Here is a 115,343-nt window from a genome sequence, read left to right as displayed (position 1 = left end):
AGAATGCCAAGGCAGGTTCGAAAGCCTTGTTCTGGATGGGGCCGGGCGTCGATCACGGCCTGGAAAAACGCTGCTGTCGAAGGACCGATCCGCTCGCCGGCGGCGATCACCGCGGCGGGGGTCCATTTGCCGTAGCGGCGATGGGCGCTGGGCATGTGGTCGGCGATGGTGGTGTGTCCGCGTCGGTTGGGCGCGCGGGCATGGCTGGCGATCCGCTGGCCCTTGTGGAAGATCTCGACCGTCCGATCGTCGATACGGGCATCGACCAGCTCGCCAATCAGACGATACGGCGCGGAGTACCAATGGCCGTCGACCTCGACATGATAATCGGGAGCGAGGCGGCAGCGCTTCCAGCGTGCGAAGGCATAAGGCTGATCTGGCAGCGGGGTTAGCTTGGGTTTGTCGAGTTCGGCAAACAGTTCGGCGCGGCTTGAGCCGAAGCCACGCATTTGACGAGCATTGAGTTCGTCGACGAGTGTCTTGATGGCGGCGTTGAGCTCGGCCCGGGAAAAGAAGCGCTGATTGCGCAGCCGGGCCAGAATCCAGCGCTGGGCGATTTGCACCGCGACCTCGACCTTCGCCTTGTCTTTTGGGCGCCGCGGCCGTGCGGCGAGAATGGCCGTGCCGTAATGGCTCGCCATCTCGGCATAAGTGCGATTGAGGCCGGGATCGTAGCGGTCGGGGTTGCTGACGGCGGCTTTGAGGTTGTCGCAGACCACGAACGTCGGCGTTCCGCTCAAAAACGTGAACAAGTTGACGTGGGCCCGGATCCAGTCGGCCAAGCTCTCGCTGGGGCAGGCCTCGGCGTAGGTGTAGTTCGAAGCGCCCATCGCCGCGACGAACAGCTTCATCGGCTGCACTTCCCCGGTCAGCGGATCGACGATGTCGATGGTGTCGCCGGCGAAATCCACGAACACCTTCTCGCCGCCCAGATGAATCTGCCGCATCGAAGGTCGGACCCGCCCCTTCCAGGCCTCGTAGGTAGTGCAGAACCACGTGTACCCGAAACCGTCGGGATTAACGGCGCGATACTCCTCCCAGAGCAGGCGACGGGTTACGTTGCGCCGGCGGAGCTCTTTATCGATGTAGCTCCAGTCGGGCACCGGCCGCTGCGGGCTCTGAGACGCTGGTCGTGGGGCCGGGAAAAGCAAAAGCTCCAGGTCTTCATCGGTCATTCCCTCCGGAAGCGGCCAGCTCAACCCAGCAGAGCGGGCGCGGCTCAGGTAGCTGTGCACAACGCCGTTGCTGACGCCCACGCTCCGCGCGATGGCCCGCTCTGGCAGGCCTTGAAAATGTTTTAACCGAAGGACTTCCTTGATCCGGCGCATCGACAATCTCTGGGTAGGCATTGGACTTCCTCGTTAACCACGAGGTCATCCCTAAGCCGGTTGAGTTGTCGGCCGAAGCGCTGCAAGGCTCCGAAAGCCTTGCTCACGATCCCGCGAAATCGTTGCTCACGATCGTCTGAAATCTCTGCTCACGATCCCCTGAAATCCGCGCTCACGATCCCCCGAAACGCGCATGGGGACCCCGCCAAAATACCGGAACGCCTCTTCGTGGAGCTGCGCCCAGACTTGTTGGCTGGACTTCCAGACTACCCGCCGGAAGCTGCGCCGCGAGTAGCGTAGCGTCATCACGAACAGGCGGGGACGACGGTACCGCCCGTTCTTCGGATCAACCGTCGGCGCGCCCTCGCCATAGTCGACCTGAGCTTCCTCGCCGGGGAGGAACTCAAGACGATCAAACTGCTCAGGATCAGCGTGCCGCAACCGGCGCACAAACCGCTTGACACTCTGGTAGCTGGACGGAAAGCCAAATTGATCAACCAGGTCCTGGTAAATCGCCTGCGCGTTCCGCTTCAGCCGGACCTGTTCTTCGATCCACGTCCGATGCGCTTCGCAAGCCGAACGGGCCAGGCTGCTGGTAACCGTCGCTTCCGATGTCCCAAAAGCCGGTGGTCGGGGTGGAGGAATTTGGCCGTCCGCGCTCACCGAGCCGGTGGTCACTTCCCCGGGGGAATTTGCCTCCGCACCAGCCCGCAGCGCCTGATAACGCCGGATCGTCTTGCGATCGACACCCGTCAGCCGGTGAATCTCGCGCTGGCTGGTGTTGCGATCAAGTAATGTAAGTACGGTGCTTTGCAGATGTCGCTTCAAGACGTTCAACTCCCCGGCCCCTTGCTGGCTAAAGGGGTCGAACATAAACGTCCTGCCTGACCGGCTACTGCTGTTCAGCGGCGCTGACGGCGATCATCAGGTGGGGGAGTTTCAAGTGACCATACCCGGGGGATTTTGACCGACCCACGGGGCGTTATCCGGTTCTTGTCCATCGGGTCGCGGATTTGCTCCACGCTTTCTTCAGACCCCGTCTTGCGACGACGCCCTTGCGCTTCGCTAACCCTTCGCCACCATCAGGCTGGGTAGAGGACTTCCACCTCCAAGCTGTCGTTCATACTCGGCACACAGAAAAGGGGCCGCATCTCTGCGGCCCCTTGCCGGTTGCAATCTTACTCGTAATGAAACGCCAGCCCCGGCGAACCCAACCTAGAGTTTTCCACGCCTAGTGAAACCCCGATAAAATACGGTGTATGCGCAAATAGCCAATCGCAGGCCACACGGGGCGGGCGATCATCGGGCTACATTCTGCGGCGAGTCGGCGAGATCCTTTGAGCCCTCGATCGCCTTTAGGTTCGGTTTCGCCGATTCAAGCACGACCGGCAGCGCAAAAAGCATCGATCGCGTGATTGAATAGTTGTCCGTGAACAAGCCTCCAAGCACTTGATTGGGAGTCTGTTTTCCGCTTGTGGCGGCATTTGAGATTGCAGGGGATTGAGGCTTCACAGCCCAAAACCCTGCAATTTCGATTTTGGATTTCCCTGCCGCTGCGAACCGTGATTCTGTGCTGCATCGGAGGCACCGATGCGACCAAAGAAGCACAGGACGACAGGCTCGAACGATCTGTTCCGGTCCCGGCTGGACCAGATCATCAACATGCGACACGAGCTGGTTCTGCTCGCCGGCAGGGTCGATTGGGACTGGATCGACGGCGAGATCGCGCCGCTCTACAGCGACAACGGTAGGCCGGGTATCGCGACCCGATTCATGATCGGATTGCTGCTGCTCAAGCACATCTACGGCCTGTCCGATGAGGGGGTGTGCGAGCGCTGGGTCCACGATCCGTACTTCCAGTTGCGCGTTTCGGGGGATCGTGAGCGCGGATTTCAGGGGATCGTGAGCAGAGATTTCAGACGATCGTGAGCAACGATTTCGCGGGATCGTGAGCAAGGCTTTCGGAGCCTTGCAGCGCTTCGGCCGACAACTCAACCGGCTTAGGGATGACCTCGTGGTTAACGAGGAAGTCCAATGCCTACCCAGAGATTGTCGATGCGCCGGATCAAGGAAGTCCTTCGGTTAAAACATTTTCAAGGCCTGCCAGAGCGGGCCATCGCGCGGAGCGTGGGCGTCAGCAACGGCGTTGTGCACAGCTACCTGAGCCGCGCCCGCTCTGCTGGGTTGAGCTGGCCGCTTCCGGAGGGAATGACCGATGAAGACCTGGAGCTTTTGCTTTTCCCGGCCCCACGACCAGCGTCTCAGAGCCCGCAGCGGCCGGTGCCCGACTGGAGCTACATCGATAAAGAGCTCCGCCGGCGCAACGTAACCCGTCGCCTGCTCTGGGAGGAGTATCGCGCCGTTAATCCCGACGGTTTCGGGTACACGTGGTTCTGCACTACCTACGAGGCCTGGAAGGGGCGGGTCCGACCTTCGATGCGGCAGATTCATCTGGGCGGCGAGAAGGTGTTCGTGGATTTCGCCGGCGACACCATCGACATCGTCGATCCGCTGACCGGGGAAGTGCAGCCGATGAAGCTGTTCGTCGCGGCGATGGGCGCTTCGAACTACACCTACGCCGAGGCCTGCCCCAGCGAGAGCTTGGCCGACTGGATCCGGGCCCACGTCAACTTGTTCACGTTTTTGAGCGGAACGCCGACGTTCGTGGTCTGCGACAACCTCAAAGCCGCCGTCAGCAACCCCGACCGCTACGATCCCGGCCTCAATCGCACTTATGCCGAGATGGCGAGCCATTACGGCACGGCCATTCTCGCCGCACGGCCGCGGCGCCCAAAAGACAAGGCGAAGGTCGAGGTCGCGGTGCAAATCGCCCAGCGCTGGATTCTGGCCCGGCTGCGCAATCAGCGCTTCTTTTCCCGGGCCGAGCTCAACGCCGCCATCAAGACACTCGTCGACGAACTCAATGCTCGTCAAATGCGTGGCTTCGGCTCAAGCCGCGCCGAACTGTTTGCCGAACTCGACAAACCCAAGCTAACCCGGGGTCGGAACAAGAGCTGTTCCTCCAGACACGCTAAGATCGAACGAAGTGCGAACACTCGTGAGAGATCTGTAGAAGAACCGGCTGGCCGGTTGCATCCTTGCGGCTAGTTCTGAACCACTTGCCCATTGGAGATGAGTCCCTGTAGGGCAGCGGGAGATTGCGGGTGGGTAGAAGAAAGCTGATCAGTTCGAAGGAGACGACAACGCTCCTGGGGATCGCGGCGGACGAGCATCTTCCACCAGCGCCAACGGATGCTTGTTGCCTTCGCCGTCAACTCCGATCGCGGCGACCAGCACGAGATCGTCGCCGAGATGCAGCCCGTCGATTTGGACCACCAGAAGGTCGAGCGCGGACAGATCGGCAGCCATGAAATCGGCCAGCCGCGCCGCCGACAGCGCTACGAACCTCCGCGAGGCCGCCGACTTCGAAACCCCCGATCGGGGCGGTGCCGGCACGTCACCCTCGGGCAGCCGGACAGCGCGGCCGAACCGGCGCGTCGACACATTGATCAGCATCAGGTTCATCGCCCAGCGACCGAGCCAGTCCTCCTGCGCCGCCGTTTCCCAGCTCGGGATCGTGACCTCGCGGCCGTCCACGCCCCGAACCCGCGGGCGCTCGACTTCGATCTTGCCGCCGTGGAAACCAATCCGTCCCCGCGTTCGGTCCCAACGGTGCGCCCGCCGCGCCGCATCGCGACCGTGGCGCGGTCCGCAGGCCGCCACAACATCCGCCTCCATCATCATGCCGAGCGCCTCGATCCCTGCCGCCAGGCAGAACCGATCGAAGCTCGCCCGCACTTCCGCAAACGCCTCGTCCACAGCCCCGGTCGCCGGCCAACCAGCCGGTGTGATATCTCTCGTCATGGCGTTGCTCTCCTTTGTGGAATCAGCACCCCGAGCCTACCGGCTCAAGGTGGGCAACGCCGACCTCTTCAGAAATTCAACAGAACCCGGGACATCCCCGGCTCGTCCGGTTCAAGCCGTCAATGTCCTAAGATCGACAATTGGACAGCAGTATTTCCGCGTTCGGCGCGAAACGACGAGATCTTTCTTTAGGAAAGAGCTTGCAGAACGTCTTTGGCACGGCGATTGCTGCGACGGTGGGCGTCACATCACAATGGTCTGCACTCCGCCAAGAGTTCAGATCAACCCTGTTCGATTTATCCATGTCCATGGCATGCTGATGCTGCCGCTTCCATGGCGCGCACCCGTCGCGAGGTCTCTCACATGCTCATGTCGCTTGGAGTTCTGGCGATGACTTGGCCACAACGGTGCCAAGGAGGAGGTGCTGCGCGCCACGTTCCAGGTGAGAGGTGCCGCGAGCCATTCGTGGCAGATCGAGCTGGCGAGCGTCAATCTACAGCTGAAGCGGGGCGATCCGACGCCAGCAGTGGGTGCGGACCTAGTTTTCTCAGGAGCTGACGGCGATGGAAGGATGTCAGTGTTGGCTTAGATAGGCAATTAGCTGATGCGCTGGCGTATCTCTAGTCATGTTCAGAGTTGGTGGCCAAGCGGTCGGGCGTATCACATGCCGCCAAGTTTAATCGCTAGTCGTCGCAGATCCTGTGCGGATTGTGGGGGCTTGGCCGGTCAATCGACCTGCCGTTGAAGTGGGGTGCCACGCTAGTGGCAGAGATAAGGCTTTATCATGGATGTGAAGCGCGATCGTCATGACCCAGAGCTATCGCCAAATTTTGGTGACGGCCGGGCCGGTCAGGCGGCGGCGGTTTTGGGCTCACGGTCAGCCGTGCTTGGCGATGACCTCAATCCCGTCGTTGAATGTCACACCGAGCACGAGTTTTGGCAACTGGTTGTGACCATCGAGTCGACGCCAACTTTTCTGCGCGGCCTCGGCCAGTTTGAAGACCATCGCGAGCGCCGTCCTGTTGGACAGGCAACCCTTCGATCGGATCGTGCGGTGGCGCACGGTGGCGAAGGTGCTTTCAATGGGATTGGTCGTCCGCAGGTGTTTCCAGTGCTCGGCGGGGAAGTCGTAGAAAGCCAGCAGCGTGTCCCGATCCTTGCCGAGGCAGTCGGCCGCCTTTTCGTATTTGGGTGTGTAGCTCTCGATGAAGGCGTCGAATGCCAGCTCGGCGGTGGCCTTGGACTCCGCCATCCAAATCTCCTGCAGCGCGCGTTTGGCTTTCGGCTGCTGGCTCTTTGGCAGCTTGGCGAGCACGTTGGTGGTCTTGTGCACCCAGCAGCGCTGCTCGCGCGTTGTCGGCCAGACCTCACCGGCGGCCTTCCAGAACCCGAGCGCGCCGTCGGCAATGACGAGCCGCGGCGACACGTCGAGCCCACGCCGCTTCAGATCGAGCAGCAGATCGCGCCAATCGTGCGCGCTCTCGCGGGCGCCATCGGTGAAGCCGACCAGTTCCTTGCGGCCTTCCGGCGTCGCGCCGATCAGCACCAGGATGCACTGCTTCTCGTCCTCGAGGCGAGCTTCGAGATGGATGCCATCGGCCCAGATGTAGACATAGCGCCTGGCCGAAAGATCGCGCTTTTGCCACGCGGCGTACTCGTCGAGCCAGCCGTCCTTCAGGCGACCAACGGCGGATGCCGACAACCCGGCAGCATCCTTGCCGAGCAGCGCCGCCAGCGCCTCGGAGAAGTCGCCGGTCGAGATCCCCTTCAAATAGAGGATCGGCAGCAGCGTCTCGATCGACTTCGACCGCCGCATGTAGGGCGGCACGACCGATGGCGAGAACCGGATACGGTCGGGATCGGCGGCGGCCTCGCGATCGCGCACACGCGGCTGGCGGACGGAGACTGGACCGATCCCGGTCATCACCTCGCGCTCCGGCAGGTGACCGTGGCGGACCACACGCTGCTGGCCGTCCTCGGTCTTCACATCGGCATGCTTGCCGAGAAAGTCCGCGACCTCGGCCTCGACCGCCTGCGCCAACAGAGCGCGGGCCCCGTTACGCAAGATTTCGGTGAGTTGGTCGTCGAACACTCCTGGCTGAATCAGCTTGGTGACGTTATCGTTGGACACGGCATATCGCTCCTTCGGTGGAGAAGTGGAGGCGTCAAGCACCCCCACGATATGCCGCCTTCCCGATTCCCGCCGTCACCAACTTTCAGCGATAGCTCCATGACCCATGTGGGTTGGCATTGTTGAGCAGCGAAGCAGGCGATTTGGATGAGCAGAGACCCCTAGTGTCACCAATCGGTTCTACGGTCTTTGTTGGTGGCGGTACGTTAGCCATTGGGTGCGCTCAGCTAGCAATGGAGATGGGGCACGTCATCCGCGTGGCGCTGTGTGTCGACGCCATATTCCGCGATTGGGCTGCTCGCGCTAATATCTTGTGTGTCGCGAGCGTTGAAGAGCTCTCGATAGTGCTCAACACCGAGTCAGTGGAGTGGGTGTTTTCCGTCGCCAACCCATTCGTATTGCCACCGGATGTGATGAGTCTCGTACGACGAGGCGCTTTCAACTATCATGACGGTCCATTACCGCGGTATGCTGGAGTTCATGCGACGTCTTGGGCGCTGCTGGCCCAAGAGACCGAATATGCCATCACGTGGCATCGTATCGATGATGGTGTTGATACGGGGGACCTGGTTGTTCAGCGCCAAGTCTTGATTGCGCCCATCGACACGGCGTTAACTCTGAACCTCAAATGTTATGAGGCTGCAGTCGAGAGCTTCCGCGAGCTTTTAACCGGTCTAGCGAATGGGGCGTTAAGTAGCTGGCCGCAGGCGCTGGCGGACAGAAGTTACTTTCCGAGACGTCGACGTCCAGATGCGGCAGGCTGTCTGCGATGGGGTCGCTCCGCGCAAGATCTGTCAGCGACGACACGCGCCTTAGATTTCGGGCTGTATCATTTCAATCCGTTATGTCTGTCTAAGGCTCTTGTGGGCGATGACGTTGTCGCAGTCAGGTGCTTGGAGGTGTCGTCTGGCCGCTCGGGCTTTTCAGCGGGCTCCCTGGTTGAAGTCGACCCCGGCCATTGGCGGGTGGCGACGGGTACAAATGACGTTTATGTCTTCTTTGGCAGTTTAGGTGCTGAAGTTTTGGACGCGCAGACACTCGCGCGGCGCTGCGATCTTTATGTAGGCGATCGCCTCCCGATCTTGAGCGATGACGAGGCGCGGAGCATAACCGTTGCGCACGAAATGCTGGCGCCTCGGGAGGATTTTTGGCGACAGCGGCTTCAGCAGTTCAAAATGTCGCAGCTTCCTTTTCTGTCGTCTTCAGAGGCTATGGCTTCGCCCAGATGGCAGTCGAGTTCCCGACTCATTCCAATTGCTTTGGCCGAGTTGTCGGCAGTTGATCGCACTGAACACTTGCTGAGTGCTTGGCTGATATATCTCGCCCGCATCACTGGTGAATCAGAGCTTCAATTGGGATGGACTCCCGCGCCGAGCGGATCGCGAGCCGGGTTGAAATCGTCGATGGAGATGCTTGTTGCCTCTGTCGTGCCCATGCAAGTTACCATTGATCTTGATCGTGATTTTGCAGAGGTGCACAGGGCAATCGCCTTCGAATGCGCTCAGCTGAGGGAGAACGATAGCTTTGCGCGGGATCTTATCGTGCGCTGCCCGACGTTGCGGGGTATGGGGGCGCTACGGTCGCGCCGACCTTGGCCGATGGGCGTTACTGTTACGGAAAACAGCTGTTGCGCTGCGGATGATCTAGCTTCGAGCCCGACTTCTGAAACGGTCCTATCCGGCGATCTCTTGACGTTTGAGGTTTGCGCTCTGGATGGCAGCTTCCGATGGCACTTTGATGCAGGTCGCTTGGCTCCAAGGCAGGTCGACCGCCTGACGGAGCATTTGCAAAATTTGTTGTTTGCTGTGATGGCCGATGCGCAACAAGCGGTGGGGCGGATTGATCTGCTGTCGACTGCTGAGCGCGCGTATCTGTTGGAGGAGCTGAACCGGACGGCGGCGCCGTATCCTGAGCAGCAGTGCATCCATGAGCTGTTCGAGGAGCAGGTGCGCAAGGCGCCGGAGGCGGTGGCGGTGGTCTTCGAGGACGAGCGCCTGAGCTACGGCGAGCTCAATGCGCGGGCCAACCGGCTGGCGCATCACCTGATCGGGCTCGGGGTCAGGCCGGACCAGCCGGTGGCGATCTGCCTGGAACGCAGCCCGGCGATGGTGGTGGGGCTGTTGGCGATCCTCAAGGCGGGTGGCGCCTACCTGCCGCTGGATCCGGCCTATCCGTCGGCGCGGCTGCGCCAGGTGCTCGACGATGCCGCGCCGCAGCTGCTGCTGGCCGATGCGGCGGGACGATCGGCGCTTGGCTGCGATGCGCTGGGGGATGTGACGGTGGTCGATCTCGAGACGGCGACACCGGCCTGGGCCGAGCTGCCGGCCTCGAACCCCGACCCGCGTGCCCTCGGCCTGAGCTCACGCCATCTCGCCTATGTGATCTACACCTCAGGCTCAACAGGCACCCCAAAGGGCGTCATGGTCGAGCATCGGGGATTGGTCAATCTTGTAGCATGGCATGTGCAAACGTTTTGTCCGCAACCAGAAACCAGCTGTGCACTCACAGCTGGAATGGCATTCGATGCCAGCACTTGGGAGCTATGGTCTGCGTTGTACAACCGCAGCACATTGCTGCTCCCGCCCAGAGCACCGGCCGGAGATTCTCTACTTCTGCTGAAGTGGTGGCGTGATCAATCGCTGGGAGTTGGCTTTTTGATCACGCCGCTGGCCACGATCGTGTTGGAAGATAAGCTGGTAAATTCCACATTGAAGTACTTGCTTATTGGCGGTGATCGTCTCCAACGTGTGCCTGCGCCTCTACCAGCGGGTCTAAAGCTAATAAACAACTATGGGCCTACGGAAGCTACGGTCGTAGCGACCTCGGGACGGCTCTTCGTCGAAGACGTAGTGCCGCATATCGGCCGTCCGATTGCCAACACGCGAGTGTATCTGCTGGACGGTCATGGTGCGCCGGTTCCGTTTGGGGCGGTGGGGGAGCTTTACATTGGCGGGGCGGGAGTTGCGCGGGGCTATCTGAACCGGCCCGCGCTGACGGCGGAGCGGTTCATCGCCAGCCCCTTTGTGGAGGGCGACCGGCTGTACCGGACCGGGGATCTTGCGCGGTACTTGCCGGACGGCAATCTGGAGTTCCTGGGCCGCAACGACGAGCAGGTGAAGATCCGCGGCTTCCGGATCGAGCCCGGGGAGATTGCGGCGCGGCTTTGCGAGCACCCGTTGGTGCGCGAGGCGGTGGTGGTGGCGCAACAGGATGGCGCCGGCGACAAGCATCTTGTGGCCTATCTGGTGTGCGCGCCCGAGGCCGGCTCGGACGAGGAAGATGGAAGCACGTTGGCCGGCGCCTTGCGCGCGCATGTGAGTGCGCGGCTGCCGGACTACATGGTGCCCTCGGCGTTCGTGCGGCTATCGGGGCTGCCGCTGACGGTGAACGGCAAGCTCGATCGCAAGGCGCTGCCGGCGCCGGAAGATGATGCGTATGCGCGTCGGACGTACGAGCCGCCGCGGGGCGAGATCGAGACGGCGCTGGCCGAGATCTGGGCCGAGCTTCTGGGGCTCGAGCGGGTCGGGCGCCACGACCACTTCTTCGAACTGGGCGGCCACTCGCTGCTGGCGGTACAACTGATGGAGCGTCTGCGGCGGCTGTCGCTGGGGGTGGAGGTGCGCACCCTGTTCGCCAGGCCGGTGCTGGCCGATCTGGCCGCAAGCCTTGGGTGTCATCACGAGGTGGCGGTCCCGGCCAACCTGATCACGGCAGAGAGCAGCTCGATTACGCCGCAGATGCTGCCACTGATCGAGTTGGCGCAGGAAGAGATCGACCGGATCGTCGCCACGGTGCCCGGTGGCATCGGCAACATCCAGGACATTTATGCGTTGTCGCCGCTGCAGGACGGCATCCTGTTCCATCATCTGTTGGCGACGAAGGGCGATCCGTATCTGCTGGTCTCGCAGATGGCGTTTGCCGAGCGTGGGCTGCTGGATCGCTATCTCGCCGCGGTTCAGCGGCTGGTGGATCGGCACGACATTCTGCGTACGTCGTATGTCTGGGAGGGCCTGTCGCGCCCGGCCCAGGTGGTGTGGCGGAAGGCGCCGCTGGATGTGACCGAGGTTGAGCTGGGCTCTGGCGGTCCTGGCCACGCGCAGCTCAGGAGACGGTTTGATCCGCGCCGGCACCGCATCGATCTTGGCCGGGCGCCGCTGTTGCGGTTTGTGATTGCGCGCGAGCCCGACAGCGCGCGCTGGCTGCTTTTGGAGCTGCAGCATCATCTGATCGGGGATCATACCACGTTGGAGGTGATGCATGCCGAGGTCCGGGCTGTGCTGGAGGGACGTGAGCGTGAGCTGGCAGTCCCGCAGCCGTTCCGCAACCTGGTGGCGCAGGCGCATCTCGGCGGGGACGCCAAAGCGCATGAAGAGTTCTTTCGGACGATGCTGGCGGACATCGATGAGCCGACCACGCCGTTCGGCTTAAGCGAGGTGCGCGGCGACGGCGGCGGGGTTAATGAAGCGCATCGGATGCTGCCGCAGGCGCTGCACACGCGGCTGCGCAGCCAGGCGCGGCGGCTTGGGGTGAGCCTGGCGAGCCTATGCCATCTGGCCTGGGGGCAGGTGGTGGCGCGCAGCAGCGGCCGCGAGCAGGTGGTGTTCGGCACGTTGCTGTTCGGCCGCATGCATGGGGGCGTTGGTAGCGACCGTACCATGGGCCTGTTCATCAACACCCTGCCGCTGCGGCTTGATCTTGATGGGACCGGGGTCGAGGCGAGCGTGCGGACCACGCACGCCCGGCTGGCCGAGCTCTTGGCGCACGAGCATGCCTCGCTGGCGCTGGCGCAACGCTGCAGCGGCGTTGCGGCGCCGGCGCCGCTGTTCAGCGCGCTGTTGAACTACCGCCACAACACGCCGGCGGCAATCTCCGGCGCCGGACCGGATGATGAGCTGTCCGGCGTGGAATGGCTGGGCGGGGAGGAACGCACCAACTATCCGCTGACCTTGGCGGTGGAGGATTTTGGCGAGGCGCTCGGGCTGACGGCGCAGGTGGTGGAGGGCATCTCTGCGGAGCGGGTCTGCGGCTACATGCAGCGGGCGCTCGAGCAACTGGCCGAGGCGCTGGCGCATGCGCCGAACACGCCGGTCCGCGAACTGGATATCCTGCCACCTGCTGAGCGCGCGTATCTGTTGGAGGAGCTGAACCGGACGGCGGCGCCGTATCCTGAGCAGCAGTGCATCCATGAGCTGTTCGAGGAGCAGGTGCGCAAGGCGCCGGAGGCGGTGGCGGTGGTCTTCGAGGACGAGCGCCTGAGCTACGGCGAGCTCAATGCGCGGGCCAACCGGCTGGCGCATCACCTGATCGGGCTCGGGGTCAGGCCGGACCAGCCGGTGGCGATCTGCCTGGAACGCAGCCCGGCGATGGTGGTGGGGCTGTTGGCGATCCTCAAGGCGGGTGGCGCCTACCTGCCGCTGGATCCGGCCTATCCGTCGGCGCGGCTGCGCCAGGTGCTCGACGATGCCGCGCCGCAGCTGCTGCTGGCCGATGCGGCGGGACGATCGGCGCTTGGCTGCGATGCGCTGGGGGGTGTGACGGTGGTCGATCTCGAGACGGCGACACCGGCCTGGGCCGAGCTGCCGGCCTCGAACCCCGACCCGCGTGCCCTCGGCCTGAGCTCACGCCATCTCGCCTATGTGATCTACACCTCAGGCTCAACAGGCACCCCAAAGGGCGTCATGGTCGAGCATGCCCAGATAGTTCGTTTATTCGAGGCTACCGAAAGCTGGTATGGCTTCAACGAACACGACGTATGGTGCCTGTTCCATTCCTTCTCGTTCGACTTCTCAGTTTGGGAGTTGTGGGGCGCACTGCGCTATGGTGGGCGTTTGGTTCTCGTGCCGAGCCATATGGTTCGCTCTGCTTCTGACTTCCATGATCTCATCTGCAAATCCGGCGTCACAGTTCTGAACCAGACCCCCTCGGCCTTTAAAGCTCTCATGGAGGTGAAGTCTCAGAGCAGTGTTCGAAGCCGCATTCGATATGTGGTTTTTGGTGGGGAGGCTCTGGAGCCACCGATTCTGCAGCCGTGGTATGCAAGGCATTCCGATTGCGCCCCCAAACTGATCAACATGTACGGGATTACGGAAACGACCGTGCATGTCACCTATCGGCCGCTTGATCAGTCTGACACTTCCAACTCGGGTAGTCCGATTGGAGGGCGCATCCCCGATCTTCGGTTGTACGTGTTGGATCGATTTGGCCAGCCGGTTCCGTTTGGGGCGGTGGGGGAGCTTTACATTGGCGGGGCGGGGGTTGCGCGGGGCTATCTGAACCGGCCCGCGCTGACGGCGGAGCGGTTCATCGCCAGCCCCTTTGTGGAGGGCGACCGGCTGTACCGGACCGGGGATCTTGCGCGGTACTTGCCGGACGGCAATCTGGAGTTCCTGGGCCGCAACGACGAGCAGGTGAAGATCCGCGGCTTCCGGATCGAGCCCGGGGAGATTGCGGCGCGGCTTTGCGAGCACCCGTTGGTGCGCGAGGCGGTGGTGGTGGCGCAACAGGATGGCGCCGGCGACAAGCATCTTGTGGCCTATGTGGTTGCGGCGGCGGAGCATGCGGCCGAAGCTGCGGAAGTTGATCTTGCCGGCACCTTGCGGGCGCATGTCAGTGTGCGCTTGCCGGAGCACATGGTGCCGGCTGCGTTTGTGCGGCTCGCGGTGCTGCCCGTGACGCCGAACGGCAAGCTGGATCGCAAGGCGCTGCCGGCGCCGGAAGATGATGCGTATGCGCGTCGGACGTACGAGCCGCCGCGGGGCGAGATCGAGACGGCGCTGGCCGAGATCTGGGCCGAGCTTCTGGGGCTCGAGCGGGTCGGGCGCCACGACCACTTCTTCGAACTGGGCGGCCACTCGCTGCTGGCGGTACGGTTGCTGAGCCGGCTGTCGCAGGCTGTGGGTGTAGCGCTGCCGCTGACGATGCTGTTTGGCAAACCAGTGCTGGCCGATCTGGCGGAGAGCATTGCCGAGGTGTTGGGTCGGACCGGTCCACAAGACCTGCCGGCCGTAGCGGCTGTGTCTCGCGAAGCGCCCCTTGTGCTGTCGTTTGCGCAACAGCGGCTGTGGTTTTTGGCGCAGCTGGATGCGGGCAGCACGACCTATCACATTCCGCTAGCGTGGCGGCTACGCGGCGTGCTCGACCGCACCGCCTGGCAGCGCAGCCTTGACCGTTTGTTGGCACGTCATGAGGCGCTGCGGAGCATCTTTGTCACCTCGGAGGGCAAGCCCTGGGTTGAGGTGCTGCCGCCGGAGGCGCCGCTGCCGGTGCTGGAGCATGATCTGCGGGACAGGCCAGACGCAGAGGCCGCGTTGTCGGAGCTGTGCAAGGAGGAGGCGCGCACGGCGTTCGATCTGGTGCGCGGCCCGCTGATCCGCGGTCGGTTGATCCGCACCTCCGATGAGGAGCATGTGTTCCTGCTGACGCAGCATCATATTATCTCGGACGGCTGGTCGCTGGGCGTCTTGGTGCGTGAACTCAATCAGCTGTACCGGGCGTTCGTGGCCGGAGAAGACGATCCGCTGCCGCCGCTTGCGATCCAGTATCCGGACTATGCTGCCTGGCAGCGGCGGTGGCTGTCGGGGGAGCGGCTGCAGAGCCAGGCGCAGTATTGGCGCAACACCCTGGCTGGCGCGCCGGCCCGTCTTGCCTTGCCAACGGACCGGCCGCGGCCGGCCCAGCAGTCGTTTGCCGGGGCCCGTGTGCCTGTCATCATCGATGCGGATCTGACACGAGATTTAAAGCGGCTGAGCCGGCAGCGTGGCACGACGTTGTTCATGACGGTGTTGGCGGCGTGGGCCGCGGTGCTGTCGCGCCTGTCGGGGCAGGACGATCTTGTGATTGGGGTGCCGAGCGCCAATCGAGCCCGGTGCGAGATCGAAGAGTTGATCGGCTTCTTCGTGAACACCCTGGCGCTTCGGCTTGACCTGTCTGGCGCGCCGAGCGTGGCGGAGCTGTTGGAACGGACGCGGCGTGTGGCCTTGGGAGCGCAGGAGCATCAGGACCTGCCGTTTGAGCAGGTGGTGGATATCGTGCAGCCGCCGCGGCATCTTGATCACACGCCGTTGTTCCAGGTGATGCTGGCTTGGGAGAATAACGCCACTCAGTCCTTCGATCTTCCCGGGCTGATGGTGCAGGCGGCGGCGGATGGGTACGATCAGGTCAAGTTTGATCTGGAGCTGAACCTGGGTGAGCATGGCGAGGTCATCGCCGGAACGCTGGGCTATGCTACGGCGCTATTCGATCAAGTGACCATTGAGCGGCAGCGTGGTTATCTGCTGGCGCTGCTGCGGGCGATGGCTGCCGATGCGCAACAAGCGGTGGGGCGGATTGATCTGCTGTCGACTGCTGAGCGCGCGTATCTGTTGGAGGAGCTGAACCGGACGGCGGCGCCGTATCCTGAGCAGCAGTGCATCCATGAGCTGTTCGAGGAGCAGGTGCGCAAGGCGCCGGAGGCGGTGGCGGTGGTCTTCGAGGACGAGCGCCTGAGCTACGGCGAGCTCAATGCGCGGGCCAACCGGCTGGCGCATCACCTGATCGGGCTCGGGGTCAGGCCGGACCAGCCGGTGGCGATCTGCCTGGAACGCAGCCCGGCGATGGTGGTGGGGCTGTTGGCGATCCTCAAGGCGGGTGGCGCCTACCTGCCGCTGGATCCGGCCTATCCGTCGGCGCGGCTGCGCCAGGTGCTCGACGATGCCGCGCCGCAGCTGCTGCTGGCCGATGCGGCGGGACGATCGGCGCTTGGCTGCGATGCGCTGGGGGATGTGACGGTGGTCGATCTCGAGACGGCGACACCGGCCTGGGCCGAGCTGCCGGCCTCGAACCCCGACCCGCGTGCCCTCGGCCTGAGCTCACGCCATCTCGCCTATGTGATCTACACCTCAGGCTCAACAGGCACCCCAAAGGGCGTCATGGTCGAGCATCGGGGATTGGTCAATCTGGGGTTGGCTCAGATCGTGCTTTTTGGCGTTTGTTCGAACAGCCGAGTGGTGCAGTTCGCCTCCTTTGGTTTTGATGCCAGTGCGTGGGAAATTGTCATGGCATTTGGCTCAGGAGCCGCATTGCATTTGCTTGCGGATGAGCTCCGTCAATCGACTAAAGAGCTATCGGATTATCTGCGAAACGAAGCCATCACGCATGCGACGTTGCCTCCAGCATTGCTTCAGGGAAGCCAGAATCTGGAATATTTGGCGCCGCAACTTCTCATTCTTGCTGGAGAGCTCCCGAGGGCCGAACTTATCCGAGGCCTGCCTGCAGCATCTATTGTGAACGCCTATGGACCTACCGAAGCAACAGTCTGCGCGACGACCTGGAGTTGCCCGGATGATTTTGATGGCGCAGCTGTCCCGATCGGCCGTCCGATTGCCAACACGCGAGTGTATCTGCTGGACGGTCATGGTGCGCCGGTTCCGTTTGGGGCGGTGGGGGAGCTTTACATTGGCGGGGCGGGAGTTGCGCGGGGCTATCTGAACCGGCCCGCGCTGACGGCGGAGCGGTTCATCGCCAGCCCCTTTGTGGAGGGCGACCGGCTGTACCGGACCGGGGATCTTGCGCGGTACTTGCCGGACGGCAATCTGGAGTTCCTGGGCCGCAACGACGAGCAGGTGAAGATCCGCGGCTTCCGGATCGAGCCCGGGGAGATTGCGGCGCGGCTTTGCGAGCACCCGTTGGTGCGCGAGGCGGTGGTGGTGGCGCAACAGGATGGCGCCGGCGACAAGCATCTTGTGGCCTATCTGGTGTGCGCGCCCGAGGCCGGCTCGGACGAGGAAGATGGAAGCACGTTGGCCGGCGCCTTGCGCGCGCATGTGAGTGCGCGGCTGCCGGACTACATGGTGCCCTCGGCGTTCGTGCGGCTATCGGGGCTGCCGCTGACGGTGAACGGCAAGCTCGATCGCAAGGCGCTGCCGGCGCCGGAAGATGATGCGTATGCGCGTCGGACGTACGAGCCGCCGCGGGGCGAGATCGAGACGGCGCTGGCCGAGATCTGGGCCGAGCTTCTGGGGCTCGAGCGGGTCGGGCGCCACGACAATTTCTTCGAACTGGGCGGCCACTCGCTGCTGGCGGTACAACTGATGGAGCGTCTGCGGCGGCTGTCGCTGGGGGTGGAGGTGCGCACCCTGTTCGCCAGGCCGGTGCTGGCCGATCTGGCCGCAAGCCTTGGGTGTCATCACGAGGTGGCGGTCCCGGCCAACCTGATCACGGCAGAGAGCAGCTCGATTACGCCGCAGATGCTGCCACTGATCGAGTTGGCGCAGGAAGAGATCGACCGGATCGTCGCCACGGTGCCCGGTGGCATCGGCAACATCCAGGACATTTATGCGTTGTCGCCGCTGCAGGACGGCATCCTGTTCCATCATCTGTTGGCGACGAAGGGCGATCCGTATCTGCTGGTCTCGCAGATGGCGTTTGCCGAGCGTGGGCTGCTGGATCGCTATCTCGCCGCGGTTCAGCGGCTGGTGGATCGGCACGACATTCTGCGTACGTCGTATGTCTGGGAGGGCCTGTCGCGCCCGGCCCAGGTGGTGTGGCGGAAGGCGCCGCTGGATGTGACCGAGGTTGAGCTGGGCTCTGGCGGTCCTGGCCACGCGCAGCTCAGGAGACGGTTTGATCCGCGCCGGCACCGCATCGATCTTGGCCGGGCGCCGCTGTTGCGGTTTGTGATTGCGCGCGAGCCCGACAGCGCGCGCTGGCTGCTTTTGGAGCTGCAGCATCATCTGATCGGGGATCATACCACGTTGGAGGTGATGCATGCCGAGGTCCGGGCTGTGCTGGAGGGACGTGAGCGTGAGCTGGCAGTCCCGCAGCCGTTCCGCAACCTGGTGGCGCAGGCGCATCTCGGCGGGGACGCCAAAGCGCATGAAGAGTTCTTTCGGACGATGCTGGCGGACATCGATGAGCCGACCACGCCGTTCGGCTTAAGCGAGGTGCGCGGCGACGGCGGCGGGGTTAATGAAGCGCATCGGATGCTGCCGCAGGCGCTGCACACGCGGCTGCGCAGCCAGGCGCGGCGGCTTGGGGTGAGCCTGGCGAGCCTATGCCATCTGGCCTGGGGGCAGGTGGTGGCGCGCAGCAGCGGCCGCGAGCAGGTGGTGTTCGGCACGTTGCTGTTCGGCCGCATGCATGGGGGCGTTGGTAGCGACCGTACCATGGGCCTGTTCATCAACACCCTGCCGCTGCGGCTTGATCTTGATGGGACCGGGGTCGAGGCGAGCGTGCGGACCACGCACGCCCGGCTGGCCGAGCTCTTGGCGCACGAGCATGCCTCGCTGGCGCTGGCGCAACGCTGCAGCGGCGTTGCGGCGCCGGCGCCGCTGTTCAGCGCGCTGTTGAACTACCGCCACAACACGCCGGCGGCAATCTCCGGCGCCGGACCGGATGATGAGCTGTCCGGCGTGGAATGGCTGGGCGGGGAGGAACGCACCAACTATCCGCTGACCTTGGCGGTGGAGGATTTTGGCGAGGCGCTCGGGCTGACGGCGCAGGTGGTGGAGGGCATCTCTGCGGAGCGGGTCTGCGGCTACATGCAGCGGGCGCTCGAGCAACTGGCCGAGGCGCTGGCGCATGCGCCGAACACGCCGGTCCGCGAACTGGATATCCTGCCACCTGCTGAGCGCGCGTATCTGTTGGAGGAGCTGAACCGGACGGCGGCGCCGTATCCTGAGCAGCAGTGCATCCATGAGCTGTTCGAGGAGCAGGTGCGCAAGGCGCCGGAGGCGGTGGCGGTGGTCTTCGAGGACGAGCGCCTGAGCTACGGCGAGCTCAATGCGCGGGCCAACCGGCTGGCGCATCACCTGATCGGGCTCGGGGTCAGGCCGGACCAGCCGGTGGCGATCTGCCTGGAACGCAGCCCGGCGATGGTGGTGGGGCTGTTGGCGATCCTCAAGGCGGGTGGCGCCTACCTGCCGCTGGATCCGGCCTATCCGTCGGCGCGGCTGCGCCAGGTGCTCGACGATGCCGCGCCGCAGCTGCTGCTGGCCGATGCGGCGGGACGATCGGCGCTTGGCTGCGATGCGCTGGGGGATGTGACGGTGGTCGATCTCGAGACGGCGACACCGGCCTGGGCCGAGCTGCCGGCCTCGAACCCCGACCCGCGTGCCCTCGGCCTGAGCTCACGCCATCTCGCCTATGTGATCTACACCTCAGGCTCAACAGGCACCCCAAAGGGCGTCATGGTCGAGCATCGGGGATTGGTCAATCTTGTAGCATGGCATGTGCAAACGTTTTGTCCGCAACCAGAAACCAGCTGTGCACTCACAGCTGGAATGGCATTCGATGCCAGCACTTGGGAGCTATGGTCTGCGTTGTACAACCGCAGCACATTGCTGCTCCCGCCCAGAGCACCGGCCGGAGATTCTCTACTTCTGCTGAAGTGGTGGCGTGATCAATCGCTGGGAGTTGGCTTTTTGATCACGCCGCTGGCCACGATCGTGTTGGAAGATAAGCTGGTAAATTCCACATTGAAGTACTTGCTTATTGGCGGTGATCGTCTCCAACGTGTGCCTGCGCCTCTACCAGCGGGTCTAAAGCTAATAAACAACTATGGGCCTACGGAAGCTACGGTCGTAGCGACCTCGGGACGGCTCTTCGTCGAAGACGTAGTGCCGCATATCGGCCGTCCGATTGCCAACACGCGAGTGTATCTGCTGGACGGTCATGGTGCGCCGGTTCCGTTTGGGGCGGTGGGGGAGCTTTACATTGGCGGGGCGGGAGTTGCGCGGGGCTATCTGAACCGGCCCGCGCTGACGGCGGAGCGGTTCATCGCCAGCCCCTTTGTGGAGGGCGACCGGCTGTACCGGACCGGGGATCTTGCGCGGTACTTGCCGGACGGCAATCTGGAGTTCCTGGGCCGCAACGACGAGCAGGTGAAGATCCGCGGCTTCCGGATCGAGCCCGGGGAGATTGCGGCGCGGCTTTGCGAGCACCCGTTGGTGCGCGAGGCGGTGGTGGTGGCGCAACAGGATGGCGCCGGCGACAAGCATCTTGTGGCCTATCTGGTGTGCGCGCCCGAGGCCGGCTCGGACGAGGAAGATGGAAGCACGTTGGCCGGCGCCTTGCGCGCGCATGTGAGTGCGCGGCTGCCGGACTACATGGTGCCCTCGGCGTTCGTGCGGCTATCGGGGCTGCCGCTGACGGTGAACGGCAAGCTCGATCGCAAGGCGCTGCCGGCGCCGGAAGATGATGCGTATGCGCGTCGGACGTACGAGCCGCCGCGGGGCGAGATCGAGACGGCGCTGGCCGAGATCTGGGCCGAGCTTCTGGGGCTCGAGCGGGTCGGGCGCCACGACCACTTCTTCGAACTGGGCGGCCACTCGCTGCTGGCGGTACAACTGATGGAGCGTCTGCGGCGGCTGTCGCTGGGGGTGGAGGTGCGCACCCTGTTCGCCAGGCCGGTGCTGGCCGATCTGGCCGCAAGCCTTGGGTGTCATCACGAGGTGGCGGTCCCGGCCAACCTGATCACGGCAGAGAGCAGCTCGATTACGCCGCAGATGCTGCCACTGATCGAGTTGGCGCAGGAAGAGATCGACCGGATCGTCGCCACGGTGCCCGGTGGCATCGGCAACATCCAGGACATTTATGCGTTGTCGCCGCTGCAGGACGGCATCCTGTTCCATCATCTGTTGGCGACGAAGGGCGATCCGTATCTGCTGGTCTCGCAGATGGCGTTTGCCGAGCGTGGGCTGCTGGATCGCTATCTCGCCGCGGTTCAGCGGCTGGTGGATCGGCACGACATTCTGCGTACGTCGTATGTCTGGGAGGGCCTGTCGCGCCCGGCCCAGGTGGTGTGGCGGAAGGCGCCGCTGGATGTGACCGAGGTTGAGCTGGGCTCTGGCGGTCCTGGCCACGCGCAGCTCAGGAGACGGTTTGATCCGCGCCGGCACCGCATCGATCTTGGCCGGGCGCCGCTGTTGCGGTTTGTGATTGCGCGCGAGCCCGACAGCGCGCGCTGGCTGCTTTTGGAGCTGCAGCATCATCTGATCGGGGATCATACCACGTTGGAGGTGATGCATGCCGAGGTCCGGGCTGTGCTGGAGGGACGTGAGCGTGAGCTGGCAGTCCCGCAGCCGTTCCGCAACCTGGTGGCGCAGGCGCATCTCGGCGGGGACGCCAAAGCGCATGAAGAGTTCTTTCGGACGATGCTGGCGGACATCGATGAGCCGACCACGCCGTTCGGCTTAAGCGAGGTGCGCGGCGACGGCGGCGGGGTTAATGAAGCGCATCGGATGCTGCCGCAGGCGCTGCACACGCGGCTGCGCAGCCAGGCGCGGCGGCTTGGGGTGAGCCTGGCGAGCCTATGCCATCTGGCCTGGGGGCAGGTGGTGGCGCGCAGCAGCGGCCGCGAGCAGGTGGTGTTCGGCACGTTGCTGTTCGGCCGCATGCATGGGGGCGTTGGTAGCGACCGTACCATGGGCCTGTTCATCAACACCCTGCCGCTGCGGCTTGATCTTGATGGGACCGGGGTCGAGGCGAGCGTGCGGACCACGCACGCCCGGCTGGCCGAGCTCTTGGCGCACGAGCATGCCTCGCTGGCGCTGGCGCAACGCTGCAGCGGCGTTGCGGCGCCGGCGCCGCTGTTCAGCGCGCTGTTGAACTACCGCCACAACACGCCGGCGGCAATCTCCGGCGCCGGACCGGATGATGAGCTGTCCGGCGTGGAATGGCTGGGCGGGGAGGAACGCACCAACTATCCGCTGACCTTGGCGGTGGAGGATTTTGGCGAGGCGCTCGGGCTGACGGCGCAGGTGGTGGAGGGCATCTCTGCGGAGCGGGTCTGCGGCTACATGCAGCGGGCGCTCGAGCAACTGGCCGAGGCGCTGGCGCATGCGCCGAACACGCCGGTCCGCGAACTGGATATCCTGCCACCTGCTGAGCGCGCGTATCTGTTGGAGGAGCTGAACCGGACGGCGGCGCCGTATCCTGAGCAGCAGTGCATCCATGAGCTGTTCGAGGAGCAGGTGCGCAAGGCGCCGGAGGCGGTGGCGGTGGTCTTCGAGGACGAGCGCCTGAGCTACGGCGAGCTCAATGCGCGGGCCAACCGGCTGGCGCATCACCTGATCGGGCTCGGGGTCAGGCCGGACCAGCCGGTGGCGATCTGCCTGGAACGCAGCCCGGCGATGGTGGTGGGGCTGTTGGCGATCCTCAAGGCGGGTGGCGCCTACCTGCCGCTGGATCCGGCCTATCCGTCGGCGCGGCTGCGCCAGGTGCTCGACGATGCCGCGCCGCAGCTGCTGCTGGCCGATGCGGCGGGACGATCGGCGCTTGGCTGCGATGCGCTGGGGGATGTGACGGTGGTCGATCTCGAGACGGCGACACCGGCCTGGGCCGAGCTGCCGGCCTCGAACCCCGACCCGCGTGCCCTCGGCCTGAGCTCACGCCATCTCGCCTATGTGATCTACACCTCAGGCTCAACAGGCACCCCAAAGGGCGTCGAAATGTCTCACTGCTCGCTTTTGAATTTGCTCTCGTGCTCGCCGGAAAGTGGTTCGCCAAAACGACGCACCCTTCAGTTTACAACCCTGAACTTCGACGTGGCGTTGCAGGAATTGTTCAGTTGCTGGAGAGACGGTGGCGTGCTCGCGCTCGTGCGGGAAGAGACCCGTGCGGACGTCTCCGCCTTACTGGAGCTTGTGCGGGGTGAGGAAATCGAGCGGCTTTTCCTTCCATTTGTCGCGCTTGACCATTTTGCGGAAGTTTGGGCCTCGCAGCGAGTGCTGTTCCCCTCCTTAAGCGAGATCTATACGGCGGGTGAGCAATTGCGGGCCACCCCAGTGCTCAGGTCGTTGTTTGAAGCACACCCAAGCGCGAGGTTGATGAATCAGTATGGGCCGGCAGAAACCCACGTAGTCACGGAACACCGTCTTCCTGCTGACCCATCATGCTGGCCGCAATTGCCTCCGATCGGCCGTCCGATTGCGAACACGCGAGTGTATCTGCTGGACGGTCATGATGCGCCGGTTCCGTTTGGGGCGGTGGGGGAGCTTTACATTGGCGGGGCGGGGGTTGCGCGGGGCTATCTGAACCGGCCCGCGCTGACGGCGGAGCGGTTCATCGCCAGCCCCTTTGTGGAGGGCGACCGGCTGTACCGGACCGGGGATCTTGCGCGGTACTTGCCGGACGGCAATCTGGAGTTCCTGGGCCGCAACGACGAGCAGGTGAAGATCCGCGGCTTCCGGATCGAGCCCGGGGAGATTGCGGCGCGGCTTTGCGAGCACCCGTTGGTGCGCGAGGCGGTGGTGGTGGCGCAACAGGATGGCGCCGGCGACAAGCATCTTGTGGCCTATGTGGTTGCGGCGGCGGAGCATGCGGCCGAAGCTGCGGAAGTTGATCTTGCCGGCACCTTGCGGGCGCATGTCAGTGTGCGCTTGCCGGAGCACATGGTGCCGGCTGCGTTTGTGCGGCTCGCGGTGCTGCCCGTGACGCCGAACGGCAAGCTGGATCGCAAGGCGCTGCCGGCGCCGGAAGATGATGCGTATGCGCGTCGGACGTACGAGCCGCCGCGGGGCGAGATCGAGACGGCGCTGGCCGAGATCTGGGCCGAGCTTCTGGGGCTCGAGCGGGTCGGGCGCCACGACCACTTCTTCGAACTGGGCGGCCACTCGCTGCTGGCGGTACGGTTGCTGAGCCGGCTGTCGCAGGCTGTGGGTGTAGCGCTGCCGCTGACGATGCTGTTTGGCAAACCAGTGCTGGCCGATCTGGCGGAGAGCATTGCCGAGGTGTTGGGTCGGACCGGTCCACAAGACCTGCCGGCCGTAGCGGCTGTGTCTCGCGAAGCGCCCCTTGTGCTGTCGTTTGCGCAACAGCGGCTGTGGTTTTTGGCGCAGCTGGATGCGGGCAGCACGACCTATCACATTCCGCTAGCGTGGCGGCTACGCGGCGTGCTCGACCGCACCGCCTGGCAGCGCAGCCTTGACCGTTTGTTGGCACGTCATGAGGCGCTGCGGAGCATCTTTGTCACCTCGGAGGGCAAGCCCTGGGTTGAGGTGCTGCCGCCGGAGGCGCCGCTGCCGGTGCTGGAGCATGATCTGCGGGACAGGCCAGACGCAGAGGCCGCGTTGTCGGAGCTGTGCAAGGAGGAGGCGCGCACGGCGTTCGATCTGGTGCGCGGCCCGCTGATCCGCGGTCGGTTGATCCGCACCTCCGATGAGGAGCATGTGTTCCTGCTGACGCAGCATCATATTATCTCGGACGGCTGGTCGCTGGGCGTCTTGGTGCGTGAACTCAATCAGCTGTACCGGGCGTTCGTGGCCGGAGAAGACGATCCGCTGCCGCCGCTTGCGATCCAGTATCCGGACTATGCTGCCTGGCAGCGGCGGTGGCTGTCGGGGGAGCGGCTGCAGAGCCAGGCGCAGTATTGGCGCAACACCCTGGCTGGCGCGCCGGCCCGTCTTGCCTTGCCAACGGACCGGCCGCGGCCGGCCCAGCAGTCGTTTGCCGGGGCCCGTGTGCCTGTCATCATCGATGCGGATCTGACACGAGATTTAAAGCGGCTGAGCCGGCAGCGTGGCACGACGTTGTTCATGACGGTGTTGGCGGCGTGGGCCGCGGTGCTGTCGCGCCTGTCGGGGCAGGACGATCTTGTGATTGGGGTGCCGAGCGCCAATCGAGCCCGGTGCGAGATCGAAGAGTTGATCGGCTTCTTCGTGAACACCCTGGCGCTTCGGCTTGACCTGTCTGGCGCGCCGAGCGTGGCGGAGCTGTTGGAACGGACGCGGCGTGTGGCCTTGGGAGCGCAGGAGCATCAGGACCTGCCGTTTGAGCAGGTGGTGGATATCGTGCAGCCGCCGCGGCATCTTGATCACACGCCGTTGTTCCAGGTGATGCTGGCTTGGGAGAATAACGCCACTCAGTCCTTCGATCTTCCCGGGCTGATGGTGCAGGCGGCGGCGGATGGGTACGATCAGGTCAAGTTTGATCTGGAGCTGAACCTGGGTGAGCATGGCGAGGTCATCGCCGGAACGCTGGGCTATGCTACGGCGCTATTCGATCAAGTGACCATTGAGCGGCAGCGTGGTTATCTGCTGGCGCTGCTGCGGGCGATGGCTGCCGATGCGCAACAAGCGGTGGGGCGGATTGATCTGCTGTCGACTGCTGAGCGCGCGTATCTGTTGGAGGAGCTGAACCGGACGGCGGCGCCGTATCCTGAGCAGCAGTGCATCCATGAGCTGTTCGAGGAGCAGGTGCGCAAGGCGCCGGAGGCGGTGGCGGTGGTCTTCGAGGACGAGCGCCTGAGCTACGGCGAGCTCAATGCGCGGGCCAACCGGCTGGCGCATCACCTGATCGGGCTCGGGGTCAGGCCGGACCAGCCGGTGGCGATCTGCCTGGAACGCAGCCCGGCGATGGTGGTGGGGCTGTTGGCGATCCTCAAGGCGGGTGGCGCCTACCTGCCGCTGGATCCGGCCTATCCGTCGGCGCGGCTGCGCCAGGTGCTCGACGATGCCGCGCCGCAGCTGCTGCTGGCCGATGCGGCGGGACGATCGGCGCTTGGCTGCGATGCGCTGGGGGATGTGACGGTGGTCGATCTCGAGACGGCGACACCGGCCTGGGCCGAGCTGCCGGCCTCGAACCCCGACCCGCGTGCCCTCGGCCTGAGCTCACGCCATCTCGCCTATGTGATCTACACCTCAGGCTCAACAGGCACCCCAAAGGGCGTCATGGTCGAGCATCGGGGATTGGTCAATCTTGTAGCATGGCATGTGCAAACGTTTTGTCCGCAACCAGAAACCAGCTGTGCACTCACAGCTGGAATGGCATTCGATGCCAGCACTTGGGAGCTATGGTCTGCGTTGTACAACCGCAGCACATTGCTGCTCCCGCCCAGAGCACCGGCCGGAGATTCTCTACTTCTGCTGAAGTGGTGGCGTGATCAATCGCTGGGAGTTGGCTTTTTGATCACGCCGCTGGCCACGATCGTGTTGGAAGATAAGCTGGTAAATTCCACATTGAAGTACTTGCTTATTGGCGGTGATCGTCTCCAACGTGTGCCTGCGCCTCTACCAGCGGGTCTAAAGCTAATAAACAACTATGGGCCTACGGAAGCTACGGTCGTAGCGACCTCGGGACGGCTCTTCGTCGAAGACGTAGTGCCGCATATCGGCCGTCCGATTGCCAACACGCGAGTGTATCTGCTGGACGGTCATGGTGCGCCGGTTCCGTTTGGGGCGGTGGGGGAGCTTTACATTGGCGGGGCGGGAGTTGCGCGGGGCTATCTGAACCGGCCCGCGCTGACGGCGGAGCGGTTCATCGCCAGCCCCTTTGTGGAGGGCGACCGGCTGTACCGGACCGGGGATCTTGCGCGGTACTTGCCGGACGGCAATCTGGAGTTCCTGGGCCGCAACGACGAGCAGGTGAAGATCCGCGGCTTCCGGATCGAGCCCGGGGAGATTGCGGCGCGGCTTTGCGAGCACCCGTTGGTGCGCGAGGCGGTGGTGGTGGCGCAACAGGATGGCGCCGGCGACAAGCATCTTGTGGCCTATCTGGTGTGCGCGCCCGAGGCCGGCTCGGACGAGGAAGATGGAAGCACGTTGGCCGGCGCCTTGCGCGCGCATGTGAGTGCGCGGCTGCCGGACTACATGGTGCCCTCGGCGTTCGTGCGGCTATCGGGGCTGCCGCTGACGGTGAACGGCAAGCTCGACCGCAAGGCGCTGCCGGCGCCGGAAGATGATGCGTATGCGCGTCGGACGTACGAGCCGCCGCGGGGCGAGATCGAGACGGCGCTGGCCGAGATCTGGGCCGAGCTTCTGGGGCTCGAGCGGGTCGGGCGCCACGACAATTTCTTCGAACTCGGCGGACACTCGCTGCTGGCGGTGCAGTTGCTCAGTCGCGCAGTCGATCTCGGGATCAAGTTCAGCGCCGCCGACCTCTTCCAAGCCCCCGCTCTAAAGGAACTTGCATCGAACGTTCATTTGGAATCTCAGCCCAGCAGGTCGGGACTGATTTGTGTTCGAGAAACCGGATCGCAGCCGCCGCTGTTCTTTGTTCCCACAGGTTTGGGCGATTGCTCCTATATAGCCAGTTTGGCGCAAGAAATGGATGTCGACTGTCCTGTCTACGGTTTGCCATGGCCGCAATTCAGTGCAGCTCAATTTCCAACTGTTCAAGAGATCGCCTCGCAAGCTAGCATGGCGATTCGCGAGATCCAGCCGCGAGGTCCATATCGGTTCTCTGGATACTCATCAGGAGGAATCTTGGCTTATGCAATTGCGCAGCAGCTACTAAAGCTCAACGAAGCTGTTTCCTTCATCGGCCTAATTGACGTTGTTTTATTTGCAAATGCATCAAGGACATCACCCACCCAAATGATACAAGAAGTACTGCTGGAATCTCTCGAATTAGATGACGAGAAGTTCGAAATCCTCGACCGCTTCGCTGGACAAAATTCAATTTCCCGACTGCTTGAAAAGGCTCAGAGAATTGGGGCGATCCCTCTGGATCGTGATCTCCGCAATGACATTCTGACGTATGAAAGGGCCACGCAGTTCCAACGGGCGCTGGCCTTGTATCAAGTTCCGTCCCTTCCGGTTGAGATACACCAATTCTACGCGAACCGACCTCTTAGCCGTCGGACACGTTCTCGAAAAACTTCGCTAGGTCCAGAAGCAAGTTCGCCTTTGCGGGGTTGGGACCGGATTTTGAGTGCGGAGACCATTCATGCCGTGCCAATTCCAGGCGACCATGTGACTATGATGAGTGTCCCGGAAAACCGCCAAGTTCTGGCTCGACGCCTATCAACGACCTTAAACAGCTCATCGATGCCAGATCGTGTCCCTGAGCATGGTGTAACTGGCGGTGGGACATCGCGTTCGCCGGCGAGGGCCGGACTGGTCAGCTGGCGGTCGCCGGAAGGCTGACGCTTGGATGCTGACGCGGGCGCCTCGTGAGCTGCGCGACGCATTCGACCAAAAAGAGCTCGAGGAACCACTCAAAGTCGTCACGGCAGCTGCAGAGGATATGGGCGTACCCGTTTGAGCGGCCGTACAGGCGTTGATTGATGCTGACCTGCCCCCGAACTTTCATCCAGCGGCAATTAGAGTCTCGACTTATTTTACGCCACGAGGCGCGGGTGGAGCAACATGCGATCGGCGGAGCTGGTCGGGGTTGCGCTAAAATGGACCCGCGGAGCGGGACCGGTTGAACCGGTTTGTTAGTTGGAAACGGATCGCTCCTGATCCCTTTCTATCACGCAGCCAGAGACTCTGTCTGCTGCAGTTGCTGTGATGGGGTGGACGCCCCTCGACGGCATCGATGTGCCAAAGTGAAGGGTGTTGAACCGTCAGAAAGAGGAAGCGTCCGTGAACGAAGTTAGCACGATTGGACTAGACTTGGCGAAACATGTTTTTCAGGCACATGGCGCAGACGCTGGCGGCGTTGTTGTTTTCCGCAAACAGCTGCGTCGTGATAATGTGCTGGCTTTCTTTGCTCAGCAGCCTGCGTGCCTGGTAGCGATGGAAGCCTGCGCCAGCGCCCATCACTGGGCTCGTGAGATTGGCAAGCTGGGTCACGCAGTGCGTCTGATTCCACCGTCCTATGTAAAGCCCTTTGTGAAACGCCAGAAAAACGATATGGCCGATGCAGAAGCGATTTGCGAAGCAGCCCAACGCCCCACCATGCGCTTTGCCGCCGTGAAGAGTGAGGACCAGCAGGCGAGCGCGGTCGTGTTTCGCGCTCGCGATCTTTTGGTCCGGCAACGTACTCAGATCATAAACGCGTTGCGAGGTCACCTCGCCGAATACGGCCTGGTCGTTGCAAAGGGGGCGTCCAATGTCGCCGCGCTGGTTGAGCACGCGCAAGCTTCCGGGAGCAGCGTGCCAACGGCGGCGCAACCGGCGCTCGATATCCTAGTCAAGATGCTGGCGGTGCTGGAAGAGCAAATCAAGCAACTCGATATTGAGATCGCGCGACGAGCCCGAGAAGAGGAAGTTGCTCGACGGCTTATGACAGTTCCTGGCATCGGCCCAATCACTGCGACAGCTCTGATGGCGCTAGCGCCTGAGCCCGAAAACTTCAAACGTGGCCGGGATTTCGCCGCGTGGTTGGGGTTGACGCCGCTGCAACGTTCCACTGGTGGAAGACAGAAGCTCGGCCAAATATCGAAAATGGGTGAGCGAACGCTGCGGCGTCTCCTCATCATCGGGGCGAGTGCGGTGGTGAAGCTGGCTCGCCGACGCGGTCAATCGCAAGGGGCATGGCTGGAGCGCATGCTCGCTCGTAAGCCGCCCATGCTTGTCGCCGTCGCTCTCGCCAACAAGATGGCTCGCACCGTGTGGGCTTTGATGGTCAACGGTGGGGTCTACAAAGCTCCGGTCGCAGCGGCTTAATCGCTTAGTCCGCCCGACCAGAGGTCGTCGAGGAGGTAGGAAGGTCAAACGGAAGGTACGGCGCAACAGTCGATGAGACGGGGTCGGGAAAACCAGTACATGCCCAAGTGCTTCCAAGTACGCCGCTGTGATTTGGACCTGATCCGCGAACTCCCATACGGGCCCGCGACATATGACGGTCGCAATCAAGGCCGGACAGATGTCAGCACCCGACTACGCGCAACACCTAATCGAAAGATTCTTCTTGCATCCACCGGGGCGTCCACAGATGGGCATGTGGTCAACGCGTCAGCGTTGTCCACCATGTCCACAGCCTTCGCGGCCTGCATCCGTTCGCGCCAGACCGCCATCGGCGTGCGATAGCCGAGGGACTGATGAAGGCGACGATCGTTGTAGAAGGCGATCCAGCTCGCGATCCCTGCCTTGGCCTCGCGGCCGTCGGCATAGCCCTTGAGATAGATGTCCTCATGCTTGAGCGACCGCCACAGCCGCTCGATGAAGACATTGTCCATCCAACGACCGCGGCCATCCATGGAGATCTTGATCCCTGCGCCCACCAACGCGCCGGTGAAGGCCACGCTGGTGAACTGGCTGCCCTGGTCGGTGTTGAAAATCTCCGGCGTGCCGTACGTCGCCAGCGCCTCTTCCAGAGCCGCCACGCAGAACGAGACGTAAGCGGAGCTTTTCTCCCATTTGATTGATTGGTTTCGCTTCGGCTTTCGCTCTGCGATTCTTGGCTGGTCAGAGAGCCAAGAGGAGACTGAAGGCGATGGAACAATCGGGGGAGGAAGCCGAAGCTGATGGCTTTGTAGGGAAGCTTACGCGCCGGACGCGTTCTGGAGGCCGGTTATGGTCTGCGGAGATCAAGGGGCGCGCTGTTTTCGAGAGCATGAAGCCCGACGCCCGGGTATGTGATGTCGCACGGCGTTATGGTGTGAAGGCCCAGCAGTTGACGACGTGGCGCAGATTGGCGCGTGCTGGCCGGCTCGCATTGGTCACGGACGACGCGGCGGATTTCGTGTCGATCGAGCTGAGCGATTCGATCGAGCTGAGCGATCCAGTGGCGTCAGGCAAGAGCGAGGGGCCCGTCGAGATTACGATTGGCAAGGTTTCGGTCCGCCTGGATGCGGACGTGTCGGCGGTGCGGATCGCGGAGATCGTGACTGCGATCGAGCGCGGCGCATGATCATTCCGGCGCAGGGACTGCGGATTGTGCTTGCTGTGCGTCCTGTTGACTTCCGGTGCGGGCACGACGCGCTGGCCGGTCTTGTGCAAAACACGCTTGGGCTCGATCCGCATTCGGGCCTGATCGTGGTTTTTCGTTCGAAGCGCGCCGACCGGCTGAAGATTTTGCTATGGGACGGCACGGGCCTCGTTTTGGTCTACAAGCGCCTTGGCCGCGATGGTCGTTTCGAGTGGCCGCAGATCAGCGACGGCGTCATGCATCTGACGCGCGTGCAGTTCGAAGCGCTGCTCGATCACCCATGTTGATGCCCCTCCTTGTTAGGCTGACAGATTCTTAGATCAAGTTGCGCGATGACGTGGTTTCGAAGGTCTCCGATGGCGTGAAGAACGGATGGTGTATTCGGGAAGAGATAGGCGCCGCTGGGCTGGCGATCAATTAGCAAACGCTTGGTTCGGATCTGAACATAGAGCCAGTTTACTGGAATCTCGAGCCTTCGGGCCAGTTCGGGCGGGCTGAGGTATGAGTCGTCATGCTCCCATCGGCTGCGCTGGGCAGTTACCTTGATGGCGGCGGCACGACGGAGCCGCCCAACGGTGATAGGCAGCACCTTATCGGCGCAACGGGGAGAGCGGTGACCTTCCCGAGTAAGGATTGTGGCGATCTTGTCGTCTGGGACGCCGTCGCGAGCGAGCGTCAGAAGGCGTTCCCGCATCTCTGTGCCTCGCGTCAATCTGGTGACGGAGTTGACGCTCATCTTCACTTCGAGCTCCGTCACGGCGCCTCCCCGCCAGACGATCCTAGCCAGGGCCAAGTCGCGCTCACCGCGGTCGAGAACGACCTTTTCGATGAGACATCGCAACAACGCCTTGCGATGCGCATCCGAGATAGTCTCGTCACCCCATATCTGCGGGAGGCGGCCGGTGAGGCTGATGACCTTGTCGTTGAGCTCCTTGCTTATGGCCACTTGTGTGATGGCTTTGGGCGGCGTCTGTCGGGCAAGCGCCTCTTCGGCGGCGCGCACGTCGTTTAGCGCCGCTTCCCATCGACGCTCGAGTTCCGAGGCGACCAACCGATTATCTGGATCAGCTCGGTTGAACTGCCGTTCGGCGAGCGCCGCCGTGTATCGCTTGCGCTCGAGCTCTCGTTCTGCACTGGAGCGTAGCGCATTGTTCGTCTGCTGCTGCACCCGGCGGGAGCGCGACAAGGCATCGAGTTCGGCCGGCGCTAGTGCGGTTAGGAATGCGTCGCCAACGGCTGCATCGATATGGGCGGCGCGGATGTGTTGGCAGGTTGGCTGACCTTCCTGGGTACGCAGGTGATTGCATACATATTCGCCGCCGCCCTTGTAGCGGACGTACATCTTATGGCCACATCGTGCGCACCAGGCAATGCCGTGGAGCAGGAGCTCGCCATTGCGAGGCGCGCCGCGGGTTTTGATGCGCATGTATTCGGCTCGGTTATCTCTGATGACGGATCGGATTTTTTCATAAATTGGCCAGTCGATATAGGCTGGATATCGATCTTTAACGACGATCCGCCACTCCTCCATCGGCCGCGGAGCCTTTTGTGGCAGGGCCCCCTCCCGCTTCGGCGGCCGGAAGCGGGTTCGTCCATAGACAAAGGCGCCCGCGTATGCGGGGTTCTTCAAGATCGCCGCGACGGCAGCCAGCGTCGCGCGCGTCCAGCACAAATCGCCATATCGATCACGACGCGGCAGTTCCAGGTCACGCTCGTTCAACGCTCGCATGACCTTGGCAACGCTGCGCAGCTGCAGGAATAACTGGAAGACGAGACCGAGCCGCCCTTGCACGGCCATGTCGGGATCCTTAACGACCACACCGCTCGGGTCCCGCATCAGCCCGATTGGCAGCATAACCGCAAGTTCGCCGCGTTCGGCTTTGGCCAGCAGGCCGGCGGTCAGCCGGCTGCGGATCGTATGTAGCTCAAGCTCGGAGATCGAACCCTTCAGCCCGAGAAGCAACCGTCCGTTGGGAGTGCCCGGATCATAGACACCATCGCGGTCGGCGATCAGGCAGCCACGTAGACCACAGATATCCAGGAGCGGATACCAGTCGGTACAATTACGCGCCAAGCGGGTCACGTCGATCGACAGGATGAGTCCCACTTCACTCAGGCCAACACGGCCAACGAGTTCCTTGAAGCCGTTACGCTGTGCTATAGACGCGCCGCTCAACCCGAGATCGGCATCAATCACGTCGATGGCCGCCTCACGCCATCCGAGTTCGCGGGCGCGCTGGCGAAGCGCGTATTGAAGGCGCAGGCTCTCCTGATTGCTTACGACCTGATGGGGCGTCGACTGCCGGATGTAGACTACGGCTTTGCGCGCCAAGTGGCTTGGTGTGACCAGCTCGGACTTCATGAGGGATCTCCGCCAAAATTGCGGCGACGTCTTCGACGATCTGGCGTCGGAGCGCGGGCGTCAGCGTCGACCAAAGATCGGCTGGATCCATGCTCATGTGCGTCGGGACAATCCGCTGTCGATAAAAGCTCGAGTAGAGCCTCCATACTCAGCTTAATCTGATTTGCCTCTTGCTCATAATATTCGATTGCGGTTGCTTGAATCAGAAGACTGCTTCCTGCGCGATACTCAACTTCATACGAAGCGGGAATGCCTCGGCCTCGCTGACCGATCTTCCTAATCACTCGATATGAGCGCCCCCACAAAGGATGGTGGGGGTCCCCAACCTCGACCACCTCCGGAAATGATTCGTCAGACTCACTATCAGGGACATTCCTCAATCCCCTCGTTTGAAGGGCTGAACTGGAAGCGAGTGGGCGAACGGATTGTCGCGACGCCAGCTGCGGCGAACTGACTCAGACCCGACAACCTGTTTCGCGCGGGGCTTTGGGATGATAGCTTGCGGATGTGCCGCCGTCCCCCATTGATCCCGCCCGTCTTGCAGCGCTGCCCGCCGATGTGCGCGCGCTCTTCCGCGCGCAGGAAGCGATGATTGAAGCCGAGCGTCGTCGCGCAGACGATGAATGCTCGGCGCGCCTTCATGTCGAGAGTGAACTGGCTGCGTCCAAAGAGAGCGTCGAACGCCTCGAACTGCTCGTGAAGGAGTACGAGCGCGCACGTTTCGGTAAACGCTCGGAGAAGTTCAATCCCGATCAGATGCAACTGGTTCTCGAGGACATCGAGATTGCCATCGCCGAAGTCCAGGAACGCCAGGACGATCGTGCGCGCCGCGCCGGCACGGCGCCGTCCAGCCGCCGGACCAGGCGCGCTGCCCGTGCCTTTCCCGCGCACCTGCCGCGCATCGAGCAGGTGATCGAACCCGAGAACCTCGAGTGTCCCTGCGGCTGCGGCCGGATGGTCCAGATCGGCGAGGATCGCTCCCGCCGTCTCGATGTCATGGCCGCCCAGTATCGTGTGATCGAGACGGTGCGACCGCGCTACGCCTGCGCAAAGGGCTGCACCGGTGTTGCTCAGGCGCCGGCGCCCGCCCATCTCGTGGAGGGTGGCATCCCCACCGAGGCGCTGCTGGCGCAGGTGGCGGTCGCCAAGTTCAGCGAGCACATGCCACTCTATCGTCAGTCGCAGGTTCTGGCCCGGCATGGCATCTTCATCGATCGCGCCGTTCTGGCAGACTGGATGGGAACGGTCGCCTTCCACCTCGCGCCGCTGGTCGAGCGCATGAGCGTCGTGATGAAGCAATCGGGCCGCTTGTTCATGGACGAGACCAGGGCGCCTGTGCTCGATCCGGGCCGGGGCCGAACGAAGACCGGCTATCTGTGGGCTGTCCTGCGCGACGATCGCGGCCACGGCGGCGCTGATCCACCAATCGTGGTCTACCACTACGCGCCAGGACGCGGTGGCGGCCATGCTGAGCGCATCCTCGAGGGCTTCGACGGCATCCTTCAGGTCGACGGATACCAGGGCTATCATCGGCTCGCACGGCCCGAGCGCAAAGGCGGCGTGCCGCTGCGGCTGGCCGCATGCCGAGTAGGCGGGGATGTTGCCATCCCCGCCCCTCACAGACCCGGACGAGCGGATTACCCGCATCCGGTTCTTCACGCGTAAGCTTCGCTCACGGGACGGCATATTGGTGGACGATCTTGGCTGTCGGCAGCGGGTGTCGCGCGAGCATGGCCCGGAAGCGCGACCACGGCAGATTGCTGTGGCGGCCACGCCGCGCGAGCCATTTCTTCCATATCCGCGTGATCTGGTGGTGATACCATCTGATCCGTCGGCCGTTGCCGGAGATGCCGTAGTAGGCGCAGTGCCCCCGGATCACCCGCGACAGGTGCGCGTGCTGCGCCCGGAACGGGCGATGCAGGTTAAGCCGACACCATTCCGTCACGGAAGCCAGCGCGCGGGCGTAACGGTCTTTCGCCGTTATCTGTCGGACGACATTCTTACCCTTCCTCGATTGACCCCACACATGGGTGAAGCCAAGGAAGTTGAATGTGGTCCCCGCCGTCGCGGGGTGACGCCCACCCGGGCGCTTGAACCGGAAGTCTACGAAGCGGGTCTTGGTCGGATGGAGTTGAAGCCCATACCGACCGAGCCGCTTATCCAGCACGTTCAGCAATCGCTTGCCGGACAGGTGGTCCTCGAAGGCAATCACCGCGTCATCAGCGTATCGGACTGCGGATTTCACGGATCGTGAGCATCGATTTCGCGCGATCGTGAGCACTGAATTCAGACGATCGTGAGCAGCCCGCTACGGCCGATGGGAGATAGAGTCAGTGTTCTGGTTGGCCGTCAAGGGTGATGGTTTTGGCGCTGCGTTTTCGCATGCTTTCTCCGGTGAGCTGGAGGCGGTGGGCGTTGTGGACGAGGCGATCGAGAATGGCGTCGGCGACCGTGGGGTCCCCAATGGCTCCATGCCAGGTGTCCACGGGGAGCTGACTTGTGACGATGGTGGATGCGCGGCCATGGCGGTCCTCGAGGATTTCGAGCAGATCGCGGCGTTCCGCGGCGGTGAGCACCGATAGTCCCCAATCATCCAAAATCAGAAGCTGAGCGCGGCCGAGGCTTTTGAGGAGCCGAGCGTAACGTCCGTCTCCGCGCGCGAGCGCGAGCGCCTCGAACAGCCTTGGAACGCGATGATAGAGGACTGATCGGTTGTCGCGGCAGGCCTTGTGGCCGAGCGCGCAGGCTAACCAACTTTTGCCCAGGCCGGTTGCCCCGGTGACGAGCAAATTCTCGTGGCGATCGATCCAGCGACCTTCGACGAGTTTGGCGAAAACGGCGCGGTCGATGCCCCGCGGGGTGCGCAGATCGACGTCCTCGACGCAAGCAGTCTGGCGCAGTGCGGCGATCTTGAGGCGCGTGGTGAGCCGCCTGGTGTCGCGTTCGGCGGCTTCGCGGTCGACCAACAGGCCGATGCGATCTTCGAACGGCAGGGCTTCGAGATCGGGCGATCGGCGCTGCTCCTCGAAGGCCTTGGCCATTCCGGTCAGGCCAAGCTCGATCAGCCGTTCGTGGGTTGGGTGGTTAAGCATGCCGGGTCTCTCCTTGCTTCAGTGGAAGTAGTCGCGTCCGCGGATGTTGCCGTGGCGCAGGGGCTGGTGCTCGAAAGATTCGTCGAAGAACGTGCGATCGAGGCCGTTCTGGAGGATCGATCTAATCGAGGCGACGGAGCGCGCCTTGATGAGGATGCCCCTCCGGCAGGCTGCGTCGAGGCGTTCGGCGCCGTAGCTTTTGACGAGCGCCAGAATGCCAAGGCAGGTTCGAAAGCCTTGTTCTGGATGGGGCCGGGCGTCGATCACGGCCTGGAAAAACGCTGCTGTCGAAGGACCGATCCGCTCGCCGGCGGCGATCACCGCGGCGGGGGTCCATTTGCCGTAGCGGCGATGGGCGCTGGGCATGTGGTCGGCGATGGTGGTGTGTCCGCGTCGGTTGGGCGCGCGGGCATGGCTGGCGATCCGCTGGCCCTTGTGGAAGATCTCGACCGTCCGATCGTCGATACGGGCATCGACCAGCTCGCCAATCAGACGATACGGCGCGGAGTACCAATGGCCGTCGACCTCGACATGATAATCGGGAGCGAGGCGGCAGCGCTTCCAGCGTGCGAAGGCATAAGGCTGATCTGGCAGCGGGGTTAGCTTGGGTTTGTCGAGTTCGGCAAACAGTTCGGCGCGGCTTGAGCCGAAGCCACGCATTTGACGAGCATTGAGTTCGTCGACGAGTGTCTTGATGGCGGCGTTGAGCTCGGCCCGGGAAAAGAAGCGCTGATTGCGCAGCCGGGCCAGAATCCAGCGCTGGGCGATTTGCACCGCGACCTCGACCTTCGCCTTGTCTTTTGGGCGCCGCGGCCGTGCGGCGAGAATGGCCGTGCCGTAATGGCTCGCCATCTCGGCATAAGTGCGATTGAGGCCGGGATCGTAGCGGTCGGGGTTGCTGACGGCGGCTTTGAGGTTGTCGCAGACCACGAACGTCGGCGTTCCGCTCAAAAACGTGAACAAGTTGACGTGGGCCCGGATCCAGTCGGCCAAGCTCTCGCTGGGGCAGGCCTCGGCGTAGGTGTAGTTCGAAGCGCCCATCGCCGCGACGAACAGCTTCATCGGCTGCACTTCCCCGGTCAGCGGATCGACGATGTCGATGGTGTCGCCGGCGAAATCCACGAACACCTTCTCGCCGCCCAGATGAATCTGCCGCATCGAAGGTCGGACCCGCCCCTTCCAGGCCTCGTAGGTAGTGCAGAACCACGTGTACCCGAAACCGTCGGGATTAACGGCGCGATACTCCTCCCAGAGCAGGCGACGGGTTACGTTGCGCCGGCGGAGCTCTTTATCGATGTAGCTCCAGTCGGGCACCGGCCGCTGCGGGCTCTGAGACGCTGGTCGTGGGGCCGGGAAAAGCAAAAGCTCCAGGTCTTCATCGGTCATTCCCTCCGGAAGCGGCCAGCTCAACCCAGCAGAGCGGGCGCGGCTCAGGTAGCTGTGCACAACGCCGTTGCTGACGCCCACGCTCCGCGCGATGGCCCGCTCTGGCAGGCCTTGAAAATGTTTTAACCGAAGGACTTCCTTGATCCGGCGCATCGACAATCTCTGGGTAGGCATTGGACTTCCTCGTTAACCACGAGGTCATCCCTAAGCCGGTTGAGTTGTCGGCCGAAGCGCTGCAAGGCTCCGAAAGCCTTGCTCACGATCCCGCGAAATCGTTGCTCACGATCGTCTGAAATCTCTGCTCACGATCCCCTGAAATCCGCGCTCACGATCCCGCGAAACGCGCATGAAATACGGCCCGAGGCTCGAGACCGGTCTGGGGCCGTTCGTAGACCTTCATCCCGGGTAACATTACTTCCTGAGGCAATACGGGGGGTCCCAGTCCGGCTATGACGCATATTCGATGATCGTGTTTGTTTTTATGGCGCGCCAATCAGCCTAGTACCCCTGCGGTCGGGGACGACCATCGTGCAGATTGCTGCTCGGCGAGTTCGATTTCGTTTCTGAGCGCATCCAGCGTGGCACCTGTTAGCGTTGCGGCAAGCGGAGCACGCGCACTGACAAATATCTGGCTGGATAGCGAACTGTTTCCGGGGCCACCTCGTTCAGCACAGACAAGGACGTGGCAGTGCCGGAATCTGTCGCGAGGGAGACTGAATCAGACGCACTAATCGGCCACCTGGGCCGAGAGAGAGGATGTTCGCCTCATCCATGATCCTCGCGCTCGGCAGATGAATGAAGCTGGTGCAAAGATACATTGCTCCTTCGCCTACCTGCCTATCGGGCCTACCGGGCAGGACCCGGGATCGTTGCAAGGGGGAGGCCTCGATCGCGTAGTAGCGATCACTTCCTCGGAGGCGGGGCCCTCCGTTCCATTGAGCATGGCAGATACGCGCCAGCGGAAGGCTGTTTGCGGCGTCAGGCCGGAGTCACCGAAGCTTGCGCCTGCTACCTCGCCAACCGTCTGAAACGCACGATCGGCGCCTGCACGCTGGACCTTGTAAGTCGTTGCTCCCGATACCGGAAACCAGACAAGATCAACGCTGCTATCCGAAGCATCGTTCGCCGTGAGCCCTTGAGGTGCTGACACCGATTGATCGTTTTCACTGACGAGCGTCGCGTTCCCCCCGGTGAGCGCGTCTAGCATGGCCTTGATCGCCTTGATTTGCGGTCCGGACTTGGTGACATAGTCATCGGTGTGATTGACGTAGCTCCACCAGTCCCAGCAGGCATCCGGATTGGTCGGCCAATATGAGTGGGGCTTGGTTTGAGGATAGAGAATGATAAAACTGTTCGTATCCGCCCACGCATTGTAGCCGGCATAGTCGACAAACTTGGGCCCGATTTGATCGACATCCTGCTTGCATCCATGCAGCGCCACGTGAACGCGGCATGGAGCGCCCTGCTCGCAGTCCTGAGGTACAAAAGCATAGCCTTTATCGCCCAGGCTCAGCTCGTCGGGTGTATACGGCCTAGTATAGAGTGACTGATCGAAGCTCTTGAGTGTACCCGCGAGTTGCCCGCGATTGAGTGGGTTCAGGCGGCCATAGATGTGCTGCAGAATGATTCCGGCCTGATCGTAGCCGCATTGGTCGATATACGGTTCCTTGTTGGCGCTGCAGTCGTTCAGTCCCGCGTCGTTCTGTTTCGTCACGACGAAAGAATGGCCCGCGCCAAGCACGGTCTGATAGAAGAGATTGCCGCGCTTGCCATCGCCCAAATAGTGGCGGTAGAACTCGGCAGCCGCATCGGGCGCGGCTTTATAGACGACCGCGTCGTTGTAGCCGTGAAAGAGGTAGATTTTCTGCCTGGCAAGATTGCTAAGTGGATCGATCTCGCCGGCTGACGCCTTCGCATCAGCTTGATTCGTGAAGTGCTTGATGTTCAGGTCCGACGCAGGCCCTTTCATGCATTGACCCGTCGCCCGCCAGATCGGCCCCCAATACCCGGTGATGACATCGTACCAGTAGTTCGCCTCCGCGCACCAATAGGGACCGCCAGCGACCGCACCGACTCCCTTGATGATCGAAGACCAGGCTGTGCCGAACTGGATTGCCATGAAGGCGCCGGATGAAATGCCGGAGACCGAGCTCTCGCCGATCGGCGCATTATAACTGCGCAATGCCGAAGGCTGGGCAGCGAGCGGCGATATTCCAACGGCCATAGCACAGATCAGGCCGACAACGTGTTGCCGCAACATGGTCACGTGCATGGAAGCCTCGCCAATCAACAGGCCAGTGATTGGACAACCGTAGGGCAATTGAACGGGACAAGCGACCCACCAAAAATGAGGGGAGTCCGCCAATCCGCTGGATAGTTGCCGAGCTCTCCACGTGACGATGAAACGAGGACGGCGCCCAGTCGCGTACCCGGTCGACGAGCCTCGTTTCGCGCCAGACGACGCTGTGAATCGGCGTGGGGTCCGGACGCCGATCGGCGTCCCAAGTGCTTGATTGACTTCGCGCGTGCGGGGTCAATGTTCGGGTCTTCTCTATTCGGCCGGATTTAGTCAAGGGCTTGATTGGGTGCCTCCTTGGGTTCGGTACCGCTCGCGGGGCCGTGCTTCTCTTCGGGATCAGCCGTATGGCTCTCCCAGCATGGGATCAGTAGAACGAGACGGAACAATCTGACTCGCGTGCTGATCGCAAGGACGCGACCGTACAAGAGCCCAAAGCGAACTCATCTCGTCCATCGTCCCGCGAGGGACCTCCTCCCGCTAAACAACGGGTGCGTGGACCGCGCGTCGCACTATTGTGCCGCGGGCGTGGCCTCCCGTGTCCAGCGGAATTCAGTTCCGTCGCTCCACATGCGGTGCATGATGACGGCGAGCCGCCGCGCCAAAGCGACGATCGCCTTCTGCTGCCCGCGTCGTTTGGCGATCTGCATGGCCCACGCCTTGAGCCAGGACCATTTCTGCACCCGCGTCAGCAGTAACCGGCATGAGGCCCCCACCTAGCCACCCCTCGGCTTGCGCGCGATACAGCCTGGCATGAGCTGATCGGTGGAGGTGGAACGATGGCAAATGCCATGCTTGATGCCAGGCAGGAAGATGACTCCTATCGTCGCGTCGAAGTGATCACTGGGGAGCGCCGACGGCGTCGGTGGACGGGCGAGGAGAAGGCCCGGATCGTGGCGGAGAGCTTTGGGGAGGGTGCGAACATCTCCGAGGTTGCGCGGCGCAACGGCGTTTCGCGGGGGCTGCTTACGGTGTGGCGACGCCAAGTTGCGGCGGCGGTGGTGGGCAAGGCGCCGAACTTCGTGCCAATCCAAATTGGTGCCGAGAGCGGTAGCGGGACAGCCGGCGAGCCCGAGCGTATTTCGCGGCTACAGACGAAGCCTTTGGAGATCGCCGCGCCGCCGGCCAAGGTTTGCGGAGTTGTCGAGATCGAGGTGAACGGGGCGCGCATCCGGGTCGAGCCGGGCGTGGAGCTGGCGACGCTGTCGACCGTGCTGGCGGCGCTTCGGGGCATCCGGTGATTGCGCTACGCTCTGACCTCAAGGTGGTGCTGGCGACACAGCCGGTCGATTTCCGCAAGTCGGTGCATACGCTGTCGGCATTGGTGAGCGAAGCGCTGCGTGCGAACCCGTATTGTGGCGACGTCTTCGTGTTCCGCAGCAAACGCATGGACAGGGTGAAGCTTCTGGCGTGGGACGGCAGCGGCATGGTGCTGGTGACGAAGTGGTTGCACCAGGGGCACTTCACTTGGCCGCCGATCCGCGACGGCGTGGTGCATCTCAGTGCGACGCAGCTCGCGATGCTGCTCGACGGACTCGAGTGGACGCGCGTCTCACCCAAGCCTGTGAAGCAGCCGGCCGTTGTCGGCTGAGAGGAGAGGATTTCGCTGGAGCCTGTGGCGCGCGGATGTATGGTCCGTTCATGGCGATTCGCCCGGACGTTCTCCCGACTGATCCAGCCGCTCTAACCGAGATGGTGCTCGCGCTTGACGCCGAGAACGAGAAGCTGCGTGTTGCGATGCAGACGCTCAAGGAGATGATCTTCGGGAAGCGCTCGGAACGGCTTGCCACGCTCGTGGCCGAGCAACTTGCGCTTGAGCTTGACGATCTTGAGACCAGTGTCACGCCGCCTGCAGCTGCCAACGACGATGTGCCTGCGGCGAAGCCGGCCGATAAGCCGCGCAAGAAGGCGCGCCGCAACATCGGCGCGTTGCCCAAGCATCTGCCGCGCTGTGAGCAGGTCCTGGAGCCGGAGGTGACGGCCTGCCCGTGCTGCCAAGGCCCAGCTTCACAAGATCGGCGAGGACGTCAGCGAGGTGTTGGACGTGATCCCGGCGATCCTGCGCGTGCTGCGCACGATCCGTCCCAAATACGGCTGCCGCGGCTGCACTGATGGCGTAGTCCAGGCGAAAGTGCTGCCGCGCCTGATTGAAGGCGGCATGGCGTCGACGGCCCTCGTGACCCACGTGGTGGTCTCGAAGTTCGCCTGGTATTTGCCGCTGTACCGGCAGGTTCAGATCCTGGCCGGCCAGGGCATCCATCTTGACCGCGCGACGCTCGCCGGTTGGGTCAAACGTGCCGCCTGGTGGCTCAGGAGCCTTTATGAGCTGCAGCTGCGGATGATTCAGGCCGCGCCGCGCGTGTTCTGCGATGAGACGCCGATGCCGGTGCTCGATCCCGGACGACATCGCCCCCGCATCTGCCAGTTCTGGGCGCATGCTATGGATGACCAGCCATGGGGTGGCCCCTCGCCGCCGGCGGTTGCCTACGTATTCGCCGACGGCCGTGGCACCAAGGAGATCGCCGGACAGTTGACGGGCTTTTCCGGCATTCTGCAGGTGGACGTGTGTGGACGCCCCACTAAATGCAAGCAAAATTTAACTTCGGAACAGGCATGTGGTCGGGTGCTGACGTGTGTCCGGCCTCGTGATGCGACCTCGACACGTCGCGGGCCCTTATGGAATGCGTGGATTGGATCCAATTCGGCTATGCGTGCTCTCTGGCACTCATCCACCTGTTGATTCTTCCAATCCCAGTCCCTGACCGATTGCCCATAATCCTCCGTTAGACCTTACCACATTCCCGACGTCTCTCGGCTTCTGGCCCTGCGTTACGCAGCGCCAGACGCTGGAGCTTGATAAGCGCCACCGCGGACCATCAAGGCCCAAGCGATACGCGCCAATTTGTTCGCTAGAGCGACCGCGATCAGCTTTGGTGGCTTCTTCAAGAGCATTCTCGCGAGCCAGGATCCTGCTGGCGGTCCATATCGTCTTGCCCATCGCACCACGGCGGTGGCACCAAGCACGAGGAGCCGTCGGAGATCTCGCCGGCCCATCCTGGAGATTTTGCCAAGCCTGTCCTTGCCTCCGGAAGAATTCTGTTTGGGCGTGAGACCAATCCAGGCCGCAAAATCACGCCCCTTGGAAAAGGTCTCCGCCGAGGGCGCCAAGGCCTCTATCGCTGTGGCGCAGATTGCCCCGATCCCCGGAATGGTCATTAAGCGAGAGGCCACCTCGTCCTGTCTCGCGCGCACTCGCAGTCCCTTCTCAAGCTCTGCAATCTGCTCCGACAGGGATTCCACGTGCTTCAAGAGAGTCTGGCAAAGGCCACGAGCGAGATCGGGCAGGTCCGGATATATTGTCAGGAGCTCATGCAATCGGGGGATATGTCTGACGCCCTGAGCCACGATCAAGCCGTATTCCGCAAGATGTCCGCGCAAAGCGTTGATCGCCTGTGTACGCTGTCGAACCAAGAGATCACGAACCTTGAATGCCATGGAAGAGGCTTGCTTCTCGGCGCTCTTGACGCCGACAAAGCGCATCGTTGGTCGAGACGCGGCTTCGGCGATCGCTTCCGCATCCGCGGCATCGTTCTTCTGACGCTTAACGAAGGGCTTCACGTAGGAGGGATGGATCAGCCGGACCTCGTGCCCAAATTTACCAATCTCCCGTCCCCAATAGTGGGCGCTGGCGCAGGCCTCCATTGCGACCACACACCTTGGCAACTTGGCGAAAAACTCGAGCAATCTGCTGCGGTTGAGCTTTTTACGCAGGATCATCCTTCCGTCCTGCCCCGCGCCGTGGACCTGAAACACGTTCTTGGCCAAATCTAAACCGATGATGCTAACCTCGTCGTCCATGGACGTCCTCCTTACCGGGTTTCAACACCCGCACTTTGGCACAATCGATGCCGTCGGGGGGCGTCCACTCCATCGGTTATGCCGCCTACAAGGCGCTGGCACGCGGTCATGGCGGCGCGATCCAGCTCGCCTTTTGTCTCGCCCATGCCCGACGCAAATTCGTCGAGGTGTACAAGACCACCCAGTCGCCATTCGCGCGCGAGGTGATTGAACGGCTGCAGGCGGTCTATGCGATCGAGGCAGTGATCCGCGGCAGTAGTGCCGAGCAGCGGCTGGCCGCCCGCCGCACCAGGAGCGCACCCTTGATGGCGGCGCTCAATGCGCGACTGACCGAGATCGTCGGCCAGCTGTTCTCCCAATCGAAGCTGACAGAGGCGATCAACTATGCGCTCAATCACTGGGACGGACTGACGCTGTTTCTCCGCGACGGCCGCGTCGAGGTCGACTCCAACACAGTCGAGCGTTCCATGCGCCCGATTGCCATGGGAAGACGCAACTCCTTGTTCAGCGGCAGCGAAGGCGGCGCCGAGAGCTGGGCCATCCTGGCGTCGATCGTGAACACCGCAAAGCTCCATGAGCTCGATCCGCAGGCCTATCTGACCGACGTGCTGGAGCGCATCGTCTCCGGGCGAACCAAGAGCCATCAACTGCACGAGTTGCTTGCCTGGCACTGGAAGGCGGCGCGCCAGCGCACCGCACAGGCCGCTGCGTGAGCCCACGTCGCCATAAAGCATCGTCATCGATGGCCGTCGCCGCGATGCCACTTGCGGAACTCCAGCGATGGCTGCAGGCTCGCGTCGATCAGCATCCTGCCGCCACCAATCTCTCCATGCTCGACGGCTACGTCGCCGCAATCGTGGCCGGACCGGTGTCGATGAGCCCACTCGACTGGATCTGCCCGCTGCTCGCCATCGATGCCGATGCCTTCAACCACGGCGGCACCCCGGAGTTTGCAGCCATATCGGCCGTCGCGCTGCGCCACAATGACATCAGCAACACCCTCTCGACCGCACCCGACAGCTTCGCGCCGATGCACCGGCGCAAACCCAGTGGAGACGTCGATCCGCGACCATGGTGCCAAGGCTTCTATGCCGCGATGCGGCTCAAGCTATCGGCGTGGGCGCCGTTGCTGGACGCCAGCAACGTCAATCGCGGCCTACTTCTGCCCATCCTGCTGCACTGTCGCGACGATCAGGGCCGTCCGCTGCTTGGACCACCACGAAGCGGTCGCGAGACCAAGAACTTTCTGCGTAACGCCCACGCCGACATTCCGGCGGCGGTCGAGGCCTTGCGGCAATACTGGATGCCGATCCGCTACGCCCGCGCTCGCTGATCACCGCGCACGTGGGAGCTCATACCGGTTACGATCAAACCGCCAAATCGGATCGTTGAGTGCAGCAAGAAGATCGTCCGGGTGACTCACCAACTTCGCTTCCCGGCAAATGCGGCCCGTTTCGTCGACAATGCACAGGGACGTCTCTTTGACCGACACGTCCAGTCCAGCGTAATGTTTCATGCTGCGCTTCTCCGTCTGATGCTTGTGGCTGTTCGAAAACAGACCACGTTTATCATCAACCTGAAGCGCAGCACCCTGCTAACGCGGGGCTCAGCAACAGGCCGAATACCCCATCTGACTTACTTTGTGTGATGAAGCGGCAGCATCCTTGCGCGTAGCAGTTCCGGACCAGCCCTTCCGTACATCGCCCGCTTAATGGTCTTGAGGCGATTGACCTGGCCTTCCACCTGGCCATTGCTCCAAGGAAGTGCGATTGCATTGTAGACGGCCTCGGTGTCTCGGCGCAGAATGCGGGCGAACCGTTTAATAGGAATGAGCTCCGAATCGATAGCGTCCTCGATCCACGCGTCTAACGGCTCTGATCTCCCGCCCCGCAGGATCCCGTTGAAGCGCATCGCCAGGCTGCGCATTGTCGCGAATGCATGCGATCCCTTCTTCAGAGCATCGACTTTTCTGGCCTGTTGAACGGTCAGCAAGCCTCGTGGCTTAATGCACAGCGCGGCCGCGACTACGGGCGAGATCGCGTGGCCAGTCTCTGGATCTCGAGTCGTCCGTGAAGAATGCGGATCGACCTGAGGAATAAGCAGAAATTGTCTCGATGAAGTATTGGATCTTGCAGGAAAGCGGGGAGTTGGATCTCGCTTTCCTGCGTTTTGGGATTTTGCTTTTGAGCGATTCGTGATTCCCTGACGGCGGGTCGTCGGCATTGGGGAAGGCGATGAGCAAACCGCGGGATGATCGGCAGAAAGACCTGCTGCTTCCGGCGCTCGATCAAATCATCTACATGGGCCACCCGCTGGTGCGGCTGGCGGCGCTGATCGACTGGAGCTTCCTGGACGGCCGCTTTGGTTCGGTGTGCCAAGCCGGTCCGGGGCAGCCTGGCCTGCCGAAGCGGCTGGTCGCCGGCTTGTTCATTCTCAAGCACATGCACAACCTCTCGGATGAGGTGTTGTGCGCCCGCTGGATCGAGAACCCCTATTACCAACACTTCTGCGGCGCGCTGAGCTTCTGCCACCGGCTGCCGTTCGATCGCTCGTCGATGACGCGCTGGCGCCAGCGGCTCGGCGAGGAGCAACTCGTCGCGCTGATCCAGGAGAGCCTGTCGGTGGCGCACAAGACGGGCGCGATCGGTCCCAAGGACCTGGAACGGGTGGTGGTCGGTCGAGTCACCCCGGGGAATCTCACCCCGAGGTGCTCACGAAACCGGACGTGAATCTCCCGATTCATCCGGCTTCTATCTTCCAGCCGCAGGTCGAATGCCGACTCGCCACAAATAAAGCAGGTTCGGATCGCGCTGCGCGAGCCGTCCCAACCAATATACTGAGGCGACTTTCCGGCCTTTCAACCGCTTGTATTTCCTCCTCGTCCAACGGGCGAGCGCGTCGTTAACGTGACGAAGGACGTTGACACATTCCGTGCGATAAAACCGTCCGTAATAGTTCAGCCATCCTTGCACGACAGGATCAATCAGCTTGGCGAGTTCTTCAAGCCTCCAGTGGTTTCGCGTCGAACCCAGTCGCCATGAGCGAATGGTCTGTCGGATTGAACGAAGCCGCTGCCGCGGCGTGAGGGGCAAGGTGGCGTAGATCGCCTCCTGGCTGAGAGGATGTGGGTGTTGGAGCCCACCCCCTCAGACAGGAGTATCGAGATGGCCGATTTGAGCCCTTTTCGCCGCCGCATGATCGAAGACATGACCGTCCGCAATCTGTCGCCGGCGACGCAACGATCCTACATCAGCGCGGTTTCGAAGTTCAGCCGCTATTTTGGCCGATCGCCTGACCGGTTGGAGCTGGAAGACGTCCGCGCCTTCCAGGTGCATCTGGTCTCGACCGGCATCTCATGGCCGGCGCTGAACCAGATCGTCTGTGCGCTACGGTTTTTCTACGGCGTCACGGAGCTATCGCCAAATTTTGGTGACGGCCGGGCCGGTCAGGCGGCGGCGGTTTTGGGCTCACGGTCAGCCGTGCTTGGCGATGACCTCAATCCCGTCGTTGAATGTCACACCGAGCACGAGTTTTGGCAACTGGTTGTGACCATCGAGTCGACGCCAACTTTTCTGCGCGGCCTCGGCCAGTTTGAAGACCATCGCGAGCGCCGTCCTGTTGGACAGGCAACCCTTCGATCGGATCGTGCGGTGGCGCACGGTGGCGAAGGTGCTTTCAATGGGATTGGTCGTCCGCAGGTGTTTCCAGTGCTCGGCGGGGAAGTCGTAGAAAGCCAGCAGCGTGTCCCGATCCTTGCCGAGGCAGTCGGCCGCCTTTTCGTATTTGGGTGTGTAGCTCTCGATGAAGGCGTCGAATGCCAGCTCGGCGGTGGCCTTGGACTCCGCCATCCAAATCTCCTGCAGCGCGCGTTTGGCTTTCGGCTGCTGGCTCTTTGGCAGCTTGGCGAGCACGTTGGTGGTCTTGTGCACCAGCAGCGCTGCTCGCGCGTTGTCGGCCAGACCTCACCGGCGGCCTTCCAGAACCCGAGCGCGCCGTCGGCAATGACGAGCCGCGGCGACACGTCGAGCCCACGCCGCTTCAGATCGAGCAGCAGATCGCGCCAATCGTGCGCGCTCTCGCGGGCGCCATCGGTGAAGCCGACCAGTTCCTTGCGGCCTTCCGGCGTCGCGCCGATCAGCACCAGGATGCACTGCTTCTCGTCCTCGAGGCGAGCTTCGAGATGGATGCCATCGGCCCAGATGTAGACATAGCGCCTGGCCGAAAGATCGCGCTTTTGCCACGCGGCGTACTCGTCGAGCCAGCCGTCCTTCAGGCGACCAACGGCGGATGCCGACAACCCGGCAGCATCCTTGCCGAGCAGCGCCGCCAGCGCCTCGGAGAAGTCGCCGGTCGAGATCCCCTTCAAATAGAGGATCGGCAGCAGCGTCTCGATCGACTTCGACCGCCGCATGTAGGGCGGCACGACCGATGGCGAGAACCGGATACGGTCGGGATCGGCGGCGGCCTCGCGATCGCGCACACGCGGCTGGCGGACGGAGACTGGACCGATCCCGGTCATCACCTCGCGCTCCGGCAGGTGACCGTGGCGGACCACACGCTGCTGGCCGTCCTCGGTCTTCACATCGGCATGCTTGCCGAGAAAGTCCGCGACCTCGGCCTCGACCGCCTGCGCCAACAGAGCGCGGGCCCCGTTACGCAAGATTTCGGTGAGTTGGTCGTCGAACACTCCTGGCTGAATCAGCTTGGTGACGTTATCGTTGGACACGGCATATCGCTCCTTCGGTGGAGAAGTGGAGGCGTCAAGCACCCCCACGATATGCCGCCTTCCCGATTCCCGCCGTCACCAACTTTCAGCGATAGCTCCGGCGTCACGCTCGGCGAGGCGCTGATCCCGGAGCGCATTCCCTATGCGCGAGAACCGCGCAAGCTGCCGGTCGTGCTCAGCGCCGACGAAGTGGTTCAGTTCCTCGAAGCAGTGTCCAGCCTGAAGAGCCGCGCCGCGCTCACCACGGCCTATGCGGCCGGACTCAGGGCCTCCGAAGTCGCGGGACTGCGGATCGAAGACATCGACAGCGCCCGCGGCGTCATCCAGGTGCGCCATGGCAAGGGCGCGAAGGATCGCAACGTGATGCTGTCGCCCCAGCTGCTGGGCATCCTGCGCACCTACTGGCGGCTCGCCCGGCCGCGGCTTTATCTGTTCCCTGGTCGTGACGAAGATCATCCGATCGATCAGACCGTGTTGCACGCCGCCTGTCGGTCGGCGGTGAAGGCTGCGGGCCTGACCAAGCGCGTCACGCTGCACACGCTGCGCCACAGCTTCGCGACGCATCTTCTCGAGAACGGAACCGATATCCGGATCATCCAGGTCTTGCCCGGGCACAACAATTTGTCGTCGACAGCGCGCTACACGCAGGTCGCCACCGATACGATCCGGGCGACGCAGAGCCCGCTCGATCGCCTGTCGCTGGAGGTGACGCCACCTCGATGATCCGCGGCGGGATGCGGGTGATGATCCGCCCCGACGGCCGCTCCAACAGGCCCGCTCTCGAGATTGCCGATATTCTGCGCCGGCATGGCGACACCTATCGCCGTGACCATGTCGGTCATCTCGGTCGGGTTGAGCGGCGCGTGATGAGCGCGATCGTGGCGTGCCGGACCGAGGCGCTCGGCGGCCACATGGAGGCTTGCGACGACTGCGGCACGACACGCGTCGCCTATAATTCCTGCCTTATGGGCAAAGCCAGTAATGGGGAGCTGGCGGCAATTTGATCGCGCTCCTGCACCAATCACCGCCAACCCCGCTCTCCATTACGAGGTACGCCTGAGGAGTTCGATCAGCTGGTCGGTGGGCTGGAAGACGCCGCGCCGCAGGTGGGGCGGCACGATCGCCTCCATCGCATCGAGCTTCTCGGTTGGATCGCCGCGCGTGTAGACCTCGGTGGTCGTCAGCGTAGCGTGGCCCAGCCACAGCGACACCTTCCGGATGTCCCGGGTCGCTTGCAGAACGACCATCGCGCAGGTGTGCCTGAGCACGTGGGGCGAGACGCGTTTCTTGGCGAGACCGGGCTGCTTGCGAGCCGCAGTCGCGGCGTGCTGCCTGAGCAGATAGGCAAAGCCCCATCGGCTCAGCGGCTCACCACGGGCGTTGACGAACACCTCGGGTGTCGCGACCTGCCCGCGGATGGCCAGCCAGGCACGCAGTGCAGCAGCCGCCGGCTTCCACAACGGCAGCGTCCGCTCCCGGCGTCCCTTGCCGAGCACGCAGATGCTCATCGAAGGCAGGTCGATGTCATCGACCTTGAGGCCCGTCAGTTCGGAGACGCGCAGCCCTGCGCAGACGGCCACGTGCAGCATTGCGCGATCGCGGATGCCATCGCGTGTCGCCGGATCGGGAGCGTCGAGCACGGCTTTGAGCTCTTCGCGCAGAAGGTAGGGTACCAGGCGCGTGTCAGTTTTCTTGAACGGGATCGCCAGTACACGGCGGATCTGCTCGAGCGCCGCCGGCTGCCGGTACTCGAGGAAGCGGAAGAACGACTTGATCGCCGCCAGGCGAACGTTGCGCGTCACGGCCGCGTTTTTGCGCTCGTCCTCAAGATGCTCAAGGAAGGCGCTGACGAGCCCGGCATCGATCTGTTCGAGCGTCAGCGCCGAAGGTTTGACCTTGAGCCGGTCGGCGGCGAACACGAACAGCAGCTGGAAGCTCGAGGCATAGGAGTCCCTCGTGTGCTGGCTGGCGCCCCGCTGGCAAGCGAGTGTGTCGCGCAGGAACGTCTCGATGAGGGGAGCGATCGGCGTCATGCTGACCTCCCTTCGGAGATGAACGCTTCGCCGGCCATGGCGACATCGCGCAAGAGGTCGGGCGTGGCCTCGAGATACCAGTAGGTCGCATAGATGTTGACGTGACCCATGTAGGTCGCGAGTGCCGCCATGTGCGCCCCGCACCGGCCCCGGCCGGTAGGGCTGCCTTGCAGCGCGCGCACCGCAAACGTGTGCCGTAGATCGTGCAGGCGAGGACGGCGAGCCGACGTCGATCTGATGCCAACCTTGTCGACCAGCCTGTCGAAGGTCTCCTTGACGGCAATGTAGCGTAGCGGCCGACCGGGCTTGTCGATGAAGACCGGATCATCGTCTGAGCCGAGCCCGCGACGTGCCAGGTATCGCTGCAAGCCGGCAACCGCCGTGTCGTGCAGCGGCACCAGTCGGGTCTTGCGGAACTTGGTCTCGCGGATCAGCAGACCGTCGCGGGTCACGTCCGCGATCGTCAGCTTCAGGGCTTCGGAGATCCTGAGCCCGGTGGATGAGAGCAGCGCGATCAAGGTCGCTTGCGTGTGCGGGCGCAAGCCGCGCGTTGGCCGAAGCCGCAGCGCAGCTTCGACCAGCCGACTAATCTCGTCTGTCGTGTAGATGTGCGGCGTGCGACGCTTCTTGCGGGCGCCGAAGTGATTTGCCGGCGGCAGCTCGTGCCCGACTTCCTCCACCCGGACATGGCGTACGAAGCGACAGACGGCTCTGAGCCGTGCATCGCGTTGCGCGACGGATGGTCCGAGCGCGGCCCAGTCGATCGCTGTTTTTGTCTCGACGTACGTTTGTCCGCGCTCGGCCGCGAAGGCGGCAAAGCTCTTCAGCAGGTGCTCCGCGGTCGACATCGCGAAGCCCGTGGTGCGGCGGAGCGCGAGATAGGTCTCGATGGCGTCGAGCATCAGAGCGCCTCCGGCCAAGGCTGAGCAACCTGCTTCAGCAGCGCGACGTCGGCCTTTGCGTAATAGGCCGTCGTGTCGATGCCGCGATGCCGAAGGACGAGGCCGATCTTGTCGAGCGGCACGCCATGGCGCAGCATCTCGGTCGCCGCGGTGTGCCGCAGAGTGTGGGCCCCTTTGACCGGCGCCACAATGTCGGCCCGCTTCATGATACGCTTGACCACCGACGAGATGCCGTCGCCTCGTCGGAATGGCCGGCTCGGCGCGATCGTGCGCAGGAACAAGACATCGTTCCGGCCGGTAGACGGCCGGCATTCGAGGTAGGCGGCGATCGCATCCCCGACGTCTTGCGGTAGCGGCAGCCGGACCTCGTAGCGCGACTTGCCGCAGACCCGTAGCGATCCCGTTTGCCACTCAATATCCGCGAGACGCAGTTGCGCCACGTCACCGGCCCGCAGGCCGAGGCGCACCAACAAAAGTACGATCGCACGATCACGCCGGCGCCCACCGACGTCGCCGTCACAGACAGCGATCAGCCGGTCGACCTGCTCGGTCGACAGATACCGGGGCATGTCGGCAAGCTGCCAATGAGCGTAGGCTGGAACGGCGCCGTCGAGACCTGCCTGACAACGGCCTGCGACTGCGAGATACCGCAGGAAGGCCCGCAGGCTCGTTGTCATCTTCTCGATCGTGCCACTCCCGCTATTGCTCGCCCGCTCCAGGAAGTAACTGCGGACATCGTTCGGCCTCCAGCCGTCCGGGTCAGATCGAAGATGCATCATCAGGCCCGCGGCGTCGCGGGCGTAGAGCCTGATGGTGGCATCGGATGCGCCGCGATGCTTGCGCAGCCACGTTTTGAAGTCGGCGACCAGCTGCGGCTCGGCGGGTGCTGCCGCCACCGCGGACCGGCAAAGGCCGAGCTCGACGAGGTGCCGACGAAAGAGCCTGGCACCGTAGATGGTGTGGTGGTTGCGCCGGCCGCCTTTGGCGCGTGGACACCGGCAAGTGCGCAGGTGCTCGCCGAACGCGGCGAGATCAACGTCCGTCAGGCCCGCGCCTTGCTCGGCCATAACATGACCGATGTGAGCCGCCGCTCGCAAATAGCGTACCGCTGTCTCGGGGCCATAGCCCTGCCGCTCCAGCGCCGCTGCAAACCCGTCAAGGTAAGGCCCGCTCGGCCCACTGCGCAGATGCCCCAGCATCTTCGCTGCCGAGAAGTACGTCTCCAACATGTCCGTCTCCGTATGTGACCGGCCATCAGTGGCCGACCCAACGGGGCCGCACGAGCGACTTGTAATGGAGAGCTCGAGAGCGGCAATCCACAAGAAAATACGGTGATCGCGATTGGCAGCTCCCCATTACTGGCTTTGCCCATACGGCAGGTAATGGGTGATGCCCATTACTTGCCGCAACCGGCACTGTCCGAAGTGTCAGGGGCCAGCCCGGGCCGCGTGGCTCGCCGCGCGAGAAGCCGACCTGCTGCCGGTTCCCTATTTCCACGTCGTCTTTACACTTCCCGCTCCGATCGCCGCGATCGCCTTTCAGAACAAAGCCATCGTTTATGCGATCCTGTTCAAAGCCGCCGCCGAGGCAATGTCGACGCTCGCCGCCAATCCACGCCGGCTCGGCGCCGGGATCGGCGTCGTCGCCGTCCTCCACACCTGGGGGCAGGCGCTGACGCACCATCCCCACGTCCACTGCGTCGTGCCGGGCGGCGGCCTCTCGCCCGATGGCGCGCGCTGGATCGCCAGCCGACCAAACTTCTTCCTGGCCGTCAAACCGCTCGCAAGGCTGTTCAGACGCCTCTTCCTCGAACGTCTGACCGCCGCCTTCGACGCCGGCACCCTGAACTTTTTCGGCGATCTCGCATCCCTGGCCAAGCCTGCCGCCTTCGCAGCTCACCTCGTCGCCATGCGGCGCATCAGCTGGGTCGTCTACGCCAAACGGCCGTTCGGCGGCCCCGCGCAGGTGCTGGCCTATCTCGGCCGCTATACCCATCGCGTCGCCATCGCCAACAGCCGGCTCGTCGCCCTCGATGAGGATCACGTCGCCTTTACCTGGAAGGACTACCGCCAGAACGGCGCGACAAAGATCATGAAGCTCAAGCCCGACGAGTTCATCCGCCGCTTCCTTCTTCACACGCTGCCCGATGGCTTCCATCGCATCCGCCACTTCGGCTTCATGGCCAACGGCCACCGCGCTGCCAAACTCGCCCTCTGCCGCAAACTTCTCGATCCTGAGCGGACAGCGCCAAACGATGGCGAGCCGTCGCCTGGGGATTCGGACGCTCTGACGTGGGCCAAGGTTCCCGCCTGTCCTGATTGTGGTGGCGTCATGCGCATCATCGAGCGCTTTCGACACAGCTTCAGTAGTTCTGGCGCTCCAACCCAATCGTACCGGTGCGACACATCGTGAGCCAACTCATCCCGTGCACGAAGATCGTCATTCGTCATTATGATCCCGTCGTCCCGATCATCGCAGGCGCTGCCGACTCCGTGCGGCCAAACAGCGCGATGGAAACTATTCGATGCAGCAGGCCATCGACCGCGACCGCCCGTAAAAGGCTCTCTGTCTCAAGTTGCCGTCATTGCCCAACCAATACGTCGCCGTGTCAGCTCCGCAGTCTGCCGATAGCAACCCGCGATCTCAAACTATCCCCATAGCCGCACCACCGTGCATCTTCTCCCGCGCCTTCGTTCAATCCGGCTTCAATGAGGTCGCGTGATAAGCGCTTGCCGCACCCTCGCGTGAGCGCGACCTCACAGAACCCTCCAGATTCAACGGACACTCCGTCCACTCCTGCCGCTCCGCGATTCGCTTTCACCTGTTTCCAAGCGTCCCAAACGAGTCGTTTGGGAATTTGATACGGCTTTGCCTCAGTCATCGGCTCCTCCCGTTTCCGGTTGGCCTGTGACTTTGGCTAGAAGATCGGGTCCCTTTGCTCCGCCCGCATTACCGGGCCTCATCACTACTACGAACCCGTCCGCCCCTGCGTCGCGCATTGGTACTCTGCCCTCGGCGGGTCCGCCGCCTTTGGGGTCTCCCTTGGCATCACGACGCAGGTTCCCATGTTCCACGCAAGAGCCTGCCATCGGGATCACGCCGCCTCTACACCGGTTGCCGCCCGGCCAATAGACAGGCTCTTGCCGCGCTTGATCCCAGGAGGTGGTATCGCCCCTGGTTTCGACAACACCTGAACTGTACTTTCGATGCATCATCGGCGGTTTACTTGCGTTCGTCTTCCCGTGGCTCACCTGACGGGCTGATTGCCCGCCTTTTCCAGCAACGCTCACCACCTCAGCCCTTGAGCTAAAGCAGCTTGTGGCGGTTTGAACTCTGATCCTGCAATCCGAGTCCGAGGGGCCTGCCCTCATCTCTTGCGCAGCAAGGCTGCTCGAAAGATGGTCTACATATTCAACCTCCTTCTTCGCGCCATCATGGCGCACATACCACGGTGCAGCCAAAGGCCGTTACGCATCCGACCGACGCGCGGCTGATGCATCGGGCCATCACCAAGCTCGTCGGGCTCGCCAAGCGCAACCGTGTGCCGCTGCGCCAGAGCTATCTGCGCTTGGCGAAGCGCGCCGCCATCATGGTCGGCCGCTATACCCACGCTCATCAGTGCAAGCGCGCCCGGCGCCAACTCAAGTTCCTGCGGACGCGACTTGGCCGGATCATCCGCGACATCCGCCGCAAGATCGATGGTGATGCGGTGCTGGAAGCCCGCTTCGGTCCGCTGCTCGAGTTGGCGCAGCGGGTGCGCGCCCAGGATCAGCATCAGCGCGTTCCGAAGGTCTATGCGTTACATGCCCCGGAGGTCGAGTGCATCGGCAAGGGAAAAGCCCGCGCGCCTTACGAGTTCGGCTGCAAGGTCAGAATCGCCACCCCCGTGACGTCCCCGAAGGGCGGACAGTTCGTGCTCCATGCCAAGGCACTGCATGGCAATCCGTTCGATGGGCACACGCTCGGCCCCGTGATCGCCGACATGGAGAAGCTGACACCGGCGTGCAGGCTCGCCGCATCCACGTCGACAAAGGGTACCGCGGCCACAACCACCCGCACCGGTTCAGGGTCTGGATCTCGGGTCAGGTCCGCCGCGTCACGACTGCCATCCGGCGCGAGATGAAGCGCCGCACGGCTGTCGAGCCCGTCATCGGCCACGTCTAGGCCGAGCACCGCATGGACCGCAACTATCTCAAGGGCCGCGACGGCGACCGCATCAACGCCGTCCTCGCTGCGGCTGGCTACAACTTCGGCCTGCTCCTGCAATGGCTTGAAGAGCTTTTGCGTGCCATCATCCGAACCTTCGCCGAAACTGTCCCGGCTCAAAAGATCGCTTAAATCAGCGCGCGCGAAGGTTCTTCACGGGCGACTCTCGAACAGGACCAAGATTGAATGCGCTTGGGGGCGGCTCGTTGCTTGCCGGCTTGTCGGCCCTACGCCACGCTCCAAGCAGCCGCTCCAGATTGGAGAAGCTGCCTGTGTATCCACGCCGCTTGACGTCGTGGAACAGATGTCGCCCGCAGCGATTTCCGTCTTTCCAACACCTGGCGAGAAACTCCTCGAAATACCGAGGCGATGTGGGGGTCAGCGTCGCTCGGCGCCGGTCCGGCGGCGCCTTGAATGTGAGCCATTTCGCCACGGTGCGGCGCTTATAGCCTGTCCGACGCTCGATCTCGCTATAAGAGAAACCTTTGTCGCGCAGTGCGTGGATCGCTGCGAAAACGTCTTCGCGCGACCGCCGATGCGCAAGGCGCGCTCGACGACGATAGACCGCAGCGTCGATGCTGTCCTCTTCAGACAGGATCGACCTTCCTGTCGTGCGTCCCGTCGTGCTCATTTGTTCTTCGATCGCCAAGCGAAGGTTCTGAACAAGATGAAACCGATCAGCAATTTGTATGGCCTGCGGCGCTCCCTCACGAACCGCCTGCCCGTACAGGCCGCAACGGTCCCGGGTGACGACCTCGATGGAAGGGTTCTTCCTCAGCCAAATTGCGGCGCTCCTCACGCTCCGATCCTCCAAAATGTCGACCACCGAACCGCGCTCAAGATCGACCATGATCGTGCCGTAGCGCCAAGTTTTCCGCCGACTCCAGTCATCAATGCCGATGACGCGTGGCGCTGGAGGATCGACCTGGGCGTCTCGTTTCAATACGCGCAGGATGGTGTCGTTGCTGATCGGCATGCCGAGGCGTTGCATCACGCGCTCACCCGGCCTGCCACTGGCGCTGTGGCCCAATAGACTGGCTATCTGCGCCGCCCGCTTCGTACGTCGGGCGTATGGCGACGCAATAGCCGAGGATTGATCGGAAAAGGTTTGACGGTCGCAGTCTGCCCGAACGCACGCCACCGCCGCACGCGCAGCCTGACCGTGACCTGCTCACCTTGTGCGGCAAGATCCTGCAGCCGTCTCTCACGCCATCGATGCGCGTGCCGGGATCGCCGATTGCAGCCAGGACAAATCCCATGATTGGCCATTTTGGCGTAGACGACCCATGTCCCGTCGCCAGATCGTGCCGCGTCATACGTCTTTACCGACTTATCCAGCGCCCATCGTCTCGTTGATCCCATGACTTTCTCCTGCCCTCATGCAGAAGATACCATCCCCACACAAAGTAAGTCAGATGGGGTATTCGGCCTGTTGCTGAGCCCCGCGTTAGCAGGGTGCTGCGCTTCAGGTTGATGATAAACGTGGTCTGTTTTCGAACAGCCACAAGCATCAGACGGAGAAGCGCAGCATGAAACATTACGCTGGACTGGACGTGTCGGTCAAAGAGACGTCCCTGTGCATTGTCGACGAAACGGGCCGCATTGATGCCGTCGCGGAGTTGGTAGGAATTGAGGTTGGCGTAGTCTCCGGGGTGTTGAACCTCGAATCATCCGGCGTTGAAGCGCCGGACTGGAGACCACGCCATGACGAAGCATACCACCAGGCCTGATTCTTTGCAGCCGACGACCGAGATGGCTGTTGATGTTTTCGACAACTGGTTCGACCCGATCGAGACTGAGGTAAGGGCTCGATCGCGCCAGTTCATCGAAGAATTGATCCGCGGCGAACTCGATGCCGCGCTGGCCAGACAGAGCTGGCCCCGCAAATTCGGACAGTAGCTTGAGTGGATTTTCTGCCTGACAGCGGCGAGGATTCTTGCTGCGAATCAGGAGCGAAGATGACGAAGAAGAGCCGCCGGACGCATTCTCCGGCATTCAAGGCGAAGGTTGCTTTGGCTGCGGTCAAAGGCGACAAGACACTGGCGGAGCTGGCGCAACTGTTTGATGTTCATCCGAACCAGATCACGATCTGGAAAAACCAGCTCCTGGAAGGCGCCGCCGGCGTGTTTGGGCATGACAAGACATCGGCCGAGACGCCGGTCGATTTGAAGGCGTTACATGCCAAGATCGGCGAGCTGGCGTTGGAAAACGATTTTTTGTCCGGCGCGCTCACCAAGGCGGGCCTGCTGAGCGCAAAGCGATGATCGACCGCGATCATGATCTTTCTATCGTGCGCCAGGCGAAGGTCCTGAAGCTGGCTCGCAGCACGGTCTACTATGAACCTCGGCCAGTTTCGGCCGAGGACCTTGCCTTGATGCGTCGGCTCGATGAGCTGCATCTCGATTATCCCTTCGCGGGAGCGCGTATGCTGCGATCGTTGCTGCGGCGGGAGGGCGTATACGCCGGTCGCCGCCACATCGCGACGCTGATGAAGCGCATGCGGATCGAGGCGGTCTATCGTCGCCCGAACACGAGCAAGCCGGCTCCGGGTCACAAGATCTACCCGTACCTGTTGCGCGGATTGAAGATCGAGCGGCCCGACCATGCGTGGGCAATGGACATCACCTACATTCCGATGCGGCGTGGCTTCGTCTATCTCGCGGCGGTCGTCGATGTGTTCAGCCGACGGGTCCTGGCCCATCGCGTCTCGATCACAATGGAGGCGGCCTTCTGCGTCGAAGCGGTCCAGGAGGCGTTGGCGAAGCACGGCAGGCCCGAGATTTTCAACACGGATCAGGGCAGCCAGTTCACCAGCCTCGAGTTCACCGATGTGCTGCTGGACGCGAAGATCGCCATCAGCATGGACGGCAAGGGCGCCTGGCGCGACAACGTGTTTGTCGAGCGGCTCTGGCGCACGGTCAAATACGAAGAAGTTTATCTCCGCGCCTACGACAGCGTGTCCGAGGCGCGAGCGTCAATTGCCAAGTATCTGGCCTTCTACAATCAGGGACGCCCTCACTCGAGCCTTGACGGGCGCACGCCCGACGAGGCTTACTTCGGCACGCAAGCTATGGTGATGGCCGCATGACCGTCGCCGACGGTTTTGTCGTCGCTCTGGTCGGGCTACGCCCTCCCGACGCAACGACAAAACCGTACAGCCCCGCGTTCAGCATAACCCGGCAGGAATCCACTTAAATCCAGCGGGGCGCTGTCCAAACAACCGGGGCCAGCTCTCAGCCGATGCGTCTCTCCAGATTGAGCATTCGCAACTTCAGGAATTTCGAAGCGGTCGACGTACCTTTGTCCGGTAACGTCGTGTTCCTGGGCGAGAACCGGGTCGGCAAAAGCAATCTCCTTTTTGCGATACGCCTTGTCCTCGATCCGGCGCTGCCCGACTCCGCTCGTCAGCTCAGGTTGTCGGACTTCTGGGACGGCTGCGGGGCGACCTACGATGACCCGATCGAGGTGCACCTCGAGTTCACCGACTTCGCGGGAGACCCGGCGCTCGTCGCTTTGCTGACGGACTTCCGGACCGCCCGTGATCCGATGACCGTCAGCCTGAGCTACGTGTTCCGAAAGAGGGCCGGCATGTCCGGTGCGCCGGAGACCGGCGCCGACTTCGACTTCGTCGTTTTCGGCGGCGGCGACGAAACGCGTCCGGTGCCTGGCCGTGTCCGGCGGAGGGTAGCGATCGACGTCCTGGATGCGCTGCGCGACGCCGAAGGCCAGCTTGCCACATGGCGTAGCTCGCCGCTCCGCCATCTGTTGGAGGAGGCCATCTCCGACGTTCCATCGGCCGATATCGATGCGGTTGCCGCGGAGCTCGACAAGGCAACCAAGGCACTGGAAAGCTTTCCGACGATCAAGACTCTTGAGGACGAACTGAGGGCCGGTATCCGTCGCCTGTCGGGGAAGGCGCACGACATCGACGCCAGATTGAGGTTCGCGCCATCCGATCCTCTCCGGCTTTTCCGGGCGATAGCGATGTTCATCGACGGAGGCAAACGCGGTATCGCCGAGGCGAGCCTGGGATCGGCCAACGTCGCGCTTCTCGCGCTCAAGCTTGCCGAGTTCGCGTGGCGCCGCAAGAAGAACGATCGGAATTTTTCGCTGCTGTGCATCGAGGAGCCGGAGGCGCATCTGCACCCGCAGTTGCAACGGTCCGTCTTCAAGAAACTGTTCGGCGATGAGGATCCCGCGCAAGCGCTCATCGTCACCAGCCATTCGCCCACCTTGGCGGCCGTTACGCCGTTACGCTCGATCGTGCAGTTGAGAATTCGGGACGGCGCGACGGAAGCGTTTTCGCTGGCGGAATTGCCCGTAAGCGGCGACGAACTCGACGATCTGGAGAGCTCTCTGAACGCGACGCGGGCGGAGTTGCTGTTCGCGCGGGGTGTGCTTTTCGTGGAAGGCGATGCCGAGGAGGCTTTGGTACCGGTCTTCGCGCAGTCGCTAAGCCGACCGCTGGACGAACTCGGGATCACGGTCTGCAACGTGGCCGGCGTCAACTTCGCTCCATACGTGAAGCTCGCCGAGTCGTTGAACCTGCCTTACGCCGTCATCACGGATTGGGATCCGCTCGACGGTTCGAAGCCGCCGTTGGGCCGGAAGCGCACGCTCGATCTATTGCAGGTCATGCTCGCGATCAGGGGCAAACCAGCGATGACGTCGAGCAAGCGGACTACCTTGGAAACCAAGGACCACGCCTACTTCGCGAAGCAGTCGACCAAAACGGGCGTCTTTCTGAACGACCGCACGTTCGAGGTGTCGGTTGCGAATACGCCGGCGCTTCTGAAGCCATTGCTCGACATTCTCGATGAGCAAGGTTTCGGATCGACCCGGACCCGCCGCATCGCCGCATGGCGTAAAGGCACGGTCGCTGTCGATCCTACGCAACTGCTCGCCATGATCGCGGATATCGGCAAAGGGCGATTGGCATCGCGGCTCGGCAAGAAGATGATCGGGCTTACGCCGCCCGGATACATCGCCGATGCCATCGAACATGTGGCCGACCGTGTCTGACGCGCGCAGACTTCTGAAAGCGCTCGACGAACTAGCGGGCAATCCCGAGCAATCGGCCGCGGTCGGTGAGAAGGGGCATTGCGTCGTCTTGGCCGGTCCTGGCAGCGGCAAGACCAAGACGCTCACGACGGCCATGGCGCGGGCCATTATCGAGGATGTTGTCGATCCGCGCGGCGTTGCCTGCATCACCTACAGCAACGAGTGCGTCGCCGAGCTGGAAACCAGACTTGCGAAGCTAGGTATCGCTCCTGGCAATCGCGCTTTCATCGGGACCGTACACGGGTTCGCGCTTAGCCAGGTTGTCTCGCCCTACGCGCGCTGCGTTTCCATCGGCCTACCTCCCGACTTCAGGGTCGCGACGCGCACCGAGTGTCGCACCGCGGTGGAGACCGCTCACGCCGCGGCGATCGGAGGCGGCGAGAATCCGCATCGGCGTTGGGAGTTTGCTGTCGAGAAGCGGCGTCGCGACGTCGATCGCTCCGGCCCCGAATGGAGGGGATCGAACCCCGAACTCGCTGATTTCATCGAAGCCTACGAAGCTGAGCTCAGACGCCTTGGGCTTATCGACTACGATGATATGCCGCTTCTTGCGTACCGCATGATCAAGCAACACGATTGGATACGTGACGCCGTGGCGGCGCGTTTCCCGATCCTGTTCGTGGACGAATATCAAGATCTTGGCCATGCCCTCCACGAACTCGTGCTCCTGCTCTGCTTCGGCGGAGGCATCAGGTTGTTCGCGGTCGGTGACGTCGATCAATCCATATACGGTTTCAACGGTGCCAACCCCGAGCTATTGGAAGGTCTGACGGATCGCGCGGACATCAAGACCATCAAGCTGCGCTTCAACTATCGATCGGGCAAACGGATCATTCGGGCGTCCATGGGCGCGCTCGGGGAGGACCGCGATTATCAGGAGATCGAGGGGGCACCGGACGGTGAGATCTCGTTCTATGAGGTTCCGCACGGGCTCGACGAGCAGGCAGAAGAGATCGCCACGAGCATTATCCCGGACATCATAGAGAAAGGAATCTCGCTGGGCGAGATCGCGGTTCTGTATCGGGCCTCTTGGCTCGGCGACAAGGTCGCGGATGCGCTGAGACAAGCTGATATACCGTTCGTTCGGGCGGACCCGAAGGGGCTGGTTCGTCGGAGTTCGCGGCTCGCCTGCTTCATCGAAGACTGTGCGAAATGGGCGACCGGCGGCTGGCGGTCGGCCGAGCCGCGCTACAGCCGGTTGCTCGCTCGCGCTGGCGCGTTCGTCTACGGTGGAGATGCGAGCGAGCAAGAAATGCAAGATCTCTCTGATCGGCTCATCGGGTTTTTGAACTCATCAATCGGCTCGACCGAGAGCACGCACGTCTGGCTTCAGCGGTGCGATGACGAACTCATCGCGCCGTGGCGTGACATATCTCGCAATTCGGAGTCGGATTGGGATGTGTGCTCGGAGATGATTTCGAACACCGATCCTGCGGACGATCTCGATATGTCCCTCGATCGTTTCGCCGGTCGTATCGAGGGATCGGGCCGCGTCACCTTGACGACGTTGCACAGCGCAAAAGGCCGGGAGTTCGACGCGGTCATCATGTTCGGCGTCAACGCTGCGGATCTACCGAGCTACAAGGACAAGAAATCCGCACATAGTCTCCGCGAGGCGCGCCGTAGCTTCTACGTCGGCGTCACGCGTCCGAGGAAGTCGGTGAGTTTGGTGTTTCAGGAGCATCACCCGTCACCTTGGGTCTGCGAACTCGCCGAGAGGATCGAGGGTTGATTCCTGCTTCCCGATCTCCCAGCGATCTGCCGCATTGCGATGTGGCTCGTCGTGCCGTCGTGGTCGCTACTTGGAAGGGATCCAGATTCGTCGATCGCTCGTGGATCATCCGATCTGGACGCCGATGAGTCCGGAAAGCCGTTAGGCTTCGACCGGCTCGGCCCGCTTTGCGACGGCGTCATAAATACCGATCTTCAGGGAGGGGAAGCGCTGCTTCAAATCCGAAGCACCCCGCTGCGCGCCTTCGCGGGTTTCGAATTCGGTCTTCACGAGTCCGTCGACGAGCAGCGCGAAACCGTCCGTCGGCATCCTGTTGGTCTTCATTTGATGGATGGATCGGTTGGTTGATGTTAGGCTGACCCAGATACGGCGAGTCGCGGCTGGCGATCAAGCCCAGGCTGTGGACCACTTCCCGAACGCGTCGCGATCATTTGCATTGCGAACAGGGCCGGAGCCTGGCTGAACGCGACACCTCTTCGACTTCTCTGCCGAGATCATAATCGATTGCGATCGCGATCCGTTCCCGTCGCGCTGACCGCCAAATACGTCGTGGGATGCGATTGCCGGGAGTTCGCGGTTAACGTGACGGCAGGACGATCGATCTGGGGCTGTCTTGTTTTTTAGAATTCAATTTTCCGATCTGCCGGATATACCGACGCCGCATCACGTTAGGTCCGGATTCGAAATGAAGTCGCTTGAAAGAAAGATCCCCAAAAGAAAAGGCGTCAAGCGCTACTTCGAGCCGATCCTCGCTAGAGCCACGCTGCGGGAGCGATTGATCGGCTGCCTGGGAGCACTCTTAGCGATCGCATCCACGGCACTGATCAGCAAGCTCGTCTTGGGTCCCGAGTCCCATCTACCGTTGATCGTTGCCCCGTTGGGAGCGTCGGCGGTACTGCTTTTCGCGGTGCCAACCAGTCCGATGGCTCAGCCGTGGGAGATCGTGGGCGGCAACACGATCTCCGTGCGGCTGCATTGACGGCGATCATCGGCGGACCGGCGGTGACGAATGCGGGCTTTATCTTTTCCTTTGCACCCGTCGCGCTGAACGGCCTCATCCTCTTGGCGATCGGAGGGTCTTTCATCGCTTGTCCGGAAGAAGATATCCCCACGTGACCGATGCGGTGACGCACCCGCGCGGGACTTCCGACGTGAAACCGAGTGTCCGCATTGGCTTTCAGGCACAGGATATCGACGACGCCTTGGAATCCTTCAACGAGTCCTAAGACATCAGCCGCTCGGACCTGGAATTGCTGCTGAGGGAGATCGAACTCAAGGCTTTGACGCGCACCCACGGACAGGTGACGTGCGCGGACGTCATGTCCCGTGACGTCGTCACGATCCCGCTCTCACGAGAGTACAGATCGTGCCCGCTCGCTGCTTTTGAGCCATGACGTCCGGACCCTGCCGGTTACGGACCCGCGTCACGATCGGATCGTCGGTACGGTCGGTCTGCGGGAACTGGCAGGCAGCGGTGCGAGCGTCGGGTCGCGAATGTCGCCGGCCATCACGTGCGGCGCGGGGACTTCGATCGTGGCTCTGACCCCGGCGCTCACGGACGGGAAGACCCATGCCGTCGTCGTCGTCGTCGACGACCTCAACGAGGTGATTGGTATCGTCACGCAGACCGACGTGCTCGCGGCGTTGGCGAAGCTTCTGCCTGTCGCGGAGTGAGACCGCCGATCAGAACTGCAGATCTTCGTCGCCGACGGTCGTATATCGGACGTCCGTCACCTCGCGCATCAACCAGTCGAGATAGCTGACGACGCTGGGATCCTCGGTCCCGACGAACGTTTTCCGGTTCAGGATGACGATATTGCGGCTGTCCTGGGTCTCGTCGCGTTGCATCGAGGATCTGAAGATGACCGCATCGCAGCCGAAAGACGACTTGAGATATTCCGCGACGATTTGGGTCGAGATGTACTCGCGCTGGCGTTCGTGCGGTCGTACGGGCCGGCTGATCTCGTCCTGCATCTGGTCGATGAATTCGTACCGGCTATGCTCGAAGAACAGCTTCCGGTCGGCGGCGCGCCGATCGAACACCGTGAAGTCGAAGACCTTGAGAGGCATGCGGGTCGCGAAACGTCCGATGGCGACCGAGTCACCGATGCTTGGCCTCAATTCGGCAATCGCGGTCGCACTCGAGAAGGCTGCGTAGAGCACGGGAATGAATTCGACGTTCATCCTCCCCGCGGACGTCCGGTCGAAAGGTGGCGGCCCTAGCTTGCTGGCGCCGTCCGCGTCGACGGCATCCTTGGTCAGACCGCCGTCCATCAGGCGGGCGCGATAGATTACTTGGCCTGGCGGTAGATCGTAGAGTGGCCTTACCGGCCCTTCGCCGTACTCTTCCGGTTTGCCGAAAAGGTCGTCAAGTTTGTCCTTGATGCCGAAGAAGCGCGAGGTGAATTGGACCTGTCTGCTGAACTCGTTCCACTGGAGGGAGTATCTGCGATCGAACCAATAATCGTCTTGGTCGGCCTTCTCTCGGGCATCGGCCGCCGCGATCGGCTCGAAATTGTGGGCATCCGTGTAGTACGGCTCTGCTCCTTGAGAGATATCGTGATCCGAAACGTCGGGCAGAGCGGCGATCACGGCTTCGACGACGTCGTCGGAAGCTCCGAGTTCTTCCGAAAATATCTCTTCGTAGGGCTGCCCCTCCGTCCCGTAGTAGACCTTGTCGCGGTCGTCGACCTCGAAGGTTTCCGCGCCCGGCTGATAATTGGACTGAAACCAGCGATCTGCTTCCTCCGCGAATTCATCGACAGTCACGCACGGCACGGAGGTATGATCGTCGTCGAAGTCGCAATTGCTCTCGACGCCGATCGTATCGATCCACTCCTGCAGCGGTCCTTCCTGAACACAGCGTGGGCAGAGTTTTCTGTCGTCGGCCATTCATCCTCGCGCGATCGGACCGTTCATCGTGACATGTATCGTGCCGACCGTCCGCAGCCAACTGGCGGCCCGTAACGCAGCCACGGTTTCTTCGGCGGTAATAGCCGGAATCCTGCGCCATCGGACGTGCCTACGCACGACGTAAGTGCGGGCCATTGCGAGCTGGCGCGCGCCCATTCGCTCTTTGCGTAGAGTTGCGTATCGGAACGTATGAGCTCTTCCAGGATCATGAGGGTGCCGATCGTCGCGACGGCATGACCCAGTCGACCGTCCCGGTCGTCATGTAGACGATGGCGCCCTTGCGGGCACCGACCGCCCGCAGATACTGACCGAGCTGGTTGCGGTAGCCGGCGAATTCGGCTTCCTTTGGGGCGACGTCGCTCTTCCAATCGAATACGACTTGGCCTTCGTCGTCTTTCGCGACGGCATCGGCTCGACCCGCGATGAGATCGTCGGCGGACGAGGCAGCGTAGATCGGCACTTCAGCGACCATGCGTCCGCGATACTTTGCGACATCCGGAAGGCGCCAAGTCTTCAGCGCGGTCGCTGCGATTTCTGCCGCTTCGATGACCGCTCCGGTCGGCGATATCGACGAAAGTTGAGCGAGTAACTCCGCGGATCGGCTGGTGACGACGGCCACATCGTCCTCGATCTCGCCGGTGATCAGCTCCTCCATGATCTTGTGCAAGAGGATGCCGCGAATACGTCCGCCCTCGATCGCCGCGGCTGGGCTGACCAGTCCATCGCCGCCCGCATCCTTAGACAACGGAGCCGTGATCACGTCCGGGTCGCCGTCGCTGGGCTTGATCCAGCGCACGCGCGGCGCGGCATCGATGCGGACACGTTCGTCCGCGAAGATCTCCGCGCTCTGAAGGTTGACGGCCGGTTGCTGCGGAACGATCGGGATTCGCGAGAAGCGGCCAATGTCCAGCTCGGGAATATCGTCGAGCTTGAAATCCAGCAGCTTCGCCCAGGAGGCGTCGTTGCTCCATGTGAAGTCCGGTATGACCAGAAGCTCCATCGCGCGCGTGCATGCGACGTAGAGCAGCCGCACGTTCTCGTCCTTCTTTTCGGCCTCTTCGGTCCGCAGCGCTTCTCCCAAGCCGGGCGGTACGATCTGCCCTAAGGCCCAGTGCAGGCTCTCGTCCCGCCGCCGATGCACGAACGCCTCCGCTCTCCGCGGCATGGAGGCCCGGTTGATCGGTATGACGACCGGCCATTCCAAGCCCTTCGAGCTGTGCACGGTGACGATCTCGATGGATTGGCCGTCGGCCTCGATCATGCCTTCGGGAGAACTCGATCCGCCCGACCACTCGTCGTCCACGTCTCTGGCGAATTGAACGAAGCCGCGGACGTCGTAGCTGCGCGCGCGTTCGATCAGGCCGTCGATGTTCGCGAGAGAACGGGCGGCCTGGTCGGCGCTACGCGCCGCGACGACGGCGCGGATCCGGAGCCGCTCGATGGCCTCCGCGAGGATCGAAGCTGGCGTCGTACCGTTCATGCGCCGGCGCAGGTCTCCCAGGATCGACAGCACCTCGCGCGCCACCGGATTTCCGATCGTGGTCGGGTCGGTTCGGAGAGACAGACCGACGATTTCGTCGGCTTCGACCGGCATGCTCGCGGTGATGTCGAGCAATTCCTGTTCTGTAAGGCCTACGAGCGGACCCCGCAGCAGGGCACCGAGAGCCAGCGTATCCCGCGTATCGGCCAAGGCGCGGATCAGCGCCACGAGATCCTGGGCTTCTTGACGCTTGAAGAGGTTCTTCCCGGCCTGGGAGGCGAACGGCAGACCTGCTTCCTCCAGCGCGCGTTCGTACCGCCAGAGATCCGTCGAGACCGGAGCCAGCAATGCGATGTCGCCCGGTCGCAAGCGCCGTCTCACGCCGTCGTTGAGCTCGATCTCGAGATTGCCTATCAGCCGCGCGCATACCTCGGCGACGACTTGTGCCTCTTCGTCGCGCGCGCCGTCGACCTTCGTCTGCGGAGGAAGGCGAACGGAGACCTTCGCCACGCACGGCACGCCGCCCCGGACGTCGTCTCGGGTGTTGCGGAGCGCGACGTAGCCGGCGTCCTGGGACGACAGCCGTTCCTCGAAGCAGCGGTTGACGTGATCAAGGATCTGGCCGCGGGAGCGGAAGTTGGCGGTCACCCGCAGGATGTTGGCCGGAAATTGTCTCACGATCGCGTCGCGCACGACGAGATAGGTCGCCAGGTCGGCTCCCCGGAAGCGATAGATCGCTTGTTTCGGATCGCCGACGACGAAGAGATTTCCCGGCGTCAGCGATCGCTCGTGCCAGCCGCACGTGACGTCGGACTTTCCGCACAGAAGGAAGATGATCTCCGCCTGGACGGGGTCGGTATCCTGGAACTCGTCGACCAGCAAATGTCCGAACCGCGCCGCGGCGGTCGAGCGGACGACGGCGTTGTCGCGCAGCACGGCCCGGCACGTGAACAGGAGATCGTCGAAGTCGAGTACGGCGGCTCGCCGCTTGAACGCCTCGTATTGCGTCATGACTTCTTCGAGCTGGGCGGAGAACGTTCCGATGATCGCGGTCGCGATCCGTCCCATCAACGTGCCGTAGGCCTTCTTGCATCGCGCGAAGTGTTCGTCCGCTTCGTCGGCCAGCCGATCGCCGTTCTCCTTCCCGCCCGCCTTCTTCCACAAGGTCCGTCGCTGATACTCCCGCAGATCGAACGTTGCCTTCCGCATGATCGGAAGCCACGCCGGATGGGCCAACATCCATAGACCTTCGAAGTCGGGCATGGGATCGAAGCGTCCGCGGAAATGCGTCACCAGGGACTCGAGCGCCACGATGTCGGGATCGGCTTCCGGCGGCACGTCGACCCCGTCGCACCACCGGCGGAATTCGCGCACGGCCTCTGCAAGGTCGAGGTCGGCATCGGAATCGAGGTCGGCGGGGAGGGGGCGCCCGGACCGAAAGCGGCGACGGAATTTCGCGAAGCTGCGGAGCAATCCTTCGGCTCCGATCGGATCCCGGCGCGCGACGGACGTGATGGGATCGCTCGTCGACGCCGGCGCGTCGCGATCCAGCCGGTCGCGCCACCATCGGTTGAAGATCGCGTCAAAGGCGAAATCGGCCTGATCCCCGTCTAGGATTTCCGCACCGGGATCGATTGACGCTTCCACCGCGTACGTGAGAAGGAGATCGTGGCAGAAGGAATGGATCGTTCCGCACGTAAGCTCGTCCAGCCGGTCCGCCGCGGCGCGAAGCGTGGCTTTCTGGACGGCGTCGGGGCCTGACGGCATCGCCGGCCTGAGTTCGTCCGGAATCTTTCCCTGAAGGATTCGTTCGAGATATGACGCAATACGTTGGCGCAGTTCGCCTGCGGCGAGTTCGGTGAAGGTGATGGCGGCGATGGAGCCGGGATCGGTGCCTGCCGCGAGGAGCATCACGACGCGGCCCGCGAGCAGCGACGTCTTTCCGGTGCCGGCCGCGGCCTCTACGAGAAGGCACGATTTCAGATCGGTCAGAGCCCTCAGGCGCTCGGCTTCGTCCGCGATCGCCTTCATCTAGCGCTCCAGAACCGGAAGAGGGCCTCGTTGGCCTTGTTGGTCGCGATCAACTTGCGTCGTTGGTATCCGGGCGACGCGGGAAGCGCCAACCGCAGGTCGTTGGAGCCGTCGAACGACTGCCGGCCCGGCGTGACGGTGCCGCTTCGGATCATCGCGACGGCGACGTTGATGAAGGCGGCTATCTGCTCGATGGTGGCGTCGAGCTCGATGAGGCGCAGCGCGAGCGTGTCGCCCCGCAGGTACAGCAGCCTGGCGACGACCGTGGGTTCGCCTTCGAGCAGTTGGCGGCAGGCGAGACCGTACAACGCCCGTTGCAGTTCGGAGCCGCCGCCGATCACGATGCGTCCGGGGTCTCGAGGTGCCTCGCCCGTCTTGTAGTCGGTGACGCGGACCGCGTTGCCCGAACTCGTGAGATCCAGGCGATCGATGGTGCCGCGCAGGGTGACTGGTGTTCCGGTCACCGCGACCGGAATTCTCGGATCCCAAGGCAGCTCCCGTTCGGCGACGAAGGATTCGGGCTGACCGAACGGCACCTCCGTCCAGCTCCGGGTGCCGGAGTCCGATATTTCCCGCCGCATCAATCCCGCGAGCGCCAGGCTGGCGGCGAAGTCTACGGTGTTGCGCCATAGCATCGTCGGGGGTACCTGCTCCCGCAGAGGCCAGTCGTCCCGGACGGTCCCGGCCGCTTTGGCGAGTGCGTTTTCGATCTCGGTATCGGAGGCCGCGGTGTATCCCGGGCGCGGTTCGAGCATGTCGACCGTACGGCGCAGAAGCTCGTGCACGAGCTTGCCGAAATGGTCGGCGGAGATCGTCATCGGCTGCTCGCGGTCGCGCGGCGCGTTCCATCCGAGCGCGTAGCGCCACACGAAGCCCAAGGGATCGCGCAGCATCAGGCGCAAGGACGTCGGAGACTGGACGCGCTCGATGGCCCTGGAGATCGCGGGATGGTCGGCATCGTACTTGCCGTCGTTGGCCGTTAGCTGCGCGACGTGCCAGTTTCGCCAGCACGTGTCTGCGGCCTTCAACCGATCTACGTTCGCCGCTTCTTGCGGGCGCGCCATGATGCGATCCGCTTCGTTCCAGGCGTGCTCCGGAATACGGGCGCGTGAAAGCTGGGTTTCCACCCGGTCTTCCAGCAAGGGGCTTCGCCCGACGCGGCTGCCTTGCGCGCTTCGACGGCCGCCCGAGAGTACGGCTCCGCCGGTTGCCGCCTCGAGGACGATCCGGAAGTGCCTGCGGTCGGCCTTCGCGACGGGATCGAAGTCCAACGACTCGGCCGATAGGACATGCGCGGGCACGATCGAGTCTTCGCCTTGGCGCCGAGGCCAGTTGCGGTTGGTCAGGCCGAGCAGGCGGACGAACGGGCGCGGTGCCGATGCCAGGTCTTTCGCCGAGCACCAGACCACCGAACAGGCGGCGTCGTTCTCGGATTCGAATTTCGCGGAACGTAGCGAAAGCTCGATGGCTTCGGGCGGAGCGCTCCGCAATGCGGCCTGCCATAGCTGCAGCGCCCGTCCCCGCAGCAACAGGCCGGCGGCCTCGGTGGTTGCTGAAATTCCTTTTTCGAGCACCTCGATGACCGGCAGGATCGCCTGCACGCCCGCCAATGCGGCATCGACCGCTATGGCGGCAGAGATCGCTCGCCGCCATTCGTCCGGACGCGACAAGGTAGCGCCGCGGGGCACCGCGGTCGGCCATCGGTCGGGCAAGGAATCGAGCGCGTTTCGCTCGCCCCGGCATAGCGAGACGAGGCGTCGGACGCGCTGTTGGTTGAGACCGCGCTGTAGGACGTCGGCCAGCGCCGCGCATCGCTGCCCGTCGCGGGTTGAGAGTGCCGGTATGCCGTGCGGGAAGGCGACCGGGAAACCCGCGTCCGAGGCGAGGGCCCGGAAATGGTCGTCCCAACTCGAGGTCGCGGCCGACACGATCGCGATCTGGCAGGGCTCGGCGGTCCCGGCCACGATCAGTTGGCGTGCCCATCGCAGGCTCTCGACCACTTCGTGGCGAGGATCCGCGCAGGAGACGACGGCCGGCGCGGCGGGCTCGCCGTTCGCCCCACGGAGAACCTTGCCGCCGAACCATCCGGCTTCGGCGTGTTCGGACGCCAGCCAGTCGACCGGGACCTCTTTGATGAGTGCTTCGATCAACGGACGCCATAGCGGCGGGATCGCGGAGAGGCGCTCGATGGTCGTCGGGCCGATCAGGCGACGGGCATGACGGATTCGGGCGAGTGCGGCGTCGCGCAGATCGACGGGAGACGCCATGGCCATCGGAAGTGCGGCCCTAACGCGGGATTCGATCGCGACCAGGTCGTCGAAACGAGCGACCGTGGTGCTGGCGAACCGGATGGGTACGTCGGCGTCCCAGACCTTGCGCAGCGCCCGAGAGACCGCCCGCGTCATTCCCGGCAGGTCACGCACCGCTTCGATCTCAAGGAAACCGCCTTCCGCGAGCGCTGCCTGGACGGCAAGGTCCAGATGCTCGGAGGTGATGGGAGATCGAAAGCCGCCGGCCAGCCGCGCGGCGACCTGGGGAAGCGTCAGGATCTGCAGGCCGATCTCGCCGGAGCGTGCGGCTTCGGCGCGCCGCATTTGGAACGCCAGCGGACCACCAACGATTGATGTTCGGATTTCGACCACAGGGCTGACTTTCGAGACTCGTACCGGGGCATGATCTTAGCACCCCGAATTTGGACGGGCCCGGAATTGGCGCGAAATTTCTTGGACTTGGGGCGATCGCGGCCGCCGGGTCGAGGCATGTCCCGGCGACGGGGATTTCGGAGCATCCATCGACGGTGCGCTTGAGGACGCGACTGGGGATTATCGGGTTGCGGTCGGCGGAGGAGGGATAGGCATACGGTTCGCGATGGCCCGGAAATCGGCGGATGCCGCGATGAAACCCGACGTGCTGGTCGAGTCGCTGGCGTGCCAGGAGGCGATGAACCTCGTCAGGGCGCACGGAACGAAGCCGCGTTCCTTCCCATGAGGAACGGATTCTCCTTCGTGGCTCTGGCGTTGCTGGTGGTCCTGTTGGGAGTCGCCGTCGCCGACGAGAACGATCGGATCGAACCGAAGTTCTGGCCCGCATCGATGTCCCGTCCGGCGTGACGGGACCGGTCGCGCACGAGCATGTCGATTTCAGTGGGCTTTCGTCTGAGCGCGCCTGTACCGGGTCAGCAGTTCGGCGGACGTCGTCTTGAGGGCGGTCGCGATCGCGTCCAGCATGGATACGGTGGGATTCGAGCGCTTGAGCTCGATCAGACTTATCGCCGCCGGATCGACGCCGAGCGCGCTCGCGAGTTCTGCTTGGCTCAGTTTCCTGTCCTTGCGCAGGCGTCGGACATTGGCGGCGAGGTACTCTCCGAGCTCATCCTTCTTCGCGGACGACCCTAACACTTTACGCGGCCTTCGCGGGCCGCATTTTTACATGCCCGCCCGCCGGCGATCTTCCCCCCAAGCACTGCCGGCGCCGCAGCGTTTTTGATGAGCGAACCGCGCGGGCTCCCGTCGGCGACCTGGCGATTCCGGGCGGCTATCTCAGCCGGCTCAACGGCTGCGATCCCGCCATAACCGTCGTCCCTGGCGGTAGCAGAGCGCAGGCCGAAACCGGAAGCCAGCTTCTGATCGATACCGGCGCGCCCGACGGCCGGCCGGGAGCTCGGATCACCCGCGCTTCGCACGACGACGGTCCCAACCTCGTTCTTGCCGGATCCTCTTCGCTCTTCCACGACATCGCGGGCATAGGCGGTCTCGTCGATGCGACGACCTCTTCCGACGACGCGGAGGAGTCCAAACCTGCCCCCGACATCTTCGAAGCTGCCCTCGGAAAACTCGGAATAGCCGGCGCCGACGCAGTCGCTATCGGCGACACGCCCTACGACGCCAGCGCCGCCCGCAAGGCGGGGATCGCAGCCATCGGCGTGCTATGCGGCGGCTTTGCGGAAGCGTCGTTGCGCGGAGCCGGCTGCGCCGAGGTCTATCCGGGCCCGGCCTCGTTGCTCGCGCTGTTCGACGAAAGCCTGCTCGCGAAGTAGAAGCGGTCAGGACCGACGCGGAGCAACGATGGCCAGGAAATTGAAGACCTACCAGACCTCGCTGGGCTTCTTCGAGCAGGCGATCGCCGCCCCTTCGATGAAGGCGGCCTTGGAGGCGTGGGGCGCCGACAGCAACCTCTTCCATCAAGGTGCCGCCAAGGAGAGCACCGATCCGGACGTCATCGCTGCGACGATGAAGAAGCCTGGCATCGTACTGAAGCGCCCCGTAGGGTCGGACGGTCCGTTCGGCGAGCACGCCGAACTGCCGAAGAGCTTCGGTCGGGACGGAACCGGGAAACCGCCGTCGAAGAAGGTCCGCGCGGCGAAGAAGACCTCAGCCAAGTCCGACAAGGCCGCGGAGCGCAAGGCCGATCAGGCCTACGAACGCGAACGTCAGCGGCGCGAACGCGAGGAAGCCAAGGAAGAAGCGGCAAGGCGGAAGGAGCGCGAACGGAGGGAGCGGGTCGTCGAAAAGGCTCAATCGGCGCTGGACGAAGCCGAACGGGAGCATGCGAAGCGCGCGTCCGCCCTGCGGAGCGAGCTCGAAGTCGTCGAGGACAGGATACGATCCGAGGCAGACGATTGGGCCGAGGAGGAGAAGCGGCTGAAGGCGGCTTTGAAGCGCGCACGCGATGGCCGGACTTGATCAGCGACCGGTCGGATCCTTAGTCCGACGTAGCTGCGCCTTGCAGCGATCCGAACAGGTCTTCACTTCGTCCTAGACCTTCGCCCACTTCTTGCGCCAGGCGAACGGACGCCCGCATGCGGCGCAGATCTTCGTGGGAAGCTCGGATTTGCGGCGCATCCTAGGCATGACGCGTCCGAGCCCTATTGCAGGACCTTCGGAAGGACGACGACCAATTCGACGTCGCGTTGCAGGATGCGACTCGCGATGTCGGCGATGAGAAGCGAGAAGTCGTCTTCGATCTCCGCGGAACTCTGTTCGTCGCGCGCGTAGACATATAACAACGGGCCGTCTGTTTCCGCGAACCTGACGCCGGAGAAGACCCGATCGAACACGGTCGCGCCGATCACCGCGGCGACGCGCGCCTGGATCGCGTAGTCCTGAATGATGCTCAATTCCATGGAGTCGACATATGACCGCGACCGCCGAACGCAAGGCGCGTGGACGTTCATATATCGTCGCGCAGCCCCTTGAAGAACGGGTGCCGAACCTTTCCCTCCGCAGACTTCGCCCGGTACTCGATCTCGGCGGACAGCTTCGGCTCGACCCAGATGCCCTTGTGCGCGATGCGCCTCTTGAACGCCTGCGTCTTCCTGACCAGGGGCTCCAGCCGTTTACGCAGGTCCGCGGCCGACGCTTTGTTGAAGCCGTGGTCGACCTTGCCGGCGTAGACGAGATCGTCGCCCTTGCGCCGCCCGACATAGAGCCCGTCCCACCTGGTGCCGTCGAGCGCGAAGCCGGCGATGGTCAGCGTCTCGCGCTGCGTGCAGGTCTTCTTGACCCAAGCGTTGCTGCGTCCCTTAGGATACGTGCTGTCGCGGACCTTCGAGACCACGCCCTCCAAGCCGACCTTGCAGGCGTGCTCGAACATCGCCTGACCGTCGATCTCGAAGCTTTCGCTGAACTGCAGGTCGGTGCCGGCGACAATCCTCCTGAGCTCACCCTTGCGCTGATGCAGCGGCAGCTTTCGCAGGTCGCAGCCGTTCAGATAGAGCAGGTCGAAGGCGACCATCACGATCTTCTTGGAGGAGCCCTTGAGTTCGTTCTGCAGGACGCTGAAGTCGGTGGTGCCGTCAGGAGCCGGCACGACGATCTCGCCGTCGATGATCGCGGAGCTCGCCTTGATGCGCCAGGCGTCGTGCGCCACCTTCGCGAACCTCTTCGTCCAATCGTGCCCGCGTCTGGTCAGGATGCTGACGCTCTTTGCATGGATCCGCGCCTGCACGCGGTAGCCGTCGAACTTGATTTCGTGGATCCACCTGGCTCCCGACGGCACCTTGTCGATAGAGGATGCCAACGCCGGCTCGACGAAGTCGGGAAACGGTGCCTTGATGCCGATGTCGGCCAACTTCCTACGCGCAAACGCCACGAATGAACTCCACGCAACAAACGTAAATCAAGATGGCACATCCGGAATCGTTCCGGAACCGGCGATTCCTTTCGACGTTGAGACTCGCATCGTTCAATGAGGAGGAGCCGAACATGGCGGCAGCGAAGAAGGCGATCAAGAAGACCGCACGCGGACGCGCCCAGGACCGAGCGAAGGTCGCCGGCGGGCAGAGGTACGAAGTGGGTTACGAGTCGAAGAAGACCGGCCGCTCGGCGTCCGCCGTGAAGAAAGCGGTCAAGAAGGTCGGGAACGTCCGCAAGAAGGTCGAAAAGCGCCTCGGGCGATGAGGCGCCTGGAGCCGGTTCTGCCAAGGACCGGCTAGTCCTCCGGAAGGCACTCAGGACAGACCTCGCCGATCCCTTCGAGCACGCCGTCGATTGCCGCGATGGCCTCTTTGGCCGTCGATCCCAAAGGTGGATGGCTGCGGGCCATATCGAAGGCCCGCTCGCGTGCGTGCGGATCGGCGCGGTCCTGGATCCAGCAATGCTCCTCGCACTCGCGGATGGCACCGGCCTCGTCGAGCACCGAGATTGCCCACGCCCGAAGCGAGCGCATTTTCGTCCGTTCCATCGGCGTCATGCAATGTCTCCAGACGGGACGAATCCTTGTCGCCGGATTGCGTTCCACGTCTCCGTCGCAGACTAGGGATTCCGTCATTCGACCTTCCCGGGTAGCAAGAAAGAACGACGCGGCCGCGATCTTGTGGCAGATTGGACGCCCACGCAGACCATCCGGGAGCACAGCATGCCGCGGAAGCATCCTCAGAACGGCCCCTCTCTCAGCAAGGCCCCTCGCAAGAAGCAGAAGCCGCTGGACGACGAAGCGCTCGCCGCCCTGCAGGCGCGTCAGAAAGCGGCGGAAGAAGGGGCACGGCAAAAGGCAGCGAGTGGCAGGCGCTTCGGAACAGCTGTGAGGGAGAACGGCGGCACCATACCTATACGGGGCGACAACGCGGAAGCGTTCTGGTCGAAGATCCGTCGCGACAACGAAGAGGCCGCTTCCGCCGCGGGAAAGAAAGGCGTCGCGCCGCGTGCGGAAACCGCGATTCCCCGCGAAGATGCCGAAACGGACGACGAATACCATGCTCGATCGTCAGCTCTTAGGCGACTGTTGTCGGAGAAACGCCCAGCGGGACGCAGGGGCTGAACCGTCCGGCGTCGCTTTCTGGAGCGCTCGATATCCTGAACAGAACTTTATATCGGCAGCTCGAGTTGCGAGACTTCATGTTCCGCCCCGTCGAGCGACGAGAGCGAGAGGCCGAGTAGCCGGACCGGCTTCGGCATCGGGATCTGGTTCTGCAGCATCGCGACCGCTAGGCGCTCGAGATCTTCGCGGGTCGAAACCGCCGTCGGGATCGACCTGCTTCGGGTGATGATCTCGAAGTCGTTGAACTTCACCTTCAGCGTGACTGTCCGTCCGCGCGAGCCCTTCTCCGCGCAGTGCCGCCAGACCTTGTCGATGAGCGCCTCCAGTTCGGCGACCATCGCATCGAAATCCGTGAGGTCCGCGGAGAACGTGTTCTCGGCGCCGACGGATTTTCGGATGCGGTTCGCACGTACCTCGCGGTTGTCGACGCCGCGCGAGATCCAATAGTAGTAGGCGCCGGCCTTACCGAAATTGGCCTGCATAAATTCGAGCGTCTGCTTGCGCATATCGAGACCGGTGTGGAGACCGAGCGCGTTCATCTTCGCGCTCGTGAGCCGATGCCGTGGAATTTCCCGACCGGAAGCGCCTCAACGAATCCAGGTCCCATCTCCGGCGTGATGACGTACTGTCCGTTCGGCTTGCGGTGGTCCGAGGCGAGTTTCGCCAAGAGCTTGTTGTAGGAGATGCCGGCCGAGGCGTTGAGGCCCGTAGCCTCGTCTTCTGCGTGAGAACCGCGTTGGTCGACGCAATAACCAACGGGCACTACAATTCCTGGATCTGAATTGGGTGGACGCTAGGGCGAGGGCGGGCGTAAGTCCGAGATTGCGGCCTTTGACGTGCTGCAAGCAGTCAACGAGGGTTCGTTGGTACTCGGTTAGCTCGCTAGCTGCGGGCAACACGATCACAAATTGGTCAAACATCCAGGCCAATCCAAGCGCTCGCAAGATCAGGTCCAGACGTCGCTTTGAATAATTCTCCGCGTTCGATACGGCCCGACAAGCAAAGTTGCTACTTGGTCGATTTGTCCGCCGCCTCATGGGCTATGGCCGCTTCGATGGCGTCGAGACAGCGCGCATGATGGGCCGGCCTCTACGCGGCGGCACGGCCCTACGTCACGTCGATCGAGCTGAAGGAGAAGCGTCGCGAAGGGGCTAAAGTGATCAAGCGCTATCATCTCCCATCGACGCCCTATGAGCGTGCCTTGGCGCATTCCAAGGTGACCGCGACCGTGACGAAACGGCTACGCGATCAGTATCGCTCGCTCGATCCGGTCGCGCTGTTGGCGGAGATTCGCGCAACCCAAGAGGAACTAGGCGATCGCGTCGATCGTCGTGCCGGACAAGCGCGCCGCCTGCAACCCGCTCACACTAGCATCCTGCCAGCGACCGCGGCGACGTTCGCGAAGACGCTCGGCAAGACCGCGACGGTCGGCGAGCCGCGTGCCACGCACCGGCGAACTCGTTGGTCCTATAAGACTTCGCATGCCGTCCAAGCTCGACCCGCATATTGCCGCGATCGAAGCGTGGCTCGCAGAGCAGCCGCAACTGACGGCGCTCGCAATTGTCGGCCGGCTGCGCGAGAAATACCCCGAGGAGTTCGGAAAGAGACAGCATTCGATTGTGCAACGTCTGCTGAGGGCGCTCAGACGGAGGGCTGCCGGACGGTTGGTCGCCCAGAGCCCGCTCGACGACGCCACGACCGCTGCCCCATTGCCCGGGGTTGTGGACGGCTCGATAGGGCCCCACCCGCCCACAGCCCCTCTCGTCGAGCAAGCCGGGAAAGCCATCTGGCGCGACCGATTAATCGACATCGGATGGTCATTGGCAATGGCGACATCAAGGTTTCGCAGATGCGGCAATACGGGGGTCAATATTGGAGGTCGAATGACATGGATTGGCTCAAGAGGGGACGGATGTCTCAGACGAAAGGGGCACATCGCTTGTCGCGTGCGGTTCGGCGGAGCGTTCTCTTTCGCGATGCCTCATTGCACGGGTGGATCGCTTCTGCTCTTTGTCGACGTGGTACTTCCGGAACGCGCGAACGGCGGCGACATGTTGGTCGGCTGAAAAGCCCGTCGAGATGACGCGTCGCCCGTCAATGATGTGCCAGGACTTTCCGCCGTTTTCGTCGCGCATGGGCATCACCATAAAAATTGGGTTGCTGACGTCTCGTCATGATCCATTCCTCTCACCAAATCCACTGGCCCGTTGGTTACGTTATCGCTTTCTAGACCGACTCGCCGGGAGCATTGAGTCAAGGCGATGCCATTAGGGGAACGGGGAAAACTCCGGACGGGCCCGGTTGCAGGGCGGCGAGCGCCGCGAAAAGTGGTCCGCCAAGAGGAGGCGCGGACTAAGGGAAGGTGGTTCGGCGAAATCGGTGCACAGAACACGTCATAGCGTATTTCATACGTTATAGCGTGTTTGGTCGGCGCGCGCGAAATGCATCATCCTGCCGGATGAAGCGGCGAAATCCGGCCCACACAAAGCGGCTGCTTGCACGCAATTTGCGACAGCGTCGCCTGCAAAAGTCCTGGTCGCAATATGACCTTGCCGACGCTTCGCGCCTGCGCCAGGCGCTGATCAGCGGGCTCGAAGCGGGAACGGTAAATCCGACGTTGCAGTCACTGGACAGGATCGCGATCGCACTCGGTCTCGAGCTCGCGGAATTGATGATGCCGCCCGGGAAGGTCCTGGTGGACATGCCAAAGAGGGAGCCCGAAGCGCCGGCCCAGGAACGCCTGGGCAGGAAGACAAGGCGCGGTCTTGCGAGCTCCGACCGTCAATGAGCGACCGTCTTCGGTGAGACCTGCAGTCGCGCCGCGGCACATTTCAGGAGCCTCATCCCGAGCCGGCATTGACCGCTTCAGCGGCGCCGGCAGGTAGGCGTCGATCTCGGCATCGGAGCTTGTTCTTCAAAGCGTCCTCCAGCTCCTTCTCCGCGCTTCCGGCGCCGACCGGACAATTGGGCGAGATCGCCGTCGACGAGCATGCGAGGGCCTTGGCAAGGCAGGGTATCCGGCGATGATCCCGCTGGTGCCGTTCGAAGACTCGGATGTCCCTGAACTGCGCATTGCGCGCCTGAAGAACGCACATCTGCTGAACACCGCAGCCTGCTGATCGGCCTGGCCGACGCCGGCATCGCCCAGAGGCCCGGCAGATACTCAAGAGCATCAACGAGACGCGAAAGAGCCCGATTGCCGCCGGCTGGCCTAGAGGAAGAAGAGACGCCCTTGCAGGCTGCGCGCGCCGTTGCCGCGGGTTGCCTGCCACCGCGGCTCCGGGGATCAGACTGATGATGCCGGGCTCGACTTCAGGAGGTCGGATGGATTTGCAATCATCTGGACGGCTGCAATACGCGGAGAAGTCGCAATGACCACGAGGGCCGGCACTCTTTCGAAACAATGCTTTCGCCTGAGACGGGCGAGATTCTGCCCCGTGGCGTGCGGCCATTTACGGTCACCTATGTGCGGCGGAGCGTCACCGTGGATCTGCCCGGCTACTATCCGCGTGGGGATGGCGACGGCGTGCATGTCGGTGACGACATAGCTTTCGTCGACCGTGCGCTCCCGACGCTCGCAGTCTTGACCAATGGTCATGCCCGCAATGATTAGAGCGAGGACGAAAGCGCAAGGGGGCTATTCTCTGAGGGATGCAGATGCCGGTGGAATGGAAAAAGAGCGCAGCCGGCCATACCTTCAACGCCGATGTGCTGCGTTTCGATACGTTTTTCTATCAGGAAGCCTGGCGATGGTGTGTTACGGACGTCAGTGACGATGTAGTGGCGCAGGGCGTCGCGGACGACGAAGAGGAAGCCCAGGCAAAAGCAGTCGCATGGGCCCGTGAATGCCTCACCACGGCGCTGGGGAAGCTGCTGCCCTAGGACGCTGGATCGGTGCGACCGAGCGTGCCTTAGGCCGCGTCGAGCGTTGGTCGGCCGGCGCCGGCGCTATCTTGGTGGCGCCGATCAAAGTAGGTCCCCTATATCCCTTGCAAGCTGTTAAAAATCTGATCTCGACGTCGGCGACGGGCCGCGAAAAGTGGCGACTTCCGACCAAAGTACGTCTCCCGGCTACTTTCTTTAGAAAGGGATCGTGGGCGGCGCCGGCCTGGTGCACCGTTAGAGGTATTGCTAGGCAAGAGCCCCGCCAGCCCCGCGTCCTTCCGCAGCTATTGTGGCTTGAAATTGAAAGGAAATTCCTTACAGTAAGGAAAGTCCTTGACTGGAGGGGTGCGCATGATTACGAGTAAACTGACTACCAAAGCTCAAACCACGATCCCCCAGGCAGTCCGAACCGCTCTGCATCTGAAGGAAGGTGATGAGATCGCTTATACGATCACTGGTGATAAGGTCGTGCTGACAAAGGCTGAACCTGCTCTGGTCGATGATCCCTTCGTCACCTTCAGCGAATGGGACAGCGAGGCAGATCGGAAAGCCTATGCCAGCCTTTAAGCAGGGTGACGTCGTTAGGGTTCCTTTCCCGTACACTGATCGATCAACTCGTCAGCATCGCCCGGCACTCGTTGTATCCACAGGAGGCATCGGGGAAAATGGAAACCTTCTTTGGGTGGTGATGATCACGAGTGCTGAAAACAGAACATGGCCCGGGGATATTGCAATCAGTCGCTACGAAGAGGCCGGTCTGCCTGCTCCCTCCATCATTCGACCTTGTAAGATAGCGACGATAGAGGCGCGCGACGCGGAACGGCTCGGTCGCATCAAGCCTCGTTTGATGATCGAAGTTTTATCAGAGATGCGCGGCATTCTGGGTAGCTGATCCGCCGATCCCAGTGATATCGATACTTATGGTCGTGATGGTCGCGTTCGCGCTTGTCGGATTTAAGTTCTTGAATAGCTTCCGAACGATGCAGATACCATTGGGCTTTGGGAGTGTACTGCTGAGAGATGAGAGCCCGTTGCTTTTCTGACTTGCGATCGCGTCGCGGTGTTTAGGGTTAGGCACGCTGTTCTCGATCATATACGTGGTATGTTTTGTCGCTCCTAACCAGCCATGATGTGAACGCACTTCTGCTTCTGTGACCCCCTAGCAGAAGATCCTATGGCCATCCTGGATGACAGAGACCAGGATCGCGCCGATCGACAACGGCGCGGTCGCGGACGAGCAGGGCAGTCCGATGGGGTCTCATTCAACCAGAATATTGATGCCGTCGAGATCGCGTAGGGCGGATACGCACCCCGCTGGAATAGAAGCTCTCTAGATCCTTGATCATTTGTGTTATGGAGCTTAGCAGCGCTATCCAGGTGATTCTATTTAACTATCTGCGTTCGCATAACATAGATTATGGAATATTCCGCTAACTTCGAGTGAGCGGGAATCCCTTTATCCAGGTCTGGAGCGTGATGTAGTCGTGCAGTTGCATCTGGTGTTCAATGCGCTGCTGATATTCCCTGGCCCCTGACGTAAAGAATGACGTTGTGACGATTGCGCCGGCGGTCGCTCGCTCGGCCTGAAGAACCCCATGAAGCGATCGCACGATCTCGACTCCCACTTTGTGCGTAGGAGCGTATCGCTTGCATTCGACCAAATAGAGGAATTGCCCTAATCCTTCTTTTCGTGCGGCATAGATGTCGAATCCACCGCCCCTCTTTTCGGGGGTCAATGTGATCTCGTAGCCCATCTTGGCCAGTATCTCTCCGACCAACTCTTCAAACTTGCGGGGCGGTAGGCTCCTCACCAGTTCTGGCTCGGCCCTCAGAAGCTTGAGGATCTCATCGTTGGCCGTGCTGACCTCAACAATGACCTGCCGCTCGGAATCGCCCTTCAGCGGCCTGCCGTCAGGCCCCACAAGGCCATTTGCTCGAAAACCTCGCAGGTGACGGAGTATCTCACCTATGGCATCGCTCCGACCGCTGCGGAGCTCCTGCAGTGCCAAACTCACAATTGCGGGGTGTCCCTGTGAGATTTCTCGCAGCCGTTGAAGGTCTTGCAGCTGGAGGGACGCCCCCATCTCCTCAGCGACGTTGTTAGCGAGCAGGTAGAACTCTCGCTCATCCAGGCCGCCCAGCACGATCTGCTCGGAGGACATACGTGCGAGTTGGACACGCGAAATCACGATGCTTCGCAGATTTGGATACCGGAAGTGAGCCTCGTCAAGCTGCTTCATCAACTGAGACTGGGCTTCCCATGACACCCTGTCGAGATCATCGACTACCAACAGAAATCGGGCGACGATGGGAGCCGGTAGCCCAATGGGCTGTGCCGCCCTGGCCTCGTGGAGTGGCGCACTTAAGAACTCCACGCCGTCGGGAAATAAATCCGCAGCGGCGTGGGCAAACATTTGAACAAAGCTCGTCTTTCCAATCCCGCCCAGGCCCGTCACGACGACGCTTCGCGGAAATTCTCCAGTCAGGAGAGATTTCAGCTTCTCAAACTCCTTAGATCGGCCGACATACATGGCGCCGACAGGAGACATAGCTGGTCGCCACTCCTTCTAAGTAGACATAGTTCGGATTCTACCAGCGGATTCGCCGCCTTCAACTAAGGCGATGAAGGCGCATCATCGTTTATTCAGTGAGCGGTAGAAGCGCTTGGTGCCGCTGCCAGGCGGATCCTCGCACATGAAGCATTCGGCATAGGTGTCGATTGCTTGCATCACGCCCTGCAAGGATGGGCTGGAGAACGCGTTGGTCGTCCCCGTCGCGTAGTGGGCCACGAAATTGCCGGTGATACTGGCCATATGAGTCTGTAGGCCCGCTTGCTGTGCTGCATCCAGGATCAGATCGCCGGCGGCCTTGTGCAACTTCACGGCCGCCTCGATCGCGGCCACCGCATTGCCCACCTGCTTATTGTTGTCGTCGAGCGCGAAATCAATCGGGACCGGGATTTTCACTTTCTGGATGATCTCCAGTAGCCGATGCTCCAGGTACTGACGAAGTCGCGGCGCCGCGTCGTCGATCTGGCCGGCCTGCAGGAACCGCAAAGTGGCATCACGAACACGATTGACCGCATCAGATTGCGGCAACACGGCCGTGCGGGCTGTCCCTTCCAACCGTTGATGTCGCCACCCCTGGCCGCTGTTGCGGTTGAAACGCTTCTCGAGGAGGGTGTCATGGCTCAGAAGAATGACTTGTGGCCCGTCAGCCTGCATCGGACGCGCAAACTGGGTACGAATGAGCTCCATCAGGTGGAATTGGTGCCCCGCGTCGAAGCTGGAGGTCACATCGTCAAGAACCACGAACCGCGGCTCGCCTCCATAAAGCATCGCCGCCGCCAGGTAGACCGACACGGCAAACGCGTTGCGGAAGCTCTCAGAGAGGAGCGCCTGCGCGGACACGTTCTTGAGCGTGAAAAACTCGGACAGACCGATAGAAAGAGCCTCGGCACCATCGGCCTTGGCCAGCGACGGCTTGACAGGCTGGTACATGATCGAGCCGAAGAACTTCTGACACAGGGGCTCGACGGCGGCCAACCGGCGCTTGGAAAGATTCGCCTCCGCGGTAGCGAAGGTCTCACTCGCCCGGTCTAGGAAGGCCTTGATCCGCGTGATGGCCGCAAGCTTGCCGGTGACTTTCGTGAGAGAGGCCTGCGCGCCCTCGATTTCATTCCAAGCCTTCTGCAGGCGTCTGGCGGCCTCAACCGCGGTCGTGACCGCAACGAGGGACGCCGGAAGTTCCTTCTCCAGCGCCTCGCGCTTGGTCTTTGTGTCCTTGAGGGCCGCCGACGCTCGGTCGATCAACGTGTTTCGCCAGGTCCAAAGATCTGCAACGTTCGCCGCGGTTAGAGCCAATTCGGGCCTATGGGCCAGATTGGCGAAAAGTAGCTTCTCATCCTTGACGGCATGGGCCTCCTCCAGCTTGCGCAAATCGCTCCACGACTTTGCCTTCCATTCGGCATCGATGTTGACCGTGCAGTCCTCGAGCTCTTGGAAAGCGGCCAGGCGCACCTCCAAGTCGGGAAGCAAAGGTCCGGAGCCTTCATGCTCGCAAGCCGGGCACTTGTTCTTGTTCGGCCAACACTCATCCACAAGAACGGCGCGGCTCGCGGCGTAAAGATCCTTCAGCAACCGGCCAGCTGTCTTTGACAACGTAGTGTCGCGCTGTTGCGCGAGCGCGAGCAGTTGCTGATGGTCCGCATCGGTTGGTCCCATCGAGATTTGGCTTGTGTACGTGGTCTCCTGGCGTCGCAACGTAGCCAGGCGCGCCGGACCATCGCCTCCTTCAGCCTTCTTGATCGACTCCACGCAGTCGTCGAGTGCTATATCAGCAAAGCTCTTGCCAGCGCAGTGCGGCATGAGAACCGCGATCTGATGCAACGCATCATGTGCCTTTGCGATCGCAGCCGCGTGATCTTTCTGCTCATGGAGAGAGGTCTGCGTCAGTAACTGAAACGCCGCGACCGCCTCAGCCTGCTGCTTGGCAATCGTTGCCTTCAAGGAGGTTTCCTGTTGCGTCAGGACTTTAACCTCGAAGTGGTTGTTGAAGGCTCGCGTGTTGGCAAGCCCTTGCAGTACCTGACGCAGGGTCGAGTATGCGGCGAGTCCAAGCAAGCCCGCAAAGGCTCGCCCCCTGTCGAGGGCCTTATCATCGATGAAGGACTGCAGCGTCTTGTGGTCGAGCAGGACGAAATCGCGGTTGAGGGACTCCAGAAGCTTCTCGCCGTCGATGTTGGCTGGGGAAGTCACCTTGCGAACGCCGAGGGCGTTGCGGGTTATGGTGAGCGAAACGGGCGCCCCTCCGCCGTCTGGCCGCACGGTCAAACGAATCGTTCCCGTGTTTTTTGAATGAAAGCGGTTCAAGTAGTAAGAATCACCGCTTTCCGTCGCCGGCAGCTCGTCGAGCTTCGGAATCTTCTTGCGCAATGCGTATGTGAGTGCGTCAAAGATAGAGCTCTTGCCGACGCCGTTGGGCGCGGAAACGGAGTTGACGGCATCGTGCGCGAAACTCAACACCAGAGGATCACCCTCATTGTTGATGCCGCGTACACCCTCGATCTCGAGGCGTTCCAAAAACCAGCCGCTCATGGTGCCTTCGGCGTTTTCGCTAGCGCAGCGAGAAGCTCGTCCCAAATCAGCGCCGGCTCCGCACCGGCGGCGAGATCATTGAGCCGGGTCGCTAGAACAGGTCCAAGCGTCGAGTCCAACTGTTCAAGCTCTGCACTGTATGCTGCAAAATTGTCGCCCAAAGGCGCAGTATCACTGAATTTGAAAACCATGGCCTCTCCCCTCGGCACATTCTCACCGACCGCGGCACAACTTTCAATAGAGCGATGCTCCGCATGCTACGAAAGTCATTGTCTGTATTTAGACACCAACCGATTGCCGCCGGGAGTGTTGGTCTGTGGGTCGGGTTGGCTCGGGTAGGTAAGGCGCTATGGCTTCAATTTGCAGAGCGGTCAGAGCTGGCCCCGGTTGTTTGGACAGCGCCCCGCTGGATTTAAGTGGATTCCTGCCGGGTTATGCTGAACGCGGGGCTTTACGGTTTTGTCGTTGCGTCGGGAGGGCGTAGCCCGACCAGAGCGACGACAAAACCGTCGGCGACGGTCATGCGGCCATCACCATAGCTTGCGTGCCGAAGTAAGCCTCGTCGGGCGTGCGCCCGTCAAGGCTCGAGTGAGGGCGTCCCTGATTGTAGAAGGCCAGATACTTGGCAATTGACGCTCGCGCCTCGGACACGCTGTCGTAGGCGCGGAGATATACTTCTTCGTATTTGACCGTGCGCCAGAGCCGCTCGACAAACACGTTGTCGCGCCAGGCGCCCTTGCCGTCCATGCTGATGGCGATCTTCGCGTCCAGCAGCACATCGGTGAACTCGAGGCTGGTGAACTGGCTGCCCTGATCCGTGTTGAAAATCTCGGGCCTGCCGTGCTTCGCCAACGCCTCCTGGACCGCTTCGACGCAGAAGGCCGCCTCCATTGTGATCGAGACGCGATGGGCCAGGACCCGTCGGCTGAACACATCGACGACCGCCGCGAGATAGACGAAGCCACGCCGCATCGGAATGTAGGTGATGTCCATTGCCCACGCATGGTCGGGCCGCTCGATCTTCAATCCGCGCAACAGGTACGGGTAGATCTTGTGACCCGGAGCCGGCTTGCTCGTGTTCGGGCGACGATAGACCGCCTCGATCCCCATGCGCTTCATCAGCGTCGCGATGTGGCGGCGACCGGCGTATACGCCCTCCCGCCGCAGCAACGATCGCAGCATACGCGCTCCCGCGAAGGGATAATCGAGATGCAGCTCATCGAGCCGACGCATCAAGGCAAGGTCCTCGGCCGAAACTGGCCGAGGTTCATAGTAGACCGTGCTGCGAGCCAGCTTCAGGACCTTCGCCTGGCGCACGATAGAAAGATCATGACCGCGGTCGATCATCGCTTTGCGCTCAGCAGGCCCGCCTTGGTGAGCGCGCCGGACAAAAAATCGTTTTCCAACGCCAGCTCGCCGATCTTGGCATGTAACGCCTTCAAATCGACCGGCGTCTCGGCCGATGTCTTGTCATGCCCAAACACGCCGGCGGCGCCTTCCAGGAGCTGGTTTTTCCAGATCGTGATCTGGTTCGGATGAACATCAAACAGTTGCGCCAGCTCCGCCAGTGTCTTGTCGCCTTTGACCGCAGCCAAAGCAACCTTCGCCTTGAATGCCGGAGAATGCGTCCGGCGGCTCTTCTTCGTCATCTTCGCTCCTGATTCGCAGCAAGAATCCTCGCCGCTGTCAGGCAGAAAATCCACTCAAGCTACTGTCCGAATTTGCGGGGCCAGCTCTCACACGCGTTCCAGAAGAAATCCACCAGCGGGATTGCGACCCCGCAACGGCACATAGACCTGGTCCGGCAGCGCTTGCGCGAAGCCGAGGCCATCCACAAGGCAACAAAGGGAGAGCGATGATAAGCACCAAAACGAAGCTGCCCGCCCACACCAAGGGCTCGGGCAACATTTTTGCTGATCTCGGCCTGCCCAACGCAGAGGAACATCAGCTCAAAGCTGCACTGGTGGTGCAGTTAAAACGGCTGATGGCCGAGCGGGAGGTCACCCAGACCGACGCCGCCAAGCTGGTCGAGATGAAGCAGCCAGACTCGTCCAAGGTACTCCGTGGGCAATTCAAGCTGGTTTCAATAGAAAAAGCTGATGCGCATGCTTTTCACGGTTCAACGAGGCTCTGCTTTAGGCCGCCCTACTCCGCGGCTTCAGCGGGAGCACTCTTTAGCTCCGAGAACTTCGCCGCCATGGTCGAATGTGTCGTTTAGACCTCGTAGGTCTCTGGAGAGCAGAAAGGCCAGGACTCTCCCGGCGGCGTTGGTGCCGTCCTGGCCAAGCTGCCCGCAGCCACCTGGTGCAGCACACATCTTCTCGTGATGCTTGACGAAATCGATCTTCTTGCAGAAATGAAGGATCAGACTGGAATCGAGCAGGAATTCCGCCGTGTGCTCCGAATTCCAGTACCAGACTCCGCCGACCTGTCGCAGCGGCCCCTCTTCCTTTGTGGGGTCGTAGGGGGTAACCGGCAGCTTGCTCAAGTCCTTGTCGGAAATCATGAAGCGGTAGGCGTGGTTCTTGTATTTGCGAACCTCCACCCAATAGATCTTTCGGCGTGCGACGATGTCGGCAAAATTAAAAGTGAACTGGACGCAGCCGTAACGCGAGCCATTGTGCCAGTTGTTGGGAGATAACCAGACGACCGTCGTGCGGGAGTCGTTGAGGATACACTCGTCGTAGATCAACCCTCGGGTAACCTGCCCATCAGCTAGTATACGTAAGGCCGGCCCGGTGTGCGTGACATGATGCACGGTCGACAGCACCGAAGCGGTGCCGGCAACGCCTGCGGCCGTCACCGTGCAAGCGTACGGTTTCCATGGGGTCGTCATAAGAAATCCGTCGCCATGATCATCAGCATCATCGGCTTTCGGGGACATCGCCCGGCTTGATGCAGCGCACCAGAAGCCGCCCTTGCGCTCTCGTCCCGAACTATACAGGTTGTGTGCTAAGCTTAACCACAACCTGGAAAGCCGAACCGTGTCAACCGACAGAATCCAGACCACGCTAGCCGATCGAGCCCTGGTGAAATGGACCCGCGGAGCGGGACCGGTTGAACCGGTTTGTTAGTTGGAAACGGATCGCTCCTGATCCCTTTCTATCACGCAGCCAGAGACTCTGTCTGCTGCAGTTGCTGTGATGGGGTGGACGCCCCTCGACGGCATCGATGTGCCAAAGTGAAGGGTGTTGAACCGTCAGAAAGAGGAAGCGTCCGTGAACGAAGTTAGCACGATTGGACTAGACTTGGCGAAACATGTTTTTCAGGCACATGGCGCAGACGCTGGCGGCGTTGTTGTTTTCCGCAAACAGCTGCGTCGTGATAATGTGCTGGCTTTCTTTGCTCAGCAGCCTGCGTGCCTGGTAGCGATGGAAGCCTGCGCCAGCGCCCATCACTGGGCTCGTGAGATTGGCAAGCTGGGTCACGCAGTGCGTCTGATTCCACCGTCCTATGTAAAGCCCTTTGTGAAACGCCAGAAAAACGATATGGCCGATGCAGAAGCGATTTGCGAAGCAGCCCAACGCCCCACCATGCGCTTTGCCGCCGTGAAGAGTGAGGACCAGCAGGCGAGCGCGGTCGTGTTTCGCGCTCGCGATCTTTTGGTCCGGCAACGTACTCAGATCATAAACGCGTTGCGAGGTCACCTCGCCGAATACGGCCTGGTCGTTGCAAAGGGGGCGTCCAATGTCGCCGCGCTGGTTGAGCACGCGCAAGCTTCCGGGAGCAGCGTGCCAACGGCGGCGCAACCGGCGCTCGATATCCTAGTCAAGATGCTGGCGGTGCTGGAAGAGCAAATCAAGCAACTCGATATTGAGATCGCGCGACGAGCCCGAGAAGAGGAAGTTGCTCGACGGCTTATGACAGTTCCTGGCATCGGCCCAATCACTGCGACAGCTCTGATGGCGCTAGCGCCTGAGCCCGAAAACTTCAAACGTGGCCGGGATTTCGCCGCGTGGTTGGGGTTGACGCCGCTGCAACGTTCCACTGGTGGAAGACAGAAGCTCGGCCAAATATCGAAAATGGGTGAGCGAACGCTGCGGCGTCTCCTCATCATCGGGGCGAGTGCGGTGGTGAAGCTGGCTCGCCGACGCGGTCAATCGCAAGGGGCATGGCTGGAGCGCATGCTCGCTCGTAAGCCGCCCATGCTTGTCGCCGTCGCTCTCGCCAACAAGATGGCTCGCACCGTGTGGGCTTTGATGGTCAACGGTGGGGTCTACAAAGCTCCGGTCGCAGCGGCTTAATCGCTTAGTCCGCCCGACCAGAGGTCGTCGAGGAGGTAGGAAGGTCAAACGGAAGGTACGGCGCAACAGTCGATGAGACGGGGTCGGGAAAACCAGTACATGCCCAAGTGCTTCCAAGTACGCCGCTGTGATTTGGACCTGATCCGCGAACTCCCATACGGGCCCGCGACATATGACGGTCGCAATCAAGGCCGGACAGATGTCAGCACCCGACTACGCGCAACACCTAATCGAAAGATTCTTCTTGCATCCACCGGGGCGTCCACAGATGGGCATGTGGTCAACGCGTCAGCGTTGTCCACCATGTCCACAGCCTGCGCGGCCTGCATCCGTTCGCGCCAGACCGCCATCGGCGTGCGATAGCCGAGGGACTGATGAAGGCGACGATCGTTGTAGAAGGCGATCCAGCTCGCGATCCCTGCCTTGGCCTCGCGGCCGTCGGCATAGCCCTTGAGATAGATGTCCTCATGCTTGAGCGACCGCCACAGCCGCTCGATGAAGACATTGTCCATCCAACGACCGCGGCCATCCATGGAGATCTTGATCCCTGCGCCCACCAACGCGCCGGTGAAGGCCGCGCTGGTGAACTGGCTGCCCTGGTCGGTGTTGAAAATCTCCGGCGTGCCGTAGGTCGCCAGCGCCTCTTCCAGAGCCGCCACGCAGAACGAGACGTCCATCGTATTCGACAACCGCCACGCCAGAACCGCACGGCTCGCCCAGTCGATGATGGCGACGAGATAGAGAAAGCCGCGGCCGATGGGCAGATACGTGATGTCGGCCGCCCACACCTGGTTCGGCCGGTCGATCGTCATGTTGCGCAGCAGATAGGGATAGATCTTGTGGCCCGGCGCCGGCTTTGTCGTGTTCGGCTTCGGTCCCAGCGCCGCGATGCCCATCTTGCGCATCAACCGCTGCACGCGCTTGCGATTGACCTGAAGCCCCTCAGCCTTCAGCATCGCGGTCATTCGCCGCGAGCCCAGGAATGGCCAGGCGGTGAACAGCTCGTCGATCCGCTGCATCAGGGCAAGGTCGTTGTCGTTGGCCGGCTGTGGCGGCCGGTAGACCCCAGAACGGGCGATGCCAAGCAACATGCATTGCCGGCGGATCGACAGCGCCTGGTCGGCGCGATCGAGCATTCCTCGACGGTCCGGCGTGCTCATCTTCCGGACCTCCGCGCTAAAAAATCGCGCTCGACTGTCAGTTGTCCAATCTTGGCGTGCAGCTTCTCGATCTCGCGTTCGCGCGTTTCCTCGCTCTCGCGCCCGACACCCGCGTCAAAAGCCCGGGCCGCCTGGTCCAGCAGCTGCTTCTTCCAGGCATAGATCTGGTTCGGGTGAACCTCATAGCGCTGGGCCAGATCGGCCACCGTCGCCTGCTCCCGCACCGCTTCCAGCGCGATCTTTGCCTTCAACGCCGCGTCGATCTTCCGTCGTGTCTTCTTCGTCATCATGCCCTCCGTCTATCAAACGGAGCGGCCCTTTTCCAACTTAGCCTCTGGTCCCAAAACCGGGGTCCATTTCACTGGCACTCGCTGCCAATGTCGCTGTCTTCTACATCGGCCTGTATGTCGCATCGGGAAACCTCTTGCCGACCGGCGGGCTCGAAAGCGTTTGGTTCTTAAGCGGCCTTGCACTCTGGTTTCTGGCGCTGCTTTCGGCACCCTGGTTCGTGCCACCAAAAGACGCTCTCGCCAACGCCATTGGCGCCATGGCCATCCTGATTACGGCTGACCTCGGAGCGACCGGGGCTCTTAAGCCTCATCTCGAGGTCATGCGTTGGACTGCGGTAATCTGCTGCCTCGCCTCTATGGCGGGAGCGATGGTCGCCCTGTTATTCACGACAAGAACAAACGATCCCCCGTCGGGCGGTTTTTCTTTCGGGCCACCGATGCTTTCGGCCAGGGCGAGCTGCTCTACACGCCACCGGCGCTGATCAGCATCATCGGCGCCTACCAGAGCAGCCTGACCACGGTCGCCTGGCTGACAATGCTGTGGACATTGATCGCGATCGGCAGGCCTTTTGAGCGGCTGATCGCCGCCTGGAAGCACTGGCAGGCAGAAAAAGCCAGGGTCATTACCTCCCCGACGGTAGGCATCATCGAACGCATTGATCACCCCAATATCGTCAGGGTCAGGCTGTCGCGGCACAGCTCGTGGAAGCCGGGCATGCTGCACACCGCGGCCATGTCAAATGGTGATCAGCACTATGTCATGGCTCTGTTCGCTCAGGTCCAGGGACTGGACGTGATGGGGCCCGGTCTTTGCGTGGCTGAGCTGCAGGACAGGATAGTGCTGGCTGAAGGAGACGTCATCCAGTCGCACTCCCCCGAGAAGGCAGCGAAGTTCATAGAAAACCTGAGCGGCACGGCCGGGTCCGTGCTGGTCGGATTCACCGTCGAGAACTCGAACATCGGCATCTTGCGCTTCGAGGTCTCGGCCGCATCCGAGTTGGCAGAAGGCCAGGTCGTTTTTGTGCGCGTGAATGGAATGGACGTCTTTTACCAGATCCTCGACGCCCAGACGGCGGAAGAGAGCTTTGACCAGAACCCGCGCGGCACGCACATCGTCAACGCCGTGCAGCTGGGTTGTTATTCGCCGGAGGACGGCTTCACCAAGTTTGGCTGGCTTTCAACCATGAACACGCCAGTGTTCTGGGCGAAAGAGCGCGTATTTCCGGCTCCCATTGCCAAGCAGGGCGAGTTTCCCATTGGCGTCGTGCCGTCAACCAATATCGGCGTGATGGCCAATATCGACGATCTGGTTCAGTTTCACACGGCCGTTCTCGGCGTCACCGGCACGGGCAAGACCGAACTCGCGCTTGATATCGTCTGCGAGGCCGCCAAGAATGATTTCAGGATTTTCTGTGTGGATTTCACAGGCGAGTACAAGGCCCGGCTCGCCGACCTGAAGCCCATCTTTCCGGCGCCGACGCAGAAAGAAACGGACGACCTTGAGCAGAAACTGTTCGCTGTCGAAACGACGCCCTGCGGCGCGCCCGCGGAGAAAGCCGCCCTGAAGACCGCCCTCACCCAGATCAAGGGCGGCGTCGACAAGCAGATCAACGACTTTCTGGTCGGCAATGATCCGCTGGCAATACTTGAGTTGACCGAAATCTCGAACACTAAGGCAACGCTGAGGATCACCGAGCTGTACCTGTCAACGATCATGGCCTGGGCCCGGGCCAACCGGCAGGCGCGCAAGGTTCTCATTGTCCTCGAAGAAGCCCACACCATCATTCCGGAGACGTTCAGCTCGGGTTTTGACAGCGAAACGCAATGGGTCGTCAGTCGGATCGGGCAAATTGCATTGCAAGGCCGGAAGTACGGCGTAGGTCTTCTGGTCATCAGCCAGCGGATCGCGCTGGTGAGCAAGACGATCCTTTCCCAGTGTAACACCTTCCTGACACATAGCCTGATCTATCAGACCAGCCTCAATTTCCTGGAGAGTGTGTACAGCACACAGCATGTCCGCTCGATTCCAAATCTCGGCCGCTTCCAGTTTCTGGCGGCCGGCAAGGCCATCAAGGCTGAACGCCCGATCCTTCTTGGCCGTCCATTCGATCAAGCCAAGAAAGACGCGAGCGATGCGTTACGAAAGCAACCGCCGGGAGCTGCTGCTGCCGCGGCAGGATAAGGCCGCCAGGCTCAGCTCCCGAAACGCGCCGCTTCAATACTCTTGATAAACCGCAAAACCGCGGTCACAGAATCGAAAATGAACCGGGCTTCCGGATGGTTTGGCAGCACATTGTCGTGGGCCAGGGAATTGTTGTTGCGGACGAAGTTGAACTTCTCGAAGACACCGATCGCGTTCTTGATGATCTGCTTACTCATGTCGGTGAGCTGATGCCCTTGGTCCAGGGCTTTGACGTATTTGCCCACCCGGCTGTGCAGGGAGCTATGGCTGATTTTGGGTGACGCGGCCTGATCAGGCGGCGTGGCTTTCAGTGTTCGGAATGACTTCGATTCCGTCGATGAACTTTACACCGGCGATGACTTTCGGCAACTGGTTCGTGCTCTTCAATCGCCGCCAGGTCTTCGATGCGGCGTCGATGAGCTTGAACACCATCAGCTTCGCAGTTTGTTGCGACAGCGATCCCTTGGTCCGCACCGTTCGGTGGCGCACCGTGGCGAAGACGCTCTCGATCGGGTTCGAGCTGCGTAGGTGGATCCAGTGCTCAGCAGGGAAGTCGAAGAAGGCGAGCAGCGCATGGCGATCCTTGATCAGGCACTCCACCGCACGTCCGTATTTGACGTGGTATTTCTCGACGAAGACGTCGATCGCGGTTTCAGCTTCGGCCCGGTGTGGGGCCAGATAGATGTTCCGCAGGTCGTTCTTCATGGGGCCCTGCACGGATTTGGCGACCTTGTCGAGTACGTTGCTCACTTTATGGCACCAGCATCGTTGGTGCCGCGTGCCGGGAAAGGCCTCGTCCAGTGCCTTCCAGAAGCCGAGGGCGCCGTCGCCGATGGCGAGTTGCGGGGCAATCCGTAACCCGCGTTGCCGCAGGTCGATCAGGAGTTCGCGCCAGCTCTGCGCGCTCTCGCGCACGCCGACCTGGAAGCCGATCAGCTCCTTCTTGCCTTCCGGCGTGGTGCCAATCAGCACCAGCATGCATTCGCTGTGATCTTCCATGCGGGCCTGCAGGTACACGCCATCGGCCCAGATGTAGACATAGCGACGCGCCGACAGATCGCGTCTCTGCCAGCGTTCGTACTCGACCTGCCAATCGGCCTTCAGGCCGGCGATCACCGAAGGCGACAGGTTCGGCGCATCCTTGCCGAGCAGCGCCGAGAGCGCCTCCTGGAAGTCGCCGGTCGAGATGCCGCGCAAATAGAGGACCGGGATCAAGGCATCCAGGCTCTTCGTCCGCCGCGCCCATAGCGGCAGGATTGCCGAACTGAAGCGGAGGCGGTCGCCTGGCCCGCTCGCTCCGCGGTCGCGGACCTTGGGACGAGCGACCTCCACCGGACCGATGCCGGTCGCAATCTCGCGCACCGGACCGTGCCCATGTCGGACCAGGCGCGCTCGACCGTCGGGCAGCGTCAGATTGGCCGTGCTGGCCAGAAACGCGCCAACCTCGATCTCGATCGCCCTGGCAAGCAGGTCCCGCGCGCCGGCACGAACGATATCGGTCAGTGGATCATCAACCGCGGACGGCTGACGGAAAGCAAGAACATTGGTAGTCTCGGTCATGGCGTATCGCTCTCCTCGAGAGGTTCTGGCAGGCTCGTCACCCGCCTCGATACGCCGCCTTCCTCACACCGTCATCACCCAGATTCCGCCATAGCTGTGCAGGGGCTCGTCGGTGCTCCAACCGACATCATGGCTGTCGAGCAAATGACCGAACTTCTTCATGCAGTAGGTGTGCAGGCGATCGAGAGCGGCAGCGGGCTTGTTCGCGCTGATGTCCCGCTCGATCGAAGACACTAGGGTCTGTACCTAAATAGCGCCACGTGATTCTCTTGCCTACGTGTTGATTCGGGGGCGAGAGAATGCGCGCTGGTTTGTTTTGGCTGAACGACAGGCAATGGGCGCGTATCGAACCGCATCTGCCGAGGGGACTGACGGGGCCGGATCGGGACGACGACCGACGCATCGTCAGCGGCATCATTCACATGCTGCAATCGGGTGCACGATGGCGTGATTGTCCACGTGAATACGGCCCTTACACGACGATCTACAATCGCTTCAATCGCTGGGCCAAGCGAGGACGATGGTGCGCAATCTTCGAAGCGCTGGCCAAGCCTGGCGAAGACGGCGTCGTACTGTCGCTCGACTCGACCTCGATTAAAGCTCACCGGTGTGCCTCCGGCGGAAAAGGGGGGAGCACAATCAAGCAATCGGCCGCTCGCGCGGAGGCCGCACGACAAAAATCCATGCGCTGAGCGATCGGCCGGTCGTCCTGCATCTGACTCCAGGCCAGGATGCCGATATCGCTGCGGCTCCCGATGTCCTGGCGCTCGCGCCACCCATGAGCGTGCTCCTCGCCGACAAAGGGTATGATGGCGACAAGCTTCGCGGCGCAATCATTCGTCGTGGCGCCAAGCCCGTAATCCCCAATAAATCTAACCGTGTCGTCATCCATCGCTTCAACAAACGCGCCTACAAAGGACGAAATGTCATCGAACGCTGCTTTTGCAGGCTCAAGGACTTCCGGCGCATCGCCACGCGATATGACAAGCTCGCCCGTAATTTTTTGGCCGCTGTTCATCTCGCCGCTCTCGTCGCATATTGGCTCAATTGAGTCTGGACCCTAGCTCCTCAAGAGTTTCGTCGCGGGTAAACCTTTCGATAACATCCGTCCTCGGAACGGCCGCGCCACCCTCGATAGTGGCGATGAGCTCGAACAGTTTGATCTTCAGAGACCCGTGGTCATCGGCGTCTCGAAAGATCGGAATCTCCTCGCGCTCTTTCCATAGGCGACGGAGGACGCGGGCAACCAGGTGCTCGTCCTCTTGATCTATGAACGAGCGCAACCGATTGGCTTTGGACGTCCCCCGCGTCTTGTAACGCTGCTGGTCGACGTCGATCCTGAACTCGTCGTCGAAGAATTCAGCAAAAGTGCGATCGGAGAAATTGAGGACGTAGCCGCTGCCCATGCCCAAGGCGCTGTCGATTAAGCGCATCTCCGAACGCTTTAGGTTCGTCATCTGCTACGCCTTCATGGATTGGAATGCCTGAGATGTGAGCTATGCGGGATTTTGGGTGACGAGGCGATCAGGCGGCGTGGTTTTCCGGCACTTGGATGACCTCGATGCCGTTTTCGAATCTGACACCTGCGATGACCTTCGGCAACTGATTTGTGCCTTTCAGCCGCCGCCAGGTCTTTGATGCGGCGCAGAGCAGCTTGAACACCATCAACTTGGCAGTCGTTGACGATAACGAACCTTTCGTGCGCACCGTTCTGTGCCGGACCGTCGCGAACACGCTTTCGATGGGATTCGTCGTCCGCAAGTGGTCCCAATGCTCGGCGGGGAATTCGTAGAACGCAAGCATTGCGTCGCGATCTTTCGTCAGGCACTCGACCGCCTTGTCGTACTTCGCTCCGTATTTCTCGGCAAAGACATCGATCGCCACTTCGGCCGAAGCTCGGTTGGACGCCAAATAGACCTCGCGCAGATCCTTCTTCATGCTGGCCTGTACCGACACTGCGACTTTGTTCAAGATATTCGCGGTTTTGTGCACCCAGCACCGCTGATGTCGCGTGGCGGGAAAGACCTCGTCGAGCGCCTTCCAGAAGCCGAGCGCGCCGTCACCGACGGCGATTTCCGGGGCGATCTTCAGCCCACGGGTTTTCGCCTCGACGAGCAGTTCGTGCCAGCTCTGCGTGCTCTCGCGCACGCCGACCTGGAAGCCGATGAGTTCCTTCTTGCCTTCCGGCGTCGCGCCGATCAGCACCAGCATGCATTCGCTGTGGTCTTCCATGCGAGCCTGCAGGAAGACGCCGTCCGCCCACACGTATACGTACCGGCGCGCCGACAGATCGCGCTTCTGCCAACGCTCGTACTCGAGCTGCCACTCCGTCGTCAGTCTGGAAACCACCGCCGGAGAAAGATTCGGCGCATCCTTGCCCAAGAGCGCCGCCAGCGCCTCCTGGAAGTCGCCCGTCGAGATGCCTCGCAGGTACAGAACCGGCAAAAGTGCATCCAAGCTCTTCGTGCGCCGTGCCCACAACGGCAGGATCGCCGAGGTGAAGCGGATCCGCTCGCCATCGCGGGTCACCGCGCGATCGCGAATCTTTACCCGGGCGACTTCGACGGCGCCGATCCCCGTCTGGATCGTCCGCACTGGACCATGGCCGTGTCGCACGAGGCGGTCGCGGCCATCGGGAAGCTTCAAGCCCTTCATCGCGGCGAGAAACGCCTCGGCTTCCATCTCGACAGCCTGCGCAAGCAGCTGCCGAGCTCCAGATCGCAAAATATTCGTCAGTGGATCGTCGATCTCATCGGGCTGACGCAGTGGGACAATGTTGCTATGCTCGTTCATGGCGTATCGCTCTCCTTGAGGTTCTGGCAGGCTCGACACCCGCCTCGATACGCCGCCTATCTCATTCCGTCATCACCCAGTTTCCCGCATAGCTCCTGAGATGTCGGCGCACCGCATAGGTCTGGATCACGCGGCCCGCGCTGAGGCGCTGCGAGGCGCCAACTTGACGGCGTAGCACTTCGCGCTTTTCAAGAACGAACTCCTTAAGAGGGCCTTCGTCGTTGGCGACTTCGAGCCCTTCGTCGAACCCCTCATGCTTGGCAAAATAGGCCAAGGCAGCTTCAGGGCTCAGTTCTCCGGGGATCGACCATTCGTCCTTTTGTGCCGGGTCAAATAGCGGTGTTGCCCGCTGCAAAGTGTACCAATGAACCCGGTCTGAGCCATCATTGGCCGGCTGCCGGGTCAGTATCTCCAGGGCCTCTACAAGGCTCTTTCGAGAGACCGTGAGACGTTCAATGTCGGCGTCGGTCTGATCGATCCTGCCAGCACTCGTTGTTTCGCCGCTGGTCATTTTGCCCGAGCGCAACATGGCCAGCTGCGTGTCGATCAGCTTGATGCTGTCGAGATAGCCGATGGCCGCTTCCAGAATAACGATAACAGGCCCGGGGATTTCGCGTTCGCCGGCTTCCCATCGGCGGACCGTGCGCCCATCTTCAACCCGCACGATTTTGGCCAAGGCGTCTGCGCTTAATCCAAGCGAAGCGCGCGCGTCCTTCAAAGCTTCCGGTGTTCTGACGAGAGTCATAAGGCTTTCCTAGGTCCGTTGGACCTAGTTATATATAGGACCATTGGCCCTATAGTAAAGAGATCCATTCATTTATTTGCCTTTTGAAGCGGCAATAAAACCGGCAAAACGGGCAGCACTAATCTTTATATATCGATTGATATTGCTATATATTCTGGCGGCAAAGGAAGCGGCAAAATGGATGTATCAGCAATGGAGCCTCTCCTGCCCGAGGATCGGCAGGAACTCGAAGATCTCGCAACTGATTTGGTTGCAAGGGCCAACACGCTGGCCGGCCGCCTCCACCCGGTCATGAGGGCCTCGGTAGGCGATCTGGTGCGTTCGATGAACTGTTACTACTCCAACCTCATCGAGGGCCACAACACACTGCCCATCGACATTGATCGAGCACTGAACAACGACCTGGCCAAGGAGCCGGAGCGCCGGAATCTGCAATTAGAGGCGCGCGCTCACATTGAAGTTCAGCAGATTATCGATCGCGGCGAAGCCCCCTCGCCCGCGCTGTCCGTCGATTTTATTGTCTGGACGCACAAAAACTTCTGCGAACGCCTGCCCGAAGAGCTGCTGGTCGTTGACCATCCCACGACCAAGAAGAAGATCAAGATCGTACCCGGCGAACTTCGCCAAGACCAGGTGAGAGTGGGGCGTCACATCCCTCCCGATCCAGCCGATCTCCCCGCATTCCTGAAGCGTTTTGCCGAAGGATATTCGTCCCCTCACCTTTCAAAGCTACGCAAAATTATCGGCGTTGCGGCATCACACCATCGCCTGGCCTGGATTCACCCGTTTCTGGACGGTAATGGCCGCGTGACACGCCTGTTCTCACATGCACTCTTGCGCGAGTTAGAAGTCGGCTCTGAGCTTTGGGCCGTCTCGCGGGGACTCGCGCGGCGAGTCGCCGATTATAAAGCAAACCTACAGGCGGCAGACGAACCGCGGCGCGGTGACCTTGATGGCCGCGGTAATCTCACGATGTCGGGGCTTGTCGGGTTCTGCCAATTCTTCCTTACCACCTGCGTTGACCAGGTCGACTTCATGACGGGGCTTTTGGAACCGGAAGAACTGCTCAGGCGGATGGAGATCTGGACCGAGGAGGAAACGCGTGCAAAGCGGCTTCCAAAGGGCTCTTGGCCTTTACTGCGCGAAGCGGTCATGGCCGGAGAGTACACGCGGGGTAATGCGCCTACCCTTACGGGATACGAAGAACGCCAAGCGCGAACGGTCCTCAACGCCCTTATTGAAAAGGGCTACCTCGTTTCACCCACGACGCGCTCGCCCGTGAAGCTGGGCTTTCCCTCGGCCGTTGTCGATCGATGGTTTCCGAGATTGTACCAGCCGGCCGCCTGAGTTTTCGGCGGGCAACGCCAGACACGATCATCGTAGAATCGTACATACGATTCCACTCCAAGTATCGATCATCACCATGCATCCTCCGGAAACCAGAAAAAATTCTCGATGTGCTGGTCGAAGGCCTGCCGGATGTGCCGTATAGACGAGCACAGTCCGGTTTTCGTCAGATCCGACCCTAACCGTCCCGAACTCTTCGAGGTCACTTATCTCAGTTCCGATCCCCTAGGGGTACACCGGCAGACAGCCGTCGCTTTCGATCCGCGCATTCGGTCCCTCGGTGCCGATCTTATAGCTAGAGCTGCCGCCGGGGAGCATGTCGCCAATCGGGCCATCGGGGAATACCTGCTTCTGACCATGAGCCCGTGGGACGCCATCCCCTATCTTGAACTCGCGGCCCTCGATGGCGATTTCGACGCCCAGATCGAGCTTGCCGTACTCCTACTCTTCGCAGCTGCGCCCAAACTGCACTAGCCGGTGTCGTCAGGGACGAAGTGGCTCCTCCGTGGGCAGCCCAATCTGCGCGTCCGGTGGCGTCTGGCACAACGGCACGGGTCGGCAGCATTAAAGATGTCCGACAGCAAGCGACCATCGAAACAAGGGTTGATGCCTATGGCTGTGTTTCGGCATGGAATAAGGGCTCTTCTCTATTCGGCCGGATTTAGTCAAGGGCTTGATTGGGCGCCTCCTTGGGTTCGGTACCGCTCGCGGGGCCGTGCTTCTCTTCGGGATCAGCCGTATGGCTCTCCCAGCATGGGATCAGTAGAACGAGACGGAACAATCTGACTCGCGTGCTGATCGCAAGGACGCGACCGTACAAGAGCCCAAAGCGAACTCATCTCGTCCATCGTCCCGCGAGGGACCTCCTCCCGCTAAACAACGGGTGCGTGGACCGCGCGTCGCACTATTGTGCCGCGGGCGTGGCCTCCCGTGTCCAGCGGAATTCCGTTCCGTCGCTCCACATGCGGTGCATGATGACGGCGAGCCGCCGCGCCAAAGCGACGATCGCCTTCTGCTGCCCGCGTCGTTTGGCGATCTGCATGGCCCACGCCTTGAGCCAGGACCATTTCTGCACCCGCGTCAGCATGACCTGTGCGGCCTCATAGAGTAGCGCTCGCATGGCTTCATCACCGCACAGCGAAATCCGGCCGATGCGGTGGCTTTCGCCGGACTGGTTGAGAACTGGCGTCAATCCAAGGGACGGCCCGACGGCTTTCGAACTCTTGAAGCGGGCGGGAACGTCGATCGTGCTGATAAAGGCCAGCGACGTGACGGGGCCGACACCAGGGATCGTCATCAACCGACGACAGACCTCGCTTTAGAGCTGGCCCCGGTTGTTTGGACAGCGCCCCGCTGGATTTAAGTGGATTCCTGCCGGGTTATGCTGAACGCGGGGCTTTACGGTTTTGTCGTTGCGTCGGGAGGGCGTAGCCCGACCAGAGCGACGACAAAACCGTCGGCGACGGTCATGCGGCCATCACCATAGCTTGCGTGCCGAAGTAAGCCTCGTCGGGCGTGCGCCCGTCAAGGCTCGAGTGAGGGCGTCCCTGATTGTAGAAGGCCAGATACTTGGCAATTGACGCTCGCGCCTCGGACACGCTGTCGTAGGCGCGGAGATAAACTTCTTCGTATTTGACCGTGCGCCAGAGCCGCTCGACAAACACGTTGTCGCGCCAGGCGCCCTTGCCGTCCATGCTGATGGCGATCTTCGCGTCCAGCAGCACATCGGTGAACTCGAGGCTGGTGAACTGGCTGCCCTGATCCGTGTTGAAAATCTCGGGCCTGCCGTGCTTCGCCAACGCCTCCTGGACCGCTTCGACGCAGAAGGCCGCCTCCATTGTGATCGAGACGCGATGGGCCAGGACCCGTCGGCTGAACACATCGACGACCGCCGCGAGATAGACGAAGCCACGCCGCATCGGAATGTAGGTGATGTCCATTGCCCACGCATGGTCGGGCCGCTCGATCTTCAATCCGCGCAACAGGTACGGGTAGATCTTGTGACCCGGAGCCGGCTTGCTCGTGTTCGGGCGACGATAGACCGCCTCGATCCCCATGCGCTTCATCAGCGTCGCGATGTGGCGGCGACCGGCGTATACGCCCTCCCGCCGCAGCAACGATCGCAGCATACGCGCTCCCGCGAAGGGATAATCGAGATGCAGCTCATCGAGCCGACGCATCAAGGCAAGGTCCTCGGCCGAAACTGGCCGAGGTTCATAGTAGACCGTGCTGCGAGCCAGCTTCAGGACCTTCGCCTGGCGCACGATAGAAAGATCATGATCGCGGTCGATCATCGCTTTGCGCTCAGCAGGCCCGCCTTGGTGAGCGCGCCGGACAAAAAATCGTTTTCCAACGCCAGCTCGCCGATCTTGGCATGTAACGCCTTCAAATCGACCGGCGTCTCGGCCGATGTCTTGTCATGCCCAAACACGCCGGCGGCGCCTTCCAGGAGCTGGTTTTTCCAGATCGTGATCTGGTTCGGATGAACATCAAACGCGCCAGCTCCGCCAGTGTCTTGTCGCCTTTGACCGCAGCCAAAGCAACCTTCGCCTTGAATGCCGGAGAATGCGTCCGGCGGCTCTTCTTCGTCATCTTCGCTCCTGATTCGCAGCAAGAATCCTCGCCGCTGTCAGGCAGAAAATCCACTCAAGCTACTGTCCGAATTTGCGGGGCCAGCTCTATGGACACCAATCCCGTCGAAAATCAAATCAGGCCGCTGACTCTGACGCGTAAAAATAGTTTATTTGCTGGTCACGACGAAGGTGGTCGTTCATGGGCGCGCATAGCTTCGCTCATCGCCACCTGCAAAATCAACAGCGTGGAGCCCTACGTCTGGATGAAAGCGACGCTCAAAGCGATCGCAACCGGTCACCCGCAGTCCCGGATCGACGAGCTCCTGCCCTGGTCGTTCGGCGGCACCTCGTAATTCTCCGTCGTTGCCGCCTCCATACCCCCCGCCAACGATTTGCAAACACGTTGATCAACAGACTGCAATCCCCACGCCAAACCTTTGCGAATGGGACGCGAACGTCGCTTACGACTGATAAGCTTTCATACGAAAACTTATCAGTTAGGCTTAGCATTCCGCTCTTTGCAGGCAGTGCTCGCGCCCTTCCTGGTCTGTGCGAAAGGATTCGATAAAGCCACCCTGGCGCTGCGTGACAAAAATCGTCCTGCCGTCCTTGCCGCCGAAGGCGAGGTTTGATGGCTCTTTGCCTTGGAGTGCAATCTCTTTCTGAACGTTGCCGTCTGGAGTCAGGACTGAAATTGTCCCCTTCATGATGCGGGCGACGAGCAGCTTACCCGCAACATCGGTGCGAACCCCATCGATTGTATCGCGATCGAACGTCTTTACGAGTCTCGCGTTGGTCAGCTCGTTTCCGGAAACGTGATACGCCAAAATTTGGCCGCTCCCAGATTCGCCGACATAGAGAATTTTCCCGTCTGGGCTGAGATCAATGCCGTTCGTCGTCCCCATGGCGCGGGGCGGAACCATGACTTGTCCCTGCACGGTCCCGTCTGCGGCAAGCGTAATCCGCCAAATCTGGCCGCTGCGGCCCTTCCAATTTGGGTCGCTCGCATAGATCGTTCCGTCGCGCGCGATGGTCAGACTTACCCCCAAGTCGCTGCGTTTCTCACCAACTACCGCAAACTACAGGAGATGCTCAACGAGATTTGCGCGATCAATGCCGAGCTTCTGCGTCGCGCGAGAGTCTCGACTAAATGGATCCGGCTGTCGCAACGCTCGATTTTGCCAAGGCGGGCGCCATCATCGCCAACATGATCGAATCCTATCTCGCTGCAGGGCCCCGCCGTTCAATGCGGAAGGAGCCGATCATGCTGCTGAATCCGCCCCGTGGGTCGGTCAAAATCCCCCGGGTATGGTCACTTGAAACTCCCCCACCTGATGATCGCCGTCAGCGCCGCTGAACAGCAGTAGCCGGTCAGGCAGGACGTTTATGTTCGACCCCTTTAGCCAGCAAGGGGCCGGGGAGTTGAACGTCTTGAAGCGACATCTGCAAAGCACCGTACTTACATTACTTGATCGCAACACCAGCCAGCGCGAGATTCACCGGCTGACGGGTGTCGATCGCAAGACGATCCGGCGTTATCAGGCGCTGCGGGCCGGTGCGGAGGCAAATTCCCCCGGGGAAGTGACCACCGGCTCGGTGAGCGCGGACGGCCAAATTCCTCCACCCCGACCACCGGCTTTTGGGACATCGGAAGCGACGGTCACCAGCAGCCTGGCCCGTTCGGCTTGCGAAGCGCATCGGACGTGGATCGAAGAACAGGTCCGGCTGAAGCGGAACGCGCAGGCGATTTACCAGGACCTGGTTGATCAATTTGGCTTTCCGTCCAGCTACCAGAGTGTCAAGCGGTTTGTGCGCCGGTTGCGGCACGCTGATCCTGAGCAGTTTGATCGTCTTGAGTTCCTCCCCGGCGAGGAAGCTCAGGTCGACTATGGCGAGGGCGCGCCGACGGTTGATCCGAAGAGCGGGCGGTACCGTCGTCCCCGCCTGTTCGTGATGACGCTACGCTACTCGCGGCGCAGCTTCCGGCGGGTAGTCTGGAAGTCCAGCCAACAAGTCTGGGCGCAGCTCCACGAAGAGGCGTTCCGGTATTTTGGCGGGGTCCCCAGCTATGTCGTGCTCGACAACCTGAAGGAAGGCGTCCTCAAGCCGGATTTGTACGAGCCCCAGCTCAACCCGATTTACAGCGCGATGCTGGCTCATTACGCCGTGGTCGCCGATCCCGCGCGCGTGGCCGATCCAAATCGGAAAGGATGCGTCGAGAATGCGATTCAACATACCCAGGGCACTGCGCTGGCCGGACGGCGCTTCGAGACGCTGGAGGCGCAAAACGAGTTCTTGAGGCACTGGGAGGAGAACTGGGCTTCCAAACGCATCCACGGCAGCACGCGCCGTCAGGTCGAGGCGATGTTCCAGGAAGAGAAGCCGCACCTGCGGCCGCTGCCTGTCGCTCCCTTCCGCATCTTCACCGAAGTCGTCCGGACTGTCTGCGACGACACCACCGTACGCGTCGACAACAGCTATTACGCCGCGCGGCCCGCGCCGATCGGCAGCCAGGTCGTCGTGCGCATCTACACCACCACGATCGAGATCCGTGATCGCCACACCCGTGCGCTGCTGCGTGTTCATTCCCGGATGGCGCACCCCGGTTCTGTCGTCCTGCCGACCAGCGAACGGCCGTTCAACCCGTCGCGGCAAACCGCCGTGCTGCTGGCGAGCGCCGAGCGCATCGGACCGCAGACCAGGGCCTTGTGCCAGCAGGTGTTCGACACCGAAGGGCGCCCCGGACAGCGCGCGATGTGGGGCATTGTCGGGCTGGGCCGGAAGTATCCGGCGCGGCTGGTCGAGCAGGCCTGCGCGCACGCCATCGACAACCGCATCTACCGCTACAAGCACGTGCGTGCGACCGTCGAGCGGTTGTTCGAACAGGCGATCGAGCAGGTTGGAGTGACGCCACAGCCGGCATCGCCGCTCACCCAGGATCATCCGCTGATCCGTACCCCCGCGGAATACGGCGACCTCTTCAGCCGCGCTGTGCGGCGCGACGCCGACGACAATGGTCGGCAGGCCGAGGCTCACGACGATCACGCCACGGCAATCCGCGCTCGTGTCGCCTGCGCAACCCCGGCCAACTCCGGCGCCACGAGCGCTCCCGCTGCACCTTCTCACCTTAAACTGGAGACCTAGCCACATGATGACCATGCCGGAAATTGAGCGTTGCCTACGACAGCTGCGCCTGTCGGGTGTCCGCGACACGCTGCAGACGCGCGTGCTCCAGGCGCAGGGCGCCAACCAGCCCTTCCTCGAGACCTTCTCCCTTATCCTGCAGGATGAACTGGACCGTCGTCAGTCCCGTCTTATCGAGCGGCGATACCAGCAATCCGGGCTCGACGAAAAGCTGACGCTCGCCGAGTTCGACTGGTCCTTCAATCCCAAACTGCCACGTCAGACCTGCTTCCAGCTCCACACCCTGGCGTTCATTGCCGCTGGCGAGAACGCTCTGCTTGTTGGCAAACCTGGCACCGGGAAGTCGCACATCGCCAAGGCGATTGCCTATCAGGCGATCCTGCAAAGCCACAAGGTCCAGTATCTTGAGACCGACGACTTCTTCCACCGCTACGCCCTGAACTCTCCGGCACAACGCGAGGTCCGGCTGCGAACCATCATCGACTGCGATCTCCTCGTGCTGGACGATCTATTCCTCGCACGCGCCATCCCCGACGACGCCGGCACTTTGCTGCAGACCCTGATCCATCAGCGTTACAAACTGCGCCGCAGCGTCATCGTCACCTCCAATCGCGTCGTGCAGGATTGGGGGGCATACCTTGGGGACAACACTATGAGCACGACGATCCTCGATCGCCTTATGCATCATTGCCATCTGCCTGAGTTCGACGGACGCTGCTATCGGCTCAAAGAAGCCGCTGAAGCTCTTGCCCGGGAAACAAACTCAAACTAACAGTCCCTTGTCCTGCCTCGCGGGTGGAGGAATTTGACTGACCACACCCGGAGGAATTTGAAGTGACCCGCGGGGTGCTGATAAAGGCCAGCGACGTGACGGGGCCGACACCAGGGATCGTCATCAACCGACGACAGACCTCGCTTTCCCGGGCAAGCAGAAGCACTTTGCGATGCAGTTGTGTGAACTGTTCGCGTAAAACGCGTCGGGCGACGAGAAGCGGTTCCATGAGTTCGGCCAGCTCCGGCTGACCGCCGACGAGTTCGTGGATACGTTGTTCAAAGCCGATCACCCCCACAATTCCGACCTTCAAGCCGAAGTTGCGTAACAGCCCACGAATGTCATTCTCGATGGCAATGGCCTTCTCCTGAAGCAGCTTGCGACCGGCAAGCAGGACCCGTCGCTTTTGGCTGATCAGGGTCTTGACGTGGACAGGCCGGAACAAGCCGACGCGCATCATCTGCGCAATGCCACGCGCATCATTGCGGTCGCTCTTGTTCACCTGCGCCTTGAGGAACGCCTTGGCATGTCGCGTCTCGATGCAGATTACCGGCAGGCCAGCCTCCGCCAGCCCGCTGAACAGCCATTGCGACAGCGGTCCAGCCTCGAGCCCAATCCGATCAAACCGCCAAATCGGATCGTTGAGTGCAGCAAGAAGATCGTCCGGGTGACTCACCAACTTCGCTTCCCGGCAAATGCGGCCCGTTTCGTCGACAATGCACAGGGACGTCTCTTTGACCGACACGTCCAGTCCAGCGTAATGTTTCATGCTGCGCTTCTCCGTCTGATGCTTGTGGCTGTTCGAAAACAGACCACGTTTATCATCAACCTGAAGCGCAGCACCCTGCTAACGCGGGGCTCAGCAACAGGCCGAATACCCCATCTGACTCACATCTGATGATTTTGTCTGCCGAGTTTGCGGTTCTCCAACGGGGGAATCAGCCATGCGAGTCGGTATTCGAATCTCGTCGCTTGTGCCGAGTGGGTTGGTTATCGAGAGCGTAAGTGAGTCATCTGACTCGATTATTTTAGCCGTCCGATCCGAGGGCGATGCAGCCGGGTGCCCACTGTGCGGGGCGAGATCGCGCCGAATCCATAGCCGATATGACAGACGAGTCGCGGATTTGCCGTGTTCCGGGAAGGAAATACGGCTCCGCGTGATCACGCGGCGCTTCGTTTGCGAGGTGCCTCAGTGTCGGCGACGGATTTTCGCTGAACGGTTCGGGGACGATATTCTCCCGACCCGGTCGCGCCGGACGGCACGGCTGGAATGTATCGTCCACCATCTGGGGCTGGCACTCGGCGGCAGACCAGCGGCGAGCTTCGCTAAACGGCTGATGCTGCCGGTCAGCAACGATACGTTGCTTCGGGTTGTCAGGCGACGAACCCGCCCGCGAACGGAGCCTCTGATCGTCGCCGGCATTGACGACTGGGCTTTTCGCAAGAACCATCGCTACGGAACAATCGTGTGCGATCTGGAGAGGCGGCGGATCGTAACCCTGCTTCCAGATCGCGAGATTGCAACGGTGCGGGCTTGGCTTTCCGACCATCCGGAGATCAGGGTCGTATCGCGCGACCGTGGCGGCGGCTACGGTGAGGCCGCGGCAAAGGCGCTGCCCGACGCCGTCCAGGTCGCCGACCGTTGGCACCTGATGGAGAACGCAAGCGCGGCCTTCCTCAACGCGGTGCGCCGTTCCATGCGGGTGATCCGCGCCGCAATCGGTGCGACGACGATCAATCCAAAACTGCTCACTTGCGCGGAAAGGCTGCAGTATGAAGGATATCTCCGGCGCAAGCAGACGAATGCCGCCATCATGGAGCTCGTCAGAGACGCTGTGCCACTCAAGGAGATTGTCCGTCGAACAGGACACAGCCGTAAACTCGTTCGCCAAGTCAGTCGCGGCGAGAGTACAGATGTCTTCCGGACCCGGCAAAGCACGCTCGATGCCCACTTGCCCTTTCTGGATGCGCAATGGAGCGAGGGCTGCCGTAACGGCGCAGAGCTCTGGCGTCGTTTGCAAGGGCAAGGCTTCCGAGGCTCCTTGCGTGTAGTCAGTGAGTGGACGACACGGCGACGACGGGCCGAGAAGGCGACCAATCAACAACTGCAAAAAGTTCCATCCGCGAGAACAATCTCACGATTGATGACCACGGCGCGCGACAATCTCAGCAAAGCAGATACGATCACCATCGCCGCCATCGAGGCGCGCGTTCCCACACTCGTCGAAGCCCGCATGCTCGTCGAAAGCTTTCAGGCCATGGTACGCAAGAAGCTCTTCGCTGATCTCGATCCGTGGATCGCCACCGCCAGCTTGAGCCTGATCGCCTCTTTTGCGAGTGGCATCATCAAGGACAAAGCCGCCGTCCGTGCCGCCATCACCGAGCCTTGGTCCAATGGCCAGACAGAAGGGCAGATCACTAAACTAAAGCTCGTAAAACGCCAGATGTATGGACGGGCGAAGATCGACCTCCTGCAAGCCCGCTTGAAAGGCGCCATCTAGTACCCACTTTTCTTGGAACGTGAGTCGTGATTCAAGGTCGGGATGATACCCGAAGCAAGAGAAGTCCACCTTTCGAGGAAAGATCGCAAGGTGCTTGAGGCGTGTTATCGCTCTCCGGTGACGTTGCAGCGCGATTTGAAGCGGGCGCGGATAGTTCTGTTGGCGGCGGATGGGCGCAGCACCCGGTCGATCGCCAAGGAAGTTGGGGTCCAGCCGCGGATTGTCAGCCTTTGGCGGCATCGCTATGCCGACCATGGCCTTGAAGGGCTGCAAGACAAGCCGCGGCCTGGCAAGCAGCCGATCTATACGAAGACGACCGACAAGCGGATTCTGAAGCTGCTGGATAAGCCGCCACCGCAAGGGTTTGCGCGCTGGACCGGCCCCCTGCTGGCCGAGGCGCTGGGCGATGTCGATGTCCAATATGTCTGGCGGTTCCTGCGCAGCCACAAGATTGACCTGGTGGCTCGCAAGTCCTGGTGCGAGAGCAACGACCCGAACTTTACGGCCAAAGCCGCCGATGTTGTCGGCCTCTATGTCGCGCCGCCGGCGAAGGCCATTGTGCTGTGCGTGGACGAGAAGCCCTCGATCCAGGCTTTGGAGCGAGCGCAGGGTTATCTGAAGTTGCCCAATGGCCGCGCCTTAACCGGCCAAAGCCACGATTACAAGCGGCATGGCACCACAACATTGTTTGCGGCGCTCGAAGTCGCCACCGGAAAGATCATCGCGACCCATTCAAAACGCCGGCGCCGCGTCGAGTTTCTCGATTTCATGAACAGCGTCACCGCGGCTTTTCCGAACCGCAAGCTTCACGTCATCCTCGACAACCTCAACACCCATAAAAAGAACGAGGACTGGCTCAAGGCCCACCCCAACGTGCAATTTCATTTCACGCCGACAAGTGCGTCATGGCTCAATCAGGTCGAAGTATGGTTTTCCATCTTGCAGGGGCAGTCGCTCAGCGGCACCTCCTTCACGAGCCTCAAGCAGCTTCAGGAACACATCGATGCCTACGTCAACGCATACAACGACAGAGCCGAGCCCTTCGTCTGGACCAAGAAAAAGGTCCGTCAACGCCGTTTCAAAGGCCGCCGTATCACTCAGCTCTGATTCCGGGTACTAGGGTGGTCATGCCTCCATCGGCAGTCAATTGCGAGTATTGGTAGTTGATCGTTTGCGGCAATTGTCGTCGATGGAGGGACTTGATTATTTGGCAGGCCGTCGGATCCACCCAACCCAGAAGGGGGGCAAGAAGATCAGGTTACACCGGCAGACTTGACCACGCCCCGCGCCGCCGAAGCCTGGACAGGTTCAGGCCACGCCTGCTGATTTCTCAAGCTGAGATTTGCCCACTAGGATGCGACGCAGCCTGCGGGAGCGAAGCAATGAGGTATCCGCAGCCTAACGCAGCCCCGATGCTTGGCTTGCTCGCGCCATGCGCGGCCCACGCTCAGGAACACACGCCCGAGCCGATCCTGCGGGTGACGCTCGATCCGCCGTGCGTCGTGGTGAGACAGGCTGCCACGCAGCGGATCGAGGTGCTGGCGCCGAACTACATGACGGCGCCGCCCAAGCTGCCAGACTTCCAACCGCGCAATGCCCTGACGCGCCAGCTGAGCAGCCCCAATGAGAGCGAAGAGCGCGACGGCCTCACTTATGGCGGCGTCCGGTTCGAATTCGCGATCCATCCGCAGGAGCCGGGCAGCTATGCGATCTCTGGCCTGACGATCGTCGCCATTTGCGCGGCCGATCCGCCGGCCACACGCGAGGCAACGCTCACGCTCCCGCGGATCGCATTTCAGACCTTCATCCCGCATGTGGCATCCGATCTGCAGCCCTTCCTCGCTGCAGGCAGTCTGTCGATCGCGCAGACCATCAATCGCTCGTCGGATCTGCTCGAGACCGGGAATGCCGTGACGCGAACCGTCACTATCGAGGACCGAGGGCATTCCGACGATGCTGTTGTCGCCGGCGAAATTTGCTGTCCTAGACGGGCTCAAGCTCTACCCCGCTCAATCGTCGCTTCAGACGTCGGCGCGCAAAGAATCGACGTGACGCATTTCGATGCGGTGACCTGCATGTCGAGGCAAACCCGTCAGCGAGCGGCGCACGCCGGTCGTGAGGCGTATTGCGCGACGTGTTCGCGCGCGACTGGCTGCAACGGTTCGAACCGGTCGCGCCACGCATGCGATCGAGGCATTGCGGCTCGCTGCCCACGATCCTGTACTCGACGCCGAGATCAGCGTGGTCGAGCGCGCGCTCTTCCGCGGCAGCCGTTCAAAGCGATTCTGGAGAAGGACAGCGGGGCGCTTGCCGCCAGCGGCGAGAAGGGCCTGGTGCAGATTAATGGCGGTGCCGTATGCCGGCATGACCACCGATGCGTTCGCAAGCTCAGTGCGCGGCTGGCTCGGACGGCTCAGTTGCGGTGCCAGTTTGGAGGCTACGACGGCAAGATCCAAAACTGCCTGCCGATCACCAAAGTCTGGAACTACACGGTTCGGCTCTACCGGGCGACGGTGGCAATTGCCCGAGGCAAAACCGGCGGACTGAATACGCAAGGAGGTGATGCGAAATGAAAGCGCTCATCTTCGAGGGGCCCGGTAAAAAGTCTCTCGCGCAGCGACCGAAACCGGCCATCCTGGAATCCGGAGACGCCATCGTGCGGATCGTGAAAACCACGATCTGCGGCACTGATCTCCACATCCTCAAGGGCGATGTAACGACCTGTCAGCCCGGCCGAATCCTAGGCCATGAGGGCGTGGGCGTCGTTGACCAGGTTGGTGGTGGCGTGACCGCTTTCAAGGCGGGTGACCGCGTCCTCATCTCCTGCATATCGTCCTGCGGCAAATGCGACTTCTGCCGGAGAGGTATGTATTCGCACTGTCGCACCGGCGGGTGGATCCTCGGCAACAAGATCGACGGCACGCAGGCCGAATATGTCCGGACGCCGCATGCCGACACCAGCCTCCACCATTTGCCTGATGGGGTCGATGAGGAAGCTCTCGTCATGCTCAGCGACATCCTTCCCACCGGATTCGAGTGCGGCGTGCTCAACGGCAAGATCTCGCCCGGCTCCGCCGTCGCCATCGTCGGTGCCGGCCCCGTCGGCTTGGCTACGCTGCTGACCGCACAATTCTACTCGCCTGCCGAGATCATCGTGATCGATGTCAATGACAAGCGCCTCGCCATTGCGCGCCAGTTTGGCGCGACACAGACGGTCAACAGCGCCGACGGCAAAGCAGTTGAGAAGGTTCGCGCGCTGACGGGGGGAGAGGGCGTGGATGCCGCCGTTGAGGCCGTCGGTGTACCGGCGACTTTCAAACTCTGCACCGACATTGTCGCGCCGGGCGGCGTCGTGGCAAACGCTGGCGTACACGGCGTCAAGGTCGATCTGCATCTGGAACGGCTCTGGTCCCAGAACATATCGATCACCACGCGGCTGGTGGACACTGTTTCGACGCCCATGCTGCTGAAGACGGTCGTTTCCCACCGCATCGAACCGAAGCTGCTGATTACACACCGCTTCAAGCTCGACGAGATCATGGACGCCTACGACATGTTCTCGCGTGCGGCAGAGACCGGGGCCTTGAAAGTGATCATCGAGACATAACACAACGAGGAGGGTAGTGGTGTCGGCGGGCGGAAGAAAGAGGTCGACACAGCCCAGGACGAAAGTGTCTGAAGTTGCAACGAACGAAATCGAAGGGCGCGCATCGCCGCCGCGGCACAGGCGATAGCAATTTACGAAAGGAGATGGCCGAGCAGCGCACAAGCCTCAGCATCTTGAGCTTTCCGCTGCTACAGGCGTCAGGACGTCACCATCAAGTTAACGAATTAGAGCGGCCGAGGGGGTAGACGACGGGCCATGCCGACCACCCGGGACCCTCTTTATCGCCGCCATCGCTTCCCACCGGAAGTGATCAGCTATGCCGTTTGGTTGTATTTCCAGTTTCCCTTAAGCTTGCGCATGGTCGAGGAAATGCTGGCGGCGCGTGGCATTGGCGTGACCTATGAAACCGTGCGCCAGTGGGGGCGGAAAGTCGGCAAGGCGTTCTCCGATCGGATCCACCAGCGCGCACCCGCTCGCGGTGACAAATGGCATCTGGACGAGGTCGTTATCTCGTCGCGGGCGAACAACATCGGCTTTGGCGCGCTGTCGACCAGAATGGCTTCGTTCTCGACGTCTTGATCCGGCGCCGAAGAGACTCGCGCGCTGCGCAATGGTGAAGTTCTTGAAATCCGCCGGCACGCCGCCGCGCGTGATGATCACGGACAAGCTGCGTTCGTACGGCGCTGCGAGGGCGAAGATGGGCTTTGACGTCGAACATAGCCAGCACAAAGCTCTCAACAATCGGGCCGAGAATTCTCATCAGCCGACGCGGCGACGCGAGCGGATCATGAAGCGTTTCAAATCGTCCCATCAGGCTCAACGGTTTCTGTCAGTTCACAATCAGGTCGAACCTTTTCCACATCCCTAGCCCGGAGCCGTCACGACCGACTTCCGTCGCGCTTCGCGCGAGCGAGCCTTTGCGACTTGGCGCGAGATCTCCACGACAAGCGCTATCGCCGACTCTCGAACCTTTGAGTAGCGCCTCCTTCAGCTCGGCGGTCGATTAAGTTGACGATGCCTTTCGAAGTGTCTTTCGAGCTCTACAACCGCCCGGCGCTCCCACTCCTCAGCCTGCGTAAGCAGAGAGCAGCGCTGTACCGGTCGAAATGCCGCGGTCTGGCGGCATATCGAAGCTATTGCACGGTAGCGGCGCACATTTTCCATAACGGCCAGCCCGGTCATGTCTGGATCTTCCCTTTTGTCCCGGGCGCGAACTTGCGGCAAAACTGTTTTCGATCCGTTAGCGGCCAGAGCAGGAAGCGTGAATGGTTGGTAAAACCTTGCTGGCTGACAATCACGCATCAATCAAAATTAATAGGTCCTGAGCCTAGCACTTCTGTGGTTGCCGCCCGTTATGCAAGAAGTTTCTGACCGATTGAACGTGTGATCGAGTGCGGTCTTCTGTCAGGCCTTTGATTGCGGCATTCCAAAGACCGCTGGCCGGTATGCTGATCTGCGGATCGGGCTCCAAAAATCGACTTTCCGAGCTGCTACGCTCTTAGTGCTAAACTGGCTTTCCTGATCCGGATCGGTTCGATCATGCGCCCATTCAGCTCATCGACTTCTCACACCTCTTTTACCGGTGTGTCAGCGCATTCAGCTCAGTATAAATCATACGACCCCCATCAACGCTTGCTCCCGGTAATCCTCTTGTTTCGTCACCATTGCCCAGATTCTTCGCGCCATCTTGTTTGCCAGCGCGACCGCCACGGGCATTTTCGGCTTCCTCGCCAGCATCCGGGCCAGCCATGAACCCGGCGCGTGCGGTTTGCGGCTTGCCGCTCTCACATGCGACATCGCACCGATGATCAGAAGTCGGCGTATGTCAGCCTGGCCTGCCTTCGATACGCGTCCAAGCCGCTCTTTGCCTCCGGAAGAGAACTGCCGTGGCACGAGCCCAAGCCACGCCGCAAAATCACGCCCGCAACGGAAGGTCCCCATAGCAGGTGCGAAGGCTTCAATTGCCAGGGCAATCATTGGTCCGACACCCGGCACGGTCTGAAGGCGCCGTGCCGTGACGTTGGTTCTGGAAAGCTCGGCGAGCTGTTTCGTCTTCGCCTCGATACGGTTTGTCTTCGCGTCAATTTGTGCGAGTAGATCCCGGCACTCAGAGCTGGCCCCGCAAATTCGGACAGTAGCTTGAGTGGATTTTCTGCCTGACAGCGGCGAGGATTCTTGCTGCGAATCAGGAGCGAAGATGACGAAGAAGAGCCGCCGGACGCATTCTCCGGCATTCAAGGCGAAGGTTGCTTTGGCTGCGGTCAAAGGCGACAAGACACTGGCGGAGCTGGCGCAACTGTTTGATGTTCATCCGAACCAGATCACGATCTGGAAAAACCAGCTCCTGGAAGGCGCCGCCGGCGTGTTTGGGCATGACAAGACATCGGCCGAGACGCCGGTCGATTTGAAGGCGTTACATGCCAAGATCGGCGAGCTGGCGTTCGAAAACGATTTTTTGTCCGGCGCGCTCACCAAGGCGGGCCTGCTGAGCGCAAAGCGATGATCGACCGCGATCATGATCTTTCTATCGTGCGCCAGGCGAAGGTCCTGAAGCTGGCTCGCAGCACGGTCTACTATGAACCTCGGCCAGTTTCGGCCGAGGACCTTGCCTTGATGCGTCGGCTCGATGAGCTGCATCTCGATTATCCCTTCGCGGGAGCGCGTATGCTGCGATCGTTGCTGCGGCGGGAGGGCGTATACGCCGGTCGCCGCCACATCGCGACGCTGATGAAGCGCATGGGGATCGAGGCGGTCTATCGTCGCCCGAACACGAGCAAGCCGGCTCCGGGTCACAAGATCTACCCGTACCTGTTGCGCGGATTGAAGATCGAGCGGCCCGACCATGCGTGGGCAATGGACATCACCTACATTCCGATGCGGCGTGGCTTCGTCTATCTCGCGGCGGTCGTCGATGTGTTCAGCCGACGGGTCCTGGCCCATCGCGTCTCGATCACAATGGAGGCGGCCTTCTGCGTCGAAGCGGTCCAGGAGGCGTTGGCGAAGCACGGCAGGCCCGAGATTTTCAACACGGATCAGGGCAGCCAGTTCACCAGCCTCGAGTTCACCGATGTGCTGCTGGACGCGAAGATCGCCATCAGCATGGACGGCAAGGGCGCCTGGCGCGACAACGTGTTTGTCGAGCGGCTCTGGCGCACGGTCAAATACGAAGAAGTTTATCTCCGCGCCTACGACAGCGTGTCCGAGGCGCGAGCGTCAATTGCCAAGTATCTGGCCTTCTACAATCAGGGACGCCCTCACTCGAGCCTTGACGGGCG

At 62.0% G+C, this 115,343-nt stretch carries 70 protein-coding genes and 29 pseudogenes (2 of these 99 cut by a window edge); 50 read left to right on the top strand and 49 right to left on the bottom strand.

Translation table 11 applies throughout. The annotated features are described in order from the left end of the window. Positions 1–1,349, bottom strand: partial view of an IS21-like element ISFK1 family transposase gene (gene istA / locus J4G43_RS52500; protein ID WP_208089707.1) — the 5' portion only. The gene continues 193 nt to the left of window position 1, outside the view; the window shows 1,349 of its 1,542 coding nt (coding positions 1–1,349); the start codon lies at positions 1,347–1,349; its stop codon lies off the left edge, out of view. A 120-nt stretch (positions 1,350–1,469) separates the two neighbouring features. Then, positions 1,470–2,201: pseudogene (locus J4G43_RS52495) on the bottom strand (IS21 family transposase); the annotation flags it as partial. Positions 2,202–2,918: 717 nt separating this feature from the next. Here J4G43_RS52495 and J4G43_RS52490 point away from each other — a divergent pair. Next, positions 2,919–3,188 (top strand): annotated as a pseudogene (locus J4G43_RS52490) (transposase); the annotation flags it as partial. Between the two features lie 174 nt (positions 3,189–3,362). Beyond that, positions 3,363–4,325 (top strand): annotated as a pseudogene (gene istA, locus J4G43_RS52485) (IS21-like element ISFK1 family transposase); the annotation flags it as partial. 231 nt (positions 4,326–4,556) lie between these two features. Here istA (J4G43_RS52485) and J4G43_RS52480 read toward each other — a convergent pair. Both J4G43_RS52480 and J4G43_RS52475 read right to left on the bottom strand, forming a co-directional pair. Beyond that, positions 4,557–5,192, bottom strand: a pseudogene (locus tag J4G43_RS52480) (IS256 family transposase); the annotation flags it as partial. Between the two features lie 849 nt (positions 5,193–6,041). After that, positions 6,042–7,323 (bottom strand): annotated as a pseudogene (locus tag J4G43_RS52475) (IS256 family transposase). Between the two features lie 239 nt (positions 7,324–7,562). Here J4G43_RS52475 and J4G43_RS52470 point away from each other — a divergent pair. Both J4G43_RS52470 and J4G43_RS52465 read left to right on the top strand, forming a co-directional pair. Next, positions 7,563–28,163: a non-ribosomal peptide synthase/polyketide synthase gene (locus J4G43_RS52470; protein ID WP_208089706.1), complete on the top strand. Its 20,601-nt coding sequence runs from the start codon at positions 7,563–7,565 to the stop codon at positions 28,161–28,163. Between the two features lie 441 nt (positions 28,164–28,604). Beyond that, positions 28,605–29,630: an IS110 family RNA-guided transposase gene (locus tag J4G43_RS52465; protein ID WP_166353271.1), complete on the top strand. Its 1,026-nt coding sequence runs from the start codon at positions 28,605–28,607 to the stop codon at positions 29,628–29,630. A 338-nt stretch (positions 29,631–29,968) separates the two neighbouring features. On the opposite strand, the pseudogene J4G43_RS52460 reads toward J4G43_RS52465, so the two are convergent. Next, a pseudogene (locus J4G43_RS52460) lies at positions 29,969–30,328 on the bottom strand (transposase); the annotation flags it as partial. 71 nt (positions 30,329–30,399) lie between these two features. Here J4G43_RS52460 and J4G43_RS52455 point away from each other — a divergent pair. Further along, positions 30,400–30,816, top strand: coding sequence for a transposase (locus J4G43_RS52455; RefSeq protein ID WP_225005946.1), 417 nt, complete (start codon positions 30,400–30,402; stop codon positions 30,814–30,816). Further along, positions 30,813–31,121, top strand: a complete 309-nt coding sequence (gene tnpB / locus J4G43_RS52450; protein ID WP_208089704.1) for an IS66 family insertion sequence element accessory protein TnpB — start codon at positions 30,813–30,815, stop codon at positions 31,119–31,121. The genes J4G43_RS52455 and tnpB (J4G43_RS52450) overlap by 4 nt, the downstream gene beginning before the upstream one ends. On the opposite strand, the gene J4G43_RS52445 is transcribed toward tnpB (J4G43_RS52450), so the two are convergent. Further along, positions 31,109–33,196, bottom strand: a complete 2,088-nt coding sequence (locus J4G43_RS52445) for a recombinase family protein (protein ID WP_049810452.1) — start codon at positions 33,194–33,196, stop codon at positions 31,109–31,111. The two genes, tnpB (J4G43_RS52450) and J4G43_RS52445, sit on opposite strands and share 13 nt — an antisense overlap. 507 nt (positions 33,197–33,703) lie before the next feature. Between J4G43_RS52445 and tnpC (J4G43_RS52440) the strand changes: the two genes are divergently transcribed. Continuing rightward, the gene (gene tnpC / locus J4G43_RS52440; protein ID WP_225005943.1) at positions 33,704–34,861 is read left to right on the top strand and encodes an IS66 family transposase; all 1,158 of its coding nucleotides are present in this window, start codon (positions 33,704–33,706) and stop codon (positions 34,859–34,861) included. Between the two features lie 7 nt (positions 34,862–34,868). Here tnpC (J4G43_RS52440) and J4G43_RS52435 read toward each other — a convergent pair whose 3' ends face one another. The 5 genes and pseudogenes from J4G43_RS52435 to J4G43_RS52415 all read right to left on the bottom strand — a co-directional run. Then, positions 34,869–35,441, bottom strand: a complete 573-nt coding sequence (locus J4G43_RS52435) for a reverse transcriptase domain-containing protein (RefSeq protein WP_249814973.1) — start codon at positions 35,439–35,441, stop codon at positions 34,869–34,871. An 85-nt stretch (positions 35,442–35,526) separates the two neighbouring features. Next, entirely contained in the window at positions 35,527–36,288 is a 762-nt protein-coding gene (gene istB / locus J4G43_RS52430; RefSeq protein ID WP_011090937.1) for an IS21-like element ISFK1 family helper ATPase IstB, read from the bottom strand. Between the two features lie 18 nt (positions 36,289–36,306). Then, positions 36,307–37,848 (bottom strand): IS21-like element ISFK1 family transposase, encoded by a 1,542-nt coding sequence (istA, locus tag J4G43_RS52425; RefSeq protein WP_060907903.1) that lies wholly within the window; start codon positions 37,846–37,848, stop codon positions 36,307–36,309. A gap of 655 nt (positions 37,849–38,503) precedes the next feature. Next, positions 38,504–39,946 carry an extracellular catalytic domain type 2 short-chain-length polyhydroxyalkanoate depolymerase gene (locus tag J4G43_RS52420; protein ID WP_208089703.1) on the bottom strand — a complete coding sequence of 481 codons (1,443 nt, stop codon included), beginning with the start codon at positions 39,944–39,946 and terminating at the stop codon, positions 38,504–38,506. 536 nt (positions 39,947–40,482) lie between these two features. Further along, positions 40,483–40,665: pseudogene (locus J4G43_RS52415) on the bottom strand (IS110 family transposase); the annotation flags it as partial. 84 nt (positions 40,666–40,749) lie between these two features. Between J4G43_RS52415 and tnpA the strand changes: the two are divergent. Genes tnpA through J4G43_RS52395 form a run of 4 tightly spaced genes read left to right on the top strand, consistent with a single transcriptional unit; the run spans position 40,750 to position 42,710 of the window. Next, positions 40,750–41,211, top strand: coding sequence for an IS66-like element accessory protein TnpA (gene tnpA, locus J4G43_RS52410; RefSeq protein ID WP_208088656.1), 462 nt, complete (start codon positions 40,750–40,752; stop codon positions 41,209–41,211). Beyond that, positions 41,208–41,561 (top strand): IS66 family insertion sequence element accessory protein TnpB, encoded by a 354-nt coding sequence (gene tnpB, locus J4G43_RS52405; RefSeq protein WP_208089702.1) that lies wholly within the window; start codon positions 41,208–41,210, stop codon positions 41,559–41,561. The genes tnpA and tnpB (J4G43_RS52405) overlap by 4 nt, the downstream gene beginning before the upstream one ends. 50 nt (positions 41,562–41,611) lie before the next feature. Beyond that, the gene (locus J4G43_RS52400; RefSeq protein ID WP_225005940.1) at positions 41,612–42,082 is read left to right on the top strand and encodes a transposase; all 471 of its coding nucleotides are present in this window, start codon (positions 41,612–41,614) and stop codon (positions 42,080–42,082) included. Next, positions 42,006–42,710 carry an IS66 family transposase gene (locus J4G43_RS52395; RefSeq protein ID WP_249814971.1) on the top strand — a complete coding sequence of 235 codons (705 nt, stop codon included), beginning with the start codon at positions 42,006–42,008 and terminating at the stop codon, positions 42,708–42,710. Before J4G43_RS52400 ends, J4G43_RS52395 begins: the two co-directional genes overlap by 77 nt. An 89-nt stretch (positions 42,711–42,799) precedes the next feature. Here J4G43_RS52395 and J4G43_RS52390 read toward each other — a convergent pair whose 3' ends face one another. Next, positions 42,800–43,828 (bottom strand): IS110 family RNA-guided transposase, encoded by a 1,029-nt coding sequence (locus J4G43_RS52390; protein ID WP_208088552.1) that lies wholly within the window; start codon positions 43,826–43,828, stop codon positions 42,800–42,802. Between the two features lie 47 nt (positions 43,829–43,875). Between J4G43_RS52390 and tnpC (J4G43_RS52385) the strand changes: the two genes are divergently transcribed. Both tnpC (J4G43_RS52385) and J4G43_RS52380 read left to right on the top strand, forming a co-directional pair. Continuing rightward, positions 43,876–44,541 carry an IS66 family transposase gene (gene tnpC / locus J4G43_RS52385; protein ID WP_225005434.1) on the top strand — a complete coding sequence of 222 codons (666 nt, stop codon included), beginning with the start codon at positions 43,876–43,878 and terminating at the stop codon, positions 44,539–44,541. A gap of 29 nt (positions 44,542–44,570) precedes the next feature. Continuing rightward, positions 44,571–45,161 (top strand): YecA/YgfB family protein, encoded by a 591-nt coding sequence (locus tag J4G43_RS52380; protein WP_208088551.1) that lies wholly within the window; start codon positions 44,571–44,573, stop codon positions 45,159–45,161. A 54-nt stretch (positions 45,162–45,215) separates the two neighbouring features. Here J4G43_RS52380 and J4G43_RS52375 read toward each other — a convergent pair. Together J4G43_RS52375 and J4G43_RS52370 are read right to left on the bottom strand one after the other, a co-directional pair. Further along, a pseudogene (locus J4G43_RS52375) lies at positions 45,216–45,344 on the bottom strand (IS110 family transposase); the annotation flags it as partial. Between the two features lie 119 nt (positions 45,345–45,463). Next, a pseudogene (locus tag J4G43_RS52370) lies at positions 45,464–45,901 on the bottom strand (ISL3 family transposase); the annotation flags it as partial. Positions 45,902–46,062: 161 nt separating this feature from the next. Between J4G43_RS52370 and J4G43_RS52365 the strand changes: the two are divergent. After that, a pseudogene (locus tag J4G43_RS52365) lies at positions 46,063–46,503 on the top strand (transposase); the annotation flags it as partial. 75 nt (positions 46,504–46,578) lie between these two features. Here J4G43_RS52365 and J4G43_RS56355 read toward each other — a convergent pair. Next, a complete protein-coding gene (locus J4G43_RS56355) occupies positions 46,579–46,920 on the bottom strand; it encodes a group II intron maturase-specific domain-containing protein (protein WP_208089818.1) in 342 nt (113 codons plus the stop codon). Between the two features lie 72 nt (positions 46,921–46,992). Here J4G43_RS56355 and J4G43_RS52360 point away from each other — a divergent pair. Beyond that, positions 46,993–47,238 (top strand): annotated as a pseudogene (locus J4G43_RS52360) (site-specific integrase); the annotation flags it as partial. Between the two features lie 35 nt (positions 47,239–47,273). On the opposite strand, the pseudogene J4G43_RS52355 reads toward J4G43_RS52360, so the two are convergent. Continuing rightward, positions 47,274–48,554: pseudogene (locus J4G43_RS52355) on the bottom strand (IS256 family transposase). Between the two features lie 99 nt (positions 48,555–48,653). Here J4G43_RS52355 and J4G43_RS52350 point away from each other — a divergent pair. Next, a pseudogene (locus J4G43_RS52350) lies at positions 48,654–49,277 on the top strand (tyrosine-type recombinase/integrase); the annotation flags it as partial. Positions 49,278–49,297: 20 nt separating this feature from the next. Next, a pseudogene (locus J4G43_RS52345) lies at positions 49,298–49,516 on the top strand (transposase zinc-binding domain-containing protein); the annotation flags it as partial. Between the two features lie 81 nt (positions 49,517–49,597). On the opposite strand, the gene J4G43_RS52340 reads toward J4G43_RS52345, so the two are convergent. From J4G43_RS52340 to J4G43_RS52330, 3 genes are read right to left on the bottom strand one after another with little or no spacing between them, the layout of a single operon-like run. Next, positions 49,598–50,587 (bottom strand): tyrosine-type recombinase/integrase, encoded by a 990-nt coding sequence (locus J4G43_RS52340; protein WP_028153990.1) that lies wholly within the window; start codon positions 50,585–50,587, stop codon positions 49,598–49,600. After that, positions 50,584–51,489, bottom strand: a complete 906-nt coding sequence (locus tag J4G43_RS52335) for a tyrosine-type recombinase/integrase (protein WP_028153991.1) — start codon at positions 51,487–51,489, stop codon at positions 50,584–50,586. Before J4G43_RS52335 ends, J4G43_RS52340 begins: the two co-directional genes overlap by 4 nt. After that, a complete protein-coding gene (locus J4G43_RS52330) occupies positions 51,489–52,718 on the bottom strand; it encodes a tyrosine-type recombinase/integrase (protein ID WP_225004627.1) in 1,230 nt (409 codons plus the stop codon). The genes J4G43_RS52335 and J4G43_RS52330 overlap by 1 nt, the downstream gene beginning before the upstream one ends. A 169-nt stretch (positions 52,719–52,887) precedes the next feature. Here J4G43_RS52330 and J4G43_RS52325 point away from each other — a divergent pair. Then, a pseudogene (locus J4G43_RS52325) lies at positions 52,888–53,901 on the top strand (IS91 family transposase); the annotation flags it as partial. A gap of 1,033 nt (positions 53,902–54,934) precedes the next feature. Next, positions 54,935–55,827: pseudogene (locus tag J4G43_RS52320) on the top strand (IS5 family transposase); the annotation flags it as partial. 31 nt (positions 55,828–55,858) lie between these two features. Here J4G43_RS52320 and J4G43_RS52315 read toward each other — a convergent pair. Further along, positions 55,859–57,057 (bottom strand): annotated as a pseudogene (locus tag J4G43_RS52315) (ISL3 family transposase); the annotation flags it as partial. Positions 57,058–57,224: 167 nt separating this feature from the next. Here J4G43_RS52315 and J4G43_RS52310 point away from each other — a divergent pair. The 5 genes and pseudogenes from J4G43_RS52310 to J4G43_RS52290 all read left to right on the top strand — a co-directional run bounded on the left by J4G43_RS52310 (position 57,225) and on the right by J4G43_RS52290 (position 62,488). Then, on the top strand, positions 57,225–57,425 hold the full coding sequence (locus J4G43_RS52310; protein WP_208089830.1) for a hypothetical protein: 201 nt from the start codon (positions 57,225–57,227) through the stop codon (positions 57,423–57,425). Beyond that, a pseudogene (locus J4G43_RS52305) lies at positions 57,400–57,579 on the top strand (IS256 family transposase); the annotation flags it as partial. The gene J4G43_RS52310 and the pseudogene J4G43_RS52305, both read left to right, overlap by 26 nt. Before the next feature lie 74 nt (positions 57,580–57,653). After that, positions 57,654–58,783 (top strand): IS3-like element ISRj2 family transposase gene (locus tag J4G43_RS52300; RefSeq protein WP_085967151.1). Its coding sequence is split into 2 segments (ribosomal slippage): positions 57,654–57,906 and positions 57,906–58,783, totalling 1,131 coding nucleotides; the frame shifts between segments, so codons are not numbered across the junction. Between the two features lie 152 nt (positions 58,784–58,935). Then, entirely contained in the window at positions 58,936–60,717 is a 1,782-nt protein-coding gene (locus tag J4G43_RS52295; RefSeq protein WP_208089814.1) for an ATP-dependent nuclease, read from the top strand. Further along, positions 60,686–62,488, top strand: a complete 1,803-nt coding sequence (locus tag J4G43_RS52290; RefSeq protein ID WP_225005938.1) for an ATP-dependent helicase — start codon at positions 60,686–60,688, stop codon at positions 62,486–62,488. Before J4G43_RS52295 ends, J4G43_RS52290 begins: the two co-directional genes overlap by 32 nt. Before the next feature lie 141 nt (positions 62,489–62,629). On the opposite strand, the gene J4G43_RS52285 is transcribed toward J4G43_RS52290, so the two are convergent. Next, positions 62,630–62,812, bottom strand: a complete 183-nt coding sequence (locus J4G43_RS52285; protein WP_208089813.1) for a hypothetical protein — start codon at positions 62,810–62,812, stop codon at positions 62,630–62,632. 361 nt (positions 62,813–63,173) lie between these two features. On the opposite strand from J4G43_RS52285, the pseudogene J4G43_RS52280 reads away from it, so the two are divergent. Further along, positions 63,174–64,162 (top strand): annotated as a pseudogene (locus J4G43_RS52280) (HPP family protein). Positions 64,163–64,171: 9 nt separating this feature from the next. Here the strand turns inward: J4G43_RS52280 and J4G43_RS52275 are convergent. The 4 genes from J4G43_RS52275 to J4G43_RS52260 form a co-directional block, all read right to left on the bottom strand. Then, the gene (locus J4G43_RS52275; RefSeq protein WP_208089812.1) at positions 64,172–65,380 is read right to left on the bottom strand and encodes an RES family NAD+ phosphorylase; all 1,209 of its coding nucleotides are present in this window, start codon (positions 65,378–65,380) and stop codon (positions 64,172–64,174) included. A gap of 226 nt (positions 65,381–65,606) precedes the next feature. Further along, the gene (locus J4G43_RS52270) at positions 65,607–68,912 is read right to left on the bottom strand and encodes a UvrD-helicase domain-containing protein (RefSeq protein WP_208089811.1); all 3,306 of its coding nucleotides are present in this window, start codon (positions 68,910–68,912) and stop codon (positions 65,607–65,609) included. Further along, positions 68,909–71,506 (bottom strand): PD-(D/E)XK nuclease family protein, encoded by a 2,598-nt coding sequence (locus tag J4G43_RS52265; protein WP_208089810.1) that lies wholly within the window; start codon positions 71,504–71,506, stop codon positions 68,909–68,911. The genes J4G43_RS52270 and J4G43_RS52265 overlap by 4 nt, the downstream gene beginning before the upstream one ends. Positions 71,507–72,052: 546 nt before the next feature. Next, complete coding sequence (locus J4G43_RS52260; RefSeq protein ID WP_208089809.1) at positions 72,053–72,310, bottom strand: helix-turn-helix domain-containing protein; 258 nt, start codon at positions 72,308–72,310, stop codon at positions 72,053–72,055. On the opposite strand from J4G43_RS52260, the gene J4G43_RS56350 reads away from it, so the two are divergent. Together J4G43_RS56350 and J4G43_RS52250 are read left to right on the top strand one after the other, a co-directional pair. Further along, positions 72,217–72,948 carry an HAD family hydrolase gene (locus J4G43_RS56350; protein ID WP_408581460.1) on the top strand — a complete coding sequence of 244 codons (732 nt, stop codon included), beginning with the start codon at positions 72,217–72,219 and terminating at the stop codon, positions 72,946–72,948. The genes J4G43_RS52260 and J4G43_RS56350 overlap by 94 nt on opposite strands. Positions 72,949–72,976: 28 nt before the next feature. Continuing rightward, entirely contained in the window at positions 72,977–73,594 is a 618-nt protein-coding gene (locus tag J4G43_RS52250) for a cell envelope biogenesis protein TolA (protein WP_208089808.1), read from the top strand. Between the two features lie 75 nt (positions 73,595–73,669). Here J4G43_RS52250 and J4G43_RS52245 read toward each other — a convergent pair. The 3 genes and pseudogenes from J4G43_RS52245 to ligD form a co-directional block, all read right to left on the bottom strand. Then, a pseudogene (locus tag J4G43_RS52245) lies at positions 73,670–73,762 on the bottom strand (DUF2256 domain-containing protein); the annotation flags it as partial. Positions 73,763–73,776: 14 nt separating this feature from the next. Beyond that, complete coding sequence (locus J4G43_RS52240; protein WP_208089806.1) at positions 73,777–74,034, bottom strand: hypothetical protein; 258 nt, start codon at positions 74,032–74,034, stop codon at positions 73,777–73,779. 47 nt (positions 74,035–74,081) lie between these two features. Further along, positions 74,082–75,002, bottom strand: a complete 921-nt coding sequence (gene ligD, locus J4G43_RS52235; protein WP_208089805.1) for a non-homologous end-joining DNA ligase — start codon at positions 75,000–75,002, stop codon at positions 74,082–74,084. A gap of 113 nt (positions 75,003–75,115) precedes the next feature. On the opposite strand from ligD, the gene J4G43_RS52230 reads away from it, so the two are divergent. Then, a complete protein-coding gene (locus tag J4G43_RS52230) occupies positions 75,116–75,310 on the top strand; it encodes a DUF3606 domain-containing protein (RefSeq protein WP_208089804.1) in 195 nt (64 codons plus the stop codon). A 31-nt stretch (positions 75,311–75,341) separates the two neighbouring features. Here J4G43_RS52230 and J4G43_RS52225 read toward each other — a convergent pair whose 3' ends face one another. Further along, complete coding sequence (locus J4G43_RS52225) at positions 75,342–75,602, bottom strand: hypothetical protein (RefSeq protein ID WP_208089803.1); 261 nt, start codon at positions 75,600–75,602, stop codon at positions 75,342–75,344. 165 nt (positions 75,603–75,767) lie between these two features. Between J4G43_RS52225 and J4G43_RS52220 the strand changes: the two genes are divergently transcribed. Beyond that, entirely contained in the window at positions 75,768–76,169 is a 402-nt protein-coding gene (locus J4G43_RS52220) for a hypothetical protein (RefSeq protein WP_208089802.1), read from the top strand. A gap of 47 nt (positions 76,170–76,216) precedes the next feature. Here the strand turns inward: J4G43_RS52220 and J4G43_RS52215 are convergent. Continuing rightward, positions 76,217–76,878: pseudogene (locus J4G43_RS52215) on the bottom strand (DinB/UmuC family translesion DNA polymerase); the annotation flags it as partial. A gap of 600 nt (positions 76,879–77,478) precedes the next feature. Further along, entirely contained in the window at positions 77,479–77,619 is a 141-nt protein-coding gene (locus J4G43_RS52210; RefSeq protein ID WP_208089801.1) for a hypothetical protein, read from the bottom strand. A gap of 31 nt (positions 77,620–77,650) precedes the next feature. On the opposite strand from J4G43_RS52210, the gene J4G43_RS52205 reads away from it, so the two are divergent. From J4G43_RS52205 to J4G43_RS52180, 6 genes are all read left to right on the top strand, one after another. After that, positions 77,651–78,235, top strand: coding sequence for a hypothetical protein (locus J4G43_RS52205; protein ID WP_208089800.1), 585 nt, complete (start codon positions 77,651–77,653; stop codon positions 78,233–78,235). Positions 78,236–78,627: 392 nt separating this feature from the next. After that, positions 78,628–78,957, top strand: coding sequence for a helix-turn-helix domain-containing protein (locus J4G43_RS52200; protein WP_208089799.1), 330 nt, complete (start codon positions 78,628–78,630; stop codon positions 78,955–78,957). A gap of 615 nt (positions 78,958–79,572) precedes the next feature. Beyond that, a complete protein-coding gene (locus tag J4G43_RS52195; protein WP_225005936.1) occupies positions 79,573–79,782 on the top strand; it encodes a hypothetical protein in 210 nt (69 codons plus the stop codon). Positions 79,783–79,820: 38 nt separating this feature from the next. Beyond that, positions 79,821–80,051, top strand: a complete 231-nt coding sequence (locus tag J4G43_RS52190; protein WP_208089798.1) for a hypothetical protein — start codon at positions 79,821–79,823, stop codon at positions 80,049–80,051. Between the two features lie 354 nt (positions 80,052–80,405). Further along, positions 80,406–80,621, top strand: coding sequence for an AbrB/MazE/SpoVT family DNA-binding domain-containing protein (locus J4G43_RS52185; RefSeq protein ID WP_208089797.1), 216 nt, complete (start codon positions 80,406–80,408; stop codon positions 80,619–80,621). Then, a complete protein-coding gene (locus tag J4G43_RS52180; protein WP_208089796.1) occupies positions 80,608–80,946 on the top strand; it encodes a type II toxin-antitoxin system PemK/MazF family toxin in 339 nt (112 codons plus the stop codon). Before J4G43_RS52185 ends, J4G43_RS52180 begins: the two co-directional genes overlap by 14 nt. A 538-nt stretch (positions 80,947–81,484) precedes the next feature. Here J4G43_RS52180 and J4G43_RS52175 read toward each other — a convergent pair. The 4 genes from J4G43_RS52175 to J4G43_RS52160 form a co-directional block, all read right to left on the bottom strand. Next, entirely contained in the window at positions 81,485–82,603 is a 1,119-nt protein-coding gene (locus tag J4G43_RS52175; protein ID WP_208089795.1) for a restriction endonuclease, read from the bottom strand. A gap of 84 nt (positions 82,604–82,687) precedes the next feature. Then, positions 82,688–85,150 (bottom strand): AAA family ATPase, encoded by a 2,463-nt coding sequence (locus J4G43_RS52170; RefSeq protein WP_208089794.1) that lies wholly within the window; start codon positions 85,148–85,150, stop codon positions 82,688–82,690. Next, on the bottom strand, positions 85,147–85,341 hold the full coding sequence (locus tag J4G43_RS52165) for a hypothetical protein (RefSeq protein ID WP_157790354.1): 195 nt from the start codon (positions 85,339–85,341) through the stop codon (positions 85,147–85,149). Before J4G43_RS52165 ends, J4G43_RS52170 begins: the two co-directional genes overlap by 4 nt. Positions 85,342–85,669: 328 nt before the next feature. Further along, positions 85,670–86,799, bottom strand: a protein-coding gene (locus tag J4G43_RS52160; RefSeq protein WP_086023025.1) for an IS3-like element ISRj2 family transposase whose coding sequence is annotated in 2 segments (ribosomal slippage) — positions 85,670–86,547 and positions 86,547–86,799 — 1,131 coding nt in all. Because the reading frame shifts where the segments join, the coding sequence is not laid out codon by codon here. Between the two features lie 206 nt (positions 86,800–87,005). On the opposite strand from J4G43_RS52160, the gene J4G43_RS52155 reads away from it, so the two are divergent. Then, entirely contained in the window at positions 87,006–87,368 is a 363-nt protein-coding gene (locus tag J4G43_RS52155; RefSeq protein ID WP_208089793.1) for a helix-turn-helix domain-containing protein, read from the top strand. On the opposite strand, the gene J4G43_RS52150 is transcribed toward J4G43_RS52155, so the two are convergent. Continuing rightward, on the bottom strand, positions 87,309–88,034 hold the full coding sequence (locus J4G43_RS52150; RefSeq protein ID WP_208089792.1) for a hypothetical protein: 726 nt from the start codon (positions 88,032–88,034) through the stop codon (positions 87,309–87,311). The genes J4G43_RS52155 and J4G43_RS52150 overlap by 60 nt on opposite strands. 334 nt (positions 88,035–88,368) lie before the next feature. Between J4G43_RS52150 and J4G43_RS52145 the strand changes: the two genes are divergently transcribed. Then, a complete protein-coding gene (locus tag J4G43_RS52145; protein WP_166353271.1) occupies positions 88,369–89,394 on the top strand; it encodes an IS110 family RNA-guided transposase in 1,026 nt (341 codons plus the stop codon). A gap of 350 nt (positions 89,395–89,744) precedes the next feature. Here J4G43_RS52145 and J4G43_RS52140 read toward each other — a convergent pair. Next, a pseudogene (locus J4G43_RS52140) lies at positions 89,745–90,841 on the bottom strand (IS3 family transposase); the annotation flags it as partial. A 328-nt stretch (positions 90,842–91,169) separates the two neighbouring features. On the opposite strand from J4G43_RS52140, the gene J4G43_RS52135 reads away from it, so the two are divergent. Next, entirely contained in the window at positions 91,170–93,026 is a 1,857-nt protein-coding gene (locus tag J4G43_RS52135; protein WP_208089791.1) for an ATP-binding protein, read from the top strand. A gap of 11 nt (positions 93,027–93,037) precedes the next feature. On the opposite strand, the gene J4G43_RS52130 is transcribed toward J4G43_RS52135, so the two are convergent. The 3 genes from J4G43_RS52130 to J4G43_RS52120 form a co-directional block, all read right to left on the bottom strand. Then, positions 93,038–93,271 carry an abortive infection family protein gene (locus tag J4G43_RS52130; RefSeq protein WP_028154268.1) on the bottom strand — a complete coding sequence of 78 codons (234 nt, stop codon included), beginning with the start codon at positions 93,269–93,271 and terminating at the stop codon, positions 93,038–93,040. A gap of 46 nt (positions 93,272–93,317) precedes the next feature. After that, complete coding sequence (locus J4G43_RS52125; RefSeq protein WP_038952271.1) at positions 93,318–94,586, bottom strand: IS256 family transposase; 1,269 nt, start codon at positions 94,584–94,586, stop codon at positions 93,318–93,320. Between the two features lie 63 nt (positions 94,587–94,649). Beyond that, the gene (locus J4G43_RS52120) at positions 94,650–94,820 is read right to left on the bottom strand and encodes a hypothetical protein (protein ID WP_208089790.1); all 171 of its coding nucleotides are present in this window, start codon (positions 94,818–94,820) and stop codon (positions 94,650–94,652) included. A 65-nt stretch (positions 94,821–94,885) separates the two neighbouring features. On the opposite strand from J4G43_RS52120, the gene J4G43_RS52115 reads away from it, so the two are divergent. After that, positions 94,886–95,637, top strand: a protein-coding gene (locus J4G43_RS52115; RefSeq protein WP_225005932.1) for an IS5 family transposase whose coding sequence is annotated in 2 segments (ribosomal slippage) — positions 94,886–95,225 and positions 95,225–95,637 — 753 coding nt in all. Because the reading frame shifts where the segments join, the coding sequence is not laid out codon by codon here. Here the strand turns inward: J4G43_RS52115 and J4G43_RS52110 are convergent. The 3 genes from J4G43_RS52110 to J4G43_RS52100 form a co-directional block, all read right to left on the bottom strand. Next, positions 95,630–96,043 (bottom strand): hypothetical protein, encoded by a 414-nt coding sequence (locus tag J4G43_RS52110; protein ID WP_028154503.1) that lies wholly within the window; start codon positions 96,041–96,043, stop codon positions 95,630–95,632. The genes J4G43_RS52115 and J4G43_RS52110 overlap by 8 nt on opposite strands. Positions 96,044–96,110: 67 nt before the next feature. Further along, the gene (locus J4G43_RS52105; RefSeq protein WP_166354690.1) at positions 96,111–97,379 is read right to left on the bottom strand and encodes an IS256 family transposase; all 1,269 of its coding nucleotides are present in this window, start codon (positions 97,377–97,379) and stop codon (positions 96,111–96,113) included. Between the two features lie 61 nt (positions 97,380–97,440). Beyond that, positions 97,441–98,124 carry a helix-turn-helix domain-containing protein gene (locus J4G43_RS52100; RefSeq protein WP_208089788.1) on the bottom strand — a complete coding sequence of 228 codons (684 nt, stop codon included), beginning with the start codon at positions 98,122–98,124 and terminating at the stop codon, positions 97,441–97,443. 177 nt (positions 98,125–98,301) lie between these two features. Between J4G43_RS52100 and J4G43_RS52095 the strand changes: the two genes are divergently transcribed. Next, a complete protein-coding gene (locus J4G43_RS52095; RefSeq protein WP_038945854.1) occupies positions 98,302–99,471 on the top strand; it encodes a Fic family protein in 1,170 nt (389 codons plus the stop codon). Between the two features lie 904 nt (positions 99,472–100,375). On the opposite strand, the pseudogene J4G43_RS52090 reads toward J4G43_RS52095, so the two are convergent. Next, positions 100,376–100,783 (bottom strand): annotated as a pseudogene (locus J4G43_RS52090) (transposase); the annotation flags it as partial. Positions 100,784–100,937: 154 nt separating this feature from the next. Beyond that, a pseudogene (locus J4G43_RS52085) lies at positions 100,938–102,063 on the bottom strand (IS3-like element ISRj2 family transposase). 76 nt (positions 102,064–102,139) lie between these two features. On the opposite strand from J4G43_RS52085, the pseudogene J4G43_RS52080 reads away from it, so the two are divergent. Then, positions 102,140–102,397 (top strand): annotated as a pseudogene (locus J4G43_RS52080) (transposase domain-containing protein); the annotation flags it as partial. 150 nt (positions 102,398–102,547) lie between these two features. On the opposite strand, the pseudogene J4G43_RS52075 reads toward J4G43_RS52080, so the two are convergent. Continuing rightward, positions 102,548–103,081, bottom strand: a pseudogene (locus J4G43_RS52075) (SMP-30/gluconolactonase/LRE family protein); the annotation flags it as partial. A gap of 113 nt (positions 103,082–103,194) precedes the next feature. Between J4G43_RS52075 and J4G43_RS52070 the strand changes: the two are divergent. Genes J4G43_RS52070 through istB (J4G43_RS52060) form a run of 3 tightly spaced genes read left to right on the top strand, consistent with a single transcriptional unit; the run spans position 103,195 to position 105,960 of the window. Beyond that, positions 103,195–103,401, top strand: coding sequence for a hypothetical protein (locus J4G43_RS52070; RefSeq protein WP_208089786.1), 207 nt, complete (start codon positions 103,195–103,197; stop codon positions 103,399–103,401). Between the two features lie 29 nt (positions 103,402–103,430). Next, a complete protein-coding gene (gene istA, locus J4G43_RS52065; protein ID WP_100214066.1) occupies positions 103,431–105,188 on the top strand; it encodes an IS21-like element IS1631 family transposase in 1,758 nt (585 codons plus the stop codon). Between the two features lie 4 nt (positions 105,189–105,192). Next, entirely contained in the window at positions 105,193–105,960 is a 768-nt protein-coding gene (istB, locus tag J4G43_RS52060; RefSeq protein ID WP_208089785.1) for an IS21-like element helper ATPase IstB, read from the top strand. A 40-nt stretch (positions 105,961–106,000) separates the two neighbouring features. On the opposite strand, the pseudogene J4G43_RS52055 reads toward istB (J4G43_RS52060), so the two are convergent. After that, positions 106,001–106,729, bottom strand: a pseudogene (locus tag J4G43_RS52055) (IS110 family RNA-guided transposase); the annotation flags it as partial. Between the two features lie 175 nt (positions 106,730–106,904). Here J4G43_RS52055 and J4G43_RS52050 point away from each other — a divergent pair. The 5 genes and pseudogenes from J4G43_RS52050 (at position 106,905) to J4G43_RS52030 (ending at position 113,075) form a co-directional block, all read left to right on the top strand. Further along, positions 106,905–108,461, top strand: a complete 1,557-nt coding sequence (locus J4G43_RS52050; RefSeq protein WP_208089784.1) for an ISL3 family transposase — start codon at positions 106,905–106,907, stop codon at positions 108,459–108,461. Between the two features lie 42 nt (positions 108,462–108,503). Then, a complete protein-coding gene (locus J4G43_RS52045; protein WP_208089783.1) occupies positions 108,504–109,568 on the top strand; it encodes an IS630-like element ISRj1 family transposase in 1,065 nt (354 codons plus the stop codon). Between the two features lie 305 nt (positions 109,569–109,873). Next, complete coding sequence (locus J4G43_RS52040) at positions 109,874–111,034, top strand: hypothetical protein (protein WP_225005930.1); 1,161 nt, start codon at positions 109,874–109,876, stop codon at positions 111,032–111,034. Next, on the top strand, positions 111,031–112,068 hold the full coding sequence (locus J4G43_RS52035) for a zinc-dependent alcohol dehydrogenase family protein (RefSeq protein WP_208089782.1): 1,038 nt from the start codon (positions 111,031–111,033) through the stop codon (positions 112,066–112,068). The genes J4G43_RS52040 and J4G43_RS52035 overlap by 4 nt, the downstream gene beginning before the upstream one ends. Positions 112,069–112,323: 255 nt before the next feature. Continuing rightward, positions 112,324–113,075 (top strand): annotated as a pseudogene (locus J4G43_RS52030) (IS6 family transposase). Here the strand turns inward: J4G43_RS52030 and J4G43_RS52025 are convergent. Both J4G43_RS52025 and J4G43_RS52020 read right to left on the bottom strand, forming a co-directional pair. Further along, entirely contained in the window at positions 113,056–113,250 is a 195-nt protein-coding gene (locus J4G43_RS52025) for a hypothetical protein (protein WP_081494241.1), read from the bottom strand. The pseudogene J4G43_RS52030 and the gene J4G43_RS52025 overlap by 20 nt on opposite strands. 429 nt (positions 113,251–113,679) lie before the next feature. Then, a pseudogene (locus tag J4G43_RS52020) lies at positions 113,680–114,105 on the bottom strand (transposase); the annotation flags it as partial. A 160-nt stretch (positions 114,106–114,265) separates the two neighbouring features. Between J4G43_RS52020 and J4G43_RS52015 the strand changes: the two are divergent. Further along, positions 114,266–115,343 (top strand): IS3-like element ISRj2 family transposase gene (locus tag J4G43_RS52015; protein ID WP_208089781.1). Its coding sequence is split into 2 segments (ribosomal slippage): positions 114,266–114,518 and positions 114,518–115,343, totalling 1,131 coding nucleotides (it continues 52 nt past the right edge of the window); the frame shifts between segments, so codons are not numbered across the junction.

Origin of the sequence: Bradyrhizobium barranii subsp. barranii, from assembly GCF_017565645.3 — a bacterium.
In the GTDB taxonomy this organism is placed as follows: Bacteria; Pseudomonadota; Alphaproteobacteria; order Rhizobiales; family Xanthobacteraceae; genus Bradyrhizobium; species Bradyrhizobium barranii.
This window is presented reverse-complemented; position numbering and strand designations above follow the sequence as displayed.

Bases quoted from the DNA above. Each gene is read 5' to 3' on its own strand.
- J4G43_RS52470 (WP_208089706.1), top strand. From the start codon at position 7,563: ATGGGGCACGTCATCCGCGTGGCGCTGTGTGTCGACGCCATATTCCGC.
- J4G43_RS52455 (WP_225005946.1), top strand. From the start codon at position 30,400: ATGGAACAATCGGGGGAGGAAGCCGAAGCTGATGGCTTTGTAGGGAAG.
- tnpB (WP_208089704.1), top strand. From the start codon at position 30,813: ATGATCATTCCGGCGCAGGGACTGCGGATTGTGCTTGCTGTGCGTCCT.
- J4G43_RS52445 (WP_049810452.1), bottom strand. From the start codon at position 33,196: ATGAAGTCCGAGCTGGTCACACCAAGCCACTTGGCGCGCAAAGCCGTA.
- istB (WP_011090937.1), bottom strand. From the start codon at position 36,288: ATGCTTAACCACCCAACCCACGAACGGCTGATCGAGCTTGGCCTGACC.
- istA (WP_060907903.1), bottom strand. From the start codon at position 37,848: ATGCCTACCCAGAGATTGTCGATGCGCCGGATCAAGGAAGTCCTTCGG.
- J4G43_RS52420 (WP_208089703.1), bottom strand. From the start codon at position 39,946: ATGCACGTGACCATGTTGCGGCAACACGTTGTCGGCCTGATCTGTGCT.
- tnpA (WP_208088656.1), top strand. From the start codon at position 40,750: ATGGCAAATGCCATGCTTGATGCCAGGCAGGAAGATGACTCCTATCGT.
- J4G43_RS52400 (WP_225005940.1), top strand. From the start codon at position 41,612: ATGGCGATTCGCCCGGACGTTCTCCCGACTGATCCAGCCGCTCTAACC.
- J4G43_RS52390 (WP_208088552.1), bottom strand. From the start codon at position 43,828: ATGGACGACGAGGTTAGCATCATCGGTTTAGATTTGGCCAAGAACGTG.
- tnpC (WP_225005434.1), top strand. From the start codon at position 43,876: ATGCCGTCGGGGGGCGTCCACTCCATCGGTTATGCCGCCTACAAGGCG.
- J4G43_RS52380 (WP_208088551.1), top strand. From the start codon at position 44,571: ATGGCCGTCGCCGCGATGCCACTTGCGGAACTCCAGCGATGGCTGCAG.
- J4G43_RS52340 (WP_028153990.1), bottom strand. From the start codon at position 50,587: ATGACGCCGATCGCTCCCCTCATCGAGACGTTCCTGCGCGACACACTC.
- J4G43_RS52335 (WP_028153991.1), bottom strand. From the start codon at position 51,489: ATGCTCGACGCCATCGAGACCTATCTCGCGCTCCGCCGCACCACGGGC.
- J4G43_RS52330 (WP_225004627.1), bottom strand. From the start codon at position 52,718: ATGTTGGAGACGTACTTCTCGGCAGCGAAGATGCTGGGGCATCTGCGC.
- J4G43_RS52310 (WP_208089830.1), top strand. From the start codon at position 57,225: ATGAAACATTACGCTGGACTGGACGTGTCGGTCAAAGAGACGTCCCTG.
- J4G43_RS52295 (WP_208089814.1), top strand. From the start codon at position 58,936: ATGCGTCTCTCCAGATTGAGCATTCGCAACTTCAGGAATTTCGAAGCG.
- J4G43_RS52290 (WP_225005938.1), top strand. From the start codon at position 60,686: ATGCCATCGAACATGTGGCCGACCGTGTCTGACGCGCGCAGACTTCTG.
- J4G43_RS52285 (WP_208089813.1), bottom strand. From the start codon at position 62,812: ATGAAGACCAACAGGATGCCGACGGACGGTTTCGCGCTGCTCGTCGAC.
- J4G43_RS52275 (WP_208089812.1), bottom strand. From the start codon at position 65,380: ATGGCCGACGACAGAAAACTCTGCCCACGCTGTGTTCAGGAAGGACCG.
- J4G43_RS52270 (WP_208089811.1), bottom strand. From the start codon at position 68,912: ATGAAGGCGATCGCGGACGAAGCCGAGCGCCTGAGGGCTCTGACCGAT.
- J4G43_RS52265 (WP_208089810.1), bottom strand. From the start codon at position 71,506: ATGCGGCGCGCCGAAGCCGCACGCTCCGGCGAGATCGGCCTGCAGATC.
- J4G43_RS52250 (WP_208089808.1), top strand. From the start codon at position 72,977: ATGGCCAGGAAATTGAAGACCTACCAGACCTCGCTGGGCTTCTTCGAG.
- J4G43_RS52240 (WP_208089806.1), bottom strand. From the start codon at position 74,034: ATGGAATTGAGCATCATTCAGGACTACGCGATCCAGGCGCGCGTCGCC.
- J4G43_RS52230 (WP_208089804.1), top strand. From the start codon at position 75,116: ATGGCGGCAGCGAAGAAGGCGATCAAGAAGACCGCACGCGGACGCGCC.
- J4G43_RS52225 (WP_208089803.1), bottom strand. From the start codon at position 75,602: ATGACGCCGATGGAACGGACGAAAATGCGCTCGCTTCGGGCGTGGGCA.
- J4G43_RS52220 (WP_208089802.1), top strand. From the start codon at position 75,768: ATGCCGCGGAAGCATCCTCAGAACGGCCCCTCTCTCAGCAAGGCCCCT.
- J4G43_RS52205 (WP_208089800.1), top strand. From the start codon at position 77,651: ATGCCGTCCAAGCTCGACCCGCATATTGCCGCGATCGAAGCGTGGCTC.
- J4G43_RS52200 (WP_208089799.1), top strand. From the start codon at position 78,628: ATGAAGCGGCGAAATCCGGCCCACACAAAGCGGCTGCTTGCACGCAAT.
- J4G43_RS52195 (WP_225005936.1), top strand. From the start codon at position 79,573: ATGCTTTCGCCTGAGACGGGCGAGATTCTGCCCCGTGGCGTGCGGCCA.
- J4G43_RS52190 (WP_208089798.1), top strand. From the start codon at position 79,821: ATGCAGATGCCGGTGGAATGGAAAAAGAGCGCAGCCGGCCATACCTTC.
- J4G43_RS52185 (WP_208089797.1), top strand. From the start codon at position 80,406: ATGATTACGAGTAAACTGACTACCAAAGCTCAAACCACGATCCCCCAG.
- J4G43_RS52180 (WP_208089796.1), top strand. From the start codon at position 80,608: ATGCCAGCCTTTAAGCAGGGTGACGTCGTTAGGGTTCCTTTCCCGTAC.
- J4G43_RS52175 (WP_208089795.1), bottom strand. From the start codon at position 82,603: ATGTCTCCTGTCGGCGCCATGTATGTCGGCCGATCTAAGGAGTTTGAG.
- J4G43_RS52170 (WP_208089794.1), bottom strand. From the start codon at position 85,150: ATGAGCGGCTGGTTTTTGGAACGCCTCGAGATCGAGGGTGTACGCGGC.
- J4G43_RS52165 (WP_157790354.1), bottom strand. From the start codon at position 85,341: ATGGTTTTCAAATTCAGTGATACTGCGCCTTTGGGCGACAATTTTGCA.
- J4G43_RS52155 (WP_208089793.1), top strand. From the start codon at position 87,006: ATGATAAGCACCAAAACGAAGCTGCCCGCCCACACCAAGGGCTCGGGC.
- J4G43_RS52150 (WP_208089792.1), bottom strand. From the start codon at position 88,034: ATGTCCCCGAAAGCCGATGATGCTGATGATCATGGCGACGGATTTCTT.
- J4G43_RS52125 (WP_038952271.1), bottom strand. From the start codon at position 94,586: ATGACCGAGACTACCAATGTTCTTGCTTTCCGTCAGCCGTCCGCGGTT.
- J4G43_RS52110 (WP_028154503.1), bottom strand. From the start codon at position 96,043: ATGACGAACCTAAAGCGTTCGGAGATGCGCTTAATCGACAGCGCCTTG.
- J4G43_RS52105 (WP_166354690.1), bottom strand. From the start codon at position 97,379: ATGAACGAGCATAGCAACATTGTCCCACTGCGTCAGCCCGATGAGATC.
- J4G43_RS52100 (WP_208089788.1), bottom strand. From the start codon at position 98,124: ATGACTCTCGTCAGAACACCGGAAGCTTTGAAGGACGCGCGCGCTTCG.
- J4G43_RS52095 (WP_038945854.1), top strand. From the start codon at position 98,302: ATGGATGTATCAGCAATGGAGCCTCTCCTGCCCGAGGATCGGCAGGAA.
- J4G43_RS52070 (WP_208089786.1), top strand. From the start codon at position 103,195: ATGGATCCGGCTGTCGCAACGCTCGATTTTGCCAAGGCGGGCGCCATC.
- istA (WP_100214066.1), top strand. From the start codon at position 103,431: ATGTTCGACCCCTTTAGCCAGCAAGGGGCCGGGGAGTTGAACGTCTTG.
- istB (WP_208089785.1), top strand. From the start codon at position 105,193: ATGATGACCATGCCGGAAATTGAGCGTTGCCTACGACAGCTGCGCCTG.
- J4G43_RS52050 (WP_208089784.1), top strand. From the start codon at position 106,905: ATGCGAGTCGGTATTCGAATCTCGTCGCTTGTGCCGAGTGGGTTGGTT.
- J4G43_RS52045 (WP_208089783.1), top strand. From the start codon at position 108,504: ATGATACCCGAAGCAAGAGAAGTCCACCTTTCGAGGAAAGATCGCAAG.
- J4G43_RS52040 (WP_225005930.1), top strand. From the start codon at position 109,874: ATGCTTGGCTTGCTCGCGCCATGCGCGGCCCACGCTCAGGAACACACG.
- J4G43_RS52035 (WP_208089782.1), top strand. From the start codon at position 111,031: ATGAAAGCGCTCATCTTCGAGGGGCCCGGTAAAAAGTCTCTCGCGCAG.
- J4G43_RS52025 (WP_081494241.1), bottom strand. From the start codon at position 113,250: ATGACCGGGCTGGCCGTTATGGAAAATGTGCGCCGCTACCGTGCAATA.